Here is a 115,343-nt window from a genome sequence, read left to right on the forward strand (position 1 = left end):
AACGCTGCTTCCTCTGCCTTACTACTGCGTGGGTAGCTCGATGTAAAGCTTTCAAACTGGTAGCCTGCTGTATAATACTGCTCTGATTTGTACAAAGCCATAGAATACATATAGAACATTTTTTCGGCCTGTGGCTTACCACGGTAAGAGGGCGCTATTTGTTCGAAAAGACGAATGGCCTTGGCATATTTCTCTTTTTCATACATTTTTTCTGCCACATCGTATTTTAACTTTGTGTCGTCAGACTTCAGCGCCTGCTGAAACGGGCTGCATGAAGCTAAAAGAAGTGCTACTATTAATGTATAAAAAATACGTACCATAAATAAATGTTGTACCCGCAATTGCAGATTTTAAAGCAACCGCAAAGTTAGTTAATAATTACACAATACAAAATAAATTTTCGTACGTGCCATTCACAAAAAAAGATGCCTTTTTAAGGCACCTTTCTTTAAACTGCAATTTATGCTTTTTATTGCGTAATTACACACCTACAGCCACAGTATTTGCCGAAAATTTCTTTACAAAAGCGCTTAAGCGGTTTGCAAGGTCTTCATTAACATTTACAAGCGGTAAGCGTACGGTGTTTTCGCAAATACCAAGTTCTTTAAAAATTTCTTTGATACCGGCCGGATTACCCTGCTCAAATATCATATCTATACTATCCATAATACGATAGTGTATTTCATAAGCTTCATCAGTGCGCTTAGCAAGCCCTAAACGAACCATGTGGCTAAACTCTTTAGGGAAACCTTCGGCGATAACCGATATTACACCTGCACCACCGGCAAGAACCATAGGCAGGGTAACCATATCATCACCCGAAATTACAAGGAAGCCTTCAGGCTTGTGCTGTATCAGCTTCATGGCCTGCACTATATCTCCGGCGGCTTCTTTAATAGCTACAATATTGCTAAAATCGTTAGCCAGCCTTATTACGGTATCTACAGCCATGTTACTTGCTGTACGCCCCGGCACGTTATATAATATAACCGGCACCGGCGAAGCCTGGGCTACAGCCTTAAAGTGCTGGTAAATACCTTCCTGGGTAGGCTTGTTATAATACGGAGAAACCGAAAGTATGGCTACAAAATCTGAAAAGTCAGTAGTTTTAAGCTCATCAACAACCTCAGCAGTGTTATTTCCCCCTACCCCAAGCACTAATGGCAGCCTGCCAGCATTAGCCTTAACAATAGTATCTATAACCAGCTTCTTCTCCTCCTTATTAAGGGTAGCAGACTCTGCCGTAGTGCCCAGCACCACAAGGTAGTCTATACCGTTTTCCACCTGGAAATTAACAACCCTTTCTAGGGCTTCGGTATCTACCGAAAAATCTTTCCTGAATGGAGTGATCAACGCCACCCCCGTTCCTATTAACGCTTGCATGGTTATAATTTATTTAGAATCTTTAGATATTTAAAAAGCTCGGCAGTAAATTCTTTGTATTTCTCTACCTGACTGGCCACCATAAAGGTATGGAAACGACTATCGGTAGTACTAAAACCTGCTTTAAAAGCAGCCTTACTTTTAAGTGTTATAAGGGCCAACGGCGGCTTCTGTACATCGTAGTAACTAATAAGCAAGTCAAACGATTTGTTTATAAAAGCGGTAACATCCTCTTTTGCAAACTCCCCTCCCGACGTTACATCAGCATACGAAAAATGACAGCACTGCGGCAGCTCTTTCTTTTTTACACGTTCAAAGAAGCTCAGTGTTTCTATATTACGTGCATTTATGCCGTAAGAAGCGATTTCTTTTATAAGATCTTCGCGCCCGGCAAAATACGTTTCATCCAGCAATACACCCACCGTAACTACAGCCTTGCCGGAAACGGGGGCTTTATAGTTTGTTAATGTATTTTTAATATTCTTTTTTAAGCTGAAATCTTTAATAAACTTCAAAAACATAGTACTTTTATTGCCGAAAAACAAAATTACCAAATTTAAGGTCAAGTATCAATGGTAAAACATAAAAACTATAACACAGCAATCAGCAGGTTTGTGTTATTTGTAACATTTTGTTTGATTTTTAGTTGCGCTCCGAAACAGCATATTAGCAGAATTGAAGGAAAACAGCTACCTGTTTCATCTGAATATGTTGCGGTAACAGAAATTGAAGACTACATAAAACCCTTTAGAGAACACATCGACAAAGACTTAGACAGCGTACTGGCTTACTGCCCGGAGACCATGGATAAGTTTAAAACCATAAACGGATGGCAAACCACTATAGGCAACTTTGAGGCCGATGTAGTATTTGACAAAGCCGATAAACTGATGATGCAGCGCTATAGCCAGCACCTTGATGTAGCATTACTAAACCATGGCGGTATTCGCTCTATATTACCTAAGGGTAATATTACAGCCCGTAATGCGTATGAAATAATGCCGTTTGAAAACTCACTGGTAGTAATAGCGCTTAAGGGTACCCAAATCTTTGAGATGGCGCAGTACATATTAAAGGAAAAGAAACCGCACCCGCTTAGCGGCATGGAAATACACATAGGTGCCGATGGCTCTATGAAAAGTGTAACCGTACAGGGCAAAGGCGTTATTGCCACCAAAACCTACCTGGTAGCCACCAACGACTACCTGAGCAATGGCGGCGACAGCATGACGTTTTTTGCAGCAGGCACGCAGAAGTACGACCTTGACTACAAGCTGCGTAACCTGTTTATTGATTATTTTAAGGAAGTAGACACCCTGCCCATCATCAGGACCGAACGTATAATACAGGACAAGTAATGAAAAGAAGGGATTTTATACAGAAATCGGCAGCGGGAAGCGCCCTTGTACTGGGCGGCCTTTCACTGAGCAGTTTTGCTGCAGAGCCGGAAATAAAGAAGCTTACCATACTGCACACTAACGATGTGCACAGCCATATAGACCCGTTTCCGGTAGATGACCCTAAATTCCCTGATAAGGGCGGCGTGGCACGCAGGGCTACCCTTATAGAGCAGGTACGCGCCGAAGAAAAGAACGTACTATTATTAGATGCAGGTGATATTTTTCAGGGAACGCCTTACTTTAACTATTACGGCGGCGAACTGGAAATGAAGCTGATGAGTATGCTGAAGTATGACTTGGGCACTATGGGTAACCACGATTTTGACAATGGTATTGATGGGTTTTATAAGCAGTTGCCACATGCCAAATTCGATTTTGTGTCGGCCAATTACGATTTTAAGAACACCATATTAGACGGTATTGTAAAACCGTATAAGATATTCGAGAAAGACGGGCTGAAAATAGGCATCTTTGGTTTGGGTGTGGAGTTACAGGGATTGGTAGACAAAAAACTATCTAAAGAAACCAAGTACCTCAACCCTATCGAAATTTCGCAGGACATGAGCCGTATACTAAAGGTAGACCACAAGTGCGACCTTGTTATCTGCCTGAGCCACCTTGGGTTTATTTACGATAACGAGCCGAAAAAAATAAGCGACCTGGTTTTGGCACGCACTACTAAGAACATTGACCTTATTATAGGTGGGCATACCCATACCTTCCTGAAAAAACCCTACATACAAAAAAACCTGGACGACAAGGAAGTAATGATAAACCAAGTGGGCTGCTACGGCGTAAACGTGGGGCGTATAGACCTTACCTTTGAAAACGGAAAACTATCGGGTAGCGGACGTACCTTAGTGGTATAACCTTGCCAATATACACAAAACAAGGCCCGCACTTTTGCGGGTCTTTTCTTTTTCGTAAACTTGCTATATATAAAAACCAGCCATGAAAGAATACTTTAAATACAAATACGGTTATATAAACATAGACGACGAAAACCTGTACATGACCAATAGTGGCAAATGGCAGGAGGCACGTGAAACGGAAGAGAAAAGCAGAGCTAATGAAGCTGTAAACGAAAGACGGATTAACTATATGAAGTCGTTTGTATTTATTGTCTTTGGAGGGATTGTGATTTATTTTGCCCAAACCATAGACAATAAAAAGGTAAGCATTGGCATTGTTGTAGCAGCACTGGCCATTGGCTACAAACTATATGATTATTTTTCATCCGAGTTTGGAAGTCGTTACCGTATTCCGTTACATAAATTAGAATCTGTTACCGCTCAGGGCACAGAACGCATCCGTATAGGTTTCCTGAATGCTAACGGCAATCCTGACTTTGAAATGATAGACGGGCTGGAACCAAAAGGCAGGGAATTTTTATTAGCATTAAAAAAATGAAATTCCGCATAGCACGCCATACAGATAACCTTAAGAAAATAGCTGCATTTTACAGCGGATTGCCCGAAATGGCTGTACTTGGCAGTTTTGAAGGGCATGATGGTTATGACGGTATTTTTATAGGAAAGCCTGGTGAAAGCTGGCATTTGGAGTTTACCCAAAGCACCGAACCGGCACAACACTCTCCCGATGATGATGACCTGCTGGTATTTTATTATGAAGAAGAAACGCCATACAGGGAAGCACTGCGCTATTTAGATACCACAACCCCACGTATACCCGCAAAAAACCCCTACTGGAATGTAAACGGGGTATGTTACAAAGACCCCGACGGTTTTGGGCTGGTTGTGGTTTTAATTCAAAATTTATAATTCAGGATTTAAAACAATTAAGAATCACCCTACATTAAGCAGTTGGTATTGCTTAGGGGTAATACCCTCATACTTTTTAAAGATGCGGATAAAGTAATTACAGTCGTCAAAACCTGCCATAAAGCACACCTCGTTAACCTGTATACCCGGATTTTTCAGCAGGCTTTTGGCATGTTTTATCTTTTCATTTAAAATAAACTCTATAGGGCTCATACCCAGTTCGCGCTTAAAGTAACGGTAAAAGCTGGTAGTGCTCATACACGCCTTTTCGCTCATGTCCTTAAGGTTAATCGGGTTGGTTATATTCGCACGAATGTACTCAGCTATCGCTACTATAGGGCTATTGGCATCAATCGCTTTGCCGGTATCTATTCGCTGCACGGTTTGTGTTTGTACTATGCGCACCAAAAGTTCCTGTAAGGCAAGGTCTACCAGTGCATCTTTGGTCACACTGATGCTCATGCACTCACGTATCAGCTTGTTTAGCGTGGCAGCGAGTTCGGTATTGTTATAAAAAAAGTAGTTTTCGTGGTTCAGGTGCCAGCCGTTAGCCTCTTCCTTAGGGTAACGTTCGTTAAGGAAATTAAGCGTTTCATGAATCTTGCCATGGTCTATGGCAAGCGCCAGGCACTGTGTAGGGTTATTAGTAGAAGCCTCCGGGAAATCAATTTTCATTTCCACATTACCAGGTACAATTACCGTTTCGCCGGGCAGGTATTCAAACTCCGGATCGTCAAAAAGGTGCATAACCTTTTTACCGCGCAGCATGCTTGTTACCACCAGGTCGTTAAACTTAAGCGGCACCAGTATACTTTCCTGATATGTTTCAAAAAGGTTGAGTTCGCAGTTATCCAGCGAATACACGGTACGGTTCTCTACAAGGGTTTTCAGCGAGCGTTCGCCGGTAAGTGCGGGCTTATTCAGCAGGGCTTTTCGGTTGTTCATAACACGTAAAACTAAAACGATGTAATTTACAAAAAACTACCGTATATAAAACGTATAAACGTGTTAATTTATACAATCTTAAGCATCTGCCCCACCCCCGTCTTCTTCGGGTGGCCTGTGCCTGAACGGAAGCGATACTATAAAGGTAGTCCCCTTTTCTTTACCGGGGCTCATGGCATAAATATTACCCCTGTGCAGCTCTACAAACGATTTGGTAATACTCAGCCCCAGGCCGTTACTGGTTTCCCTGCCTGTGGGTTTACTGCTCAACTTGGCAAATTTGGTAAACAGCTTCTGCAAATCCTGCAGGTTTAGCCCCTGTCCCTGGTCTTTTACCTCTATATGTACATAGTTACCCGCCTCTCGGGCCGATACTTTTATAACCGTATTGTGGTAACTGTATTTTATAGCATTGCTCAGCAGGTTGTGCAGCACATCCGATATTTTATTGCGGTCGGCCTCAATGGGTGGCAGCGTATCTTCTACAAAAAGCTCGATAACCTGTTTTTTACGGCCCGCAAGCAGCTCAAAACTATTTACAAGGCGCTTAAACATATCGCGCAGGTCTACCTCATCTATGGTAAGCAGTTCGTCGCGCTCTTCCAGTTCGCTGTGTGCCAGGTAGTCGCCCAGCCTTTTTTGTATGTTTTCTACCGCCGACTTAATGTTGGTAGTCATCCTCTCAGTACTGGCAGGATTTTTTGTAATAATCTCATTAGCCAACTTAATACTTGCCAATGGGTTCTTAATCTCATGGAGCGCAATGTTCATCAGGTTAATCTGCGATTCTACCGATTTGCGGTACCTGAGGCGGTTTTCCAGCTTATCTATAACTATACTGGCCAGTGTGCGCAGCATTTCTACATGAGTAGGATCTACAGACAAACGCGGTGTATAATCGCCTACACAAAGCGAACCCACATTATAACCTTCGGGGGTTTTTAAGGATGCCCCTACATAAAAACGCAGTTCTTCGGCTCCACCTTTTATATGAGGGATATGAAAAATTTCCGGATGCAGGTGGGTATCAGTATATACCGTTACGTTATCGTCCAGTATAGATATGGCACACAGGCTGTCCTGCCGCGGAATTTCATTAACCGAATATGGCCCAAGGTTCGATTTAAAAAACACCCTGTTTTCGTCTACAAAGCTTAATAGCGCTATAGGCGCATTAAATAGCTGCGAGGCCATAAGGGCTATTTTATCAAACGTATCTTCAGAGTGCGTGTCCAGTATCTGGTAATCGTGCAGTTTCTCTACGCGCTCACGGTCGTTGTTCGGGATTAAGTTAACCGGTTTTGTATATGACATAATGGTTTTAAGAATACAGGAAATGCCAAATTGTTCACCGAATGTACGATTATTATTCCAAACGTTAATGTAAGCTGTAAAATGTTATAATAATTTTAGGAAATGTCTTAGTAGGATGTGGATGTGTTGATTTGTGGATTTGTGGATTTGTGGATTTGTGGATTTGTTTATTTGGAAGTTTCACTCAACTTTTGCCTTAGTCTCATAATACAATATTATTTTTTCTTTTTCGCATTTCAATAACTCATAACTTGAAAAATCAAAAATTTCCATTGTAGGATTACCAAAATTTAGTATCAATTCTTCTGAAATTAAAGGAGGTAGAATTTTAAAAGTTACTTCTTTACTTTTATTATACAACCAATTATCTTCTTCGCAAAATGGTAAAAAAAATTGATATACAAATTTATTAAAACATAGTACAAAAGTCCAAGACGGTATATTTTGATCTTTATAAGAAAGACGTTTTTTGAACATCATTACTATTGGCCTTTTATATTCATTCCAGTTAAGTTTGAATGTATAGGCTCTAAAAAAATCGTTTCCTTTTAAAATTTTATCGTCAAACGTATTTTGTAAAATTAAAGTTCTCAGTTTTTCAAATTTTTCTAACTCAGATTCAGGAATCAATGAAAAAGCTATTTTGCACAGCACTTTAAAAATGTCCAACGGAATATAAGAATGCTTTGTATTTTCAATTATTATTGACTTGTTATCTTCATCAATGTTATAGCATTTTTCTCCATTTAGTAATTTAGGGGTAATCCTAATTTTAGCTTTTCCATCTTCTTTGATTTCTCTTACTTCAATTTTTGAGTTCTTGAAGGTCTTAGAACCTTTTTTACCTTTCATCTGCGAAAATGTTCTATCTGCTCCAAAAAATTTAGCAAAACTGTCTTCATATCTACTCATTTTCATATTACAGGTATCACATTCAAAATCGCTTAAAAGATTCCTGTTACCCATAAATTCTGGGATTAAATGGGCACTTTTTTTGAAACTAACATCTGGGGAAGATTTTTGACAAAACCTACATACCCTGTCATTTTTAGACTTCAGAGAGCTCTTATTATTAGGATCATAGGTAATATCAATAAAATCATAAAACATTGTAAAATCTTCTAAAGCAATCCTATATTCTTCTGTAAATTGCCCATTAAGATGAATTTTAACACCACTAATTTTTGACGATAAGATTACCATTTTCTTCTAAATTTACCAATTATATTGAAATTACAATCACCCTCCCTCCCGAAAAAATTCCCTACCTTAGCCCTACAATATATAAACCAATGATTTCTCAGCAACAATTTGAAACTGAACTGAACCTTATTATAGCCAATGCCATTCGTGAAGACGTAGGCCCCGGCGATTACTCATCACTTGCCTGCATACCCGCCGAAGCCACAGGCCGCGCCAAACTACTGGTTAAAGACAACGGCATACTGGCAGGTGTGGATTTTGCCCTAAAGGTTTTTGCATACGTAGACCCTAAGCTTACTATAGAAGTTTTTATACAGGATGGTACCCCCGTACAATATGGCGATGTAGCCTTCCATGTGCAGGGTTCGAGCCAGAGCATCCTTAAAGCCGAGCGCCTGGTGCTGAATGCCATGCAGCGTATGAGCGCCATAGCTACAAAAACCAAGAAATACGTAGACCTGCTGGCCGGTACGGGAACAGGGGTGCTTGATACCCGAAAAACCACTCCCGGTATACGCGCACTTGAAAAATGGGCGGTGAAAATAGGTGGCGGCGAAAACCACCGTTTTGCCCTGTATGATATGGTAATGCTGAAAGACAACCACATCGACTTTGCAGGTGGCATAACCCAGGCCATACAAAAAACGCAACAGTACCTGAAGGAAAACAACCTGGACCTGAAGATTATTGTAGAGGCACGCGACCTTGATGAAGTAACCGAAATTATAGCCAACCCCGGCATACACCGCATACTGCTGGACAATTTTGACTACGAAACTACCCGTAAGGCGGTAGCCCTTATAGGCGATTACTGCCAAACCGAGAGCAGTGGCGGTATTAACGAAAATACCATGCGCCACTATGCCGAATGTGGGGTAAACTACATTTCGAGCGGGGCACTTACCCACTCGGTATACAATATGGACCTAAGCCTGAAAGCTTTTTAAAAAAGAATGTCTGTAGAACTGGAACATAAACTGGAACGCATACCTGTGGTAAAACACCTGGTGCGGCTGGGAAAAAGCATTCGCCTGCCCTATTCAGACGGGCTTACGCTGTACCACCTGCTGGAGCTGTACATTACCGGTATTATAAACGGCGATGTGGCTTACCGTGCCGGTGCCATTGCGTTTACGTTCTTTATGTCGCTGTTCCCGTTTGCGCTGTTTATACTAAACCTTATCCCCTACATACCGCTGGAAAACTTCCAGGAAGACTTTATGCAGTTTGTAGCCGATAATGTGCCGCCAAACACCTACGATGCCATAGCCAATATACTAACCGACATACTGCTAAACAGCCACAAAAGCCTGCTTAGTACGGGTATCTTACTGTCTATACTGTTTATGAGTAATGGGGTAAATGCCATACTCAGCGGTTTCCAGAGCAGTATGCACATAACGGTGCGGCGTAGTTATTTCCATAAATACGCTATTTCCATAGCATTGTCGTTGCTGCTTACCGTACTGCTTATTATTACGGTATCGTCCATAATCGTTTTTGAGGTTATCATCAGGCAGCTGAGTACTAAATATTACATTCCCGCCGAAGTGCAGTTGTTACAAATAGGCCGCTATGCCTTCCTGGTGCTTATGATACTGCTTACCACCAGCATACTGTTTAAGTTTGCCACAACCGAAAGCCGCCGTCACGGATCGTTTTTCAGTTACGGTTCGGTATTCAGTACGCTGCTTTTCGGCCTTACTTCGTATGGTTTTGGTATTTACGTAGAGCGATTTAGCAAATACAACGAGCTGTATGGGTCTATTGGCACACTGCTTGTATTAATGCTGTACATATACATTAACTGTTTTATTTTGCTGCTGGGCTTCGAATTAAACGCCCTTATACAGAAGCTGAAACGAAAAAATTTGTATATTTAGCATTAATTAACAGCTATAATTATGAACAAATCATTTTTAACATTCCTAATGATTGCCTTTATGGGCATATTATCAGTTTCTGCGCAGGTAACCGGAAAGTGGAAAACCTTTGATGATGAAACCGGCGAAGCAAAAAGCATCGTGCAGATCTATGAAGAGAACGGAAAGATTTACGGTAAGGTTATTGAGATACTGAACCCTGCCAAAAAAGACAAAAAATGCCAAAACTGTAAAGGGGCAGATAAAGACAAGCCCATACTGGGCCTTGTAATTATAAAGGGGCTTAGCAAAGACGGTGACGAATATACCGACGGCGATATACTGGACCCTAACAAAGGAAAGCTATACAGCTGCACCATAAAACTGGATGGCAAAGACAAACTTGATGTTAGAGGTTATTTAGGGCTTTCATTATTAGGCCGTACCCAAACCTGGGTTAGGGTAAAATAAAACCCGATTTATCTTGACTAGTCCTAAAATAGGTTGACTATTTTAGGACTAGTCATTTTACTACAAGGCTGGTAGCCTTAGGTATTTCAATAATACAATACGGTGATGAAAGCGCCATGGTAGCTATACCACCCGAAGGCGACGTTTTACTGGTAATTACGGTAGCTACATCATTTTTAATATTCACTTCAGTTACAGCAATACTATAACCGCCGGTACGTTTTTGCCCTAAAAATACAGCTACTACACTGTGTTTCTCAAAATCCACTTTCGGAACATCTTCAAGGTTAAGCTCTCTATATAGCACTTTAAGTTCTTCGACTGAATTAACAAGTATTCCCGTTTCAGTTTCGAGGCCGCCGTACGTTTCCTGTTTTACTACAGTAAAATCTACGTGTCCCTTCTCTCCTTTTTGAGCAGAACACCCCATGATGAGTAATACAAAAGATACTATTAAAATTAGTCTTTTCATACAAATTGCTGTTTTAGTGCCCTGCGATAGATGTTCTCATACATAGGCATAATGTTCTGAATGTCAAATTCACGGGCATTCTCCAGTGCATTACGCTTAAAGGTATCCAGCCTGTTATCATCAGACAAAATATATACCGCTTTTTCGGCCATGTACTCCACATCGCCTACATCACCTAAATAACCAGATATGCCTTCGCGGTTTACTTCAGGCAATCCTCCAGCATTTGTAGAAATTACAGGTACACCTAGTGCCATAGCTTCAAGTGCTGCAAGCCCGAAGCTTTCGGTTTGCGACGGAAGTAAAAATAAATCGGTAAAGCACAGTATTTCATTGATTTCATTACTGTTACCAAAGAAAACTACCTTATCGCTAATACCCAGCTCTTCTACTAATTTTTCGGCAGGTTCGCGCTCTGGGCCATCCCCCACCATCATTAATCTGGCCGGTATTTTTTTCTGTATCTCGTTAAATATCTTTACAACATCGGGTATGCGTTTCACTTCCCTAAAGTTACTTATATGGGTAACAATGCGCTGACCATCGCCTGCAATAGCATTTCGTTTGCAGGGAAGCCCATCCTTACGTTCTTCTTTAACCTCAATAAAGTTAGGAATTACATATATCTCCCTATTAATGTCAAATAGTCTATAAGTATCATCCTTAAGGCTTTGGGAAACAGAGGTAACAACATCGCTATGATTTATACTGAAGCTAACGGCAGGCTTATAAAATGGATGGTTACCTACAAGAGTAATATCGGTACCGTGAAGTGTGGTAACCATGGGAATACGTATACCCTGCTCTTTAAGCATTTTTTTTGCCATATATCCGGCATAAGCGTGTGGTATAGCATAATGTACGTGTAACAATTCTATACCATGCAGTTTTACCATATCTACGAGCTTACTGCTCAGGGCCAACTCATACGGCTGGTAATGAAACAACGGATATTCCGGAACGTGAACTTCATGGTAATGAAGGTTAGGATTCATAAGTGCCAGGCGTACCGGCTGACGGTAGGTTATAAAGTGTATCTCATGTCCCCGGCGAGCTAGTTCAAGGCCAAGTTCTGTAGCTACAACGCCACTTCCGCCAAAGGTAGGATAACATACTATTGCGATTTTCATAATATCAAATAAAATACTATACGAAATTAGCGAAAAAAAACGGCATAAAGCCGTTTCTATACATTAATTAATTCCTATACGTCTATTTAGATTTGCTTTTACTCAGCATTTCCTCGTACTTGGCTATCCACCGTTGCGGTGTCATTTTACTAACCAGTTCTGCTACAAGCTCAAACGGTATATTTTCTGGTTTTTTAAAACGTATACAGCTTTTGCCCATATCCAGTTTGGTTTTACTGTGCTTAGGGTATTCACCTACAAACCAATCGTGTAGTGTAGCATCCGAATATATACCCATATGGTACAGCGCAATGAAATTCTTTTGCGAAGCAACACCAAGAAATGGCAACGGCTGCTTTGGGTCGCAATGGTAGCCGTTAGGATATGTACTGTGTGGCACAGACCAACCGAGCATGCCATAGCCCATACCGGCTTGAAAGCCTTTTGGTAAATTAGCTTCTATAATTTCGTAAAGCCTTAGCATGGCAGCCTTACGTTCTTCCGGAAGCGATTCAAGATATTCCTGTGGTGTAGCAGCAGTGGATGTCATGTTTTTTTTATTTACAAATATCTTTCTTTAAATACATTCATGTGGTGTATTTGATGTCCTATAATTAGGAAACCAAATGCTCGTGCTGAGATATTGTAACCACTGGCGGTTCCCATATTCAGCAAATCCTCTTCCTTAAACGATTTAAACATAAAAATGGTAGACTGGCGCACCATAGATAATTCAGTAAGCAATTCCTGCAGATGGCGCCTGTCGGCCTGCGCGGCGTTAGCATAGTCGTTTTCCTCAAAGCCCGGTAAAGCAGTTTTATCACCACGGGCTATGCGTAGCGCTCGATAGGCAAAAATACGTTCGGCATCTATAATGTGCTGTATAATATCTTTTATGGTCCATTTACCCTCTGCATAGCGGTAATCATATTTATCCATAGGAATATCGCGCACAAAATGAATAAAATTATGCAGGCTTACCTCCAGTTCCTCAGCAAGGCTCCACTCGTTGCTTACCAGTTTTATGTAAGCTTCCTGGTACGGGGCATATTCGCCCGATTGTATATCTGTTATTTTCATTTTTTAAGCTGAGTTGCGACTGGCATTAATGTTACCAAACAGCGAACGGGTTACTATTTTTTCGTAGGTTTCCAGCAGTGCTTCATCACCTTTACCGGATTTAATCTGGCGGATTTTTATCAAGGCATACTGCTGTATGGTAAGCAGTGGCAGTACTATGCTTTCTCGCATTTTTATAGATGCCCAACCATCGGGATAGTTTTCCATAAGTTCGCTATAACCTGAAATTTTAAGCAATAGCCTACGTGTTTCTAAATACTCATCATAGATGATTTGCCAGAAATCACCAAACTCAGGGTCGTTCTTCATATACGCCGTAAGCGGGAAGAACGATTTACTTAAAGACATCATACTGTTTTCAAGCAGTGTACGGAAGAACAGTGACTCCCGGTACAGGCTGGCGACCTCTTCCCAGCGGCCTTCTTTTTCATAATGCCCCAGTGCATATCCAACACCAAAGAAACCTGGCACGTTTTGTTTTAACTGTGCCCAACTACCCACGAATGGTATGGCGCGCAAATCACTAAAATTAAGCTCGCCGGTATTACGCTTGCTAGGACGACTGCCTATATTTGCCTTAGAATAATAGTTTAGCGTACTCATACGCTCCAGATAAGGTAAAAACTTAGGGTGTGCCTTAAACGCCATATATTTTTCATATCCTAAATGCGCCATAGCTTCCATAAGCTCTTTCTGTTCAGGCGTAAACTGTTTGTCTTCTTTTTTAAAGACTCCATTTGTAATACCTGCACTCAACAAGTTTTCAAGATTAAATCGACAGCTTTCAAGCGTACCAAAGTTAGAACTAATAGTTTGTCCCTGTACAGTAACCTGAATTTCATTATTATCTATTGTAGAACCTAGTGAAGCGTAAAACTTATGCGTTTTTCCACCTCCACGTGCCGGAGGCCCGCCACGACCATCAAAGAATATAACTTTAATACCATATTCCCTGGCCATTTGGGTAAGGTTTTCTTTAGCTTTAAAAATACCCCAGTTAGCCATTAGGTAGCCGCCATCTTTGGTCCCATCACTAAAGCCAAGCATTATGGTTTGTGTACTACCACGGCGTTTAAGGTGGGCAGCATACATTTCATTTTCATATAACAACTTCATAGCATGCCCCGCCTCTTCAAGGTCGTCTACGGTTTCAAAAAGAGGTACAATATCTACGGTAGGTTTATCCCACCCAAGCAACCCAAACATTTTTAGCAGCTCCATAACATTCAGCGCGCTTTCGTTATTACTGATTATGTATCTGTTACTTCCCAGTTCGCCATTACGCTCCTGTATGGTTTTTATAGCGAGTATAGATTCAAGGGTTTTACGGGTATTTTCGCCTTCAAACTGCTCAGGCGAAATCTTAGCATTAATTCCATTTAATGCTTTTATCTTATCTTCTTCGCTGAGGCTGCTGTAATCTTTTGTAAACTCGTGATTTTCTTCCAAATGTTTTATAACATCCGAAAAAACAGAATTGTGTATATGACTGTTCTGTCTTATATCAAGCGATGCAAAATGGAAACCAAAAAGATTAATTTTATTAATAAGGTCATCAATTTCATCTAAATACAATGATTGATGATGGGTAATTACAATTTCTCTGATTTGACTTATGGTGTCTTTAAGCTCATTTAAAGTTATGAATATCTTTTCACCCTCTGAATAATATACAGAACGGTAAAGTTTATACTCAAGGTCTGTAATTTTATCCTGAATACCGTTAAATGTAAGATGCCTCTTGAGTTTCCTTACATCAAGGTAGTAGCACTTTAATATGGTGTTGCGCAGCCTTTCAGCCACGTTAAGGGTAATCTCGGTCGTTACAAACGGGTTACCGTCGCGGTCACCACCCGGCCAGAAGCCGAATGATATAACAGGCGCAGGCAATAGCCGGCCTTTATATATGGCATCCTGAACATAGCTGCTTATGTCCCCGGCGGCTTTATAAAAAACATTTTGCAAGTACCACAACAAACTTACCGCTTCATCAAACGGAGTAGGTTTTTCTTTTTTAATAAATGGAGTTTTGCCCAACTGAGCCAGTAAAGTTTTCACTTCACCTAAATCATTGTTTTTAATAGCCTCAGTAAGATCAGTAATAATGCCTAATACCGAACCGGGATAAAACTGGGTGGGGTGTGCAGTAAGTACAGGACGCACGGTAAAATCTTCCAAAAAATTACGGAGATCTTCCATCTGTCCTAAGTTCTCAGCTTTTTCGCGCGCTTCTCTCAGCGTACCGCTTCCTTCAAGATTATTAAGAGTTGTAAAGGCTGCATCCTCTATGGCGTCAAACAAAACCACCTGGCGCTCTACATACTGTATAAACCTGAACATAAGACTTATCTTATCTTGTTCAGTTGCCTCGGTAAGATATTTATCGCTAAAATAATTAAATATTTCCTCAGGACTTTTCTGCTTTTTAAATCCGTCTTCACAGATTTCAGAAAAAAGCGGAAGTAATACACCAGTATTATCTATATCAGTAAAAGGCAGGGTAATAAATATACTGTTAAACAGTTGATATTTGAGCCTAACGTTTTCATCAAAACGCTCAATGCGGGTAGCAGGATACATGCTTTATATTTTTTTGATGAAATTAATAAAAAACCCCCATGTAAAAAACATAGGGGTCTTAATCTTTTTATAAAAAATCTTACAGATCTTTAAAGATGGTGTGCATCAGCCTTTTCTTGTCGTTAATGCTTTCTTCAAGTGAAATCATGGTTTCAGTCCTGTATACACCTTCAATATCGTCAATCATAAAGATTACCTCTTTCGCGTGCTTAGTGTCTTTTGCCCTTATTTTACAGAAAATATTAAATTTTCCCGTAGTTACATGAGCCACGGTTACATAAGGTATTTCATTTATCCTTTCAAGCACAAACTTAGTTTGCGACGTGTTGTGAAGAAACACACCCACATAAGCAATAAAAGAATAACCTAGTTTTTCATAATCTAACGTAAGTGATGAACCCATTATGATACCGGCATCTTCCATCTTTTTAACCCTTACATGGACAGTACCTGCCGAAATAAGTAGTTTTTTAGCAATATCAGTAAACGGCACCCTGGTGTTGTCAATCAGCATATCAAGAATCTGATGGTCAACTTCATCTAAACGAAACTTGCTCATAAATGTGTGTTTTTAAGGTTTATTGTATCTGGTATTAGGTCGTACTATTCAATAATCTACAGTAAAACGAAAAAATTAACTTAAAATTTCCTGTCCGTTGACAAATTTTCTGCTTTCTCCTATAAAAAAATCAGCTTTTTTGTCAATTTCAGGGGTGTTGTTGCATTCTTCGCTAAAGAAAATCTCTTCATTACAGTCAAATTCTGCGTGACCAAAGTAACCTTCCAAATTGCCTATTTCTCTTATAAACGCTCGAAAAATTACAGATTTGTCAATTAAAACTTCCTTATACTGTACTGCAAAATTCGTGATTTTTTCTTTATTTTCATAATTTATTTTAACTTTTTTATACATCATATCATAAAATACAATCTTATTTTGAGGAATATCAAAATATTTATCGTTTGTGCTAATAGCTACAACGTTTTCGTTAATTGAGTGAAATCCTGAAAATAATGCAAAAAATATAAATTTACGTGTAATCTCGCGTTCATAATCGCCTGGGTAATGTCCTGCCTCAAATAAAATCGTTGGCACTCCAAGATGCTGAAACATATCGCCAATACAATTAATATTAAAGGAATCGTCAAACCTGCCTACCTGACCTGGAATGTACTGCTGAAGCGTATCATTCATTACAGTAATAATATCTATAGCTTTTTGCCTAACATTATTAATCTCCCTTTCTTCATTATAAGATGGCGCAAGAAAAGACACTGTAGCGGGTTTCGGCAATCCCTCACCTACGCCAAAAATTGTTCGCTGATCATGCATATTATAGCAATAATCTGGCTGAAATTTTTCAAAAGCAGCTCTCAGGTTTTTACTTTCTATCTGGGTAAGATTAAGCGAATCCCTGTTAAGATCTACTTTATTTGCATTTTCGCGTGTATACAGCCGTGCACCATCAGGATTTACTATGGGGAGTATATAGAACGTAAAACGGTCTAGAAATGCTTTAGCAACACTATCATCAGAAATAAGGAAATTCAAGAAATCAAAAACTGCCTTGGTAGTTGTGGACTCATTTCCGTGCATTTGAGACCAGATAAAAACCCTGGTATTACCGTTACCGGCTATAATATTGTACACAGGCAACCCTTCGGTGGAATAACCTTCAATTCCTACTTTAAAATGAGACTTAAATTTCTCAAGTAAGGGTTCAATATTTTCATTAGTTATATATCGCCCATAAAGGGAACTTTCTTTAACACCCTGGTAAATAATTTCTAAATTCATAGGTAAAATTTATACAGTTGCAAATTTATTAGAAAAATTGGCAGTAGTTATCTTTAGAGTTACATTTTATGCAAAACAATTACACAAAATACAAGAAATTTATAATAAATAAAACAAAAAACCCCGACTTGTTTTATAAAAAACAGAGCCGGGGCCATTAACCAATAAAACAAACACAAATTATCTTTAACTTTCTAAAAGTCTGGTAATTATAGCTAAAACAGTAATGTAAGTAAACTAATGTTTTTTCTATACTATAAAATTACAACGCCATATTGTTAAAAACTAACAACTAATAGTTAAAGTGTTCTTAAAAAGACAATTATATTTGTTTTACACTACCTTCTTCTTCAAAAAGCAGTTTAATATTTTCGTAAGAATTTTTCAATGCATCTTTTATTTGAGCCGGTTTTAACCAGGCAACTTTCTCAATGCCTTCCTCTGCCTGTCCTATCAACGTGCCATCATAATTGGTCTTCATTTCGTACCAATGAGTAATTTTAAGGCGATAGGTGCCATTTCTTTTAAATACATGATACGTTTTTTGAAGCTTACGTGTAATTTTAAGTCCACTTACACCCGTTTCTTCCTCTACTTCACGCATAGCAGTATCTTCTATATCTTCATTTTTTTCTATACCGCCTTTTGGCAAATCCCATTTACCATTTCTAAGTATAAAAAGAACCTCTCCCCACTTATTATATACAAGACCGCCCCCGGCTTTAGCCACTTGTATACGTTCTTTTAAAAGCTTAAGTGCAGCCTTTTCATCAGGATGGTATAAAAAAGCCTTCTCAATGCGATTATTAAATATCTTTGATATAAGCTGTTCAATATCAATACTTTCAAGCAAAAATAACTGAAAATCGGTTTCCTTCTCTACTGTAGAGGTTAAAAAAAGCGGCTTATCGTTTACAAAAACTTTATACATTTGCGGTATGATTATAAACACAGACACAGCTAAAAAAACAGCCGAGTTGCTGTTGCAAATAAACGCAATAAAATTAAATCCTAAAAATCCTTTTACATGGGCTTCAGGATGGAAATCTCCTATTTATTGCGATAACCGTATCACATTATCATTTCCTCCTATAAGGAACTATATTCGTGAAGAGTTTGCTAAGTTTATTGAAAAAGAATACGGCAAGCCCGATGTTATAGCCGGTGTGGCCACAGGTGCCATAGGCATAGGTATGCTTGTGGCAGAATATATGGGGCTTCCGTTTGTTTATGTACGCCCCGAGCCAAAAAAACACGGACGCCAAAACCAGGTAGAAGGCTTTTTGCAAAGCGGACAGAATGTTGTGGTTGTAGAAGACCTTATAAGTACCGGAAAAAGCAGCCTTCAGGCTGTAGAAGCATTGCGTGAAGCAGGTGCACACGTAAAAGGCATGGTAGCCATATTTAGCTATGGTTTTAATGTTGCCGAAGAAAACTTTAAAAATGCTAATGTAAGCCTGCATACACTTGGCAATTATGAGAACCTTCTGGAGCTGGCAGTAAATAAACAATACATTACCGAGGCAGAGCAGGAAACGCTTAAAGAATGGCGTATTTCACCAGATACGTGGAGTAATTGATTTTTTTCTTGTGTGATTGATTTTTTTCTGTATTTTTGTTGAAAATCATAAAAATACTTTAAATTAATCAACCATGAAAAAAATCTTTACACTATTCGTGTTCTTGTGTACTATTTCGATTTATTCTCAAACCTTGGATAAAGAAGGCTTTGAGATAGGACGTGCACAGCAGTTTGGCGCGCCTGTTGAAGCTCAATTAACAAAAAAAGACAATGTCTACAAAATTAGTTTCAGAGACATCAGTTTTAAGACCGTTGACTATTATGTAGATTTTGAGTTTAAAGATGAAAACGGCAATCTCGATACGCTTTACGCAATGATTGAAAAGGGTTTTGAGGAAATGCCAAAAGATGACATACCTGTTACGTTTGCTAACAGGACAGTGTATCTTAAATTTACACGTTTTGTGGGAGCAAAAGTATTAGTATTTTCCTGCATCCGATCAGAAGCTAATTCAGAAGTAGTAATAAGTAACTTCATTGCTAAAAAACAAGTAGATAAGTTATTTGGAAAGAAAAAATAATAAAATTAAATGAACTTAGAAAGCCCGAAAGTAACAGTACAGAAACCGGCTCAATATATTTTTGATGCACTTACCGATGTAAAGAACTTCGAAAAGCTAATGCCAGAAAACATTGCTAAATTTGAAGTAATTGGTGATGAAGCATTCATTTTTGCATTAAAAGGTATGCCGGAAATAAAACTGAAACTAAAAGATAAAGTTAGTCCAAACAAAGTAGTACTTGGTGCTGCCAGCGATAAACTTCCGTTTACATTAACTGGTTTTATTGATATTATTGACGAAAACAGTAGTGCTGTTCAGCTTAAGTTTGAAGGCGAGTTCAATGCCATGATGGCTATGATGATAAAAGGGCCGATTACAAAATTTATTGAAACCCTTGCGGTTAATATGGATAAACTGTAATTGCCTCGTAATAAATAATTATAGATCCTCTTGCTTAACAGTAAGAGGATTTTTTATTGGTTAAAGTAACTTAAACATCAGTCTCTTTACCCAAAAAAAAGCGTACTTTAGACAAAACAAACAAAAATTCCACAATTATGGGAAATGTAAACGAATTTGAACTGCCATTCGATCTGGCTGCCGAAATGGAAGATCAGGAACTTATAAAAGTACATGCCGGTGATGTTAACCTGCCTACCGGACGCATTGTACTTGCCGATCCTTTTCTCTCTGTAGAACAGGCTGCCTTTGCAAAAACGGTAGAGCCGGATAAATATCCTGTGTATTTATACCTTTCTGAAATAGATAAACTACACCACCGTATAGGTTACGCAAAAATAAAGTTCAGGCCTGAAACTGCTTCACGGTGGATATTGGCACTTACCGAAGATGTTACCGATGAAGAACTTGAAGATTTAGGCGAGGATGAATTTTATGGCTTTAATGTAGAGAGTGGCCTTGCCAGCTTTATGGACGAAGAGACACGGGACTCTTTTGCTGATAAATTAGAAAATCTTCATGAAAATGATCCTGAATACGACTACTACGATGCGGTGCTGGCAGAAGAATTTAGTGCCTATTCCGGTAAAAATAATTTCTCACGGGATTTAGGCGACTGGAATGATCACCATATTGAGGCAGATAGCGATAATAATATCATTATGTTTTCGGCAGGTTGGGGCGATGGTTACTATCCCGCGTACTGGGGCCTTAACGAAAATGGTGAAACAGTGGAACTGGTTATTGATTTTCTCCTTGATGATTTTGAGGAAGATGAAGACACCGATGATGAAGAATAAAAAAAGGGGTTCATTTCTGAACCCCTTGATTGCTTAAATAATGGTCGACTTCCCTATGGTTTTATTATCCAAAACCGGGGCTGGTAATTCTTTTTTAAGGATATAACTTTCTACAAAGTTTCCTACATCTTGTGTGGTATAAATGCTATTTACCACAATATCAGGAGTACTTACACCTTTTTCTATACTGTATGCTACGGCTTCTTTAATAAGCCCTGCTTCGTGGTACATATTAAAATGCTCCAGCAACATTGCTGCCGATAGTATTGACGCGATAGGATTAGCTATGCCCTTACCGGCTGCCTGAGGGTAAGACCCGTGTATGGGCTCAAACATAGAATGCACTGCACCTACCGATGCCGATGCCGCAAGGCCAATACTACCACCCAGCACACTCGCTTCGTCTGAAAGTATATCGCCAAACATATTTTCGGTAAGCATTACATCAAACTGTGCAGGGTTTAATATCAACTGCATCGCTGCATTATCTACAAACAGAAAATCAAGCGCCACATCCGGATATGTAGTTTTTCCTATCTCGGTTACAACCCTCCTCCACAAGCGTGATGTTTCAAGTACGTTTGCCTTATCTACAAGCGTAAGTTTTTTTCGGCGTTTTTGTGCTGCCCTAAATGCCATGTGGGCTATACGCTCCACCTCTTCCTGGCTGTAGCTGCACAGGTCACTTGCCTGGGTTTTATCGTCACTCAGTTGTTTTTCGCCAAAATAAATACCTCCCGTCAGTTCTCGGTATATGGTAAGGTCTACCCCTGCAATGCGCTCAGGCCTCAATGGCGACTGATCTATCAGTTTAGGGTAAATGGTTGTAGGGCGAATATTTGCAAACAGCCCAAGCTCTTTACGCAGCTTCAGCAGACCCTGTTCCGGCCTTACCGGAGCCGTAGGATCATTATCATACTTAGGATGCCCTATCGCCCCAAAAAGCAGTGCATCGGTAGTTTTACAGAGCGTAAGGGTTTGAGGCGGCAATGGGTCATTAAACTCGTCTATAGCCACTGCACCCACAGGCGCTTCCTCATACTCAAAGGTATGCTCATACTTTTTAGCCACGGCATTTAACGCCTTTATAGCTTCCTTGGTCACTTCTGGGCCTATGCCATCTCCGGGCAATACGGCAATTTTAAGTATCATAATTAGGCGTTTTTCTTTTCAAATTCACTTATAGCATCAAGCCTGCTTACCAAAAAATCTATATCATCATAGCCATTTAGCAGGCATAATTTTTTATACGGGTCTATATCAAAATGCTCGCTGTAACCACCAAAGCTAATGGTTTGCTGCTCAAGGTTCACTGTTACGGGTGTAGCCGCATCTTCAGCTACGGCAGCAAAAACCGCCTTTAAAAATTCCGGACTTACCTGTACCGGCAGCAAGCCGTTGTTAAGACTGTTGCCTTTAAATATATCAGCAAAATAGCTCGATACTATTACCTTAAAGCCGTAGCCCGAAAGCGCCCATGCGGCGTGCTCGCGGCTACTGCCACACCCAAAGTTATTTCCGGCAACCAGTATGGTTCCTTTATAAAGTGGGTTGTTCAGGTTAAAACCAGGGTTCGGGTTATTGTCTTTATCATAACGCCAGTCACGAAACAGGTTATCGCCAAAACCGGCCTTATCGGTCGATTTCAGGAAACGTGCCGGAATAATCTGGTCGGTATCTATATCGGCAATGTCCAGCGGTACTATTGTATCGGTGTAACTAACAAACTTTTCCATTAATTAAGGTTTTGGGTATAATCAATAATTTTACCTTCTATAGCTATGGCAGCAGCCGTAAGCGGACTGGCCAAGATGGTGCGCGCACCCGGTCCCTGACGACCTTCAAAGTTACGGTTGCTGGTGCTTACGCAATACTCTCCGGCAGGTATCTTATCCTCATTCATGGCAAGGCATGCCGAACAGCCCGGTTCGCGTATTTCAAAGCCTGCATCCGTAAAAATCTGCGTAAGGCCTTCGTCTTCTATTTGCTTTACCACCTGCTGAGACCCCGGTACTATAAGCGCCGTAATGTTATCTGCTTTGGTCTTACCTTTAATGTAGCCTGCCACAGCACGGAAATCTTCAATACGCGAATTAGTACAACTGCCTATAAACACGTAGTTTATCGGTTGCCCTATAAGGGTTTCCTTGCCTGTAAAGCCCATATACGCCAGAGCCTTATCAGACGAAGCATCTATACTCTGCGGAATAGCATCGGTAATACGTATGCCCATACCCGGATTGGTACCGTAGGTAATCATTGGGCCTATTTCTTCGGCTGCTATAAAATATTCCTGGTCAAACTCAGCGCCCTCATCGGTCCGCAGGCTGTTCCAGTAGGCTTTTTTCTTTTCAAACTCCTCGCCTTTCGGGGCAAATTCACGACCTTCTACATAAGCATAAGTGGTATCGTCCGGGGCAATCAATCCGCCGCGGGCACCCATTTCTATACTCATGTTGCATACGGTCATACGGCCTTCCATAGACATTTCCTCAAAAACGTTACCGGCATACTCACAAAAATAGCCTGTACCACTGTTAGTACCCAGCTTGGCAATGATGTACAAAATAACATCCTTAGGCGTAACGCCTTTTTTAAGCGTACCGTTTACGTTAACACGTAGTGACTTCGGTTTTTCCAAAAGCAAACACTGGCTTGCAAAAACCTGTGCCACCTGGCTGGTGCCTATACCAAAAGCAATGGCTCCAAATGCACCATGTGTAGAAGTATGGCTGTCGCCGCATACTATGGTCATTCCCGGCTGGGTAATACCCAACTCTGGCGAGATTACGTGTACTATACCATTATACTTATGCCCCAGCCCGTAAAACGTAATGTTGTGCTTGTTACAGTTTAAGGTAAGTTCCTCTATCTGCTTACGCGACATTTCGTCCTTAATAGGCAGATGCTGGTCTTTTGTAGGCGTATTATGGTCGGCCGTAGCTACAATCTGCTGCGGACGAAAAAGGCTTATTCCACGACTTTCCAGTTCAGAAAAAGCCTGTGGGCTGGTAACCTCGTGTATTAAATGCTTGTCAATATATAATATTTGTGGGCCATTAGGTATTGTTTCTACCACGTGTGCATCCCAAACCTTATCAAAAAGGGTCTTCTTCATCGCTTAATAGTTTATTTGCAGCCTGCTTTTAGACAGCGCTATAATCTGGTGCAGGTCGTTATCCTGTACCTGCTTGCAGTTATCGGCAAATTTCAGGAATTCAAGGTAAATAATATCAAGGTCGTTCTTGGTAAGTTCGTAACCAATTTTCTTGGCGGTATATGCCAATGCCGAACGACCACTGCGTGCCGTAAGCACTATAGACGATTCGGTAACGCCTACATCGGCAGGGTCTATAATCTCGTAGGTTTCACGGTTTTTAATCACACCATCCTGGTGGATACCCGAACTGTGCGCGAAGGCATTCTCCCCTACTATGGCTTTATTCGCCTGTACAGACATTCCCATTTCCTGAGCTACCATGCGGCTCATAGCAGTAAGTTGCTGTGTTTTTATGTTTGTGGAAAGGTGCAGTGCCGGGTGTTGTCTAAGTATCATCACTACTTCTTCAAGGGCTGTATTTCCGGCACGCTCGCCTATTCCGTTAATAGTACATTCTATTTGCCTTGCACCGTTAATAACACCTGCAATGGCATTGGCTGTAGCCAAACCAAGGTCGTTATGGCAGTGGCACGAAAGCTTTACTTTTTCTATACCCACAACATGCTCTGTAAGGTATTTTATTTTGGCTCCGTATTCATCCGGAAGGCAGTAACCGGTAGTATCAGGAATATTCAGTACGGTAGCCCCTGCCTTAACTACGGCAGTACAAACTTCAGCCAAAAAAGCATTGTCTGTACGCCCAGCATCTTCTGCATAAAACTCCACATCTGATGTAAAGTTACGCGCAAATTTAACCGCTTCAACTGCCTGTTCTATAATCCTTTCACGTGTTGAATTAAACTTATGCTTTATGTGCGAATCAGACGTGCCTATTCCGGTATGTATACGCGGACGTTTGGCATGTTTTAATGCCTGGGCAGCAACCTCAATATCATTTTTTACCGCCCGGCTAAGTCCGCAAACCGCAGCATTTTTTACGAGCTTGGCAATTTCTTCAACCGACTGAAAGTCGCCCGGACTTGAAACCGGGAAACCTGCTTCAATAATATCTACCCCGAGGTTATCCAATGCATCGGCTATTTTTAGTTTTTGTGCCGTATTCAATTTACATCCAGGGACCTGCTCGCCGTCGCGCAGCGTGGTGTCGAAAATGTCAATATGCTCAGTATTCATAGTCTTTCGTGGTTTAACTATTGCTAAAGTAACCAACCTAAGTACAAGCGCTTTTATATTAAAAACCTATTTACGACATCCAATGCAGTATTTAAAACTTTATATTTTTGATTTTCAATGTTTTAAATACTATATTTTTATGTTATCCAAAATTAATATGCATTCATAATAATTAACAGACATTATCGTTTTTTGGTTATATTTGATGGAGATTGATGTGATGACAAATGAAAAATCGTAACCAGCTTACAGATAACCTTTTTATATTGATTAAGTCGCTTTCCGCCTCAGAAAAGCGGCAGTTTTCGTTATTTGTAAACCGCTTACAAGCCAATAATGACAGTAAGTTCCTAAATCTTTTTAAAGTACTGTCAGCCCAAAAAGAATACGATGAGGCTGCGCTGCTGAAAGCTACAAAAATCAGTAAGGAGCAACTAAGCAACGTTAAGGCGCACCTTTACCACCAGATACTGACCAGCCTGCGCCTTAACCCCAGTAAACGTAACATACCCTTACAACTCCGCGAGCAGTTCGACTTTGCCATGATACTATACCGTAAGGGCTTGTACCAGCAATGTTTGAAGCTGTTGGATAAACTAAAAAGCCAGGCGCTAATGTACGAGGAAAAAAACCTTGGCTACGAAATCCTAGATCTGGAAAAAATTATAGAATCGCAATACATTACACGAAGCCGCAGCAATCGTGCCGATATACTTATCGACCAGACGAATGAGCTTACTTACCTGAACAACATAGCGAGCCAGCTGAGCAGCCTGGCACTGGATATGTACAACATTTTCCTGAAAAATGGCTATGCCCGTACCGATGAGGAAGCACAGGCTGTATCGCGCCACTTTTTTAAGCACCTGCCCGAATATGATGCCGAAAAACTGGGCTTTCGCGAAAAGCTATGGCTGTACCAGTCGTACCTTTGGTTCAGTTTCATTACGCAGGATTTCATTGCCTGTTACCGCTACGCCACACGCTGGGTAGGTTTATTTGAAAAGAACCCGCACCTGATTACTGTACACCCGGTTTTTTACATTAAAGGCAATCACTACGTGCTGGAATCATTATACTACCTGAACCGTGTGGAGCAGTTTGAAAAGGCACTGGATCGTTTTGAAGAAATACTGGGCAGTGAACCCATACCCGAAGACGACAACATAATTGTATTGTCATTCTTGTATGTATATGCCAACAAGCTGAACCTGCGTTTTATGCGGGCGCAGTTTAGCGGCGGTGAGGAACTGCTGGAAACCATCCACAAAAAACTCGACCGTTACAAGGACAAAATAGACGACCACCATGTTATGGTGCTATACTATAAAATAGCGTGCTATCATTTTGGTACGCAGGAATATACCAAGTGTATTTTTTACCTGAAGAAAATCATCAACAGTAAAACGACCCAGATACGCGAAGACCTGATGTGCTTTGCCCATATGCTGAACCTTGCCGCACACTACCAGGCCGGTCTTGATTACAGGCTGGAAGCACTAATACGCACCACGTACAACTTCCTGATTAAAATGAACGACCTGCACGGTGTACAACGGGCAGTTATCGATTTCCTGAAAGGATTGTCCAATGTTTCGCCGCTGCTTATAAAACGCCGTTTTATAGAGCTGCTTGAAACCCTGAAGAAGTTTGAAAAAGACCCGTTTGAGCGCCGTGCATTCCTCTACCTGGATCTTATTTCGTGGTTGGAAAGTAATATATACAACAAACCCATAGCGCAGGTTATTGGTGAAAAAGTAGCGAAACGACAGGCGGAATCTTAGGTACCTCTCTTCCATGTCGAACGCAGCGCAGCGGAGTTGTGACATCTGTTAACGAATCAACTTGATACATGAGATTTCTCGGCCCCACTAGGTTTCGCTCGAAATGGAACACAGTCATCCTGGTATTAAAAATCCCGTTCCACTTTCGCGAAACGGGATTAACAATCTATAAGGTAATTTAAACGAGACTCTTATTTAACAGGCTCAATACCCTGGTGTGTAGGTACAGTAGGTTTGATGCTACCATCGGCATTAAACTCCAGCTTGTCGATACATACCTCACGGTGGAAGCCGGCTGCATCGCCCATGGTAATGCCCTTAGGGTATGGGAACCTGTGGTACACAATATACCATTCATCCTTACCCGGCAATTGCAGAACCGAATGGTGGCCTGTACCATAAATACCAGCATAGGCATCTTTACTCAGCACCAGGTTTTCAGTTGGCAATGTCCATGGACCCAGCGGTGATTTAGAAGTTGCATAATGCACTTGGTAATCAGGGCTGCGGGTGTCGTTTTCAGACCAAGTAAGGTAATACGTACCCTTACGGTAAAATACATACGTACCCTCGTTGTAACTTTTTGTAGGCGTAATAACCTTAACTGTTTCGGGCTTAATGGTAACCATGTCATTGTTAAGTTCGGCTACAGCACAGTAACCGTTACCCCAATACAGGTAAAACTTACCGCTTACCGGGTCGTGAAACACGTCAGGGTCTATCTCCTGGCCGCCTTTTTGCCCTTCCGGACGTGTAGCTACAATAGGTTTACCACTGTCTTTAAACGGCCCCGTAGGATTGTCAGACACAGCAACACCTATTTTCTGTGCCGCAGTAAAGTAGTAGTAATATTTGTACTGGCCTTTTTTTACTTCCTTCTCAATAATACATGGCGCCCACGCATTGCGGTCGGCCCAGGTTACATCTTTACCCAGTGTAATGATTTTACCTTCGTCTTTCCAGTCTACAAGATTTGTAGATGAAAACGTCTTGAAATACTTGCCCGACCACCCGTCGAAACCATCGCTGGTTGGGTACAGGTAGTATTTTTTTGTCTTATTAGAATACAAAATCTCAGGGTCGGCATAGTACCCCTCCAGCACCGGGTTGTTGTTTAGGTGTGGTAGTTTAGCAGGAGTACCCCATTTAGCCAGCAATCTTTTTAGCTCTGTTCGGGTAATCGGCATTACCGTACCGTGACGCGGATTAAAGTCCATACTGATTTCGTTGTCAATCAAAGAAAAATGCTCCAGGTCGGTACTTTTGGTAAACTGGTATTTACCTTTCATGTACACATCATACATCAGTATATAGGTGTCAGAATTATTCAGTTTAAACACCCCTGCTCCTTCTACACTTTCTGTAGTTTGTTGCAGGTACTCGTCTTTCTCTGCCCAAATACCTGATGTAAGGTTTGTTGTTGTAGCTACCTTAATACCGTTAGTACCACCTTCGGTTTTATAAAACAAATGGTACATACCGTCTTTTTCTATAATATCACCATCAATGCAAGCCCTGCCCGATTTTGGTTTAAAAAGTACTTTTGGTGCACTCTCTAAGGCTGTAAAATCAGCATTGGCATAGGCGTAGTAAATAATATCCGGGCCATTGCCGTGCTGCATGGAAAAATATACCATGTATTTATTGGCTGCCTTATCAAAGATGGTCTGTGGTGCCCACACGCGTTTCAGGTCGTCGTTACCGGGATAGGTTTTCTGGATGTTTACAACAGAAGACGTCCAGTTAATAAGGTCGGCAGACTTTAGCAAAACCATAGCACGGTTGCTGTCCCAGCCTTTATTAGAGGTCATATCGGTAACCACCATACGGAAAACACCATCTGGGCCACGCATAATGTGTGGGTCGCGCACACCACCGGTAGAGCTGATTTTTTTGGAATCAATGACCGGGTTGTTATTGTTCAATGCATAAAAATGGTAACCATCAAGGCTTACCCCGAAGCGTATGGCTTCTTCTTCTACAGTATTTCCTGTAAAATAAGTAAACAAATAGGCCACCTCGTCCTTAGGCCTGCTATCTGTTTGTGCAGCAGCAGGCATAGATAAGGTTACTAGTGAAAGTAGGCTAAAAATTATTTTCTTCATAAATTACTTTACGGTAATAGTAGTTTCTACTGGTTTCAGCCAAGGACTTGTAAATTTGACGTTTATCGTACCTGCCTCACCCGTTGACTGAATGTATGCCAATATATGACCGTGCAGTACACGCTGTACATTGTCAGTATAATCAGTCATATCAGTATTGTTACCGGCTTCAAGCCCCAGTAATTTACCGGATCCACTAACGGTACAGGTTACTTCATTATCAGACAGCATTACAGGAATACCATCTTCGTCAACCACCTGCAGCAATACCTGCGCCACGCCTTTATCTTTACTAACGATAATACCTTTTTGCTTAACTAGCAAAGCAGCAGGTTGCTTAGACGAGTTGATAGCATAACGGCTTACCTCTTTTCCGTTGTTATCAAGGCCGATAACCTCAAGTTTACCGGCTTTAAAAGGTACATCCCAAACGATAATTCCTGTTTTTTCGTCGTACGCTTTTACATCACCTACCTGCTTACCGTTAAGCTCCAGGCGGGCTTTGGCAGCGTTAGTATAGGCTACTACACGTATATTTTGCCCATCTTCATAGTTCCATACATCCCATGCATCTTTAGATGGCTGTCTTTCATGGTTTGGCGTTGGGTAAGTACCAATATAGGACATTGGCTTATCCGACCAAAGCGATTGGCGGAAATACCCACGGGGCTTTATTTGTCCGGCAAAATCTACCAGGCCGGAGTAGAACCCGCGCGATGGCCATGCCCCAGATTCACCAAGATAGTCTATACCCGTCCAGATGAACTGGCCAAAGATGTGCTCGTTGTTTTTAACAGCCAGCCAAGGCTCCAGGTCGTGTACGGTTTCACTACCGTAAATAACGCGCTTAGGGAATTTTTTATGGTCTGATATATACTTACTTTCAGTATAGTTGTAGCCTGTTACATCAATAACAAAAGGATATTCGGTTTCGTTACTCATGGCTACACCGGCAAGGCCTGCTGTGGTAACACGTGATTTATCAAATTTCTTAACTACCGCAACGAGTTTTTTAGCAATTCCACCAAGTCGCATGGCATCGGGGGCGTCTTTTTTGTAGCCACCGTAAGCAGGTTGGCCAAAGCCGTCTTTGCCACCATCAAGTACAGGGTGCGAATAAGGATCATTAGGATAATCTACCTCGTTACCGATACTCCATCCCCAAACCGAAAGGTGGTTACGGTCGCGGCGCACCATATCTTCAAGGTCTTTCTCTGCCCAGTCGGCAAAAATATCATAAGACCCCTGGAAGCCCGGCGTGCCAACGTTCCAGCCGGTTAACCACTTACGCTTAGGATATTCCCATTCGTCGTAGGCTTCGTTTAGTACTAATATACCTAACTCATCGCACAGTTCATAGAATATAGGAGCCTGTGGATTATGGCTGGTACGTATAGCGTTTACCCCTATATTTTTAAGGGTTTGCAGCCTGGTTTTCCAAACTTCATCCGGCACAGCAGATCCAAGTACACCTGCATCATGGTGAAGGCATACACCTTTCATTTTCATCCACTCGCCGTTTAGCGCAAAACCTTTATCAGGGTCGAATGTAAACGTACGGAAACCCGTTTGGGTAGCCGTGGCGTCTATCTGCTTACCGTCTTTAAGTACAGTAGTTTTTAAGGTATACAGGTTAGGGTTATTCAAATCCCAAAGCAGCGGGTTGCTCACTTTAAGCTGGGTAGCTACCTTATCTTTTGCATTGGCAGCAACGCTCAGCTTTTGCGAGTTTTTTGCTACTACTTTACCGTTTTTATCTACAAGCTCATTTACTACGGTAACACCCGATTTTTTATCAAGGCCGTTCTCTACTTCAACTTCAACATTCAGTAGTCCAGACTTTCCTTTAACCTCAGGATAGGTATATACACCCCATTGGTTAATGTGTACGGGGTTTGCGTATACTACAAATACATCGCGATATATGCCCGAACCTGTATACCAGCGTGAGTCGGCACTTTGGCTATGGTCTACACGCACAGCAATGGTGTTATCTCCACCAAAGTTTATATACGGGGTAGCATCATAGCTAAATGAAACATAACCGTTAGGGCGTTTTCCCAGTGAATGCCCGTTAATAAACACTTCGCTACGGTTGTATACACCTTCAAAATACAGGTATACCTTTTCGCCTTTTTTAGCAGCCGGTACATTAAGGCTTTTACGGTACCACCCTATTCCTCCAGGCAGGTAACCGGTACAGCTTGCCAGCGTGGGGCTTAGCTGTCCTTTTATGCTCCAGTCATGCGGAAGATTAAGCGTTTGCCAGTCGGTATCAGCATAAGAAACTTCCTTAGCTTCCTGCTTGTCTTCCAGTGCAAATTTCCAGTTATCGTTTATTTTTTGTGGTTGGCCAAATGAAACCTGCCCTACTGCAGCCATCCAGGTTGCGTTTAATGCGGCAAGTAAAAATTTTGTTGTAGTATTCACTCTTATTGGCATTTTTGATTGTGCTGTTGTTAATTCCTTTTTCCTCATTATTGTGTTTTACAACCCTCCGGTTGTAATGGTAATAATACTGCGTGCAGGCAATGTTATTGCTTCGCCATCAGTAAGGTTTTGCATTTGCAATTCCTTGTCAGATGATGTTATATATCCTTTTAAGCCTGTAAGGCTTCTAGTTCCTTTTTTTAATGTAAAGCTTACCGGTTGTGCCGATGAATTTATTACGACTGTAACCAACTTACCTGTAGCCGGGTCTTTATACGCTGAATACAGGAAGTTTTCATTTGAACTATCGCCTTTAGAGCTGCTTATTTTCACCCTTTGGTAACCCGGCCTTATAAATCGGCTGTAGTTACCCAGTGCCCATAGCATTTTACTTTTATAGTAATTACCATCCGTCTTTTCTTTATCAATATAAATAAGACCGTCTTTATAATCATATGGTGAAATTGCAAGCCACCAGTGCCAGGCTGTAGCATTTGCTACTGATAAGTCGGCATGTATTACCTTGGCAAGGTATAATGCGGGATTTATTCCTAAATCACGACCATTTCCATTGATTTCCCCAGCGTTATCACCAAGTATACAATATTCTGACATCCAGTATTTAAGTCCGCTTACCTGACTCACAGCCGATGCAAGCTGCTGCCTCTGGCTCACCATAGTAGCAAAAGGCGAAGTGGTAAAATAACTGTGCCCTGCAATTTTTGGTTCTACTTTAGAAAGGTTACCTACATAATTAGCCGAACCCGCAGTAAAGAAATCTTTTATCTGGTCGGCACGGCCGGGCCTGTTACCTACTTCGTATAAATAATTTATTTGTCCGGCTTCACCAAGACTAATGGTAGCATTAAGGTTACTGTCTTCTATTTTCTGGTTAAGCAGTGTAGTAATACTGGCTATTTCGTTGTTATAAAACGGTGTCCCTTCCTGTCCGCCATCGTTCCAGTCCCATTGCGGTTCGTTCATAGGGCTTATATAATTTGGCATCAGCCCTTTCGTTTGCAGTCCTTGTGCTACAGCTACAAGATAATCGGCATAAGCGCTATATTTATCTGAAGCAAGATTTGAAATAATGGTTCCTGAACTGGCAAACGCCTTACCGTTTCTTGTTATTGAAACCGGTGGGCTATTAGGAAAAATAAGCAACTTGTCTACCCCACGTGATTTTGCCGCCTGGGCAAACCATACTTGTCCCTGTTGTTTGTCCCAATTATAAGTGCCATCGGAATTAAGAAAGGATTCTGCCCTGCGCCATTCATCACCTATTCCACTTGCTGCACCCTGTTCGGCACTACCTGCGCCTACATTAAACCTCCATATAGAAAGCCCTATACCCAGTGGATTTCCTGAAGCATCGTTTTGTGTACTGAACAGCAGGTCGGCAATTGCGTTTTTCTTTGAATCTGGCCAATTGCCCACAAACTGACAAGACCACGCGTCGGATGCACCGAAGTGTTCCATTGTTTGGTACGTCGTGGCATCATCTATGGTTAAGGTTATACCTTGTTCGGGTTGTGATGTGCCGGTATCTTTTCCGCCATCATTGCTGCAGGCTGCATAACACACGGAGAGCAAGCTGGCAAATAAGCGGCTGTATATTTTATTATTTGTCATAGTATTTTTAGTAGTAGCCTATAATGGTATAAAAGCCGGAGGTATAGTAGCTATACCTCCGGCTAAAAACCCTATAAAAAATTAATAGCCTGGATTTTGTTCCAGCTGGTTGTTAGATGCCTGGATTTCAGTCCTAGGTATCGGTAGCCAGTAATGCTTGGTTTGGAAACTCTTACCAGTAAGCGCAGTTTTACGGGTATAGGTAAGTGAACCATCTGAATTTTTAGTAACATCCATACCGTAAGCAGGAGTGTTTTCTATTTCATCGGCAATCATCCAACGCCTAACATCGTAAAAACGGTGCTCTTCAAAAGCAAGTTCTATACGACGCTCATGACGAATTTTATCACGCATATCGCTCTGAGATAATCCTGTAGGAAGATCCGGCATACCTGCACGCTCCCTGATTGCATTAATAGCCGCATAAACTGACGCGTCAGGACCTACTGCTTCGTTTTGTGCTTCTGCATAGTTTAGCAGTACTTCACCGTAACGGATGTAAATCCAGTTTTGAACACCTGCTATACCCCACGGGTTAATAATAGGAAGATCATCACGAAGGAATTTCCTTAGGTAATAGCCACTCTTTGTAGTGTTCCAGTTACTTGGTCCGTCCTGACTATCAAGACCTCCCGGGCGGAACGTTTCTACATTGCGTTCCCTGTAAGCAGCTCCGTTAAACAAAATTGTCTGGTAAAAACGTGGATCACGGTTATCGTATGGAGCAGCCGCTTGTGTTGGGTTATCCCAACTAAAGGTAGAACCATCAGCCATTTCATAATCGTCAACAAGGTTTTGCAATGGTACATTTCCACCCCAACCGCCATAGCCATTAGGACCGTTAGCAATTTCAAGCGCAAGGTGAAGTGCAGTAAGGTTATAAAATCTTGCAAAAATATACTCTGAGTTACTCCCTTCTGTAGTAAACAGTTTGTCATAGCCACCTTGATATAAGCTATAGGTACCTAAATCCATAACCGCCTTGTTAGCAGCTGCAGCTTCGGCCCATTTCTGAGTATTGCTGGCGCCATCGTTATACAGTGGGCTTGCTGCATATAACAGTAGCCTTGCTTTGAGAGCCATAGCAGCACCTTTTGTAGCACGCCCTTCACCATACTCGTTACTGTTAGATGACGGTAAACCGGCTATAGCTTCATCAAGTTGGGCTACAGTATAGTCTACACCTTCTTGTATAGGGCGGCGATCAAAGAAAAACGGATCCTGAAGGTTATCATTCAGCTGCGACACACGGTCTCCAATCAATACTACCTTACCATAGTTCCTTATCAAATCAAGATAACGGAATGCCCTGATAAATTTAAGCTCGGCAATTAGCCTGTTTGTACGGGTATCACTCATACCCACTTCATTTATCCTTTCAAGAGCATAATTTATTTCACGGATGCTTCGGTAACTCCTTGCCCAAAGTGTACCTGCTATACCAAGGTTTTCGGGCGAAAGACCACCTTGTTGAATAATCCAGGTGTTATCGTCGTTGTTATAAATAGACTCGTCTGTAATAGAACTCCACATACCGTACTCAAAACCACGGCCAAAGCCAGGCTGGTTAGAGTCGCCTTCTTTATTACCAAGACGCACACCCACATAACGGTTTATAACGTAGTTTTCAAAAAGAGTAGAGTCAGAAAACACAGCCGCATCAGATAATACGCTTGTAGGCTCTACATCAAGAAAGTCTTTTTCACAGCCGGTAAGTATGGCTCCTAAAACCATAAAACCCACTACTGACTTCATTATATTTACTTTTTTCATAGTTTTTTTATTAGAATTGAACGTTGAAACCAAGGTTTATGATTTTCTGTTGCGGATAGAACTGACCGCTTTCGCTGTTTCCTTCCGGATCGTAATCTTTAACCTTGCTAATGGTAAACAAGTTAAACCCACTTGCGTATACCCTAAAGCTTGAAATACCATATTTACCAAGGATGTCTGATGGTAATGTATAACCAAGCTGTACGTTTTTAAGCCTTACAAATGAAGCATCATTTAGCCAGAAGTTGTTACGGTACTGACCACCGCTTACTGCAGATGAAGCACGGTCACTTACACGAGGATATGTTCCGTTTGTATTAGTAGGGCTCCAGCGGTTATCTGCCCAGCTGCTGTAGAAGTTACCTACAGTACCACTTTCAGGAAGCACATACTGGCTCACCTGAGTCTGTCCATAGAAAACTACTGATAAGTCGAAGTTTTTGTAGCTTGCATCGGCAACAAGGCCAAAAGTCATTTGAGGTATGTTACCATATTTAGAGCGAGTCATGTCGTCAGCTGTGATTTGACCGTCACCATTTACATCCCTGTAAATAAGGTCTCCTGGTTGAGCTCCAGTAACGTGAGGCGTGTTAGCCACCTGGTCATCTGTTTGGAAGATGCCTATGGCATCATATAACAGGTAAGTTCCATAAGGATTTCCTGTCTGCTTTTGGTAATCAAGTACACCCGATGCTTCGTCAATATAAACTACTTTATTTTTTGCATACGTAAAGTTACCCGATACACCCCAACTGAAATCACCTTGCTTGCTGTAGCCTAAAGTGGCTTCAATACCTGAACTTTTCATTTCACCGATGTTTTCAGAAGGTACAAGAGGATCTGACCCATATGGGTTAACTATACCTGTAGAACCCGGAATTGAAGCGCTCCTTGCCCAAAGTATCTTAGTCCTGTCCTGTGTAAAATAGGTAACCTCAGTTGACCAGTTTTTAAGAAAACGGGCATTAATACCTAAGTCAACTTTTGTTGCCCTCTCCCATGTAATACCTGGGTTAGCAAGTTTAGTAAGGTCTACACCCGAAGTTAGTACACCTCCTACTACATAACGGTTGTTAAAACTGTAGTTATCATAGAATTGGAATGCCCCCGTATTATCATTACCCAGTTGTCCCCATGAACCACGGATTTTAAGGTCGTCAAAGAATTTTACGTTGTCTGCAAACCAGTTTTCTTTAGAAATACGGTAACCCGCAGATACCGATGGGAAGAAACCGTAACGGCTACCACTTGGGAAGTTTGATGAACCATCAACCCTCATTTGCAAATCTAACAGGTACTTTTCAGAAAAGTTATAGGCTAAACGGCTTATAATACTTTGCCTTGTAAAGTTGTAACTGCTACCCCAGTTACCATAGTCTGTAGCAGCTGCGCCACCCTGGCTTAGCTCAGGTGTTTCTACTGTAGGGAAATGCCTTCTTGATGCTCCAAAAGTATGAGTGTTAGTTTCACTTTGCTCATAACCAACAAAAGAATCAACATTGTGATTACCAAACTGGCGCTTAAAGTTTAGTTTAATGTTATAAACCTCCATGTTTTGGTTATACTGTTGCTCTGATAGTGTTGCTTGTTCATCACTACCTCCTACAATAGTAGCAGTATAAACACCTGTATCCTGATTATAATCGTAAACGTTATAAGGTTTAGAGAACGTTTTAGAATAGCTTTGGCTCACGTCTGACGACATAAATCCATCTACTGATAAGCCTTTAAGGAAGCCAAAATCGTAGCTTGCCCTAAGTATACCATTAAATACATAAGTTGGGTTCTCGGTGAGACCACCTATACCTGTAGCCATAAGTACAGGGTTATTGTACTCTATACCCGAAGTAGGCGAACCATCAGGGTTATATGCTGCCACGGTAGGATATGCCCTGTAAATACTACGGAAAATATTACCGGCACTTGCTACAGGATATACCCTGTCCTCTTTACGTCCCGAAAGTGAAACACCAACTTTAAATCGGTCACTTACGTTAGTATCAATATTGGTCCTTACGTTATACTGGTCATAGTGAGTAGCACCATTACGGTATATACCTTCCTGAGAAAGTTTACCTAATGAGAAAAAATAACTGGTATTTTCGCTACCTCCCTGTACGTTAAGATTATGTTGGCTCTGAAGTGAGTGTTTCTTCAAGGTTTCTTTAGCCCAGTCAGTATTTGGGTGGCCTACAGGATCTGATCCGTCACGGAATTGCTGTATATCTTCTTCTGTATATGCGTGGTTTAATCCGTAAGAGTGGTTATTATAATAATCAATTTCGTTAAGTATCTGTGCATAGGTAGCAGCATCGGCCATTTTAGGCAGCCTTGTAGGCGAAGAAATACCTTGGTCAAAGTTATAACTAACCTGCATTCTGCTTCCTTTCTTACCTTTCTTAGTAGTAACAAGGATTACACCGTTTGCCGCACGGCTACCGTAAATAGCCGCCGAAGCATCTTTAAGCACGGTAATACTTTCTATCTCTTGTGGGTTAAGCCTGTTAAGTCCACCTACCTGGCCTGGTACACCATCTACAACAACCAGTACATCACTACCATTCATTGAGTTAATACCACGAATGGTGATACTTGAATCATCATAACCCGGCTCACCGGCACGGTTACTGGCTATAACCCCCGATACACGCCCCGCAAAACCGTTTGATACGTTTACCGCAGGGCTTTTTGTAAGTTGCTTACCATCAATTTCAGAAATAGATCCGGTAACGGTAGCTTTTTTCTTAACGCCATAACCTACAACTACTACTTCGTCAAGCTCCTGGTTATCTTCTGCAAGAGTAACATTTATGTTACTTTGACCGTTTACGGCTATTTCCTGGGTTTTAAATCCCACACTGCTTATTACAAGCACTGCATCCGAAGACGCTGCCGGTATTTCAAAATTACCGTCAAGGTCTGTGCTTACAACTACAGTTGTTCCTTTTACCATAACGGTAGCACCCGGTACAGGAAGACCGTCTGCCGATGTTACTTTACCTTTTACGGTAGCCTGTAACCAAGATTTGCTGTACGCACCAGATAGCGGTGTAGCAGCTTTAAGGGTTCCGGCTGTTAAACTCATGCACATGAGCAGCAGCATCTGCCCCCGTACACTGTTTTTAGATTTTAAAAGCGTAGTGTTTTTCATAAATACTATTTGTTTAAGGAGATCCCCCGCTTTTTGTTTAAGGGAATTTGAGGTTTAGTTTTAAAGGTTAATTTAATTTATCAAATAATAATCGTGTTTTACTTTAGTCATGAGCTTTATATTTTGGTTTAAATGTTAGTGCAAATACAAAATCGAGGTTTTTCATCTTAAATAAAACCTGCCTGCAGCAAACTCACTAACACTGCAGGCAGGTGTAAAAAACCAAATATTAACTCCAAACTTTATCTTTCAAACAGGATATTCCTGTCTTATTCTATATGTAGATGTTTCAATGAACTTAATCAGGATTACAATAGCTTTTAATAAACTTAAACGTTATAGTAACCTGATTCATTAGCAAAGTAAGGGGGGTAAAAAGACATTTTAAGTAGGTAAAATTGAAAATAACGGGGGGTAAATTCGCAATTAAATATTTTTTAAACACTAAAAATCAACATATTACACTTTAAACATTATTTAACAGGTAAATTAGTGTTCAAAAAACACATAAAAACAGAAAACGTTTTCGTTGCTTAATACATTTTTCTTTCTCGAAAAAGTAATCACAACGAAAACGTGGCTGATATAACAAAACAATTATTTTACAATATTATGATCGCGATTAAATGAATCTTTATAACGCTTAATATATTCAGAAGGTGTCATGCCGAACAGTTTTACAAACTGCTGTCGGAAATATTGCTGATCCTCAAAGCCTACCTGAATTGCCGCCTGGGCTATATTCATGTTTTCAGTAAGCATTAATAGCGCTGCACGACGAAGCCTTACCGAACGTATGAAAGCATTTAATGTTTGCCCTGTAATTAGCTTTATTTTATCATAAAGGCTGCGGTGGCTCATACCCATTTGCTGCGCAAAGGTTTTAATATTAAAATCTGCATTATCCAGGTTTACCTCTATTATGTCTATGCATTTTTTTATAAAATCACGGTATTCTGCCGGAACCTTATTATCATCTCTGGAGGTAATACCATCCAGGAAGTACGACTTAAGGTTGTTCCTGCTTTTAAGAAGAGTTTCTACCCTTGCAAGAAGAATATCGCTGTCAAATGGTTTGGTAATATAATCGTCGGCTCCTTCAGAGATACCTTTAAGATGTATCTCCGGGCTCGATGTAGCAGTAAGCAATATAACAGGAAGGTGATTTAACTCAGGTGTTTCCTTTATTTTACGACACAGCTCCAGTCCATCCATTTCATCCATAGATATATCACTTATAATAATATCCGGGCGTTTGTTTTTGGCTGTTTCATAACCACTTACACCGTTTTCAGCAGTAAAAACAATATAGGATGCAGAAAATAAATTGCTTAAATAGCTACGTATTTCTACATTATCATCTACTATCAGCACCGATTTCTTATCAGTAACAATTTCCTTTTCGGGTAATGGAACTGTATCTTTTACAGGGATTTCGTCTGATGCTGCTATTGCATCACCCAACAATTCTTCAACAAGTTCAGACATTTTAGGGCTTATGGCACTAATTGGCATATCTGCAAAATGTTCATACCCTTTAAGGAAACTCAGGGTGAATATACTCCCCTGCCCCTGTACACTATGACAACTTACATTTCCGTGATGTTTTTCGGTAAAATGTTTTACCACAAAAAGCCCGATACCAAAACCACTGCCCGCCACCGGCTTGCTGTTTACCCTACGGAATTTTTCAAAGATATGCGGCAGGTCGGCTTCATTAATACCACAACCTGTATCACTAATGCTTACTTCGGCATGGCTGTTATGGGCTACAAGCTTAAAAGTAATGGTACCTCCGTTAGTGGTATGTTTAAATGCATTTGACGTCAGGTTAAACAATGCAATTTCTATTTTTTCGTAATCACCAAAAATCTCGGTCTTCTTTTTGGGTATATCCAGTACAAAATCAATCCCTTGTTCGCGAGCCTGGTTTACAAAACACTGATATACTTCGTTACATAAATGATTGAGGTTTATGGCCGAAATTTTCAGCATATCGGCATCACTTTCCGCCTTGCGGAATAATAGCAGCTGATCTACAAGGCTTAGCAACCTTCGTGAATTTCTATGAGCAACCGCAAGGTCATTACTTAAGTCAGGATTCTCATCGAGAGGTTTCTTTACTGCCCTGCGCAGCGGATTTATAATAAGAGATAATGGCGTACGGAATTCATGTGAAATATAAGTGAACATTTCCATTTGTTTCTCAGCCATTTCTTTTTCTTTACGGCTTTCCAGTTGAGCAAGCTTCACCTTATATCGCATTTGCTCTTTGTTTTTATTGTAACGGATATAAGCATATATAATTCCCATAGCCATAGCAGCATACAATATATATGCCCACCAACTACGGTACCACGGTGGCAATACTGTTATATATAATAATGAGGCGGGTGTATTCCATGTGCCGTTTATATTTTTAGTTTTTACCTTAAATACATAATCACCTTCAATCAGGCGTGTATAATTGGCACGACGACTGTTTCCAACGTAATTCCAATGTTCGTCCCAACCTTCAAGAAAATAGGCGTAACTTACTTTATCGCTGTTGTTAAAGTCCGGCTCAACAAAATCAATAGAAAGAGTCGTTTGGTCAAACGGTATTTTTATTTCACGTATTTGTCCTTGCTTTGTACCTTCTACAAAATCAAGGCTTTTTTCTATTGCCTTATTATTTATAGATAATCCGGCAAGCAGTATATTATTTTCAGGTTTACTTTCTTTAATTCGTTCAGGCCTAAAACTGTTAAATCCCCTAATACCACCAAATAAAAATTCTCCTGAAGATAATTTAAGTGCAGCATTAAAACTAAACTGGTTACTTTGCAGCCCGTCGTTAACAGAAAAATTCATGAATAAACCGGCATCAGCGTCATAACGACTAAGGCCATTATAAGTGCTCATCCATAGATCGCCGTCTTTGTCCTCAAGTAAACGGAGTATGGTATTACCCGGTAGTCCTTCATTAGTAGAAAATCTCTTATATTTTCCTGTATTTCTATCAAATAAAAGCAAGCCCCCCTCTTGTGTACCTACCCAAAGGCGGTGTTTACTGTCTTCCAATACACTTCGTACAGGATAACCTATTTCGTATGCTTTATGCTTTCGGGTAGTAACATCTATACAATATAATGAGGTATAATTACCTCCCCATAGCTTACCATCTGCGGTTTCTGCAAGGCATTGAAGATTCTTGATTTTTGGATCGAAAATTTCGAAAGCATTACTGCCGGTATTAAAACGATACAGGCAGCCTTCATTAGTAGCGCTGGCCCAAACATGTTTACGCGAATCTTCAAAAACAAGCCAAATATTTCTTTCGTTTTGCTTTGTAACCGGATTATAGCAGTTAAAATATTCTATTGTACCTGTTGAAGGATTAATACGATTTACCCCTCCTTTCCAGGTCGATATCCAAATACGATTGGCCTCATCATGCATTAACCCCGTAATAAAATTACTGGTAAGCTTGTATTTAGAGCCTAATGTTTTGTTATAATTGGTATATGTATTAGTATTTCGATTCCAATAGCGTAAACCGGCTCCATCTGTTCCTATCCAAAGATTTTTCTTTTCATCTTCACAAAATGAAAGTATAAAATTCTCTGCCAGCGTATTAGTATCATTCCCTTTATAGGTAATGGTAGAAAAACTGGTAGGATTAGCCCCTATAACGCTGATTCCTCCACGCAGAGAACCTATCCATTTATTGCCTGATCTGTCTTTATAAAGGCCATATACTACGTTACTTTTTATAACCGTTTGCGAATTTATTGTATTGTAAGATACAGCTTCTGTAGCCCCCTGCTCTAACGCAAAAAGACCACCTCCATCTGTAGCAATCATTAATAAACGATTATCCTGTAAAAGATTTGTAACACTGGTTTTGGGTAAATAATTACCAGAAAGCTTTTTATTTACTGCATTATAACTAAACAGCCCCTCATCGGTACCTATCCACAACAGGCCATTTTTATCAGAGAGCATACAATTTGCTCTTACATTAGTAAATAATTCCGGGGTAAGTTGTTTCTTTTTTATATCAAACCGACACAAGCCTGTATTACGTACAAAAACCCAACTAAAACCTTTATCAGATACCGGCTGAAGTGCCACCACATCGTAGTTATAAACAGACTTACCGTTTTTTTGTAATGCAACAGGAGTTCCTAAGGGCGAGTTTTCATTAAAATAGATTAGTCCATATTGCTGAGTTCCGGCAAGCATTCCATATTTTCCAAAGTTCTTTATCTGGTGAACATCTCCGTCCAATTGCTTCTTTTTACCTCCTGAAACAAACTGCAGTGGGGTAAAAATTTCGGTAGCCTGATTCAGCACACATCCGCCTTTAGAAGTCCCTATCCATATATTGTTCTGGTTATCTCCAGAAAGGCTGTAAACATTATTACTTATCAATGAAGATTCATCACCTAAACGGTTACGATAAACCTTAAACTCATAACCATCATAACGGTTAAGGCCATCATAGGTGCCTATCCACATAAAACCATTGGTATCCTGATGCAGTGTAAGTACCGAATTATTAGAGAGGCCCTGGGCAATATCATAGAAGGTTACAGGATATACCTGTGCACGCAACATTGGTACCCAATGAAGCATTAAAAAAATAAAAAATAAGCGCAATACCTTCATTTTATTTCAGGGTTAGCCTAATCGGCCGGGAAAAGATTGTACGTAGAGAGTTTAGTCCATGGCAAATTAACACTAATTTAAAGAAAACACAAAAAAACACCAATAAAAATATGTATCATTAATTTTTAAAGCTTATTTTTTGATATAAAAATTACTAAAACGTTTACTAAAACATATAACTCAACTAAAAACAACTAAAAAACTGATTAACAGTTTTTTAAATTAAAAAAAATCAAAAACACCCCGTTTAGTATACAATTTAACCTACCCTATTTTTCCATTTTACCATTGCTCGCTATATCGATGTAACGCATACATTTGCATACAATGCTATGTGCATAATCTTCTTTTAGAACCAAATCATTTTACATGAAAAAAATACTTCCGTTTACACTGCTGGCAGTAACTCAATTTTTGTTTGCCCAGCAAAACGAATGGGAAAATCCACAGCTTATAGACCGCAACAAGCTTGAGGCCCATCCGCAGTTTATCATTTATAAAAACGAAAAAGACGCTCAGGCAAATAAGCCTGAACTATCGCCGTGGTATAAGAGCCTTAACGGCACCTGGAAGTTTAACATAGTAAAAACTCCTGACCAGCGCCCGAAAGATTTTTATACTACAAACTTCAATGACAGTGCATGGAATGATATTAAAGTTCCTTCAAACTGGGAACTCCAGGGATTTGATATTCCTATTTATACTAATATAGTATATCCTTTTCCTAAAAACCCACCCTATATAGACAGTAAATATAACCCAGTGGGTACTTATCGAACTCATTTCAACGTACCAGACAACTGGGATAACAGAAATGTAGTACTACACTTTGGCTCTATTACAGGATATGCACGTATATTTCTTAATGGAAAAGAAGTAGGTATGACCAAAGCCAGTAAAACCGCCGCAGAATTCAGCCTGATGCATTTACTAAAAAAAGGAGACAATATACTTGCTGTCCAGGTATTCCGCTGGCACGACGGCAGCTATCTTGAAGACCAGGATTTTTGGCGTTTAAGTGGTATAGAGCGCGATGTATATCTTACAGCATTACCTACAAACACGGTTTGGGATTACCAGGTAAACGCAGGCCTTGATACAGCTTATAAAGATGGTTTACTTACTGCTAAAGTAGAACTGGAAAAGTTCAAAAAAATACCATCTGCCTTCAAGGTTACCTTTACTCTTACTGATACTGCAGGAAAACAGGTGTACACCGAAACTAAAAAAGTGGCGCCGGACGAACGTTCGGTAAACTTTAATACAACCATTAAAGATGTACAAAAGTGGAGTGATGAAACACCTACCCTATACCGCTATACAATAACCTGGGATGGAGAAAAAGGTGAAACCGATGTTATAAGTGGCCGTACCGGTTTCCGTAAGGTGGAAATTAAAGATGCCCAGCTTATGGTAAACGGCAAACCTGTTCTGGTAAATGGTGTAAACATACATGAGCACGACCCTATAAATGGCCATGCCCCCAATCGTGAACTGATGATGAAGGATTTGGCATTAATGAAACAAAACAACATTAATACCATACGCATGTGCCACTACCCGCACGACCCGTACTTTTACGACTTGTGCGATGAATATGGATTTTATGTTGTAGATGAAGCAAACATAGAAACACACGCTATGGGCGCCGAGCTGCAAAACCCTTTTGATAAGAGCAAGCACCCAGCCTACCTGCCCGAATGGGGCAAAGCGCACCACGACCGTATAGAACGTATGGTGGAAACAGACAAAAACCACCCAAGCATTATTGTGTGGAGTATGGGTAATGAATGTGGTAATGGTCAAAACTTTGTTGATGCGTACAAATGGCTAAAGGAGCGCGATAACAGTCGCCCGATTATGTTTGAGCAGGCAGGAGAAAATGCCAATACCGATATTGTAGCACCTATGTATCCTTCTATACAATACATGAAGGAATATGCTGCAAGCAACAAAACCCGTCCGTTTATTATGTGCGAATACAGCCATGCCATGGGTAACAGTAACGGTAACTTCCAGGAATATTATGATATTATGGCTACAAGCCCTAAAATGCAGGGCGGCTGTATATGGGACTGGGTAGACCAGGGTATTACCACGCATGATGATAAAGGAGTGGAATATCTTGCCTACGGTGGAGACCTGGGCAGTAAAGACCTTCATAATGATGAAAACTTCTGTGCAAACGGATTAGTGAACGCTAACCGTATTCCGCATCCGGGGCTTATAGAAGTAAAAAAAGTATACCAGGACATTGCTTTTAGCCTTAGCGGTAAAGCACTTACCGTTAAAAACATGTACAAGTTTATAGATCTTTCGGGCTTTAACTTTAAGTGGGAACTACTTAAGGACGGTAAAAAAGTAACAGAAGGTGTCTTTGGGCTAAATACAGCTGCGGGTATGGCTGCTACTGTGCCACTAAATTACACTACTGATAGCTCAGGCGAATATTACCTAAGCGTATATGCATATACAAATAAGGCTACAGACCTTGTACCTCAGGGGCACGAACAGGCACGTGAGCAGTTTAAACTAAGTGGTGATTATTTTATTACCATAAAAGCAGAACCAAAAGGAAAGCTTACTGTAAAACAGAAAAAAGATATACTTACGTTTGAAGCCAATGGTATTACCGGAAGTTTTGATGTAAAGAAAGGTAACTTTACCAGCTACAAACACAAGGAAGATACTGCAGAAGTAATTAGTGCCTTCCCTACCCCTTATTTTTGGCGCGCCCCTACCGATAATGACTTTGGTAGCCAGGAACAAAAGAAACTGTCTGTATGGCGCTTTGCACACAAAAACCCTACTGTACAAAGTGTTACTATAGGCAAAAAGACGGATGCAGGCCAACCCATAGAAGTTAAGTACGTGCTTAACGATGCAAAAGCTCCGTACACAGTAAACTACCTGATTAAAACAGATGGTAGTATTAAGGTTACTGCAAGCCTGGATAAAACAGGACTTCAATTACCTGAACTGCCGCGCTTTGGTATGCGTGCAGAACTTCCGGGTAGCTTTGAAAATCTTGACTATTATGGCCGTGGACCTATAGAAAACTATAGCGACCGTAATACCGCAGCTTTCATAGGCGAGTATAACGATAAAGTTGCAAACCAATTTACCTGGACGTACATACGTCCGCAGGAAAGCGGTTATAAAACCGATGCGCGCTGGATATCACTTACGGATAATAGCGGTAAAGGTATTATAGTAACCGGTAATCAACCATTAAGTTTCAGTGCATTAAATGTAAGCACAGAGAGCATAGACCCGGGTGAGAAAAAGAATCAAAAACACACCAATGATGTTCACCCTGAAGACAAGGTATACTTCCAGATAGACCTTGCACAGCGTGGTGTTGGAGGTGACAACAGTTGGGGTGCACTCCCGCATGACCAATACAGGCTTATGGCAGACAAGTATAGCTACACTTATACTATCAGCCTAAAATAACCCTCTCCATAATTTCCCAATACGCAAAAGGGTTGCCTCATAAAAAGGCAACCCTTTGCATTTTATGTTAACAAGTAAGAATTAAACGTATTGCTTTTGATATTTTAAGGGCGTAGTATCCATAACATCCTTAAAGCATTTATGGAAGCTGGCCGTATTCTGGAAACCGCATAAAAAACATATCTCTTTTACGTTCATCCTGTTTTCTATTAACAATCGGCAGGCATGTCCTACACGTATTTCGTTTACAAATTCAGTGTAGGTTTTTCCTGTACGTGATTTAAAGAATTTACAAAATGCACTTTCGGTAAGCTGTATTAATGCTGCAGCTTCCTTGAGCTCTATTTTACGACGGTAATGCTTTATGGTAAAGTTGTATATACTTTGCAGGCGGTCTTTTTCAGTAACAGCAAAATCAGCTTTAAAACCAATAGAAACAAGCTGTTGTTTATTCTTACACTGGGCAATTTCCAGCAAAGCCTCAAGCAAAAACAATATACGTTTTGTACCACTGGCTTTTACAACTTCCACTACACTATCGGCAATCTTCTTATTGGGACTTTCCAATGAAACCCCTCTTTCAGATAACTCTATAAGTCTTGATAGCTCAGAATTTTCCGGAAGCCCGAAAAAATCCCTGCCCAAAAAGTCTTTTTTGAAATGCACCACATATACCTCTACCCCGGCGGCATCGCCATCAAAAAAACTGTCGTCAAACTGCCAGTAATGCGGCAGGTTACTGCCTATCAGCGCCATATCGCCATCGGTAAAAGTGCTTATGCTGTCGCCAATAAACCGGGTACCGCTTCCCTTTTTAATGTAAATAAGCTCCAACTCGTCATGGTAATGCCAGTGGTTGTTTACATCGGGTTTGATATCCAGGCGTGCGCTGAACGATTCGGTACCGCCACGGGTTATGCTAAGGTAATGGGGTTTCATAAAAGTGAACTATTTATGCTCATAATAAGCCATAGCCACAATAATACGATAATTTAGTTTACTATTTAGACAATAAGGCTTAATTTTAACCTTGGTGTTTTCTTTTAATTTGTATTTCCCTGCAAACGATTTAGTGCGTTACAGCGGGCACCTAAACTATAAAACTACAGCAGCTGATGCAGCAAACATCTAAAGTAACCCTGACGGAAACGCAGGGCAACAGCAAAAAATATTTGTTCCCCCTCATACTGGTTACCAGCCTGTTCTTTTTCTGGGGGTTTATCCACAACCTGGATCCCATCCTTATCCCCCACCTGAAAAAAGTTTTTACGCTGAACGACCTTGAAACCGCCTTTGTCGATTTTTCGGTATTTATAGCCTACTTCGTTATGGCATTACCTGCGGGTTATTTCATGCGGAAATACGGCTATAAGAACGGTATCATCCTTGGCTTGGGGCTGTTTGCAGCAGGCTCGTTCCTGTTTATCCCGGCGGCAAATACACAACAATACATATTTTTCCTTGGGGCACTGTTTGTCATAGCCTGTGGGTTGGCTTTTCTGGAAACCGCTGCCAATCCATACGTTACAGTATTGGGCGCAGCCGAAACCGCTACACAAAGGCTTAACTTTTCGCAGTCGTTTAACGGGCTTGCGGCGTTCCTTGCACCGGTTATCGGCGGGAAGTTCATCTTATCTGAAGCCACCTATACCGAAGCACAATTGGCTGCAATGCCCGTTGCCGAAAAACATGCTCTATTGGTACAGGAAGCCTCTACAGTAAAAGGCCCGTATATGGTACTGGGCATCCTAATCTGCATTATAGCCATACTGTTTATGGCTACAAAACTACCCGATATTAAACACGAAGAAACCGAAGAGCAGCCATCAACCATAAAAAAAGCCCTTACACACAGCCACCTGCGCTGGGCCATAGTAGCACAGTTTTTCTACGTAGGTGCACAGGTATGCGTACTGAGCTTCTTTATCCGCTTTGCCACCATGTCGGCAGGCATTAGCGAGTCTGAGGCTACGTGGTATGCAGGCTTTGCAGGGCTGGCCTTTATGCTGGGGCGTTTCGCAGGCACGTTTTTCATGCAGTTTGTAGCACCAAACCGCCTGCTTATGCTGTATGGGCTTATCAGTATGGGGCTGTCGCTTGTAGCCATATTCGGCAGCGGTATGGTTACCGTATACGCGCTTATTGGCATCGCATTTTTTATGTCGGTTATGTTCCCTACCATATTTTCACTGGGCATCAGCGGCCTTGGCCACGATACCAAGCTCGGCTCATCGCTTATAGTAATGAGTATCGTAGGCGGTGCATTTTTACCGCTTGGCCTGGGGTATATATCAGACCTTACCGGAAATATACAATACGGCTATCTGGTGCCGCTGCTGTGCTTTACTGTGGTATTTATATATAGCTGGAAATTCTGGATGCCAAATACTGATAAACTTAAACCTGAGACTAAAAATTAGACTATTACCCCACTATGAAGAATGTTGTTTTAAAAATCAATGCCGCCGATAACGTGCTCGTAGCCCTTCAGGATATTCCTGCCGGGACTACCGTGCAGTATGAAGGGCAGGCATACACCACCATCGAAGAAATCCCTGCAAAGCACAAGTTTTTTATGCACGACATGAAAACCGGTGATGAAATAACCATGTATGGCGTACTTGTGGGCAAAGTGCAGTATGATGTGCCTGCCGGTGCACGTATGAGTACCGACAATACCAAGCACGCCGCCGAACCCTATGCGTATCGTGAAACCAATTACGAGTGGCACGCGCCTGATGTAAGCAAATTTGCTAACCGCACCTTTAACGGTTACCACCGCAGCAACGGTGATGTGGGTACGGCCAACTACTGGCTGTTTATCCCGACCGTTTTCTGTGAAAACCGTAACCTCGATATTATTAAAGAATCGCTGTACACCGAACTGGGGTATGCGGTAGATGATAAATACAAATCGTACACGCATAAACTGGTAGAGGCTTTTAATAAAGGTGAGGATATTGACAAGGCAGGGTTTGACGTTTCACCTGCACCAAAGGCCAATCGTCTGTTTAAAAACGTAGACGGTATTAAATTCCTGAACCACCAGGGAGGCTGTGGCGGCACAAGACAGGACTCTGAAATACTTAGTAAGCTATTAGCTGCTTATGCAAACCACCCGAATGTGGCCGGTGTTACGGTACTGAGCTTGGGTTGCCAACACTTGCAGTTAGCTGATTTTAAACGCGACCTACATAAACTAAATCCGGACTTCGATAAACCATTGTTGTTTTTTGAACAACAAAAATCGGTTAGTGAGGAACAACTGGTACAAAATGCTATTAGAGATACCTTTAAAGGACTGATAAAAATTAATAAATTTGAACGTGCTGAAGCACCTTTAAGCAAACTAACCGTTGGCGTGAAATGTGGCGGCAGCGATGGTTTTAGCGGTATTTCGGCAAACCCTGCGGTGGGGCATTGCGCCGACCTGCTTGTAGGTTTGGGTGCAAAGGTACTATTGGCAGAATTCCCTGAACTATGCGGCGTAGAGCAAGAAATGATAGACCGCTCAGTAGACCGCCCTACCGCAGAAAAATTCATCCACCTGATGAGTACTTACGATGCATTGGCACACAAAGTGGGTTCGGGTTTCTTTATGAACCCTTCGCCGGGTAATATTAAGGACGGCCTTATTACCGATGCCATTAAATCGGCCGGGGCTGCTAAAAAAGCCGGTTCGGCACCTGTGGTAGACGTGCTTGATTATACCGAGCCTGTAACCAAACCAGGGCTTAGCCTGGTATGTACTCCCGGTAACGACGTAGAAGCTACAACCGGTAAAGCCGCTGCGGGTGCTACGCTGATATTGTTTACCACCGGGCTGGGTACGCCTACGGGCAACCCGGTATGCCCTACTATTAAGGTGGCAACAAACAGTGCTTTGGCACAACGTATGGCTGATATTATAGATATTGATACTGGCCCTGTAATCAGCGGGGAAAAAACCATACCCGAAATGGGCGAAGACATACTGGAATATTGCATTAAGGTAGCCAGCGGCATTGAAATACCTAAGGCGGTGCAGCTGAACCAGGATGATTTTATCCCATGGAAGCGCGGAGTGAGCCTTTAATTGATTATTTTAAATTTTGAATTTTAAATTATTTGGTTGCCTTCATACCGAATTAACGAATAAACAAATTAACATAAAATGTTTAAATTGAATAATAAAAAGGCGGTGGTAACCGGCGGTGGCAGCGGTATAGGCCGTGCTATTGCGGTACTGCTTGCCAAACAGGGTGCCGAAGTGTTTATCTTTGAAATAAGCGAAGAGAATGCGGCGGATACTTTGGCAGAAATAACCGAAAACGGTGGCAAAGCTGCTGTAAAAGTTTGTGATGTAGCAAGCCAGGAAGCGGTAATAAATGCTTTTGAAGCTGTGGGTGCACTGGACATACTGGTAAACAATGCCGGTATAGCGCACATTGGTAAGGCAGATACTACGCCTGAAGAAGATTTCGACCGTATTATGCGTGTCAACGTAAAAGGTGTGTACAACTGCCTGTATGCCGCTATACCGCAACTGCTTAAGGCAAATGGCGGTGTTATAATCAACATGGCATCTATTGCGGCGCACGTGGGGTTGCCTGACCGTTTTGCCTACAGCACTGCCAAAGGCGCCGTAAAAGCCATGACCCTGAGCGTAGCAAAGGATTATATAGGTGAAAACATCCGTTGTAATTCTATTTCTCCCGCAAGGGTACACACGCCGTTTGTAGATGGCTTCCTGCAAAAGAACTACCCTGATAATATACCGGAGATGTTTGATAAGCTATCAAAAACGCAACCTATAGGCCGTATGGCAAAACCTGATGAAATTGCCGCTCTTGCGCTGTATCTTTGCAGCGACGAGGCTTCGTTTATTACGGGTGTAGATTACCCTATAGATGGCGGATTTATTACATTAAACAACTAAACACACCATTATGAAATTAATACGATTTGGCGAACCGGGTGCCGAACGCCCTGGAGTAATTGTAAACGATAAACGCTACGATGTATCGCACCTTGTAGCAGATTATAACGAAGCTTTTTTTGCAGGCGATGCCATTGAAACCCTGAAACAGGAAGTGGAAAAAGGCGGCCTGACGGAAGTACCTGCCGATGTAAGGCTTGGGGCAGCACTGGCACGTCCATCAAAAATTATTTGCGTAGGGCTTAACTATAAAGACCACGCCGCCGAAACAAACGCGCCTATCCCTGCCGAGCCGATACTTTTCTTTAAGGCTACATCTGCTATTGTGGGGCCGAACGATGATTTGGTTATCCCGAAAAACAGTACCAAAACCGACTGGGAAGTGGAGCTTGCCATTGTTATAGGTAAAAAGGCCAGTTATGTAGAGCAGGCCGATGCCCTAAACCACGTGGCGGGCTACGTGCTGCACAACGACTACAGCGAAAGGGCTTTCCAGATAGAACGCAACGGGCAGTGGGTTAAGGGAAAAAGCTGCGATACATTTGCCCCGATAGGTCCGTGGATTGCAACACCTGACGAAATTGAAGATGTGCACAACCTGCGCCTGTGGCTTACCGTAAACGGACAAATAATGCAGGATGGCAATACATCTAACCTTATTTTTGATGTGCCTTTTATAGTAAGTTACATCAGCCAGTTTATGACGTTGCTTCCGGGCGATGTTATTACTACCGGTACTCCTGCCGGCGTGGGACTTGGCCAGAAACCTGAGCCTTGGTACCTGAAGCCGGGTGATGTGGTAGAACTGGGTATAGATGGCCTGGGAAGCAGTAAGCAAAACGTAAAAGCCTACGAATAAATGGATTTATATCTAAAGGATAAAATAATTATAGTAAGTGGTGGCGCCAGGGGTATTGGTGCCGCCATTACCAAAACCCTGGCGGCTGAAGGTGCCATACCTGTTATCATAGGCCGTGACGAAAACCACAATAAACTTTGTGTAGAAGAAATTACTACCGTTGGTGGTAGAGCATTTTATGTAACCGCAGAGCTTACCGAACCCGAAAACTGTAAAAAAGCTGTTGAACAGGTTTTGGAACAATTCGGGAGGATAGACGGACTGGTGAACAATGCCGGGGTTAATGACAGCGTGGGCTTGGAAAACGGGAGCTATGAAGGCTTTATAGCATCATATCACAAAAACGCCGTACACTATTATTTACTTGCGCATTACGCACTACCGGCTCTAAAATTAAGCAAGGGTGCCATTGTAAACATAGGTAGTAAAACCGGTGAAACCGGGCAGGGAGGCACATCCGGGTATGCTGCTGCTAATGGCGCACGTAATGCCCTTACCCGTGAATGGGCTGTGGAATTGCTCACCTATAGCATACGTGTAAATGCTGTGATTGTTGCCGAAGCATGGACCCCGCTGTATGAAAGCTGGATTAGTACGTTTGACAACCCTCAGGAAAAACTGGATGCCATTACGGCCAATATACCTCTTGAAAAACGAATGACCCGTACTGAAGAAATTGCCAATATGGTTGTCTTCTTGTTATCGGAAAGGTCGTCGCATACAACAGGACAACTGATACACGTAGATGGTGGTTACGTACACCTGGACAGGGCACTATAGCCTTACTCCTCACCTTCTGTTTTCTTAGCCTCTTTTTTATGGCCTCGCTCAAATTCTGAAGGCGTCATTCCAAAATGCTTCTGGAAGTTTCGGCCGAAACTGGTCTGCGATTTATAACCCACGGTTTCGGCTACCTCATATATTTTTAGGTTGGCGGTTTTTATGAGTTGGGCTGCTTTTTTAAGCCTGCTTTGATTAATAAGCTCGTTTGGTGACAACCTTGAAATTTCCCTGATATTTCGGTACAGCGTAGAACGGCTCATATTCATATAGTCTGCCAGTTTATCTACATTCAGTTCCTGGTCTTTCATGTTCTCCTCAATTACTTTATCGAGTTTTTCCAGGAAGCCCTTATCAGGTACCGATTCGGCAAGCGACTTTAAGTGCGCCAATGGCGAACTTGATACATGCCCGAAAATATTCCTGCGGTTTGCAATAAGGTTAGATATCTGCACCAGCACATGATCCATAGAAAACGGCTTGGTTATGTAAGCATCTGCCCCAGATTCCAGTCCTTCAATACGGGCATTCAGCGCGCTTTTAGCAGTAAGTAGTATTACCGGAATGTGGCTTGTTTTCTCGGTTTTCTTAATTTCTCGGCACAGCTCAATGCCATTCTTAATCGGCATCATTACATCGCTAATTACCAGATGTACATCGTGCTTGGCAATCATTTTCAGTGCTTCCTCACCGTTACCCGTAAGGATTACATTATAAGTTTCAGCCAATTCCGAAAACAGGAAATCGGCAAGTTCTTTATTGTCTTCTGCTACGAGTATTACAGGCGCTTTCTTACCGAATTTTTCGGTAACAGTATCGTCCTTACCGGTACGAGTTACTTTTATGGTGGTAAATTCCTCGCTTTGATGCAGTGGCAGGGTCAGTACAAAAGCATTCATATCGGTTACGGTTTCATCTATGGCAAGAGTACCATTATGCAACTCTACCAACGAATGTGCCAATGAAAGCCCTATACCGGTACCGTTACTTTTAGAATCGCCGGGTAACCTGAAAAACGGCTCAAATATTTTCTTGTGCAGTTCGGCCGGAATCACCGGACCGTCGTTCTTTATTTCAACAACAAAGGCATTGTCGCCGTCGCGCAGGGTTATTTTTATTTCTTTTTGTGAATATTTTACCGCATTGCTGAACAGGTTACTCAGCACTTTACGGAATGCTTCTTCATCTACAAATGCAAATACGTCTTCCGAGTCCTTTATCATTTCAAAGCGTAAACCTTTGTCCTGTATCAGCTGACTGAATCGTAAATACATTTCATCGAGTAACTCGGCAACATTTACTTGCACGAAACTCAGTTTAATGTGCTTCATTTCTGCCTTACGGAAATCGAGCAACTCGTTAATCAGGTTCAGTAATCTAGAGGTATTCTTCTCCATAATACCAAGGTTTCTTGGTATCTCCGGGGATTTGTACTTTTCCTTTAACAGCTTTTCAAGCGGGCTTTTTATCAGCGTAAGCGGTGTGCGTATTTCGTGGGCTATGTTAGTAAAGAATTCTATCTTGGCTTGGTAAATTTCTTTTTCTTTTTCATTTTCAAGCTGCTGTATGCGCTGGTTGTTTTTATCGTGGGTGTAACGGTGGTAGTACCTCAGGGCAAAATACCCCATTGCCACCAGCATTACAAAATATAAAAAATACGCTATTTTACTGGCATAGAACGGTGGCATCACGGTAATATTAAGTGTGCGGTACTCCTCGCTCCATACCCCGAAACTGTTCAGCGCTTTTACCTTAAATACATAGTCTCCTGCGGGCAGCTCAGTAAAGTTGACTTCGTGGTTTTTGCCCAGGGCTATCCAGTTATCGTTTAGCCCCTCCATTTTGTACCAGTACTGCGTCATGCCTGTAGAGGTAAAGCCCAGCGAGGCAAACTCCAGCCTGAACGACGATTGGTTGTTGGTCAGCGTTATGGCATCCGAAAAAATAACCGACTTGCTCAGCGGCGAATCTTCCCCGCCTACCGAGACCTCTTTATTATTGATAAAAATATCGGTGATGTACAACGGCGGGCTGTACATATTCTTGGTAAACGTGCCTGGGTTAAAACTGATAAGCCCCTTAACACTGCCAAAATACATTTGCCCGTCACTATCCTGGAATGCCGAACAGTAATTGAACTGGTCGCTTAGCAGCCCGTTTGATTTGGTAAATACCTTAAGGTCTTCTTTCTCGGGATCAAATTTCAGCAAGCCGTTAGAACTACTTATCCACAACATATGATGACGGTCTTCTAATATGGAGTAAATAACATTGGCAGGCAGGCTATTTTGCCGTGTAAAATGCCTAAATGTATTCTTTTTGCTATCCAGAAGATTAAGTCCGTTTTCTGTTGTAACCCACAATCGGTTTTTACTGTCTTCAAAGATTCCGTTTATCTCATTACAACTCAGGCTTTTTTTATTGTTTCGCTCATAGCGGTAAAAGCCTTTTTTACGCGTTTTGGGATTGTAATAATACAAGCCATCCCAGTAGGTACCCGCCCAAAGTGTGCCGTTGTGGTCTTCAAGGAAATAAGTATAGTGATAGTTTTCCGGAAAACCCTGCACTACTGTAAATGAATCAGTTTGCGGTATATACTTATGAATGCCCCGTGAAGTAAGCACATATATATCTTTAGCCTTTGTTTGATAGATATAAAAAATAAAATCGCTACGCAGACCACCCTTGCCCTCGCCCATACCATAATGACGAATTACCCTACCTGTAGGTATGTCCATAACATCGAGTCCGTGCTCAAAGGTACCTATCCAAAGTTCATTACCACGTGCCAAAAGCCCATGTATGTTATAATGCGAAAGATTGCCTTTAGCCACGCCGGGAGTATAATTGGTAAACATCCCCGTTTTCAGGTTCAGTTTATTAAGTCCGGCATCTTCCGTACCTATCCAAAGGTTGCCATAATTATCTTTTTCTATTTCACGTACTGCATTTCCGCTAATAGAGTTTTCACCTACCATAGGGAAATATCTCTCAATTGGTGTAAACGGTTTGGGATAATAATTGACCCCACCAAAATAAGTGCCTGCCCATACACCTCCCTCTTTATCTAAAACCAAACAGTATACAGCGTTGTCTGAAAGGGAATATGGATCGGCATAATTCTTTTTGAAATGTGTGTATGTGTTTTTCTTAGTATTATATACAAAAACACCTGATTCGGTACCAATCCATAACCTGTTATTTCCTACAGGAAGAAAATCACGCACAAAAAGTGGATTTTCCGACGAAGATAATAATGATGTAACACTACGCTTTTTGAGATTGTAACGAAATGCTCCGTTGTCCTTAGTACCTATTAATATTCCATCATTTCCATCTGTAGCCAGTGCAGTAATGGTAAATTTATTATCATTGAGAGCTACTTCTTGAAATGAATTGTTGTCGGGTACATATTTATATATTGTTTCTGCAGAAGATACAAATACATCTCCCTTGGCATTGTGTGCTATAAAGGTGGAAAAAAACTGGTCGTACTTTTCGGGACGGATTTTGGCATTTCCTCCGGGCAATTTGAAAAGGCTGCCGGCCGCAATAAACCACAAATTACCGTCTGTATTGCTTTCTACATCCAGTATAGGCATATTACGGGTAGCTTCTATTAGATTAAAGGACTCCGTTTTTTCATCGTAGCGGAAAAGCCCTGTATCAGTACCCACCCACAAATAGTCCTTAAACTCGTACAGGCACCTGATAAAATTACTACCTATACCTGAAGTGTCTCCCGGTACATGCTGAAATGTCTTAAATGTATAGCCATCGTAGCGGTTAAGGCCATCCTTGGTTCCAAACCACATAAAGCCCTTACTATCCTGGAGCATACAAATTACAGAATTGTGAGAAAGACCATCTTCAACCTGTAAATGTTTAAATGAAATGTTTTGTGCATATGTAATTGCAAAAACAAGCCAAACCGCTATGTACTTAAATCCGTTCTTCATACACCACAAAAATAATTCATTATAACGTTTTCGAAGCTATACAATACGTGTCATTTCTCCACAATTCTGTTCACAATGCATTTTTGACTTTAGATTATTTTAACATTGACACGTTTTGAACAAAAAATGAAATAGATTAGCCAACATTCTTCCGTCTAAAATATTCTACTTTGGAAAACGAAACAGTTGGCAATTTTTTAGTTACTTAATTTTGATATTCATAAAAAGGTTTACCCAAATTTGCTCAATCGGCAAAATGCAAAAAAAGGTGACTTATTATATATTGATAAAAACAACTGAATAAGACACCAAACTGTTTCACCAAATTGTACCAAACCTTAATTAAACATGATTTCTTAAATCAAACCCTATGAGAAACATTACAAAGCAAATTTTAAACACCAGGTACTTGCTGTTTTTTGCCTTACTCCTCGTGCAGCATGTTTTTGCACAAGGCGGGCAGGTATCGGGTACAGTAACACTTAAAGACGGAAGTCCTGCCGCTTTCGCAAACGTTGTCGTAAAAGGTACTGCCACGGGCGTATCTACAGACATGGATGGTAAGTATACCATAGAAGCAGCACAAAATGCTGTTTTAGTAGTAAGTTATGTGGGCTACAAAGCACAGGAAGTACCCGTAAACATGCAAACTACAATTAATGTACAACTGGAAGAAGATGTGACCACACTCTCTGAAGTAGTAGTGGTAGGTTACGGTACACAAAAGAAGAAGGATCTTACCAGTGCCATATCTGTTGTAGAAGCAAGCCAAATACAAAAAAGGCAATCTACGACAGTAGCAGAAAGCCTGCAAGGACTTGCTACAGGTGTAAGCGTACGCGGTGGTGGCCAGCCGGGCCAGGAAGCCAAAATTGAAATCCGTGGTCTTAAGAACCTGCAAAATGCTAACCCGCTTTATGTAATAGATGGTAACATTACTACAGCTAACCGTGATTTTAACCCTAACGACATTGAGTCGATACAAATACTTAAAGATGCAGCTGCGGCGGCAATCTACGGTTCGCGTGCGGCAAATGGGGTTATTATCATCACTACAAAAAGGGGTAAAAGCGGCCCACTTAAAATAGAGGCTTCCTCTAAGTTAAGCATTACAACAGTGCCAACGTTTGACCTTGCAGGAAGGGACGAGTTTATAACCTTAAACAACATGGCTTATGACAATGCCGGCAACACAAGGCCAAATTACTTACCGGATGTAAATACCGACTGGCAGAAAGAAACGTTCCGTACGGGTATGATACAAGACCAGAACGTAAACTTCTCGGGCGGTGGTGAAAACTCTAATTTCTTTATGTCTGCCAACTATTTTGGTAACAAAGGAACTGTTATAGATACCGACTTTAACAGGGTATCGTTCCGAGTAAACAGTAGCGGCAAAAAAGGCATTTTCAGTATAGGTGAAAACCTTGCCCTGAGCAACTCAAAGGCTAATGAAACTGCCGGTGGATGGCCAAGTGGTAACCCGTTTTTTGATGTAATCAGGATGATGCCTACCATACCTGTGTATGATGATGCTAATCCTGGCGGCTATGGATATGGTCAACAAGGCGGTTCTGAAACCTTTGGTACAAACCCTGTAGCATTTGCAGACCTTATTACACAAAATGTTGAAAACTTCCGTGTAAGAGGTAACGTTTGGGCTGAACTAAAACCTTGGGAATGGCTTAAATACCGTTTTAACGCAGCATATGAAGGCAGCTTTGATTACTATAAATTCTTGCGCAAAGAAGGTAACTGGACACTTAACCAGGCGTATGACCCTGCGCTTATGAACCAAAACAGGGCTCGCTATGACAATACCCTACTGGAACACACACTTAGCTTCAGTAAAGAATTTGGTAAGCACTCTGTAACTGCGGTAGCCGGTACCACGTATCAAAAAGCACTATACCAGCAAATAAATGGTGGTAAACGCAATCTTGTGCTAAACCCGGTAACAGGCGAATACTATGATGTACTAGACTTGGGGAATACCCCTACTGTAGGTGGCTACAGAACAGAATCTTTACTACTTTCTTATCTTGCAAGGTTTGAGTATAACTACGATAACCGCTACCTGCTAAACGCAGTAATACGCCGTGATGGTTCTTCTAAATTCAGTGAAGCTAACAGGTGGAATAACTTCCCTTCGGTTTCTGCAGGATGGAGAATTAATAACGAATCGTTCTTTAAAGTAAAAAATATTAATGAACTTAAGCTACGTGTAAGCTACGGTGAACTGGGTAGTGGTAACATAGCCGATTATGCTTACATACCTACCATAAACACACAGGGTGCAGTAGTATTTGGTACCGGACAAGCGCTGCAACAATCGTCTATACAGGTACAGCTTGCTAACCCTAACCTAAAGTGGGAGACACTTAAACAAACAAACTTTGGTTTTGACCTGGGTATGTACAACAACAGGCTTAATGTAACAGCCGATTACTTTATAGCACGTACAGAAGATGTACTTTTCGGCTTCCCGATACTAAACAGTACAGGTAACGATGGTGGTAACCCAATATCTAATGCCGCTACAGTACAAAACAAAGGTTTTGAATTTAACATTGGCTACAATGATAAAATAGGCAAAGATTTTAACTGGAACGCCAACATTAACTTTACAAAACTTCAAAACAAACTTGTATCACTGGGTAACGGACAAAACCAAAGCTTTAGCGGTAATACCGTAACCCGCGACGGTGAACCTGTAGGTATGTGGTATGTACTGCAAACAGATGGAATTTTCCAGAGCCAGGAAGAAATAAACAACCACGTAAACTCTGATGGACAAGTAATACAGCCAGATGCAGTACCGGGCGATATACGCTATAAAGATATAAATGATGACGGCCAGATAACAAATGCCGATAAAATTGTAGACGGCAGCCCGTGGCCAAAATTTGAAATGGGCTTTAATGCCGGTTTTGATTACAAAGGCTTCGATTTTTCTATGAACTGGATAGGCTCATTTGGGGCAACGGTTTACAGTGCACAAAGAAGTATACTTGAAGTGGTGGACGGCCAGCACAACTACTTGGCCGGCACACAGCCATGGACACCTGAAAACCCAAGCACAACCACGCCAAGGGCAAACAGGGGTACAACGCTAACTAATCGTGGCGATTCTGATCGTTTCCTTGAAGACGGAAGCTTTGCAAGGCTTAAGTACATAGGGTTTGGTTATACATTCCCTAAAGAATGGGTATCTAAAATAGGTTTTGACCGTGCACGTTTCAGCGTTTCAGCACAAAACATCATTACCATAACTAAATATTCAGGCCTTGACCCGGAATTTACAAACGGTAACATATTTGAAAGAGGCGTAGACTTTGGATCATTTCCTAACGTGCGTACCTATTCAGTAGGGCTTGAATTTGGTTTCTAATCAGAAAAAACAATTGCAACAATGAAAAAAATATTATTATACAGCACACTATTGGGGGCCATGCTGTTTTTGGGCTCATGCGAGAACGAACTTGAGCAGGAAAACCCTAACGCACTTACCACATCACAATTTTGGCTTTCGCCAAGTGATGCCGAAGCAGGTGTAAACTCTATTTATGCCATGGCTTATAAAGATGGGCTTTGGGCCAGGTGGATATATTTCAGGCTTGACCTTACATCGGATGAAGGTTTTAGTAAAAGTCCTTGGATAGAGCTTGCTGACTGGACACGCTTTAAATATGTAAACTTTAATTTTTGGGAGGGCAACGTAGTTACCTACAGGGATACCTACAAAGCTATTTTCCGCTGTAACCAGGTACTGGCCAATGTACCGAACATAGAATTTACTGATGCAACTCGCAAAGAGTCGATATTAGCAGAAGCCAAATTCTTAAGAGCACTGCACTATTTCTATGCTGCTGAGCTTTGGGAAAACATCCCTATGGTGCTAACACCTTCATTACCTACAGACCTGCCAATGCAGGCTACAAAGGAAGAAGTTTTCACTCAGGTAGAAACCGACCTTAACGAAGCATTTAATGCACTCCCTACTTCATGGGATGCTAATAACGTGGGTAGACCCACAAAAGGTGCCGTAAAAGGCTTGCTTGCAAAACTGTACATGCAGCAACACCGCTGGAGCGATGCAAAAACAGCCATGGACTACCTTATAAGCGGGCAGGGCGTTTCTTACAGCCTTGTTAGTAATTATAAAGACAACTTTACTGATGCTAATGAAAACAACTCTGAGTCGGTATACGAAATACAGTTTGGTAACCAACGCTTGGGTGGTACCGGTGAAGATGCTACGGCAGCTGTATCCAGCAACAGGGCACAGTTTTTTGCTCCACGTGGCATTGGATGGTCAGACGGACAGGCACGCCACTGGGTAGTAGACCTTTTTAAAGAGGAACCTAACCTAAACGGTGGTATAGACGAGCGACTGCGTCATACCCTGTTTTATGCAGAACTTGAGGCAGACTTTGGCGACCTTATTTACAACAGACATTGGCAATGGGATGCTGATGAAGCTTTCTTCCGTAAAGGACAAAGGGATTATTACCGCACTAATGAGGACTACTACAGCCAGGTAAACTACAGGCTGATACGTTATGCCGACATACTGCTTATGTATGCCGAAGCACTTAACGAACTGGGACAAACTTCAGAAGCTTACCAGTATGTAGATATGGTTCGTGCCAGGGCAAATATGGCTCCTCTTGCTACCGCACACCCTGAAATAGGCAACAGTCACGACCTGTTCCTGGCCCGCCTTAAAAAAGAGCGTGTACTGGAACTGTGTGGCGAAAGCGTACGCTGGCTGGACCTAAAACGTTGGGGTGACCTTGAAACTCAGGCTAAGGTAGATGAGATTGCTACCCGCGATGCCGACTTTAACAACTTTGTGGTAGGTAAAAGCATACGCATGCCGTTACCGCTAAGTGAGGTACAAAACAACCCTAACCTTACACAAAATACAGGCTACTAATTAATTTGATATTTCCTGAAGCGGTTTTGAGTTAGTACCGCTTCAGGATATTTTTAGTAAAAAGACAAAACCTATGTTACACAATTTGCTGAAAGTTACTACGCTGTTTTTCTGTGGTATTGCTTTAGCGCAGCAACCTAATCCTGCCGGACAGGTAAAAAAGGGCGAAAAACCAGTAAACCAGGCCTATCTTTTCGCGCACATGACGCATGAAGACTACGGCAGCCTGTACTACTCGGTAAGTACCGACGGGTTACATTGGCACAAACTGAATGCCGGAAAGCGTGTTTTTGAGGAATATCACGGACATCCGGACATTGCCAAAGGGCCGGACGGCAAATACTACATAGCCGGTAATGCCAGCGATGCATCGCCGGACATAAACATATGGGTATCGGCAGATTTAATAACCTGGAAAAAACACAGCACCTATACCCCGAACCTTAAGGCTACGCCGGGTTACAGCGAAGCCATGCAACGCATAGGAGCGCCAAAACTGTATTATGATGCGCCTTCGGGCAAATTTATAATGACATGGCACACGCCGCACCTGGACGGCACTAAGGAAGACGGCGAACGCTACTGGGCAAGTCAGCGTACGCTTTACGTACTGAGCAGCGACCTGAAAACTTTTGATGGGCCGCCACAAAAACTGTTCGACTGGAACTTTGGTACTATAGATGTAAGTATTCGAAAAATTGGCGACAGTTATTACGCCATACTGAAAGACGAAAGCTACCCTACCCTATACTGGACTACCGGTAAAACAATCCGTATAGCCAAGGCACCTGCGCTTACAGGGCCTTATTCGTTACCGGGTAATTCCATAAGTCCTAACTTCAGGGAAGCTCCTACCCTTGTGCCTTCGCCAAACGGCAAAGCGTGGTATATGTACTACGAGCAGTACCCGGGAGTATCGTACGGACTGTCTATTGCAGATAACCTTAACGGTCCATGGTACCAGGCATCGGGCTATACTTTTTACAGCGACTGGGACAAATACAGTCTTCCTGCGCACGTAAGGCACGGATGTATGATAACCATATCGTCTGAAGAGTATGATGCATTAGTGAAGAAATTTGGAATTGAAAAATAATATAATGAAAAGAAGACTATTGCTGTCGGCACTGTTTATATGTGCAGGCATGTTTGCACAAAAAAAGACATTTAACAATCCACTGCTTCCGTCGGGTGCAGACCCTTACAGCACCTACCATAATGGGTATTATTACTACACCCACACACTGGGAAACAAACTGATGCTGTGGAAAACCAAAAACCTGGCCGACCTTAAAAATGCCGAGAGCAAGCTGATATGGACTCCCCCTACCGGTACTGCTTACTCTAAGGAAATATGGGCGCCTGAGTTCCATTTTATCAACAATAAATGGTATGCCTATTTTGCAGCCGATGATGGTGATAATAATCATCACCGTATGTATGTACTGGAAAATAGCTCACAGGATCCGTTTAAAGGTACGTGGGAGTTTAAAGGTAAAATAGCTGCCTCTATAGACCGCTGGGCCATAGACGGTGATGTATTTACATACAATAACCAACTGTATATGATATGGAGCGGCTGGGAAGGCGATACTAATGTGCAACAAAACATTTATATCGCTAAAATGTCTAACCCATGGACAATAGAAGGTAACCGCGTTTTATTATCTCAGCCTACATATGCATGGGAAAAGCAAGGTGACCTGAATGATGCCGTAAACCCACCACATGTTAATGTAAACGAAGGCCCTCAATTCCTGCAACATGGTACGGACCTGTTTATCATTTACTCTGCCAGTGGATGCTGGACTGATTTTTATGCACTGGGTATGCTGCGACTTACCGGAACCGACCCAATGGTACCGCAAAACTGGCACAAAAGTGAACAGCCTGTATTTGCAAAAAGCGAAACAAACAGCGTATATGCTCCAGGACACAATTCATTCTTCAAATCTGCAGACGGCAAGGAAGACTGGATACTGTTTCATGCCAATGACAATCCCGGCGAAGGTTGTGGCACAAAACGCTCGCCCCGCATGCAAAAAATAACCTGGAATGCCGACGGGACACCAAACCTGGGCATCCCTGTATCAAACAAAGAAACTTTACAAATTCCATCTGAATAAATTCTAAAAAACCATTATGAAGAAAATTATTGTACTACTGGCCTGTATAACAAGTGTAACGGTATTTGCACAAAAATGGACAAAGGAAAAAGCCGATAAATGGTACGCCGAACATAAATGGATATCGGGTGCTAACTTTATCCCAAGCTCTGCGATCAACCAGCTGGAAATGTGGCAGGAAAGCACCTTTGACCCTACAACCATAGACCGAGAGCTGGGCTATGCACAAAGTGCGGGTTTTAACGCCATGCGTGTATTTCTGCACAGTGTTGCCTACAAGGCCGACCCAAAAGGTTTTAAAAAGCGTATGGATCAATACCTGGCTATAGCCGATAAACACGGCATACAAACCATGTTTGTGTTTTTTGACGATTGCTGGAATCCTAACCCTGTTGCGGGTAAGCAGCCTGAACCGAAAACAGGCATACACAACTCGGGATGGATGCAGGATCCTGGCTACCCTGATACCGACCACGCCGGAGATAAAAATCTTGAAACATACGTAAAAGACATACTAAAAACCTTTGGTAATGATAAAAGGATATTGCTTTGGGATCTTTACAATGAACCGGGAAACAGCAATAAAGGAACTAAAAGCCTAGGTCTGCTTAAAGATGTATTTAAATGGGCTCGTGAGGCCAACCCAAGCCAACCGATATCGGCAGGATTATGGAACTGGAGCTTTCAGGAGCTGAATACTTTTCAGGCACAAAACTCAGACATTATCACCTACCACTTCTACGAAGATCTTGAGGGTCACCAACGCGTTATTAACCTGCTTAAAACACATAACCTGCCTATTATATGCACCGAATATATGGCACGTACTAAAAATAACAGTTTTTACAACCACATGTCTCTTATGAAAAAAGAGAATATAGGAGCTATAAACTGGGGACTTGTAAGCGGCAAAACCAACACCATTTATGCCTGGGATACTCCAATTTCTTCGGGTGCTGAGCCAGACATCTGGTTCCATGATATTTTCCGTAAAGACGGTACACCTTACCGCCAGGATGAAGTAAACATGATTAAGAAGCTTAACGGAGTAAAATAAGTAGCATAGTATGGAACTGAATAAAAAAATAGCGGCTTCATTGCTCTGCCTTACCCTGCTTTCAGCCTGTAAGGAAACGAAAAAAGAAGACACTGCTGAGAGTAATCCACCTGCTACTGCCGGTTATGAAACCTACCTAAAAAAAGAGGATTTCGCAGCTAAAGTAAACGGTAAGGAAACCGGGCTTTATTTTATAGAAGCCAAAGGAATAAAAGCTGCCTTTACTAACTACGGTGCACGCGTTGTGGGACTTTGGGTTCCCTGTAAAGATGGAAAAATGACCGATGTGGTGGTGGGGCTAAACAGCACTACGGCGTACCAGAACGCTACCGAACATTATTTTGGTGGCACTATAGGCCGTGTAGGAAACCGCATAGCCAAGGGTACATTTAAAGTTGAAGGTAAAGAATACCATGTACCACTAAACAATGGCGAAAACAGCCTGCACGGTGGTATAAAAGGCTTTCAGGATGTGGTGTGGAATGTAACCCAACCAAATAAGGAGACTCTTGTTTTTACTTATAGTTCACCCGATGGTGAAGAAGGATATCCGGGTAAACTTGACGTAAAAGTTACTTATAGTGTGACTGATAACGGTACCCTGAAAATGGAATATGAAGCAACTACCGATAAAAAGACACCGGTAAACCTTACCAATCACGCCTTCTTTAACCTTAACGGTGAAGGCAGCGGTACTATACTGAATCATGAGGTTGTTATTAATGCAGATGGTTACACTCCTGTAGATGCAGGGCTAATACCTTTTGGCAAAGTTGAAAAAGTGGCGGGAACACCATTTGACTTTACCGCGCCGCATACAATAGGCGAACGCATAGCTGCCGACAACGAACAGTTGAAAAATGGAAAAGGTTACGACCATAACTATGCTCTTAACGCTGCCGGTACTGATACTATGCGCCACGCTGCTACCGTAACCGGAGATAAATCAGGTGTTGTTATGGACATTTATACTGAAGAACCGGGACTACAGTTTTACAGTGGTAACTTTATGCAGGGAAAAAACACCTTTAAATCAGGAGGAAAAGATGATTTCCGGACAGCATTTTGTATGGAAACCCAACATTTTCCTGATGCAGTGAACCAGTCTGCATTTGCGCCTATATTACTGGAACCGGGAGCAAAATACCATACGGTTTCGGAATACCGCTTCAGCATAAAAAAATAATACAATTATGAGGTTTTATATATTAGCATACATTTTGTTTTTAAGCCTTACAGGGATTGCCCAAACGGGCAATCCCCTGCTGGCTGATCCTACTGTTTTTTATCACAAAGGAACCTACTATTTATACGGTACCAAAGGCAGTAATGCCATACCCGGCGAAGGCTTTTTAGTGTACACCTCAACCGACCTTAAAACCTGGAGCGGCCCAGCCGGAAAGCACGATGGTTATGCTTTTAAAAAAGGAGATGGTTATGGCGACACTGGTTTCTGGGCACCGCAGGTATTTGAATACAACGGCAAATTTTATATGGCCTATACGGCTAACGAACAGATAGCCATAGCCACAAGCGACAGCCCGCTGGGGCCGTTTAAAAATGATGGTAAATGCCTGAAATCTGATGTGCGGCAGATAGACCCGTTTGTGTTTTTTGATAACGGAAAAATTTACCTGTACCACGTAAGGCTGGATAAGGGTAACCGCATTTTCGTGGCAGAAATGGAAAGCGACTTAAGCGCCATTAAACCCGCTACATTAAAAGAATGTATACACGCCACCAAGCCTTGGGAAGACACAGAAAAAGTGGAATGGACAGTAACAGAAGGGCCTACCGTTTTAAAGAAAAACGGGCTTTATTACCTGATTTATTCGGCTAATGATTTCAGGAATAAGGATTATGCTGTAGGTTATGCAACATCTAAAAACCCTTATGGCCCTTGGGATAAGGAAAACAATAGTCCATTTATAGCTACAAAAGGGCTTGGTTATCCCGGTACCGGCCACGGTGATGTTTTCTATGATAAGAAAGGAAACATGTTTTATGTATTCCATACTCACTTTTCGGACACCGAAGTTTCCCCCAGAAAAACGGCCATTGTCCCTATTATATTACAAAACGGAGTTTTGAAAATTAAGACTGATTCTTCAGTTACATTTCCTTCATTACATTAGAAGTTTGGTTAGGTAAGACGGCTGCCCCACAAGGCAGCCGTTTTTTTTTACATCATTACCTTATAATAACCTACTCCAATAAGTATCATCTTCATCATAATTTATTCATCAACCTACATTTTAAATAAACTATGTTTGAAAGGGCTCTTATAGTTAACCTGAATCAAAAATAAAAATATCACTTTATCAAACGTTAACATTTAATTTTTAACTATACCTGCGTTAGTTTTAAAACGACGCTCGTATTATATGTATTTACGTTAGGGTTTATTCCAACTTTCATTAAAAAATCACCACTATATATAGCAGTTTCTACAGCGGGTTTCTTACCGGGATATACATTTATTTCTTCTACTTTATACTGAGCATCAGCTTTAAGCCCTTTTAATTTTATAGGAGTATGGGTTCCGGCCTCGTACCTGTTCTTTACAAGGTAGGTAAACACAACCGCCTCATTACTGTCCTTACTTACATAAGCTACCGAAGCAGCATCGGCCTCATACGGGCTTTGCAGGCGGTACTGGTCGCCGTGCCATATAGTATTCCGCAGGGCATTATAGTTTTGTATTGCCTCTTGGCAATATTGCAGGTCAGTGTCGTTAAGGTGCTTTACAACAATATCAAAACCCAGCCTGCCCATCATGGCTACATCAGTACGAAATTTTATCGGCTGCTTGCCCCAGTCGGTAACGTGTGCTGCCGTGGCAAGTGCCGGGTAAAAGTACGAGTATTCCCACTGCATGTATATACGCTCCATAGGGTCGGTATTATCGCTTGGCCAAAACTCCGTAAAATATTCCAGTGTGCCATAATCTACACGGCCACCACCGCCCGAGCACAGCATCATGGGTACCTTAGGGTATTTCGTCCTGATACGTTGCAGTACCGAATACAGGCCTTTTACATAATCCGTATAAAAGTTGCCCTGGTTCTCTTTTAGGTATTTTGAATTTGCGTTATAAATAACAGCGTTACAATCCCACTTAATATAGGCCAGTTCCGGGTTCTTGGTAAAAAGGTTATCTACTACCCCATAAACAAAGTCCTGCACTTTAGGATTGGTTAAATCAAGTACCAGCTGGTTCCTGAAATAATGCTCGGGCCTTCCCTCCTGCTTCACCACCCAGTCCGGGTGCTGCTTGTAAAGGTCGCTTTTCGGGTTTACCATTTCAGGCTCTATCCATATACCAAATTTTACCTTATTGTCCTTAGCCGATTGTACCAATGTACCAATACCATTCGGCAGTTTCTTTTTATTTTCCTGCCAGTCTCCTAATCCAGCCGTATCTCCATTTCTCGGATGCGTATTGCCAAACCAACCGTCATCGAGTAAAAACAAATCTACCCCCAGTTTTTTACTGTCGGCAATAAGTTCTTTCAGCTTGGTTTCGTCGAAATCAAAATAAGTCGCCTCCCAGTTGTTCAGCAGCGTCATTCGGTCACCCTTACCGTCCAGAATTTTATAATCGCGTGCCCAGTTGTGAATGTTACGACTGGCTTGGCCTTTGCCATGCGTAGAAAGCGTGTACCAAAATTTAGGCGTAGTAAAGTTCTCCCCTTTTTTAAGCACATAGTTGGCCGAAGCATTATTAATCCCCGAAATGATGCGTAGGTTGTTTAACGGGTCTACTTCAAACTCGTTACGGAAGTTACCGGCCCATTCCAGGCCGCCCATAAGCACCTTGCCTTCGTCCTCGCCTGCCGGTTTCTCCAGCGACACCATAAATACCGGTGGCTGAAAAAGGTCGGCACGCGTACCCAATTTAGAGTCCAATACTTTAATACCATGAGTAAGATGTGATTGTTCAGGATTCATTTCCCTAGCCCAGTCGCCATGGTACTGATTAAGGTAAAAATCGTTATTCCCTTTAAGGTACAGATTGGCCGAAGCATATTTGGTAAGCGTTACATTTCCCTTTTCGGTATGCTTTATCGTAGCCCATTGTTCCATAATGTCATTGGCATAAAAGGTTTTTATAAAAAGGTGTACTTCAAAAGCATATACCGGGTCTTTTAAAACAATCTCCGTTTGCGAAACGTCTTTTGAAACCGCCTTGGTTGTATGCGACACATAATGCAGGCTCAGCGAAATATTGCCATCGGCGTGGGTTACTGCTATGGCAGGTTCAAACAGGTTCTTGGAGCCCGCAGGCGTATAGGCCGAATTGTAAATACCGGTATACTCATTACCCTGGTGGTATTGGGCAGACACCCGGCTATAGTCGGCTTCTTTTTCAAGCTTTTCACCAAAATATATTGTTCCCAGTTCTTTATCCTTATTCACTTCAAGCACCAGGGCATTGCTTTTTGTATTAACGGTAATAAGCTGTTGAGCCAGTAAGGGTGTACCCGTACCGGAAAGAGCAAACAGCAACCACGCTGCCGACTGCTTTATGTTTTTCATACTGATGTTTGTTTGGTTATTTTTCAATGACCGCTAAGATACTAAATGCCCCGCTATTATACTACGTATAAGTGCATAGGGATACCTTGCCATTATTACTTTGGCGCTATGGTCCACTTTTGCAGGTCAATGGTAAAATTACCTGCAGGGTCACCTTTTTGAAGCACATCAAAAATATTATAAAACAAAGTATAAGAAGCTATTACTTTATCTGTTAGTTTAAGCTTATTTTGTTGCTTAATGATAAGGTTATACTGCTTCAGGCGCTGTTTCCCGATGTCTTCCAGGGCAAGGCAATCGGCGCTTTGCAAGCGGTACAGGTCGTAAACCCAGTCGGCGCCCGTCCAGCTTTCCAATTCCTTTCTGCTTAGTTTTTCCTTTTTCAGCAGTGCTTTAATATTACCGTTGCCTACGGCCGTTACAAGCAACTCATACCCCGTTTTAACAATAAAACTTTCTACAAACTCCTTAGGCCATTCCTGCGGGATGAACCTCAGGCGCACCAGCTCTCTCAGGTGGAATTGAGTAAACTCCTTATAGCTTTTGGTTTCAAGTATCGCCTTATTCCAAATATCTTTTGAGCCAGTACTTTGCAAATGGGTATACTCCATCTTATACAGTTCGAACAGCTCATTAAACCTTGGCACATCTTTTATAACCACCGTTTCCACTTCCATGCGGTTTTTATCGTGCAGGGTAAGCAGCTTATATGCCGGTATATAAGCCGCCAACGAAGGCGACTGAATATTAAACAAGGTATTACCCTCTGCTGTTTTGCGGATGCCTGTATCGTTAATGTGCATGTGGCCCGCAAAGTGTATTTTTATGCCAGCATCGGCAAAGGCCTGCGCAACATCTTCGTGTGGTACGCGCTCCATCTGCCATTTGCCCTCGCCTAAAAGCTGTTCTATCTGCCCAGATGCCCCATCGTTATATTCCACCATAGGGTAATGGCTGAAGGCTATTAGAGTCTTTCCGCGTTTTTCGGCTTCGGCAGCAATAGTTTTTACCCATTCTATCAAATGCTTTTTGTGGCGCATCACATTATTATAGCCAATGGACGCCCCTGAATAATTAGCCGGATTTGCGGCATTGCCGTCGGCATTCTTTTTCGGGATGTATACATTGCCATCAAGGGCTAAGAGCCAAAGCCCATCTACAGGCTCCACCAAATAGCTCGCATCGGGCACTTCATATCCAGGACTTACTTCGTATTTACGAATACTATATGCAGCATTACTTAAAGCATTGCTAAAAGTATAATCATCATAACTATACATGCTGAATGGCGTTGCCCAAAACCGGTAACCTGGCTGCGGGTAAAACCCGAAATCCTTCAACGTACTGCTAATACCACTGTACCCCATAGTGGCAATATCTTTGGTAATCACCGCCGGATGGGCATTCGCATCCGTTTTTTTATAGAGTCGCTCCTTACTGAAAATGGGTTGGTTTTTACCGCCTTCTCCTAAAAAGTCATCTTTCCCAGCGGGGGCATCCCAGGGGGCTACCGGGTCGTGATTACCTGTGGTTATAAAAAACTGAATGCCGTATTTGCTGCTATACTCGTTAAGTATGCGTTGCAACCCACGCAGGTGTATGGGTTGGCCGTCATCAGTATAATCGCCGGGCAGGGCCACGAGTTTCACACCTCTTTTGGCAATATCATCCAGCGCTGCCAAAAAGGCAAAGTAATTCTCGTTGAATATACGGGTGCTGTGTAGCTGGGCATCCATAGTACGCATCAATACGGGTTTACCATTGGCAGGGTTGGTTATGCCTTTATAATCCGCATCGGTAAACTGCCCATACAGGTCCTGTAAATGTACATCGGCCAGGAAGGCAATCTGTGTATCTTTTTTTTGGGAATATAATGTAGTGGCAAACAGCAGCGCCGCTATTGTGGTGGTAATCTTCTTCATGTTTAAAAAACCGCTATAATAGTGAAACTGCTGATTAATCCGTTTAAGCCATTGTTATTTTTTACAGTTTTCTCGCAAAGACGCAGAGCCGCTAAGTTCCCATCCCTGGCGCAAGCCTCTGGCCATAAGTGTTCGAAACATTTCAATAGCCCCGTTAGGGGCGGCATATTTATAGAAAACAATAATTTAAGATGCGGAGGAGTTCCGGAGGAACGGCATATAGTCGTATAAATATGCCGCTCCGCTGGAGCTCTGCTCACTCCTGTGTATATTATGCTATAAATATGTCACCCCTCTGGGGTTCAATATCAGATAAATTTCATATTTCGAACACTTATGGTCAGAGGCTCGTGCCCAAAATATAATTAAAAGATACGAGCAGGAGGCTCGAATCAGCAATGATTAATACAGGCCGCCGCGCTTCGTACCTCCGCTCGCGGTGACGGAACGGGTAAACACACCGCATGAAGCTCCCAGCAACTGACAACTGGCAACTAAAAACCATGAAAAGCCGCTCCCGGAAAATCCCGAAGCGGCTTTTGGACTAAACTAAATAACTTAAACTATTATAACGAAACAACAAGTTCTTTCCATTCCTGCAGCTCAGGGATACCCGGTTTACGTTTCCCGAAGAACTGTACAATAATTTCACCCATTTCATTAAATACCTCTATAGCAGTAACCTCTCCATCTTCGGTAGGCTTGCGTACTATCCAGGTCTGGGCTATTTTATCCATGTCCAGGTGCAGGTTAAAATCAGGATCCATCACGTTAAACCATTGGCCATGCCACATGGTTTTACGCACTATACCTGTGTGTATTTGTATGTTACCTCTATTACCTACAAAGCACATAATAGGCAGCTTTGTTTCGGCAGCGCCTTCAAGCATTTTTACTACTGCATCTTTATCTACCTTCTTAGCAAAGTGCTCATTAGGTGCAAGGCGAAGCGCCTGGGTACGGGTTACACCAAATTTGCGCAGCATACCGAAGAATTCATGTGTATCCTTAAGATCGATCCATGCCTGTTTGAATGCTTCAACATCAATTTCAGTATCGGGTTTTTCATTGATAACAAGAGGCACTTCTGTAACATCTTCGCTAGCACTCTGGTCTTCGGCCATATATTTAGCAACAAGGGCATCAAAAGCATCAGCGTTGCTGTCTGCTGTAAGGTATATTTTGTGGATGGCAAGGCCGTCTTTCCCAAAGAACTGAAGGCTTTTGCGCTCTCCGTGCTCACTTTGTTCGGTTACGGCATAGGCTTTAGCCCAGTGACCCAAGAATATCCTAAGGTCGATATCCTCACCTACAAAAAGGCCTGCATGCGGGTTACTGAAGTCAGGGTTAAGGTAAGTACCTTTACGCTCGTGCACGCATTCGTCGTTGCGGGTTAGTGCCATTACTTTGCCCAGTGCCTCAACTTCGCCAAGGATAGCGGCAAATTCAGGGCGAAGGCGTACAACATTTTCTCCAATCTGTGTAGCCAGCAGTTCGGCTTCGCTTACGCCAAGCTTTTCAGCAGCATTGCGTATGCGCAGGTGTGGGTTTTCGGCTTTAAGAGCCTGCCATTGTTCTTTTAGTGTGTGGGTCGCAGCATTCATAATATGGTTTAATTTTTTATGTTCCAAAAATTATTAACGGATTGTTGTTTACAGGGTTAGCACATACCGTGCACGGAAAGTTATACACCCTGCTGATGATTTCGCGGGTAAATACTTTGGCCGGTGCATCGTGTGCCACTACCTTACCCCTTTGCAGCAGCATAACTCGGTCGGCAAAGCAGGCGGCAAGGTTCAGGTCGTGCAGCACCATTACGGCGGCATTCCCTTTCTCTGTAAAATCCTTTACGCGGTGGAGTATGCGGTGCTGGTGCAGCACATCGAGGTTATTAAGGGGTTCGTCTAAAAACAGTAGCCTGTCCTGGATGTCATTGTCCAGTTGTGCCAAAACACGCGCCAAGTGTACCCGCTGTTTTTCTCCCCCCGAAAGCGAGTTATAATCACGCTCCTTTAACGGAAGCACATCAGTCTCATCCATTGCCTTCAGTACGGCATCTTCATCTGCCTGCGAAGGCTTGGTGTTAAAATAAGGGTAACGCCCCATAAGTACCACATCGTGTACCCTAAGCGGTATATCGCTACTATAGCTCTGCGAAAACTTGGCCTTATGGCGCGGCAGTTCCTCGTTATCCCAGTTTTTAAACGCTTTCTGTTTAAAAACTATGGCTTCGCTGTGCTTACCGCTTTCGTGGGCCAACAGGCTTAGAAGAGTGCTTTTTCCGGCTCCGTTAGGGCCTGCAATTACCAGCAGTTCGCCACTATGCAGGGCTACGTCCACGTCCTGTAACAGGGTGTGCGTTTTGTAGCGGTATGTAAGTTCGTTTGCCTGTAACATAATTACATTTGGTTACGAGTCCTTATTAAAATAATCATGAATATGGGTGCACCCATAAACGCCGTAAGCACGCCTATAGGCAGTTCTGTAGGCGGGGCTATGGTACGGCTTATTGTATCGGCACCCAGTAACAGTATTCCTCCCCATACTGCCGAAAGCGGAAGTATGTAGTTGTAGTCTGATTTAAAAACCAGCCTTAGTATATACGGTACTATAAGCCCTATAAAGCTTATGGTACCCGCAAAAGCTACCGAAGTACCTACCAGCATGGCCGTAAAAACCACTATCTGCCTCTTTACTTTTTCTATGGGAATACCAAGGTGCATGGCGTCTTTTTCGCCCAGCATAATGGCATTAAGCGCTTTGCCTTTGTTTACTAGCATCAGGTAGCTTACACAAACAACAACTGCCAGTATAGCATTCTTTATCCACGATGCGCCTGCAAGGCTACCCAGGTTCCAGAACGTGAGGTCGCGCAGTTCTTCTTCACTACTGAAATAAATAAGCAAACCCATAAAGGCAAACCCGGTCGCGGTTATGGCTACCCCGGTAAGAAGCATTACAACAATATTTGTACGCCCGTTTTGTGTGGCTATACGGTGTACTAAAATCATATTGAGGAGTGCACCTGTAAATGCCATAAGGCTCAGGAACGAAAAGTGCATGGCCTCAGGGACATACGGTTTTATATATTTGCCCAATACTATGGCTATAGCTGCAAAGAGCGATGCCCCCGCAGTAATACCAAGCAAATCGGGCGTGGCAAGTGCATTACGAAACATACCCTGCAAACAGGTACCCGATACCGACAGTGCACTGCCTATAAGAATGCCCATAACAATGCGGGGCAACCTCAGTTCAAGCAGTACAAAGCGTTCGGATGCATCTATGGTATTGTCGTTACTAATCAGTGCCGCTATAACTTCGGTAAGCGAATGTTTTTCGAAAACAAACACCCCGCTGTACAGCGATACGATGGCCAGTGCCAACAATACCACAACGCCGCCTGCAAGCAATATGAAGCGTTTATTTTGCACTTGTAGCCGTTTGCGGATTTATTAATAACGCATTTAGCGCTGTAACAGCCTGACCTACGCGAGGCCCGAAGCTGTGTACCAAACCGCCATCAAGGGTAACGATGTTTCCTTTTTTACCGGCAGTGGTTTTATCTACACCCGGAATTTTTAGTACACCTGCTTTACCTCCAAGGCTTTCAAGGCCGGTATCATACAGCAATATTACATCGGGGTTGTTTTTTATAAGGGCTTCAGGCGTAAGCGGCTTAAAGTCGGCAAAGTCCTTAGCGGCATTTGTACCGCCTGCAAGGGTTATTACTTGGTCTTCGGCAGTACCTGTACCCGATACCATCATCATGTTAGCGCCACGGGCATAGATGAACAGTACCTTAGGCGAAGGGCTTACCGGTTTTACCTGTTTCAGGTCGGTATCTATAGCGGCCTGAAGTGCAGTAACATCGGTTACACCTATTGCAGTACCTACCTCAGCAATCAGCTTTTTGGCACCTCCTATGGTAAACTCCTGGTTAAAGGCTTCTACTTTAATACCGGCAGCCTTAAGTTTTTCCTGTAGCTCAGGGCTTATGTCTTTGGCAGTACCCAGTACATGCGTAGGCTTCAGCGCTATAATGCTCTCCGGCGTAATGCGGCTGGTGTGGCCAAGGTCTTTTGCCGTAGTTTTAATATCTTCAGGGAAGGTGCTGGTAACATCTACCGCGACGATTTCTTTCTGGTGCCCCAATGCACTGATAACCTCAGTAACGGCGCCGTTTAGCGAAATTATTTTAAGGGTGGTAGTCTCAGTTTTAGCAGGTTCGGCAGTAACGCCTTCAGCAGGCTTTTCGGCCGCTTTATTACATGAGCTGATTAGTGCACCTGTAAGCAGGGTTAACAGCAATACTTTTATTGATTTCATACGTAATGATGATTAAATTTTGGTTTAACGATTATTGAAGTAGAGCATATTGGAATGTTGGGTGTCCCCTTTCGCCTGACTCGCTGGCACCACCGGTCATTTTCAGTTTGTAAATGTTGCCGTTAGGGTCTTTTACAATAAAGAAACGGTCTGTTTTCAGTACAAATGCCGATACAGGCACTCCATCAGGGCCGTTAACGCTTGTGCTCCTCCAGTTAGAACCTATGTTACGTTGATCATCGGTAAACTGGGTTTCGTCAACGTTTGCAAGGGTAAAGCTTTCGTAGCTTATTTCACTTGTAAGGACCTGATAAGAACGTGCACCACCTTTTGTATTGGTAACAATAAAATCGGCATAGTAGTATGGCGTAGTACCGCCCACCACGTTAGTGAAGGTAGTAAAGTTAATGTCCCACTGGTTTTTCTGAGGCTCTACACTAACTGCTCCACCTACAGTAAAGCTGAAGAACGTAAAGTTATACGCGCTGTTTTTAGCTATAGTAATTTCCTGGTGCGTGGTAGCATCTATGTCGGCATATTGCAGTTTGTAGTCGCTGCCGCTTTTTAGTATGCGTATTTTTTTCCAGCCGCGGTGTGCACCACCGGCAGAACCTTCAGATCCTGTAGCAGGCTGTGTAGCCGAAGGACCATTACCCAGGTTTACAAGATACACTTTGTTATCGTCGTCGTTATCGCTTACCGCAGCAATGGTAGCACCACTTATGTTACCTACCGGATCATCTATGTACGCAAGTGTACCCTGGCCCTGTCCTATAAGCATGTTGTTATCTGTTACTGCAATTTCGTCTATGTTTGTGGTTCCAAGTTGTTTTGCCGACATTTTAAGAGAACTGTTCAGTACAATCCTGAAATCATCGCCTCCGTAGAATCCAAGATCCCACGATACGCGAGGTACAGTAGTAAGTCCACCGCTGCTAAGATCTACATACACCTGGTTTGGCTGGGTAGCACCGCCTGTTTCCGGCTCCAGTGCAGTACCTAATGATGCAGTTTCGTTAAAGTTAAGCTGGGTTGTAGTGTTTCCGCTTATGGTAGCGTTAACTGATACTTCTGTAATAGTAAACACTACATTTTTAGTTTCACCTTCTACTGCATCTATTAGCTTGTTGAAAGTAAACGTAGCCGAAGTAGCTCCTGCTTCAAACGGAACACTAAGCACATTGTTAGTTGCAGCCGGTGTGGTAGTAAAGTCTGTACCGTAAGCTACATTTGCAACAGTAAATGATACGGTAACAGTACCTGCGGTATTTGCCTCTTCAGAGAAAAGTATCTGTACCTGTGTGGCATCGTCGCTAAGATTTTGGGATGGATTTGCAAACGATACGCCTATAGGAGCGCTTGTGGTATTATTATCCTCATTACAGGCAGTTAGTGCCAGTAATAGAGTGGTAAACAGAAAAATAAAACATTTTTTCATGGTTTTGATTTAATTGAAATTAAAGTTGTAGGTAAGTTTTACAAAATATGAGGTTCCGTAAGCCAATAACAGGCTGCCACCCGAAGCGGCATGCACGCCTGTACCACTGCTGCCGGTAGATTGTACGTTCTTTACATCTAAAAGGTTCCTTGCCCCCAGTGTAAGCTCCAGCTTTTTAGACATGAATGACTTTATGATTGAAGCATCGAGCAGGCTGTATGGAGATACAATACCTTTGCTGAATGTTACGTTGTTATCTGCATCGGTACTTTCCATAAACTGCTGATACTTGCCTGTATATTTGTAGTATACTGCAAACTGGGTATTCCATTTTGGGACACGGTATGCTACACTCGAATTTACATTTATCGAATACAGGTAGTCGTCCGGTGACGATGTACCCAGAGCAGCCGTGTTTATTTGCTGCGAAATACCTATAAGAGATGCGCCTACAGAGAGGTCGAAATTCTTATACGAAAGCTGGTTAGTAGATGAAATGTTTACAATTTTATATTTGTCAATATTTAAGTAACGATACTGCCACAATGGGTCGGTTGATGCCAGTACCAGGCTGATACGGTCGTCTACGTTTATAAAAGCCGCAGTAAGGTTATTTTGAAGCCTAAAGCTTTCTTTTCGGGTATCTTTTTTAATACTGGCTTCATAAGAAATACTTTGCTCAGGTGTAAGAGCTGCATTTCCCTGAACATTATGGTTAGAGTCTACAAAGTAGGTATAAAGCTCATCAAAATTAGGAGTACGATATGATTTACCCACCGACGCCCTTATTTCTAAACCGTGGTTCAGCAAATAACGGCTACCCAGTGACAGTGCGTACTGATTATCAAAGATAGACTGGAATGAGTAGCGTACACCCGGCCTAAGTGAGAAACGCTCTGTACATTTTATTTCAGCGGAAGCATATACATCATAATTTGCTAATACCTTATTTACATCTTCGGTTTGCTGGTTATCATCGCGGAACATGCCCGAAGCTGCCGAAGCAAAACCTTTTTCGTGTACCACCTCATAACCTAACTGCATATCAAAACGTTTGTTGGTAAAGAAGTTGGTTATGTTACCGGTAGAATACAGTACGTCTCTTGACTGATAGGTGTAGCGGGTATTTGCCTGCTCCTGTTGCGAAAGGATGTAGTAATTAAAATCTTCCTGGTCGCGTTTCTGGTTTTGGTACGATGCCGAAAGGTTATACGTATAACGGTTAAGCAGCTTACCAAAGGCGTTAAGGTGGTGCAACTGACGGTTGGTTATATAACGCTTGTCCTTGCTGTAATATGTTTCCGGGAAAGGGTAATTATCAATTGGTATTACAACAGGGTTATAATAGTCAACATTTTCATGGAAATATTCAAACTTATAAAACAACCTGAAATTCCCTTTGCTGTAATTAACAAGGGCATTTGTAGTAAGCTGCTCCTTCGGCAGCCAGCTGTAGCCACGCAGGTTATCGTTACTGGTATCTACATAATCCTTGCCCTTATATTCATCAAAGAATCCGGCAAAGTCGTTACGGTTAGCACCCACGGCTACGTACCAGTGGTCGTTAATTGCATTTGCTACCCGCAACGCCTGTATATGGCGGCCTTTGTTAAACAGGGCATATTCATTACCCACGGTTTCTTCCTGTACTGATGCTGAGGTTTCCCACCTTTTGGCACTTCCCTTTTTTGTAATAATGTTTAGTATACCGCTTACGGCATTGGCACCATGTGTAACACCCATAGAGCCTTCTATGATTTCGATGCGCTCTACGTTGTCAAGGTTTATCTGTGTAAGGTCTACATTGTTCCCCAGTCCGCTTTCGCTTACCACAGGAATATTATCAATAAGGATTTTGAAATACTGACCATCAAGCCCAAACATGGATACAGACGAGCGCCCATCGGCACCCGAAGGCCTTACGGTAATATTAAGGTATTGGGTAAGTACGTCGGCAAGGTTGTTAGCTGCACGGTTTTCTATATCGGCTCGGGTAATAACCCTTACATTATATACTGATTTTTTTAGGGATTGCGGCTCAAACTGTCCGGTGATTACTAATTCATCGAGTTTAGCCGAAGTAATAGTATCTTTAGGATGCTGGGCATATACTCCCCAGGATACCACAAGAGAAAAATATAGTGATTTGTGTATTGGTTTAAACATCTCGGTTTAGTTAGACTAATTCTAAATAATACCGCAAATCTAAAAACGATATTGGTTTAAACCAAATTATTTTTAATTATTCTAAATAAAAGTAAGTGTTAAAATATAGTAAGAGAATGAATACAAAAGAAAAACGCTTCGAAATGAAGCGTTTTTCTTTGTAATATTACTTATCATCCCTAAAAATGAGCAAAGGGATTTTTGTATGATAGGCCATTTTTTTTGTGAGGCTGGTATGGAAAAGGCTCTCAAAAAAACCTCGTTTATGTGTACGCATTACAAGCATATCAATATTTTGATTCTCAACAAAATCAAGAATGGTCTGCTCTACATCTTTACCATGAATAACATAAAAATCTATCTTCTCATCGCGGTAATATATCTTCCACTCATTAATAAGCTCTTCAATATCTGAGGGATCTTCTTCATTGCTAATATACAAACATTCTACCTTCGCCCCTATTAGCTTACTTATTCCTATTATCTTTAAAAGAGCGTCATTGTCACGGTCTTTATATTGTGTAGTAAAGGCTATTGTAGATATACCATGAAAATCAGCATGTTCAGGTATGCCTAACACCGGGACTTTTGTATTAGCTATAACACTACCTGTAGTACTGCCTAAAAATACTTCTTTGATACCTGAAGAACCTTTTGTCCCCATTACAATCATTTCAATTTCCTCACTACCCGATACCTTATTAATGTTGTACACCAAATCGCCGTACTCTAAAACATTTTTGAGCTTAATATGACCAAAGTTGCGCTTTTCAGCTATACTATGAAGTTCATGCAACTCCTCTTTAAAGCTTTCAAAATGGTTCATCTCTATCACCTCAAAAACTTCCTGAGTTGTTTCAGGCATCGGCGGTATATCAACTATAGGCAAATCATATACGTGCAGTATGGTTATCTCGGCATTCAGCGCATCTGCAAACTTCAATGCATATATAAATGCTGTTTTCGCGGCTTCAGAAAAATCGGTTGGAAAAAGTATTTTTTTCATGGCTTTCTTACTTAAGATTGTAACATAAAGGTACAATTTTTTTACTCATTTTCTTACTGTTTTCACTTTATAATTAACACTAAAATAATGTCGCTGCCCCATTTTCATCTTTTATCATCCCACTGATAAAAGCCGTATCTTTGCTTCAAATTTCAGTTTATAAAATGATTTTTCAGGATACCATAGCGGCGCTTGCTACTGCCCCGGGATCGGGTGCAATTGCGGTTATTCGTATAAGCGGCCCCAATGCAATAACCATCGCTTCTTCTGTTTTTCGTAGTGTTTCAGGAAAAGACATAACAAAACAGAAGTCGCACACATTACATTTAGGCTTCATAGAGGATGGAGCCAAAGTATATGACCAGGTATTGCTCTCTATTTTTAAGGGTGCTAATTCTTATACCGGTGAAAACACCGTAGAAATATCATGCCACGGATCATCTTACATACAACAACAAATACTACAGCTACTGCTTCGCAAAGGCTGTCGTATGGCGCAGGCGGGTGAATTTACCCTAAGGGCATTTATAAACGGAAAGCTCGACCTTAGCCAAGCCGAAGCCGTTGCCGACCTTATAGCAAGTGACAACGAAGCCAGCCACCAAATAGCCATGCAGCAAATGCGAGGTGGTTTTAGTAATGAAATAGCCCGACTTAGAGAAGAATTATTAAACTTTGCTTCTCTTATAGAACTTGAACTCGATTTTTCGGAAGAAGATGTAGAGTTTGCAGACCGCAGCCAGTTTAATGAATTGCTTAACCGTATAGAGTTTGTTTTAAAACGACTTATTGATTCGTTTGCGGTGGGTAATGTGATTAAAAATGGTATTCCGGTAGCTATTGTGGGTGAGCCAAACGTGGGCAAAAGCACCCTGCTGAATGCCTTGCTAAATGAAGAACGCGCCATAGTATCGGACATTGCAGGTACCACACGAGACACTATTGAAGATGAAATGGTTATAGGAGGCATCGGTTTCCGTTTTATTGATACTGCCGGCATACGTGAAACGGTAGATGTTGTAGAGAGCATAGGTATTAAAAAAACCTTTGAAAAAATTACCCAAGCTCAGGTGGTGGTATACCTTGCTCCCTTTATGGCAGACAGTAAAGCCTTAAACAATGTAGTAACCGAAATAGAAAAGATTAAAAACCAATATCCTCAAAAGGCATTGGTAGTAATAGCCAATAAAAAAGATCTTTATACAAATGACCAAATTGTTGAAATTGAAAATGCCATACCGGGTATATTACTTATTTCAGCTAAAAACAATGAAGGCGTAGATGAACTGAAAACGAAGCTGCTATCATTTGTAAATACAGGTGCCTTACACAATAACGAAACTATAGTAACCAATAGCCGCCATTATGATGCCCTGATAAAAGCTCTTGAAGAAATACAAAAAGTACAATACGGCATGCGGGCTAATCTTCCGGCCGATCTTATGGCTATAGACATTCGTCAGGCATTATATTATTTTGGCGAAATCACAGGTCAGGTAACTAATGACGAATTGCTTGGTAACATTTTTGCTAATTTCTGCATCGGAAAGTAAAGTGGTAAAAGAAGTGAAAATAAAAAACAATAAAACGAAAGTAAATCAATGCTTTAAGATTTATTTTTGAATTTATATTTTCTTTTAGTTAGTACTTATTTTTACATTTTTACCGCTTATTTACATTAATTACTTATTTTTGTGTAAAAGATGTAAAAAGTATGAAAATATCATTAAGGCAAAGGGTTTCAAAAAAGACCGGTAAAGTAACTTTATATCTTGAATTTTATAAAGGGCATGAAAAGTTGCCTAATGGAAAAATCAAGCATTTGAGGGATTACGAGTATTTAGATTACTTCTTATATGAAAAACCAAAAAATCCAGTAGAGAAACAGCATAATAAAGAAAATCTGAAATCAGCAGAAGCTGTAAAAGCACAAAAGATTTTAGAGGTTCAAAATGGTACTTATGGCTTTAATAATGTACATAAACTTAATGCCAATTTTATTCAATATTTTAGAAAGCTAACTAATGACCGCTTAGAAAGCTCGGGCAACTACGGTAACTGGGATAGTGCATTGAAACATCTTATAAATTATGCCGGAGAAAGTGTAACCTTTAAACAAGTTACTTCAGAGTTTTGTGATGGCTTCAAAGATTATCTATTGAAAGCACAGAAGAAGACCGGAAAAGCATTGTCAAAAAATTCATCCCTTTCCTACTTTAACAAGTTTAAAGCGGCTTTAACCCAAGCCTTTGATGATAAAATTATCAATGAAAATCCAGCAAAGAGAATTAAAGGAATTAAGCCAGATGAAGCAGAAAGAGAATATTTGACTCAAGAGGAACTCCAAGCTCTTATAAAAACCGAATGTAGATATGATGTATTAAAAAGAGCTTTTTTGTTTAGTTGCTTTACTGGTTTACGATGGTCAGATATTAATACCCTTACATGGAACAAAATACAAGAGTTTGAGGGCGGCCATAGAATCCAGTTTAAACAACAAAAAACTAAAGGAATGGAATATTTAGATATTCCTGCTAATGCCCTGCAATACATAGGTGAAAGAAGAAATCCAGAAGACAGGGTTTTTATAGGATTAAGATATAGTGCTTATATGAATACTGCTTTAGCTCAATGGGTTCTTAAAGCTAAAATTACAAAGCAAATTACTTTTCATTGTGCAAGGCACACTTATGCAACGTTTCTTTTAACCAAGGGAGTAGATATATACACTGTTTCAAAAATGCTTGGTCATAGAGAATTAAAAACTACCCAAATTTATACCAAGATAATTGACCAGAAAAAAAGAGATGCTGTAAATGTATTTGATGAGATTTTTAAATAAATACTATGAAAAAGAAACACTCAAAACTTGGCACTTATTCTAATGATGGTTTATCAATAGGTTTTAACGGATTTTCAGATGATACTTTAGACGAAATGAGAAAAATTGTATTAGAAGATTACGAAAATATTGAGATTGATTTACAACGCCAATTATTAAGATTAGATGATTATCTAAAAAAAACTTTTGGAGCATTATTTAGAACTGAAGATTTCGTTAAGTGGTTTTTTGATAAAAAGAAAATAACCCAATGGGGCAGCAACTTACCAAAAATTAATGATGCAGAATTAATTACTTATTCGAGAATTTACATCAATGAATTAAATGAATTAACAAAAGACATCTCGATTCAGCGAATAAAAAAAACATCAATTATCTGGATTAAAGATGAGGCCGATTTAATGAAGCTCTCAAATTATTTATATACAAATTCATTCATTGAAACAGAAAAAGATTTTCATACTATTATTTCAGACCCAACCTTTAAGCAAAGAGTAAATTGGTTGAAAACTAAAACTCTTTTAATCTATCTATTTGAAAGAATTAAAGAATTAGAATATATTCCAAAGGAATTTTCTGAAAACTCTTTTATTGAAAATAATTTTTTAATTAGTGGTAAAATTATTGAGAATGTAAAGCAGTCTAAAGATGGTAAGAAAAAAAACAAAAATTCTAAACCAAAAAATCATATTTTAATTGATGCTTTTTTTGACACAAATTAACACTTTACCTTTATTTACTACTTCGGTAAAGTAAAGTCTATTCTTTCTCCTTCCTATGTTTCACAAATTTGCACTTATAAACTTAATAGTTGCAAATATGGAAACTAATAGAATTGAACAAAAATTAGAAAGAATTGAGAAACTACTCATCTCTCAAAAAACTGTCCTAAATTTTGAAGAACTGGTTGAATATACCGGATTATCTCAAAGCTATCTTTATAAACTTACCAGTAAAGGAGACATCCCTTTTTACAGGCCTAACGGTAAGCAACTTTATTTTAATAAAGAAGAAATAGACCGCTGGTTACTACGCAATCGTTCCCAAACAAATGAAGAAAGAGACAGTGAAGTTACAACCAATCTTATTCTAAAAAAGTAACTTTTAAAAGCTGCTTTTCGATGATAGATTTTATTAGGATAGTCGCTCCAATTGAACCTCAATATTCTTTTAACTCAATACATCCATTTGAATGGCAGGAATTAATTTTCGTTCCAAAATTTAAAAAGGGAATTTTGAAAGGTTTTGAAAGTGAGTATAAGGATTTAAGAGTGGTTTTGTACTACGATAAAATTGAACTATCAAACTCATTACATAAATTTTACAAGGGCAATAATTACACTGATTTCGCTTATTCAGAATTAGTCAATGCCATAGCAGAAATATGTATTAAGTTCGAGATTGAGGCAGAGTACTGGGAGATAAAAAAAATGGAATTTGGATTTAATATAAAAACACCTCAACCAGCAAACGAATATATAGACCTGTTTTTAGAGTATAAAGAAAGGAAGTTTGATAAAATGAAAAATAAGCAAATTGATTATGGTAGAAAGTGCTTTTTAAGTGAATATTCGCTAAAAGTATATGATAAATCTTATCAATCTAAAGTAGTGGATAGTATCGCTATTTCAAAAAAAATGCTTCGTGTAGAGTTTTGTTATAATCAAAAACGCAAACTGCCGGAACAAATAAAAAACTTAGCAGATTTAATGGACAGAGAAAAAATTAAAGAGCTGTATAACGACCTCAGTGAAGCATTTGCAAAAGTCATTTTTAGTGAAGAAGTAGATTTTACAGGTTCTACTGACGAAGAAAGAATGCTCTTCTTTGCGTCAACCCACGCTAATTATATAAAGGTTGAAGAAGGGATTAACAAATCTAATACAAAAGCAATGAAGAAAAGAATAAAGCAATTAAAGGAAAGATTTTTTCGGAAAACATTTAAGAAATGGTTTCTGAAGGCTTTGCAAGACAAGTACATAGAGCTATACTGTAACTAAATATCTAACTTGTAATATAGTCGGAAACCAAAAAAAATATCAATGCAAAAAGCAGATAAAGGCATAGTAGAACAACGCATAAAAGATATAGCCCGCTTACTAATAAATGGTAATTGCAGGGAGGATATTGTTCTACATAGTTCTACTCAGTGGAATATTGGAGAGAGGCAGACAGATAAATATATTGCACGGGCAAAAATACTTGTTGAGCAGTCGGTAAAGAAAAGAATCGAATATGATTATGCCAAAGCTGTAAGGAGATACGAGGAGCTATATAGGCTTAATATGGACAAAAAAGATTATAAAACCGCCTTGGCTGTAAATAAAGAACTAACTACCCTACAGGGCTTATTTAAACAACAAATAGAGCATTCGGGTGAAGTACAATTCATTTGTAATATTCCAGATTAAAAAAAATAGTTATGAAAAATCAATTATCACAGGAGAAAATTGACTCTTATTTTGAAATTTTAGAAGATAAAAATAAGTATGAAAAAGTTAGAACCTACGCTTTAATGTTGTTAAATGGCATAAATCAACCATATAACAATATTGAAGGTGATTGTAAAATAATATTTAATCCATACAGAATAATGTTTATTGAGCGATTTGAAGATAGAGGATTAGAACATTATTTTGATGTAGAAGTTATCTGGGGAGATGTATGCCCAAGTCAACAAAGAAACTTCAAGAAAGCTTTTGTAGTTGCCTTGAAAGAAATGGAAGAAATAGATTATTTCAATTATGAAAATTAATTTTTCGCTTTATTACACTCCTAAGCCCAAACAGATTGAGGCTCATAAATGCCGGGCAAAATATGTTTTGTTTGGCGGGGCTATGGGAGGCGGTAAAAGTTGGTTTTTATGTGCTGAAGCCATAAAACAGGCTATGAAATATCCAGGAAACAGATTAGTTATTGTCCGAAAGGAACTTTCTGTTTTAAGACGAACTACATTAGTAACTTTCTTGTCCATTTGCCCCAAAGAAATATTAAGAAATTTTAATCAAACAACATTAGAAGTAACTTTTATAAACGGCTCTATTCTCACTTTTTTAGATGCGAATATTTCTAAAGACCCCTTATTGCAAAAAATTAAAGGATTAGAAATTGGCTGGTTTGGAATAGATGAGGCAAATGAGGTAAGCTTAGATGTGTATAGTCTACTTAAAACCCGTCTAAGATGGATTTTGCCAAATAAGCAGAAACCACAATACGAAGGCCGGTTAACAAGTAATCCAGAAGCTTGCTGGTTGATACCTACTTTTATCCAGTCAACAAATAAAGATGAGGTTTACATTCAAAGCCTTACAACCGACAATTACGATGAAAATAGTGAATACGTCATCAACCTTAAAGAAGCTTTTAAAGACAATCCTAATCTATTGCGAAAATACCTTTATGCAGATTGGAGTTTGGTGGACACTATAAATCAACTTATTCCAAGTGAGGCTATTCAGAGAAGCGCAAACAAAATATCCAGCAGCATTACCAGTATATCTATGGGAGTTGATGTGGCCAGATATGGAGATGACAGAACCGTTTTTATAATTCTAAAAGATGGTAATATTGAATTGATTGAAAGTTATCCCCAAACCGCAATTACAGAGGTTATAACACGTACAATCCAATTAATCAAAGACTATAATATTGACCCCAGTTATGTAGGAATTGATAGTGTTGGCGTTGGTGCTGGTGTAGTAGATAGTTTGAAAATGCAAGGTTATGATGTGATTGAGATACAGGGAGGCGCAAAACCGGAAGAAACAGATTATGATGAAGCTTTTAAGCCTTATAATTTACGCTCGCAGATGTATTACGAGCTACGTAAAGAACTAATCACTGGTAATGTGGGTAATATAACCGATGAGACATTAAAATTGGAATTACAAGCTATTAAATATGAAATTTATGCCGATAGAACAGTAAAAGTTGTGAGCAAGGAGGCTATTAAAAAAATTTTGGGGAGAAGCCCCGATTTTGCTGATAGCTTAGTATATGCAAATTGGGTTAAAACATATAGAGGTGTTTGGAAATGGGCTTTGCCTATATCTGCCGGAAAATGAAAGTAACTTTTAATTTATGTAGTAAAAATGCTATATTCGTAGTCAATTAAAATTATAAAAGTATAAGGCAAAAAGGTTTTAAATAACATATAGATATTGCGTTTTGCATTTCGTTTTTCTACTCAAATACTGGTAATATTAAATAGACAAAAGCGAATGATTTGCGGAAGGTTCCCGATTGGGTGCTTCTGCTTCATTGCTTTTGTGGGTTATACCAGTGACCTGAGTAGAGAATGTTGTTAGTTAGCACCCTCTTTCATTACTGTAACCTAAAATTATCTATATGAAAACACAATCAACCTCAGCAGGTACGGAACACAAAGTTTTAAATGTTCTTAAATGGATTTTTGCAATATTTTTTCTATTTGGGGGCTTAGGAATGCTAACCAAAGGTTTGTATATAACTGGGCTATTATTAATATTGTTAGGCTTACTCCTCCTCCCGGTCGTATCAAATAAAATCAATTTGCAAATATGGAAGAATAGAGCATTTAGATATATAAGTTATTCGGTAATCTTTATATTGGCAGCACTAATGAATCCGAATGGCAAAAAGGAGAGAAACGAAATAGATTTTGAAGACAAAGAGGATATTGTAGTTGCTTACATCAAAAAAGATACATTAGACAAATCGATACAAACACTAAAACATTTAGGAGAAATAGGTGAGCTTTTCAAAAATGGCAATTATTCGACAAAGTATCCCCATGATGGTTATATCTCAGAGCAGATTGATAGTCTTAGCAAAAAGAAAATCTTAGTATTTAACCCCAGATACGATTTTGAAAATGCAAAGACCTACTTAAAAGAGGATTTAAAGAATGGTTTAATTAGAAATTACGTAATAAATTTTGAAGTAGATGATAATGGCAAACTAATATCCAAGAAAACTATAATAACATACTCGAAAATTGGCCAAGTAGAATACCAAAATAATAACGTACCGGAATATACAACTTTCATTGATGGGAAGATTGTAGAAAATCAAAAACTTAATGTAGAGGCAGAAAAGTTAATAGCAAAACAAAAAGAGGAATATGAAAAAAATAGGGCAGATTTTGAGGAGAGTTGTTTAAGTAGTTGGGACGGTTCAAACAGAGAATTAGTGAAAATTGTAAAGAAGAATATGAATGACCCTGATAGCTTTGAACACGTAGAAACTTCATATAAGCTGTATAATGATTATGCTGTGGTGATAATGCAGTTTAGGGGTAAAAATGCTTTTAATGGTACTGTTTTAAATAGCGTAACTGCAAAAGTAAGTTTAGAAGATTGTTCTGTGATTTCAGTTGAATAATAAAAATAATTAAAATAATAAAAAATGCGAACATTCGAGTTCGCATTTTTTATATCAACAGAATTAGACATATTACTTATAATGATAATATTTTTTTATAATTTTAACATATTAGAAATCTAATAGATAGGGAATATCTTATTTAATTCAAATACATATGTCGCCAATCAAACCAACTGTAGATAATCAGGTAGAAGAATCAATATTTATTAATCCATTTGAAAGTAAGCTTGATAATTTTAAAAATATAATTCAAGATTGTAATTTAAGTTTTTTAATAGGTTCCGGATTATCTGTTCCCTTCATGAAAACATTGGGAGGGATAGAGTCATGGCTTACAGGTCTTGAAGATAACAAACAAATTACCGAAGAATTACGAAAGTATATTAAAGCGTGCCTGTATAAAAGTTATTTTGAGGTCGCAATGAAAAAAAATGTGGATATTGAAAATTTTGAGTGTAATGATAATTCTTCAAATCCTCCAGATTTATCATTAACATATAATTCTTATAAAAGCTTCTTTAAAACTATTAATCAGATTCTATTTGAAAGAAGAAGCAATACAGTAAATAAACAAGTAAATATTTTTACTACAAATATAGATGTATTTTGCGAGAAGGTTATTGAAGACTTAGGATTACAGTTTAATGATGGTTTTAATGGAATTTTTAAGAAACAATTTCAATTAAGTAATTTCAAGAAATCATTCTATCAAAAGAGTCTACATTATGACAATGTTGCAGAAATACCAGTTTTTAACCTGCTTAAAATTCATGGTTCCGTAACTTGGAAGTTACGAAACACAGTTATAGAATTTGCTGGTCTCGACCTCTTAAAAAAGGTAATTTCTAAAATTGAAGATATAGAATTGTTAGATATTCTCGAAATGAGCAATAGGAAGTGGAGTGATTTTGGGACTGATTTAACCATTGAAGAAATAATTAAGGAATCCAAGAAACAAAACCCTATACCTTTAACGGATGATTTTATTGAAGTTTATGAGCAATTGCAAGTAGTTAATCCAACAAAGGATAAATTTAGAGATACTACATTTAATAAAACATACTATGAAATGTTGCGCCTATATGCAAATGAATTAGAAAAGGAAAATTCTGTATTATTCATAATGGGATTTTCTATGGCAGACGAACATATCAGAGATATTACTTTTAGAGCTATTAAATCAAATCCTACCTTAAAAGTTTTTATCTGCTCTTATACCCCTGAAGCAAAAGATATAATTTCTAATTTAAATCAAGACAGAATAGATTTAAGTAGCTATTATAATGTTGAATTACTTAATCCTATTGAAAAATTTGATTTAGCTAAAGCTAATGAATTATTATTTTTTCCTTTATTAGAGAGTATTCAGCTAAAAAAAGCATTTAAAAAATAGGTATGGAAATAGCTCTACAAAAAGATTCTATATTCAAAGTTGGCAAAGTAATTTCTGTTGAAGGCAGAATCGTAAAAATTGAAGTCGACAAAACGAAAAACAGTTCACATCTTTTATACAATGGGGAACTTCTTAGAAATATTTCAGTTAATAGCTATATTAAAATTACTAAAGGTTTTACCAAAATCATTGGTAAAGTAGATGGAGAATTTATTGTTGAGGATAAGCAAGTTACCGAAAAAAACTATAAAAGTGAAAAATTCAAGATTAAGAGAATTTTAATCGTCAGTTTGTTAGGATTCTTTAGTAAAAAAGGATTCGAACGTGGTATTAAGGAGCTTCCGTTAATTAATAATGAATGTTATCTATTAGAAAAGGAAGAATTTAATGATGTTCATGATTTTGTAAAGATTGGCGACTCTCCACTCACACTGGGTACTCTTACACATGAAAATGAACAAAAAATAAATATAGGAATTAATGATTTATTTGCTAGTCATATTGGGATTTTTGGAAATACTGGAAGTGGAAAATCTTACACTTTGGCAAAATTATATAGAGAATTGTTTTTAAAATATATTAAACAACAAAACTTTATAAAAAATACTCAGTTTATATTTATTGACTTTAATGGGGAGTATATCGAAGATGATACAATCATTGAAAAAGATTATAAAAATATTTACTGCCTTAATACGAGAATATCTAAAGACAGATTTCCTGTTCCTGAAGATTATATTAAAGACCACAACTTCTGGGCTTTGGTATTGGATGCTACGGAAAAAACTCAGAAACCCTTCTTACATAGAGCAATTGAAAATGATTGGTTAGAAGAAAAAGTAAATAACAAAGAAGAATTGAAAGAATTTTTGAAGCAATCTATTTCAAAAATTATTGACAAAGAAGATGATAACTTAAAGACTAACGTTATTATTGACTTATTAAGTCAAATCGATGCTTGTGTAATAAACAGTAATATAATTGAAGTTTTAAATGTATTAAGGGATAAACTACAATTTCATAATAAAAATAAGACCTTTTATTTCATAGCCAATGATGGAAACACATATTATGACAATAATGCTATTCCTTATGTAAATAATGTTTTAGATGAAATTGAATTTGACGAAATTGAATCAGAGTATTTGACAAAGGTAAGGCTTAGGATAGTTTTGCAATATTATCATGAGATTATAAATGGCTTTTCTAATATTGAACATTTATCTCCTCTTTTAAAAAGAACTCCCAAAAAAATTGTAGACTTAAAAAAAGTTATAAGTATTGAAGACAAAAAGTGGGATAGAAATATTACTATTATTTCTCTTAGAGATGTTAATATTGAAATGAGAAAAATGTTACCACTTTTGATATGCAAGCAGTTATATGAAGTAAAGAAAGATGAAAAAGAACAAGAAAAGAAAAATGGAGTAGAAACTTACTTAAATATTGTCGTTGATGAAGCTCATAATATACTCTCTTCAATATCTGAAAGAGAAAGTGAAACTTGGAAAGATTATAGGCTTGAAACTTTTGAAGAAATCATAAAAGAAGGTAGAAAATTTGGAGTGTTTTTAACTATAGCGAGCCAACGACCTTCAGACATTTCTTCAACAATTATATCCCAATTACATAATTTTTTTCTTCATAGGTTAATTAACAACAATGATATAAAGGCTGTTGAAAAAACAGTCTCATATTTGGATAAGCTATCTTTTGAATCTTTACCTATTCTCCCCACAGGCACTTGTATTTTAGCTGGATTGTCAGCACAAGTTCCTGTTATGATCGACATAGGAAAGATTGATAAAAAATTTGAACCAAATAACAAAACAATGATATTAATTGATAACTGGTTAGATAAAAATAAAAATGACTAAATCTGAAGAATGGGCATATAAATTATGTAAAGATTCTTTTTTCTCTCTATTCAGTTTTGTAAATCCTGTTGGTAAGAAGGGAAAAGAACTTTGTGATGTTATTGTTATTTGTAGTGCCGATATAATTCTAATCTCTGTAAAGGAAATTAATATAAGTCTAACAAATAATTATGGAGTAGATTATAACAGGTGGAATAAGCGAGCTATTGAAGATTCCTTAAAGCAACTAAATGGTGCCGAACGCTTTTTAAAAACAGTTTCTTCATTTAAATTGAAAGGTTCAGAAGAGGAAATAGAATTACCCTCAGAAAAAAAATTTTATAAAATAGCTTTATCGATTGGAGGAAGAGGTAAATTTCCTATTCCAGAATCAATTGAAAATAATGGATATGTGAATATTATGGATGAGGTTTCTTTTCATTCGATTATTTCAGAGCTTGATACAGTAACTGATTTTATTGATTATTTAAACGAAAAGCAAACTAAATTGTCGGGAGTTCATTTTACTGGTAACGGAGAAGAAGATTTATTAGCTTTTTATTTATGTAACGAATTTAATTTTCCAGATAGTACATATCTATATTTTGATGAAGGGCTTTATGAAAGTTTAAAAAAGAACAAATACTATATTAAAGAAAAAAAAGAAAGAAGAGAAAGTTATAAATGGGATTTTATAATTAATCATTTTACTCAAAATTATTTTAATGAGAATGGCTATAACAGTACAACTTTGAACAATATGATGAAAGCATGTGAAATTATGGCTAGGGAAACAAGGTTTGAAAGAGTAAAACTGATAAATAATTTGAATGAAGTAATTAATACCAATATTAGGGCAAGAATTTATTTTTCTCCATCATTTAATCATATTATTTATGTCTTTGTCTCTGGAAAATTTGAAAATGAAAAAGCACGTTTGAATGAACTCGAAAGTAGATGCCTAGTAGCAGCATTTCTACATAACAAATCAGCAATAGTTATTGGGATTGCTTGGGAAAAGAATATACATAACGACATATATGATGTTGCTTATTATAATTATAAATATGTATGGAAGGATACTTTGGATGGAGCTGCTTTAATAGCAATAAATGAATTGGGCTACTTTAAAAAATATTATGACCAAATTTCTAAAACTAATGACATATGATTGTTAGCATATTTTTAAAAGAACATGAATATTTGACATGTAAACCACAATCATTAAATTTTGGTGGAAAGTATCTATATTCATTTTTATCAATTGGTAAAAATTTAATTGTGACACGAAAGTTTAATGAAAAATATATTCCTAATTTTTTCAACATTTCTAATAGCGAATGTCCAATAGAATTAATGAGTGCTATTGTAGGTCAAAACGGTGTAGGAAAATCTTCTGTTTTAGATGTTATTAGAAAAACATTTGTAGAGTATGTGTATTCAATGCCTTATAACGACTCAACTATCCTAGTTGAGGTTGATGGAGAAACAAAAGTTTTGTTTTCAAATTACAAAGCAATTGTAATTACTGATGAAGGTAAAAATGATACCTCTACCATATTAGATTTTATTCTCAAAGAAGAAGACAAACAGTTTCCAGAAGGTTATGAAGAATTAGAAAAAATAGAAATAGAAGATTATCAAAGTATCTATTATTCTCCGCATTTTGATTTGAAGTATAACAACAATTTTGTTGAGGTTGATAAATATGATATTTCCCTCGACCAATTTATTAAGCAAGATTTGGAAGATAAAGATAGGAAAGGAACTAATGAAAATGGCTGGAGATTTCCTTTACACGAAGAATTAGTTTTCAAAAACTCAATGAGGCAGATAGAATTTTTAAGTTCTTTTGTTTTTAAGGAAAATTATGTTTTTAGAGAAGTTTTTGAATTACCACAATATGAAACAGGAATACTACATTTCAGAGATGTGGAAATTCCAGATTTTCATAATACTCCAATGCCATTAAGACCAATAATAGAACTTATTTTAGAAAAAGCAGAAAATGAAAGCAAAGAATGGCATTCAATCAAAAAATTTGATAACAATCATAACATTATAAATCAAGCAGAAGTAAACAGATATTTGTTAGAACGATTCGTTATAAAAGCATTTATGTCTATTGTGATTGAGCAGATGGAGAAAGGGAATACTTGGTTACGAGAAGGCACAATTGAGAATCCTTATGATATGAGTAGGTTTAAAGATTCTTCCGCAAAGGCTTTATTTTTCTATTTCATCAAGGAGAGTTATATTGAAAAAGGAAAATTTAAGAAAACCATTCTTGATTATAATGAAATTCTGCCATTTTTTGAAAAATTAGATTCATTATTTGAGGGGGAAACTAATCCCGATAACATCAATAAACAAAGTATCAGACTAAATTTAGATGAGATAAAAGAAATTTTACAATTGCATAAAAAAATTGTAATTAATCTTCTTCATTATTACCCAACCAGTGAAGGACTCATAGATAAGGGAGATTATACAGATGGTTTTATAGCTTTTAGACCAACTGACAGAAATATGAGTTCAGGAGAAAATGCTTTGCTTAATTTTTTTTCAAAGTTATATAGTTTTATTCATAATAACTTGATAGAAGAAAGCAAATCTTTGCCTGATAAGAAAAACTATATTCTCTTGTTAGACGAAGCCGATTTGGGATTTCATCCTGTATGGAAAAAAAGATATGTTGATGCAATTTTAAAAACAATTCCTTATTTCTTTGAATCACTTGAAGTAAAGCCGAAGTTACAAATAATAATTACAACGCATGACCCACTTACTTTATCTGATTTACCAATTAATAATGTGGTTTTCTTGCAAAAAGATGGTATGTACTGTTCCGTAATTTCAGATATAGATAAAAATAAAATCCAAAAAACATTCGGGGCAAATATTACGGATTTATTAGCTCATTCTTTTTTCGTTGAAAATGGTTTAATAGGCGATTTTTCAAAATCAAAAATAAAAGAAGTAATAAAGTGGATAAATGAGAGCAAAGGACTTTCATTAGAAAAGAAAACTACCCCGCAATTCAAAGACAAATTAGAATACTACAAAAAAACAGTGAATCTCATTGATGAAAAAGTAGTGAAAATAAAACTTACTGAAATGATAACAGATTTAGTTCCTGATAATGAATACTATAATCAAGTTATTGATGAAGAAATTGAATTATTAAGAAATAAAAGAAAATAATTATGCAGTATATTGACACTAACCTTTACAATATAACTGAGGCCAGAGATAATCATTATCTTTTTATGAGATATATAATTAAGAGAAAGTTAAATGGAAAATCTTTTTCAGAGCCTAATCCTCCTTCTATAACTAATGATATATATAAAGTTACCGGTATAAAAAGTTCTATCGTAAAATACTTAAATGATGAAAGCAATTTGAAAAAGGTATTAATTGGTACTCCGGATGAACTTGATAGTATAAAGGATAAATTTACTTCATTAGCTCTAAAAAAATCTTTGCATAAATTGATTAATTATGATAGCTGGATAAAAACAGACGATAAAGCAACATATAGGTATTATAATGCTTACCATTTAGCTGAAAAGTTAGATATTCCTACTTGTACCTATTGTAATCGAATTTACACAAAAACAGTAATTAGTGATTCCGGAAAGAAAATTACCAGACCTACATTTGACCACTGGTTTCCTAAAAGTGAATATCCATTACTGGCATTATCCTTCTATAATCTGATTCCAAGCTGTTCTGTTTGTAATAGTGGAGTGAAAGGTTCAACACCTTTTGACCTTTCAACTCATTTCCACCCTTATTATAAAAATCCTAGTAAAAAGTTTAATTATACTTTTAGCTATGACCACAAAGACTATCACAAATTTTCTTTTAAAATTATTACAGACGATAAAGACGATTTCTCAGAAAAATCAGTAAAAGCATTTGGATTAGAAGAAATATTTAAGGCGCACGAAGATGAAATCGAGGATTTAAGAAAAATTAAAGATGCTTATTCCGAAGATTATATCGATATGTTAGAAAGTAAAATTTTGGGTGGAGTTACTCTTGATAGGGATGAAGTTTATAGACTGGCCTTTGGAGTCCATTTTCAAGAAGCAAAATTTGACAGGAGGCCTCTAAGTAAGATGAAAAAAGATATTTTAATAGAATTAGGAATTATTAAATTAAAATGAGTTTTAAAATTATAGCATTAGAAGTATTGGATTCCTGTGAATCTCGACACTCAAAAATACTTGAGAGAAATATTCCTTATGTTTTTAATAAAAACTATAAATTCGTAAGGAAAAATGATGAAGAAATTATAGAATTAATTACTGAAGATTTTGATTTATATTCTAATAATCATGAAACTAAAATTAATATTTCAGCAATTGTAGGTAAAAATGGTAGCGGTAAAAGTACTCTTGTAGATTTATTGATAAAAGGGATTAATAATTTTTTTTATGTATACAAAGAACAGAATCCGATTAATGAATATCATATAACTGATAGTGTTCCTGGAATTGCTATCAATATATTTTATAAAATAGAAAATGATATTTTCAAACTTAAAATATTTGAAAATCATTTGAATAAAATTGAATATGAAGTATATAAAGGGAAACCGGATATTAATTCTAAAAAGTGGTCAATTTCGAAAATAAAAGCCACATACTTTAGTGATATGAATTCATTTTTTTATACAGAAGTGATTAATTACTCTTTGTATGCATTCAATTCTAGTATTGAAGGGAATTGGATTTCTAAACTATTCCATAAAAATGATGCTTATCAAACCCCTGTTGTACTAAATCCATGGAGAGATAATGGGATAATAAACATTAATAAAGAAAATGAATTAGTATATCAGAGATTATTAGCTAATTTATTTCGATATGACTCGTATAAAAAGCTTAATTTAAATTTAGGCGATAATTTAGAAGCTACAGTTCTCATTCTCAAATTAACTGATTTGGAATATTATGAGAAAAAATCCACAGAAGATTTTGGAGTAGATTTATCTCAGTTTGATGATACTTTTAGAAATAATATTCTAGACAATCTTATTAATACTTTTTATAGAAAATATCCCAAAATAGAGTTAGAAAAAACGCTTTTTGAACATTCTAAGCTTTATATACTATATAAACTAATAAGTATTTGTCATAAATACGATGAATATAGTTATAGCAAATATTTCGATTTTGAAAATCAATGCTTTAAAGATTTGAAAGGGCTAATTTCGAAATTAAATAACGACAATAGCCATATAACTTTTAAACTTAGGCAAATATTAAATTTCGTAACAAACAAACATATACTCTTTGATACTTCACAAAAAGAATGTAAAATTGAAATTAAAAGCTTAGCGGAGGAAATAAGAAATGTTAGTAATAATGAAAATATAATAAACTATTTACCCCCTCCGATTTTCAAAACCGATATAGAGCTTGATTCTGTGAAATCAAGCGAAAAAGGAATCAAATTTAGCACGTTAAGTTCGGGCGAAAAACAACAAATTTATACTACAAGTGCAATATATTACCATTTGATTAATTTAGAATCAGTTAAAAACAGTGCAGATACAAAAAAGATTTCTTATAGGTACATAAATGTTATTCTAGAAGAAATTGAATTATACTTTCACCCTGAATACCAAAGAGTCTTTATAAAGAGGTTAATAGAAGGTATAAAAAATTTGAATTTAACAAACATCAAATGTATTAATCTAATATTTATTACGCACTCCCCATTTATTTTATCCGATATCCCTAACTCGAATATAATGTATCTAAAAATAAATAGTGGAGGATATTCTAGGGATGTAAAGGAAAAGAAAAAATCATTTGCCTCAAATATTCACCATCTTTTAGGAGATAATTTCTTTTTTGAAAACAATATATATATAGGAGAATTTGCTCGAACTAAAATTGATGATATTATTGAATTTACTAAGCAAAGAAATGGTAAAGAAGTAGAATATTGGTATAGTTTGGTAGAATTAATTGATGAACCTATATTAAGAAATAAACTCACTGAAATGTTATTTGAAAGGTTTCCTGATTTTCAAAAAAAGAAAAATATAGAGAAAAAAGAAATGATGGTAAAGGCTTTTGCAGAACAAATGGGAATAGAAATAGATATTAAAGATATAAACAATAACTAATTGAATAAAAAAGGACATATATCAGCTGATTTTCAGACCTCTTTTGACTTTGATGCTCACAAGTGGCCTGAACAAAGTTTGTTTCCCCTTAACTTAAAATCTCATAGGAGAACAGTAGCATCTATTGTTTATAAAGACATTGATAAAAGTTCTGATTATATTATTATTACCGGTTTTACTTCACTATCTAATCTTGTGGATTTATTCGGAAGCAAAGATTTTCAAAATTTGGAAAAAGTGAGGATTTTAATTGGATTTGAACCCAATATCAGAGGTAGAAAGAAATATGTTAAACTCAAATTAGACAAGGAAATAAAAGATTATTGGTTAAAAAAAGGGTTATCCATAATGTTGGGCGGTGCTATTATGAATCTAATTGATAAGATTGATAGAAGAAAAATAGAATTTAGATATAAGGATAAACTTCATGCAAAAATCTATGTGGGTAATGACAGTGCGGTATTAGGCTCTTCAAATTTCAGTAAAAATGGATTAAACTATCAAGAAGAAGCAAATATAAGGGTAAATAAGGATTCTGGGCATACGGAGAAAAGACAATATGAATCAATAAGACTAATTGCTGAAAGTTATTATGAAGAAGCAACTCCCTACAATGATAAAATAAAGGAGTTACTTATGGAACTTATCAAAGAAGTAACTTGGGAGGAGGCACTTGCAAGAGCTATTGCAGAAATACTCGAGGGAAACTGGCTGAATGACTACAAAGCTATTTTAACCAAACTTGAACAGACAAAATTATGGCCGACGCAATGGAAAGGCATCACTCAAGCGGTTTCGATACTTCAAACACAATCTAATGTTTTGATAGCAGACCCAACGGGAGCAGGAAAAACAAAATTATGTACATCACTGGTATTATCCCTAAAACATTGGCTTTATGAAATTGGAAAAAATTATAAAACAAATTCTCTGATAATCTGCCCTCCTTTAGTTGTTACAAAATGGGAAGATGAATTCAGGGCTTTAAGGAAAATAGACAATTCTCAAATTTCAATGGGCTTGTTAAGTCATTCAAGTACTCAAAATAAAAAGAGAATTATAGAAGATTTAAGCCTTGCAAATATTTTGACTATTGATGAAGCTCATAATTATTTATCTCCTACATCTAATCGTACAGGATTAATCAAATCCAATAGAGCAGATTATAAAATATTAGTAACTGCGACACCAATTAGTAAAAAGGTAGAGGATTTACTGAAACTGATAGAATTATTAGATATTGACAATTTGAGTGATGAAGATTTTGAAAGATATAAAACACTCATAAATAAACCTTACTTGAAAAGTAACGATAATGATATTCAAAATTTGAGAAACTTCATTAGCAAGTTTACTGTTCGAAGAACCAAAAAGAGTCTCAATAAAGAAATTGACAAAGAGCCAGAAAAATATATAAACAAACTAAACAAGACTTGTAAATTTCCAAAGCAAAAAGAAAAAACCTATACAACAAAAGAAACAGAATCAGATAAGGAAATCGTTAGGCAAATAAATGAATTGACCTCACATTTAAAAGGTGTAACTTATTTAACAAGTTTTCATAAACCTAATTTTGAGATTTCTAAACAAGAGAGCCTTGAAGGATACATAAAGAAGAGAATTGGGGCAGGAAAAGCTTTATCCACCTATATGATTCGGGCAGCTTTACGTTCATCACATATTGCATTAGTTGAACATATTGAAGGTTCTCAAAAAGCAATGGATTATTTTAAATTCAAGGGGAAAAGTAACCATACCGGAGACAAGATTAAAAAAATATCAGACTTAATCGAATTAAACAAACTTCCTCGAAAAAATAAAATCTTTAATAAAGAATTGTTTCCAATTTGGCTAATAAATAAAGAAGAATATATAACTATCTGTAAGCAAGAATTAGAAATATACAAGAAGATAAGTTCTTTGGCTAAAAAGCTTTCAGGACAAAGAGAATTGGGAAAAGTTGAAGAGTTAGTCAAGAATTCCAAGAAACATCAGAATATTTTAGCATTCGATAGTACCGTAATTACTTTGTATTACTTAAAGCAACTTTTTGAGGAAAAATATCCTAATCAAAAGCTCTTAGTAGCATCAGGAAGTGAAAAAGATAATGACAGTAAAAAAGTAATGGAACTTTTCAATCTACAATCACAATCTAATGAAAACTGTATTGCTTTATGTTCTGATAAAATGTCTGAGAGTATTGATTTACAAAAAGCATCTTCAATTGTTTTATTAGATTTACCAAGCGTATTAAGAATAGTGGAACAAAGAATTGGTAGAGTTGACAGAATGGATAGTTTGCATAAAGAGATAGAAATTTATTGGCCAGATGATTCAGAAGAGTATTCTTTAAAAACTGATAGTAGATTGATTTATACAAACGATATGGTTGAAGACATATTTGGCTCAAATTTTGAAATTCCTACAGCATTAAAAGAAAAACACTTTTCTCAAACTGATTCTACTAATTCTCTTATTAAAGAGTATAAAGATTTTATTGATAAAGACGAGTCTTGGTCAGGAATTCACGATAGCTTTCAATCGGTAATAGAACTTAAAGAGGGAAAAAATGCTCTAATATCTGAAGGAATCTATGAAGAGTTTAAAGATGTTTCATCAGAAATTAAAACAAGAGTAAGTTTTATCGGAAGTGAGAAAGATTGGTGTTTTATAGCTTTAAAAGGAGATAAAAATAAAAGCCCAAGATGGTATTTTATTGATGAAAACAATGTAATACACACCGATTTTCCCGATGTTTGTAATTCTTTAAGAGAGAGTATCGGTAAAGAATCTAAAAAATTAAAATGGGATGACAATTCGTTACATAGATTCATTAATCTATTTAAGCAGAAAGAAAGAGATTTACTTCCTCCAAAAAAGAAAAGGGCATTAGACGTTGCGGAATATATTCTTTCAAAAAAAGTAGAGGGAAAGAATAAAAATCTAAATCAAAGTTTGAGACAGTCTATTAGAGTTATGCTAAACTTGTTAAAACCTAATTCTATTGAAGCAGTAGACTATGAGAGATTAGCAGAAGAATGGATTGAGATTTTACAACCTCATTTGGATGCTAAAAGAGAACAGAATAAGAGAAAGAAAACAGTCTTGAATCTGTCATCTCTAAAATCCGATTATAAGAAGATCGATTTAGATATGGAACGTATAAACGAAATGATAGAAAGCAGTACTATTGTCGATGAAATAGATAATAAGATTGCTTCTTGTATTATAGGAATTTCGGATAATAAAGATTAAGAATAATTACAAAATAGGGACACATTTTCCTTTCATTATTCTATGTTTTCTCAATATTTGCTGCATTTTTACATTTTTAAAACATTCCATCTATTATAAATATCTTTATATCAATCAATTAAACATAATACTTCACTTTCTGCATCGGCAAATAGTTAGCACAAAGTATCACAAGATAACACAAACAAAACCAGTTAAATTGTTATAAAACAACATTTTAACTGGTTTTTTATTTGCCTTAATTTTAGCTTTGTTTATCGATGCTTTGCTAAAATTTGTACCCCGGTTGTACCTCGTTTGCAATTTTTTTTTGAGGTACAAACCATGGCGAAATTATGGCACGTACAGGCACACAGAGGCACATGTAGGCACGTTGGGACATAAATAGTCACACTATGAGTTCAAATTTAAAGATTCCGAAGATCTGTGAGTTCTGCAAAAACACTTTTATAGCCAGAACGACACGTACCCGCTACTGTTCGCATACATGTAACAGCAGGGCTTACAAAGCTGTTGAAAAACAAGCATTTGTAGAAAAAATAAAGACGCAAACAGAGGCAACTCTAACCGGTGATTTGATTAAAATCAAAGCCATGGAGTACCTCAACGCAGACCAGGCAGCCCTGCTTTTTGGTATCAGTAAGCGGACAATTTACCGGTTAGTTAACAAAGGATATTGGAGTTGCTACATTTGACTGGAGTACCTTAATCTTCAGTATGAGCATTTGTTGCATAACATTTCACTCCCCTTCTCGGAAAAGATAACAAACAAATAGCAAAGCTTCTGCTGCTATTTGTTTCTCTAAATATACTATCCTATCCCTTAAAAGCAAGTTGTCGCAGTGATGATAATAGTTTCATTTCACTTTTATTCTGCGCTATAAAAAGGATAATCCGTATACCCTTTTCTTCCACCACCATAATAAGTACTGCTATCTAATTCGTTGGGTGCTATACCGTTTATAAGCCTGTAAGCAAGATCAGGAGTAGACACATAATACCTTCCGAAAGCCACGGCATCAACATAACTTTTTTCAAGCACTATTTCCGCCCTTTCCTTGTCAAAACCACCTGCCACGATAATTGGTTCTTTATAAAACTCACGGATATGTTTCACATATAGTTTCTCCGTGTCCAACGGTACATTTGCCAGCGCTAATCCTTGCCCCGGGTTAATTTCTTTCGCTTCGATAATATGAAGGTAGGCCAGTTTATATTGCGCCAATCTTTTTATCACATAATCATACTGCGGATAAGGATCCGGCTCTGCGGGAATACCACTGATATTGAAAGGAGAAAGGCGGATACCGGTTTTATCATTACCCCAAACCGAAAGTACGGCATCGAGTACGTCAAATAAAAAACGAGCTCTATTTTCTATACTTCCTCCATATTCATCGGTTCGGTGGTTACTAACTGACTTTAAGAACTGCTCTATAAGATAGGCATTAGAAGCATGCACTTCAACACCATCAAATCCTGCCTTTTTTGCATTAACAGCAGCATTACGGTAGTCATTAACAATAATTTTTATTTCATCCTTAGTAAGGGCACGGGGTACCTGATAATCTGCTCTGGTGAAATCCGGCAGATAAGCATGCCCTGGTGCTGCTATAGCTGATGGAGCAACGGGCAAAGCATTATCTGGCTGATACGCACTGAAAGACAAACGTCCCACGTGCCATAACTGAAGGAATATCTTGCCTCCCTTCTTATGTACCGTATCTGTAATCTTTTTCCAGCCCTCAATCTGCGTATCAGTATATATACCAGGGGTATTAGGATATCCCTGTCCCTGTTGAGAAATTTGAGTGGCTTCCGCGATGATAAGACCGGCCGTAGCCCTTTGTCCATAATATTCTGCAGCAAGATCTCCAGGTGCGTAATTACTATCTGCCCTCATTCTTGTAAGTGGAGCCATTACAACCCTGTTAGGCAGGTCATAAGCTCCCAGCTTTGTCTGAGTTGCCAATATACTTATCATAATCTTACTTTATATTTTTGTATTAAACTTTGTTCATTAAATTTCGCTAAACATCATTATTAATAGGGGCTTATCAGGTGTACTGACATACAAATATTTTGTGTTGACTAATTATTATAATCCGGATATAGAGTTTGCTTTTCAATAGCCGAATTTTTCGTGCCTCCAAAAGGCAGTTCGGATTAGTTGCAGGTAACTTGACTGATGTAAAAAACAGCTATATAAATGCCTATAACCCTTTTGCCTGTTCAATATTCACCTCTTAAAATGCTCCTTTAAAATAATTAGTACCCAATAGTAAAGCGGGTTCGTTCATACTTTGGATTTTCTAGTTCGTCTACCAAAGCAACGGCATAATCCTCAAATGAAATCCAACTCTTCCCGTTTTCGTCAAAGATGGCATCATCGCCTCCCAGCCTGAATTTTCCTGTTCGCACGCCAGGATCTATCAACATCGGAGGACTGAAATAAGTCCAGTTTATTCCCGAATCCCTTAAAGCTGCAAATGCCTTCATGTGAGAAGTTGCAATAGGTATCAAAATTTCAGGCCAGTGACCGGAATCAAGTACCTTAACTCCAGGAGAGAACCATAAAGAACCCGCCCCACCGACAACTATAAGGCGAGGTACATTTACTCTTTTTACAGCCTCTATTTCACGTTTAGTAACCTCCGCTAATGAATCTGTATAATTGACATCGGTAAAAAATCGATCAATTTTGGGAGGTCCATAGGCACTAACAACGGCATCTGCGCAACGAATGATTTCCGAAATCCTGTCTGTATCACTCAGATCATCCTGAACCTTACGGATGCTGTCAGGAAGTTTATCAGGACTACGCAACACTGCTGTAACCTTATGCCCCCGGCTAATAAGTTCGCTAAGAATAGTACGTCCGGCCTGGCCGCTTGCAGCTAACACCACAATATTCAATTTTGGTGTATTTTTTGTTTCTGTTGTTTTCATGAATATGAAGGTTTAAAAATAAACCATTTGGTTTATTTTAGTTTAAAAAAATTAAGAGCTTAAATTTTTGATTGTTTTTTCTAAAAAGTCCATAGCGATTCTGAGGTTACTCATACTTCCTGAAACCTTTGCCTGCATAACAGCACTTTCAATCAAATAGACAATCAAGATGGCTATTTCCTTTGGATTTACATCCATTTTTATCTCTTTTGATTCAATACCTCTCTTGATTTGATTTTCAATTTTATCCTGCCACAAAGACAATGCTTCAGCAGCCTTTTGTTTTAATGAAATATGTGTATCATCAGCCTCTGTAGATGTATTTAATATAGGGCATCCACCTTGCCACGCCGGTATTGAAGGAAATCTGCGGATAATCTGCGGATAAACCAATAGTTGATTTATAATAGTATCTTTCTGTATCATTTGACTGTCAAAATAATTGGAAATCCTATTACGATTATAATCAAAAGCTGCTAATGCAATTTCATCCTTACTTTCAAAATGACCATAAATACATCCTTTTGAAAGCCCGGTACTAGTAATTAAATCATTGAAAGAGGTTCCCGCAAATCCCTTTTCATTAAAAACTGTCGCGGTTTTCGCCACTATAAATTCCCTCGTTTTTTCTGCCTTTGTCATCACCTTACCAGATTAATTTGATGCAAATGTAAAAAAAATAAACCGATTGGTTTATTTTTTTTACAAATAATTTTCATCCGGATTCAATTATATATTTTTTCAAACATGATTTAAGGTTGATTTGATTGTAATAATTGCCCAAAATAAGAACAAATATATGTTAGCTTAATTCCACAAACTGTGACTGCGGAATTAAGCTAATATACTCTATAGTTTACTATTTATTTGCCTTTACAGCTTCTACCAATCCTTCCAGCCAGTCCTGATGGCCGTTAATCATAGGATTAGGCTTCGCCTTAGCTAACTCCTGAGCCGGTTTACCTATCTGGCTTTCCTGAGTAAGTATACGTACACGTTGCCCGGGTAAATCTTCAATCAACCAAGCGTGGATAACATCTAATCTTGTATTTTCGTCTCCCTCTGCCCAGCCATGCCATGCCAGCCTTGCAGGCTCATTTTCTTTTGGAGGTACAAATTCTGTAATTTCTGCCTCAATAGGGAAACCAAATGTTTTAAACCTGAAACGGGAATCTGCCGTAAACTCGGGTCCGCCATCATTGTCAAATTCTATATCAGATGAATTTGCATAATACTTAGGCCATTCAAAAGGATTGTTGAGATAAGGCCATACCTGAGCTGCGGTAAGCCCTGCTACGATTACTTCATTAGAGCAATAGTTATCTGTAGTGCCCGGTAGATATTCTTCGGGCCAAAAAATTTCGCTTGCCATATTAATTTCTGAGTTTTAAATATTTATTACTGAACAATGACCGATGTTATGCCATCGGGCCTGCCCATTTCAAGATGTGTAATTTCTTTACGGGTTTTCAGGTCTATAACAACCACATAATTATCGGGTGTGCAGGATACAAACATTCTGTCACTTTCCTTATCCATGTAAATTCCGGCACCACGGCCTATTTTAACCTGTTTTTCTAATTTGTGTGTTTTACTATCATAGTATAGCAGGTCGCCTGTTTTTACACTAACAATACACACGGTTTTTCCGTCAGGGGTAATTTTAAGACGGTGTAACCCTAATACTTTCGTTTCAAAATCGGCTGTTATCTTTTTTGTAGTAAGGTCTACAATTACAACATGTCCGTCAGGTCTTGCGGTCCACAATTCTTTACCATCGGGCGATACATCAAAACCTTCAGCACCTACACCTACGTTTACAAGAGTTTGGCGCCATTCATGCCTTGGTTTTGCATTAGGAGGCAATACACCGGTGGGCGGCATATAAGGCGGAATTTCAAGATATTCATAAATACTCACCGTACCTGATTCTACATTGGTGGTATAAAACCGTTTACCATTGGGTGTAACATACAGCAGGTGTGTAAAATCCTGACCGGTTCCAAAAACCTCTGTCACCGTATTGGCCTTTATATCATAAATACCTACGGCTTTAGAGCCCTGTGCGGTAAACCACAGTTGGTCATTAAGGTACACAAGCCCGTGCGGAACAAAGAAAGGCTTGGTGTCTATAATGCTTTCAGCTTGAAGCGTTTTCAGGTTCAGTACGGCAATTTCATGTCCCTTATCGTTCATCAATGGTTTAGAGATGTAGGCACGCGAACCATCGGGGCTGGTAACCACTTCGTGAGGGTCGGCGCCTACAGGTATTTTGGCTACGCTATCCAGCGTTTTGTAATCGTAAACGATTACCTTTTTTTCTCCCTTAGAGAGTGCTAAAATGTATTGTTTCCCCTGCCCGAAACTTAAACCTGATACCAGGCTCAATGCTGCTAAAGCAATGTTTTTATATCTAGTCATTCGATGAATTGCTATTAAAGCCTGCTTGAAAGCAGTACTTTGTTACCAAATAAGAAAGTGGAATTAAAATTGCCTTTGCTTTGAATATAATCTACAAAATCCTGCGCTTCCGGTTTGTCTGTATTATCGGCGTACACAATGGCATTGGGGCTTAATTTAGCTTCAAGCATTTTAAAAACAGGCAGGTAAAGCTCTTTGGCACCGTCTAAAAATAGAAAATCGATGTCTCCTTCAACTGTAGTTAATGTTTGGGTAGCATCACCGGATAAAAAGATTACATAACCTTCCAGGCCGGCTTTAGTTATGTTTTTTTCAGCCTGCGCTATTTTAGAGGCTTCAAGTTCTGTGGTTATAACCCTGCCATTATTATTCTTAGCCGCTGCCGCAAGATAGATGGTAGAAATACCAAACGAGCAACCAAACTCGACTATATGTTTTGCTTTAGCGTAGTTAGCCAGAAAATACAGCAGTGAACCTTCTTCAGGCGATACCGACATGAATGCCGTTTTCCTGAGTTCATCATGTTTCTTTTCGCGCTCAGTAGTATCTGTAATACTATTTAGTATGGCATAACGCTCTCTGTAATTAGTCTCCGATTCTTTATGCAGTGCGGTAAGTAGTGAACTAACCTGTGTGTCTTTTATAGTATTCATACTGTACTGTATTAGAACAATTAATCAAGCTTTACCCTGACAATTTTATAGGGGCCTTTTCGGCTGTTTTCACCGTTATGAAAGCGTGGCTCTTCATCTATCCTTGATAGGCTGATGTAAAGCCAACCATTATCGGTTACAGAATAACTATCGGGCCAGGCCAAATCTTCATTGGCAGGTAAAACAGTTTCTACTTTTAGCTGCGGGGTAATACGGATGAGTTCTCTTTTTTCGAGGTCACCCAGGTATAAATTTCCTTTTTTGTCAAATGCCATACCATCTGTCGTAGTAAATGTTCCTACCAATTTAACACTTTGGAGTAGTTGGGCTTCAGATAAATTTTTATCGTTTAAATCAGAGGTCGCAATACGGTAAAGTTTGTTATCTGTTAACGACTTAAAATACAATTGCGCAGCATCGGGAGTCAAGGCAATACCATCAGAATGTACAAAGAACGGTTTACCATTGCTTATTAACTGCTTGCCATTACGTTTCATTACATAGGTGGTATCTGCCTTTGTAACCGATGTAGCTAACAATACCTGCCTCACCTTACCCGACTTCAGGTCTACAATTATAATTCCCCCTTCACCAGAATTGGTTAGGTAAGCAATGTTCTTATTTGTGTCTATCCGAATATCGTTAGCATAACTCTTAGCGCTCAAAACCGGATATAACGGATATACTTTTTCAACCGTATTGGTCTTCAGGTTTATCTTAACCAGTTTTTGCCCTTTGTGATCGCCTTCGGCATTTTTAGCATATCCGGCATCTACTACCCACATGGCGTCTTTGTCATCAATAACCACTGCCTGTACACACAGGAAGTGATTGGCTTTATCGCCGCCCTTTTCTACATCCCAGGTATTCCATTGTACATCGGGGAAAGGTGTTTTCTTATTGTTTTTACCTACTTCTACCAAAGCATATTGGTACGGGCCTGCCCAACGCGGATAATTAGTAAATACCCGCCCTGATTTAGAAACAGCCACCCCTGTGAGTTGGTAGGTATTATCCTCAAACACCGTTTCTACCGTTTGTGCTTTTAAGGTAAATCCAATTGTTAGTAGAACAACAACCAGAATATTTTTAATCTGTTTCATTATATTTTTTTAAGTTCTTCCTTTATCTCCAGGCCAACTTCAGTTGCAGATTGCGGATTTTGCCCCGTTATCAGGCGTTTGTCATTGGTTACTTGTGTTTGCCACGGAGCAGATTTTTCGTAAGTGCCTCCAACAGCTTTTAATTTATCTTCTAACAAAAAAGGAACAACATGAGTAAGACCCACCTGTTCTTCTTCTTCGTTACTAAAACCACTCACTTTTTTTCCGTCAACCAAGTACTTTCCATTACTCAGTTTAATGTTTACCAGTCCGGCAGGGCCATGACAAACAGCAGCCACAATGCCGTTATTTTCATATATCTTGGCAGCAATCAATGCTATTTCAGTATTATCAGGTAAGTCCCACATGGCACCATGCCCACCTGCAAAATAAATTGCCACGTAGTCCTTTGCTTGTACCTGTGACGGTTTTAAACTATTTGAAATTTTGTTATGATACTGTTTATTCTCCCAAAACTCCTTATTGATGGGGTCTTTTAAATCAAAGCCGTCTACAGGTGGTGTACCTCCCTTCGGACTTACGAAATCAACCTCATAACCAGCTTCGGTAAGTACTTTCCACGGATGTGCCACTTCACTTAAATAATAACCGGTTTTTTCTCCTGTAGTACCTTTTTCAGCATGACTTGTTACTACAAATAATATCTTCTGTTTCATACTTTTCTTCTTTTGAGATTGCGAAAATGCTGCAATACTTACTAAAAGCATCAACAGCCCTAATTTGATTTTTTGCATAGTTAGTTATATAAAAACTTCGTTTAAATGATTAAAATATTGGACTTTTAAATTTTCAAAACGAGCCTGATTCATATTCTTCTCCACATCATGAAAATGAAAACTCTTTAGAGCGCTCATACCACAAAAAGCATTCATTCTATGAAAGGGAAAAAGCACTCCATCGTCTACGCTTTTGCCCTGAAAAAACTCTTCGGGTATTGTAAATGCTTCTTCCGGAGCATTCCAGGTGGTAGTTACCATATACTTTTTTTCCGTCATAAGCCCACCTGTACCGTAATTACGGGTTGGATTTTCCGCTTTTCTACCATCACTATAATACATTCCTTTTCTATGGCCCGCCGTAAGAATCTTATCAAGATATTCTTTAAGCGTAAACGGAATGTACATCCACCATATAGGAAAATGATACACAATTACATCTGCCCACAAAAATTTATCTATTTCCGTTTCCACATCATATGGCTCTTCTACATTAGTTACTTTGTAGTCAAAACTTTTTTTCGCGTTAAAGAATTCTGTATCCCAGCCTGTAATCTCATGGTTTAACTTTCCTCCAGAATGTGCAAAATGTTGTCCGGCATTAATTATAAATATTTTTTTCAAACTTAGTACTATAAAAATTATAGTTGCAAAAGTACTTATAGTATAATACCTTTGCAATACCTATCAAAACCGATAGGTATACTTTTTATGGGAAAAAATGTAATGGTTAACGGAAAAGTTTATGCCTGCACAATAAGTTTGGCTATGGACATTGTTGGCGGAAAATGGAAAACGGTAATACTACACCATTTAAAAAACGGCGAGAAAAGATACAATGTGTTGCGTAAAGAAATACCTGCTATCACTGAGATGACGCTGAGTCTTCAACTGAAACAACTTGAAGAAAGCGGCCTTGTGAGTCGCGTTGTACATGGTGATAAACCTCCGGTAAAAGTAGTTTACAACCTTACGGATTTTGGGCGTACATTTTTACCAGCCCTCGAAGCCATAGACCAGTGGGGAAATTTTGTGGCAGAAAGGATTGGTGAGCCTGTAACAGCCGATACAGAACCGGCAGTAATATAAAAAATGAGGGATTGGAGCTGCTCAATCTCGGAGATACCGAAGACCTGCCAAGCTGCTCCCTTGCCGAAGCACTCGAAAAACAGGATTTGTTCATCAACTCTGTTTTATCGCAGATGGGATGCAGCCTGTTATGGCAGCTACTTAGACAGGGGCTAACTACTGAAAGTAGTTTCTTTCTTAATTTGGGAAATTTTCGCAGCCAACCGTAATCGATTTGGCTGATCAAAAAGTAATTGGCTGGTCGTTAAGTGAGACAATGGATGCTAAAAGCACTACGGTAAAGGCTTTTTCAATGGCTAAGAACAACAGGCCTGTTAACAGTCAATTGATTTTTCACTCGGACAGAGGAGTACAATACGTAATTGCAATAGTTTACTAGAGGATTTTTAGGATTCTTTTTTAACTCTTACGCTGACTTTGTCTTATCTATATCTTAATATCTAGTAAAATGTAGCAACTCCAAAATCCTGCCACCCCTACCTAGATTAAAAAAAATTCGAACATTTCTGTTCGGAGTTTTTGTTTTTATTCCAACCCTGTGAAATAAAAATGAGTCTTATTTCACTTTTTAAAAAACTAAAAATTCCTTTACATTATTATCATTATCATTGTATTGCCTAATGTTTTAAGACGTTCTATTTAGATACCTGTTATAAAAATTACGATATATCGTAAACAAAAACATTTCAAAACAAACATAAAAAACTAAAAAACAATACATTAACAAAAATGGCTTCATAATAGCTTATTGTAATACCAAACAATAAAACCTTATATTATGAAACCATCTAAAAACCTGTTATCGCCAGATAACCACACACTTGTTTTAATCGATTTTGAAGGCCAGATGGCTTTTGCTACCGAAAGTATTTCCATTACTAACCTAAGGGTAAATGCGGCAATACTTTGTGGTGCTTCAAAAATTTTTAATGTACCTACCGTTATCACTACTGTTGCCGAAAATTCATTCTCGGGTCCGGTATTTTCGGAAATTGAAGAATTTTATCCGCAGGCTACATCGGGTTATATAGACCGCACTACCATGAACAGCTGGGAAGACGAAGCTGCCTACAAAGCCATAACAGGCAAAGGCAAACAAAAAATTGTACTTGCAGGACTATGGACAAGCGTATGTATTGTGGGCCCTGCCCTATCTGCAATACACGAAGATTATGAAGTATATGTAATTACCGATGCTTGCGGTGATGTAAGCACCGAAGCTCACGAACGTGCCATTCAACGTATGATTCAGGAAGGTGTAAAACCTATCACATCAATTCAGTATTTATTAGAACTACAGCGCGACTGGGCTCGCCAGGAAACCTACGGTCCGGTAACCGACCTTATGAAAAAATATGGTGGTGGATATGGTATAGGCATACAATATGCGCACAACATGCTGAACCACTAATAATACACATCACCCGCCTTTGTCTTTTCCCCGAAACCAAATGATTATGAAAAAGTATTACATCATATCCCTGCTCCTCTTATGTTGCTGTACCCTGACCGCGCAACCCTTTAAACTGCTGCGCTACGATGAGGATTACAGTTACCTTAAAGATTCGGCAAGGAGCCTGTATCAAAACTTTAAGTACCTACCGCTGAATAAAAGCGGTAATGTGTACGCATCATTTGGCGGGGAAGCACGGGCAGAGTATGTGGATTTTAATAATGAAGACTGGGGCAGACTAAACATAGGGCATAATGACTTTCTATTGCAGCGCTACGACCTGCATGCCAATTTACACATGGGTAAAAGCGTACGCATATTTGCACAACTGCGAAGCGCCTTACAGGACGGTCGTAAAAACGGCCCACGCGGTATAGACGAAGACCGTCTTAACATACAAAACCTGTTTGTAGACCTAACTGCCTGGCAAAAAGAACAGAAAAAAGTACTCTTCAGGCTGGGCAGGGAGGAATTGGATTACGGTTCAGGGCGTCTCATCTCGGTACGCGAAGGCCCTAACGCAAGGCTGTACTTTACGGGTGCAAAAGCCATGTATGCTTCAGCACGCATAACTGCCGATGCCTTTGTAATGATGGCCGACACCACTTATCCCGGCGCTTTTGACAACAAACCGACCAAACAAATCAACCTTTGGGGAAGTTATGGTAAAATCATTTTCCCGGCAGCGGGCAACCTGGATGTATACTATATAGGCATCCGCCGTGATTATTCACCTTATGAAGAAGGTACAGCTAAAGAATTGCGTCATACTATAGGTGGAAGATTTTGGCGCTATGGTGGTGGGTTTATTTATAACCTGGAGGGCGCCTATCAGTTTGGCAGCTTTGGTAAGGGCAATATCAGTGCATGGACTGCTTCGGCAGACCTGGGCTATATGTTTGAAAATACCAAATTCAGGCCTACCATCAACCTGCGAAACGACTACATTTCGGGTGACAGGCGTGCCGGCGACGGCAACCTGCAAACCTTTAACCCCATTTACCCAAAGGGCGGTTACTTTGGTTTCAGTCCGCAAATAGGGCCAGTAAACCTCATCGACATTCACCCCTATGCTACATTTGATTTGCTAAAAGCCCTTCGCCTGCAGCTCGATGTGGTGTACAACTGGCGCTATTCCTTACAAGACGGTGTGTACAGGCCAAGCGGTGTATTTAACCGCCCCGGGGCATCGTCAACCCAAAGGTACATAGGTACCGCCTACCTTGTCGGACTTACTTACACACTCAACCCTTTTATGAGCTTTACCGGTGGTGTACAATACTTTAAAACCGGTGCTTTTATAGAGGACATTATATCCAATGCTAAAGACGGGCTGTTTATGAACGCTCGCGTAACCATCAAATTTTAATTGTATCCAAATTATGAAATCACTACAACTTTTTAAACAAGCATTTCTTGCTGTAGCACTACTACTGGCTATTGGCACAGTATCCGCTCAGGAAAAAACCACCGCCATAGGTACCTCAAAAATATGGGGAACGGTAGAAGGAGTAGCCGTAGAAGGCCTGGTGCAAGGGCCATCGGCAGCAAAATCAGAGTTACAGGTAGCCTGCGTATTTGAATATACCGAAGGCGATATTTTTAACTCACCTCCTGCCCTGCCCGCCATGCTAAACGGACTGGTACACTTAGACGATGCCCTGAACCACCAGCTTACCGAGCTGCGCAAATCAGGAAAATTCAGCGGTCATGCACTGGAAACGGTTTTGCTTACACCTGCTAAAGGCGGACTAGGGGCTCCAAAGCTATTATTAATAGGTCTTGGTGATCGTAATAAATTCACCTCCGAACTTATGATACAAGTGGGCAGCGTTGCCACCCGCGAAGCACTACGCCTTGGGGTAAGCCATTTTTCATTTGCCAGCGACCTTAAAGATGCCGGAATAGATTCGCCCACTGCTAAGGTAGCCGGATATGTTACCCAAGGAATTTTTGAGGCATACCGCAGCGAGCTTTGGTTTAAAAACCAAAAGCTTACCACCTTTAAACCACTAAAAAAAGTTACCCTGCTGGCAGGTCCCGCCTTCTTTGAAGTTGCCGGACAGGGAATTAACGAAGCCATACTTAACCTGAAATAATATCCCTTATGAAAGCAGATTTAATACTTTATAACGGAAAAATACACAGCCACGTACCCGAGAACAAAGGCGCAACGGCTGTAGCAATAAAAGACGGTAAGTTTATAGCCGTGGGCAGCGATAGCGATATTATGACGTTTAGCGCCGATGCCACGCAAATTATCGACCTGAAACAAAAACGTGTAGTACCGGGTATTAACGATTCGCACATACACCTTATTCGTGGTGGGCTTAACTATAACCTGGAACTGCGCTGGGATGGAGTACCCTCTCTGGCCGATGCCATGCGCATGCTTAAGGAGCAGGTAGACATTACCCCATCGCCACAATGGGTACGCGTAGTGGGCGGCTGGAGTGAGTTTCAGTTTGCCGAACGCCGTATGCCTACCCTAGCCGAGATAAACGAAATAGCACCCGATACCCCGGTTTTTATATTGCACCTGTATGACAGGGCTTTGCTTAATGCTGCCGCACTCAGGGCTGTAGGCTATACAAAAGATACGCCTGCCCCTCAGGGAAGCCACATAGATCGCGACAGTAAAGGCAATCCTACAGGGATGCTTATAGCTACACCAAACGCCCTTATATTATATTCTACCCTGGCTAAAGGCCCCAAACTATCGTATGAGCACCAGGTAAACTCTACCCGCCATTATATGAAGGAGCTTAACCGTTTCGGCATTACCAGCGTAATTGATGCCGGCGGCGGTTTCCAGAATTTTCCGGATGATTACAAAGTAGTAAACGAACTGAACGAAAAGAAACAGCTTACCGTTCGTATAGCGTATAACCTGTTTACCCAACGCCCAAAGCAAGAATTTGAAGACTTTAGCGAATGGATAGACCACGTAAAACTATATCAGGGCGATGATATGTACCGCCATAACGGTGCGGGCGAAATGCTGGTGTTCTCTGCCGCCGATTTTGAGGACTTCCTACAGCCAAGACCCGATTTGCCCGAAAACATGGAAGCCGACCTTGAAAAAGTAGTACGCCTGCTGGTAGAAAACCGTTGGCCTTTCCGTTTACACGCTACCTATAACGAAAGCATCACCCGTTTCCTTAATGTATTCGAAAAGATAAACCAGGAAATTCCGTTTAACGGATTGCCGTGGATTTTTGACCATGCCGAAACCATAGACGAACACAACATAGAACGTGTAAAAAAACTGGGAGGTGGTATTGCGGTACAAAGCCGTATGGCATACCAGGGAGAGTACTTTACCGACCGTTATGGGGCAGCTGCCGCTGAAAACACTCCACCCATTAAAAAAATGCTGGAAATGGAAGTACCAGTTGGTGCCGGATCTGACGCTACAAGGGTAAGCAGCTACAACCCTTGGGTAAGTATGTATTGGCTAACTACCGGCAAAACCGTAGGCGGACTGCAATTGTACACCGATACAAGGCTTGACCGAGAAACAGCGCTTGACTTATACACCCGTGGCAGTGCGTGGTTTAGCCAGGAGCAGGCAAAAAAAGGCGATATTAAAACCGGTATGCTTGCCGACCTAGCCGTACTGGATCGCGATTATTTTACCGTATCTGAAGAAGATGTGAAAAAAGTGGAAGCCGAACTTACCGTAGTAGATGGCAAGATAGTGTATGCCAAAGGTGATTTTTCATCGTACTCCCCTCCTGTTATCCCTATACTGCCCGACTGGTCGCCAACTAACAGCTACAACGGATATTATAGTGCCGATGTACACGGTAAAAAATTGGCAGGTAGTTCGGCAGCATTTGCATCTCACAACCACAACCACGTAGCCAATGCCGTACATAACTGCGCAGGTGCCTGTAACGTACACGCACACGATCATAACAAGGCAAGGATGAGCAATATCCCTGTAAATAACTTCACTGCATTTTGGGGTGCCATGGGCTGCTCTTGCTTTGCCTTTT

The 115,343-nt window shown here is 39.6% G+C and carries 91 protein-coding genes (2 of these 91 running past the window's edge); 47 read left to right on the forward strand and 44 right to left on the reverse strand.

The window, feature by feature from the left end; translation table 11 throughout:
* The 3 genes from ACLI1A_RS10535 to ACLI1A_RS10545 all read right to left on the reverse strand — a co-directional run.
* Positions 1–320, reverse strand: the beginning of a protein-coding gene (locus tag ACLI1A_RS10535; protein ID WP_411408612.1) for an outer membrane protein assembly factor BamD. The gene continues 487 nt to the left of window position 1, outside the view; only the first 320 of its 807 coding nucleotides appear in the window; its start codon is at positions 318–320; its stop codon lies beyond the left edge, outside the window.
* Positions 321–480: 160 nt separating this feature from the next.
* Positions 481–1,383: a 4-hydroxy-tetrahydrodipicolinate synthase gene (dapA, locus tag ACLI1A_RS10540; protein WP_411408613.1), complete on the reverse strand. Its 903-nt coding sequence runs from the start codon at positions 1,381–1,383 to the stop codon at positions 481–483.
* Between the two features lie 2 nt (positions 1,384–1,385).
* Entirely contained in the window at positions 1,386–1,898 is a 513-nt protein-coding gene (locus ACLI1A_RS10545) for a DUF6913 domain-containing protein (protein ID WP_411408614.1), read from the reverse strand.
* 120 nt (positions 1,899–2,018) lie between these two features.
* On the opposite strand from ACLI1A_RS10545, the gene ACLI1A_RS10550 reads away from it, so the two are divergent.
* The 4 genes from ACLI1A_RS10550 (at position 2,019) to ACLI1A_RS10565 (ending at position 4,564) form a co-directional block, all read left to right on the forward strand.
* Positions 2,019–2,741 (forward strand): 5'-nucleotidase C-terminal domain-containing protein, encoded by a 723-nt coding sequence (locus ACLI1A_RS10550; RefSeq protein WP_411408615.1) that lies wholly within the window; start codon positions 2,019–2,021, stop codon positions 2,739–2,741.
* Complete coding sequence (locus tag ACLI1A_RS10555) at positions 2,741–3,652, forward strand: bifunctional metallophosphatase/5'-nucleotidase (protein WP_411408616.1); 912 nt, start codon at positions 2,741–2,743, stop codon at positions 3,650–3,652. The genes ACLI1A_RS10550 and ACLI1A_RS10555 overlap by 1 nt, the downstream gene beginning before the upstream one ends.
* 82 nt (positions 3,653–3,734) lie before the next feature.
* Positions 3,735–4,193: a hypothetical protein gene (locus ACLI1A_RS10560; RefSeq protein ID WP_411408617.1), complete on the forward strand. Its 459-nt coding sequence runs from the start codon at positions 3,735–3,737 to the stop codon at positions 4,191–4,193.
* The gene (locus ACLI1A_RS10565) at positions 4,190–4,564 is read left to right on the forward strand and encodes a VOC family protein (RefSeq protein ID WP_411408618.1); all 375 of its coding nucleotides are present in this window, start codon (positions 4,190–4,192) and stop codon (positions 4,562–4,564) included. Before ACLI1A_RS10560 ends, ACLI1A_RS10565 begins: the two co-directional genes overlap by 4 nt.
* Before the next feature lie 24 nt (positions 4,565–4,588).
* Here ACLI1A_RS10565 and ACLI1A_RS10570 read toward each other — a convergent pair whose 3' ends face one another.
* The 3 genes from ACLI1A_RS10570 to ACLI1A_RS10580 form a co-directional block, all read right to left on the reverse strand.
* Positions 4,589–5,509 carry a helix-turn-helix domain-containing protein gene (locus tag ACLI1A_RS10570; protein WP_411408619.1) on the reverse strand — a complete coding sequence of 307 codons (921 nt, stop codon included), beginning with the start codon at positions 5,507–5,509 and terminating at the stop codon, positions 4,589–4,591.
* Positions 5,510–5,587: 78 nt separating this feature from the next.
* On the reverse strand, positions 5,588–6,823 hold the full coding sequence (locus tag ACLI1A_RS10575; RefSeq protein WP_411408620.1) for a sensor histidine kinase: 1,236 nt from the start codon (positions 6,821–6,823) through the stop codon (positions 5,588–5,590).
* Positions 6,824–7,003: 180 nt separating this feature from the next.
* Positions 7,004–8,026 carry an HNH endonuclease gene (locus ACLI1A_RS10580; protein ID WP_411408621.1) on the reverse strand — a complete coding sequence of 341 codons (1,023 nt, stop codon included), beginning with the start codon at positions 8,024–8,026 and terminating at the stop codon, positions 7,004–7,006.
* An 89-nt stretch (positions 8,027–8,115) separates the two neighbouring features.
* Between ACLI1A_RS10580 and nadC the strand changes: the two genes are divergently transcribed.
* The 3 genes from nadC to ACLI1A_RS10595 are packed head-to-tail and all read left to right on the forward strand — an operon-like array spanning position 8,116 to position 10,359.
* On the forward strand, positions 8,116–8,973 hold the full coding sequence (gene nadC, locus ACLI1A_RS10585; protein ID WP_411408622.1) for a carboxylating nicotinate-nucleotide diphosphorylase: 858 nt from the start codon (positions 8,116–8,118) through the stop codon (positions 8,971–8,973).
* A 6-nt stretch (positions 8,974–8,979) separates the two neighbouring features.
* Positions 8,980–9,909, forward strand: coding sequence for a YihY/virulence factor BrkB family protein (locus ACLI1A_RS10590; protein ID WP_411408623.1), 930 nt, complete (start codon positions 8,980–8,982; stop codon positions 9,907–9,909).
* Positions 9,910–9,930: 21 nt separating this feature from the next.
* Complete coding sequence (locus ACLI1A_RS10595) at positions 9,931–10,359, forward strand: DUF2147 domain-containing protein (protein WP_411408624.1); 429 nt, start codon at positions 9,931–9,933, stop codon at positions 10,357–10,359.
* A 52-nt stretch (positions 10,360–10,411) separates the two neighbouring features.
* Here ACLI1A_RS10595 and ACLI1A_RS10600 read toward each other — a convergent pair whose 3' ends face one another.
* The 8 genes from ACLI1A_RS10600 to ACLI1A_RS10635 form a co-directional block, all read right to left on the reverse strand.
* On the reverse strand, positions 10,412–10,831 hold the full coding sequence (locus ACLI1A_RS10600) for a protease complex subunit PrcB family protein (protein ID WP_411408625.1): 420 nt from the start codon (positions 10,829–10,831) through the stop codon (positions 10,412–10,414).
* Positions 10,828–11,961 carry an N-acetyl-alpha-D-glucosaminyl L-malate synthase BshA gene (gene bshA / locus ACLI1A_RS10605; protein ID WP_411408626.1) on the reverse strand — a complete coding sequence of 378 codons (1,134 nt, stop codon included), beginning with the start codon at positions 11,959–11,961 and terminating at the stop codon, positions 10,828–10,830. Before bshA ends, ACLI1A_RS10600 begins: the two co-directional genes overlap by 4 nt.
* 82 nt (positions 11,962–12,043) lie before the next feature.
* A complete protein-coding gene (locus ACLI1A_RS10610; protein ID WP_411408627.1) occupies positions 12,044–12,511 on the reverse strand; it encodes a DUF1801 domain-containing protein in 468 nt (155 codons plus the stop codon).
* An 11-nt stretch (positions 12,512–12,522) separates the two neighbouring features.
* Positions 12,523–13,041, reverse strand: a complete 519-nt coding sequence (locus ACLI1A_RS10615) for a DinB family protein (RefSeq protein WP_411408628.1) — start codon at positions 13,039–13,041, stop codon at positions 12,523–12,525.
* Between the two features lie 3 nt (positions 13,042–13,044).
* Complete coding sequence (locus tag ACLI1A_RS10620) at positions 13,045–15,621, reverse strand: phosphoenolpyruvate carboxylase (RefSeq protein ID WP_411408629.1); 2,577 nt, start codon at positions 15,619–15,621, stop codon at positions 13,045–13,047.
* Positions 15,622–15,700: 79 nt separating this feature from the next.
* Positions 15,701–16,180: an Lrp/AsnC family transcriptional regulator gene (locus ACLI1A_RS10625; protein ID WP_322626403.1), complete on the reverse strand. Its 480-nt coding sequence runs from the start codon at positions 16,178–16,180 to the stop codon at positions 15,701–15,703.
* A gap of 75 nt (positions 16,181–16,255) precedes the next feature.
* Positions 16,256–17,419: a M14 metallopeptidase family protein gene (locus ACLI1A_RS10630; protein ID WP_411408630.1), complete on the reverse strand. Its 1,164-nt coding sequence runs from the start codon at positions 17,417–17,419 to the stop codon at positions 16,256–16,258.
* Between the two features lie 322 nt (positions 17,420–17,741).
* A complete protein-coding gene (locus ACLI1A_RS10635) occupies positions 17,742–18,350 on the reverse strand; it encodes an NUDIX hydrolase (protein WP_411408631.1) in 609 nt (202 codons plus the stop codon).
* 7 nt (positions 18,351–18,357) lie between these two features.
* On the opposite strand from ACLI1A_RS10635, the gene pyrE reads away from it, so the two are divergent.
* The 4 genes from pyrE to ACLI1A_RS10655 all read left to right on the forward strand — a co-directional run bounded on the left by pyrE (position 18,358) and on the right by ACLI1A_RS10655 (position 20,763).
* A complete protein-coding gene (gene pyrE / locus ACLI1A_RS10640; RefSeq protein ID WP_411408632.1) occupies positions 18,358–18,999 on the forward strand; it encodes an orotate phosphoribosyltransferase in 642 nt (213 codons plus the stop codon).
* 73 nt (positions 19,000–19,072) lie between these two features.
* Complete coding sequence (locus ACLI1A_RS10645; RefSeq protein ID WP_411408633.1) at positions 19,073–19,522, forward strand: hypothetical protein; 450 nt, start codon at positions 19,073–19,075, stop codon at positions 19,520–19,522.
* 9 nt (positions 19,523–19,531) lie between these two features.
* Positions 19,532–19,924, forward strand: coding sequence for an SRPBCC family protein (locus ACLI1A_RS10650; protein WP_411408634.1), 393 nt, complete (start codon positions 19,532–19,534; stop codon positions 19,922–19,924).
* 137 nt (positions 19,925–20,061) lie between these two features.
* Complete coding sequence (locus ACLI1A_RS10655) at positions 20,062–20,763, forward strand: DUF4241 domain-containing protein (RefSeq protein WP_411408635.1); 702 nt, start codon at positions 20,062–20,064, stop codon at positions 20,761–20,763.
* A 33-nt stretch (positions 20,764–20,796) separates the two neighbouring features.
* On the opposite strand, the gene leuB is transcribed toward ACLI1A_RS10655, so the two are convergent.
* From leuB to ACLI1A_RS10675, 4 genes are read right to left on the reverse strand one after another with little or no spacing between them, the layout of a single operon-like run.
* Entirely contained in the window at positions 20,797–21,915 is a 1,119-nt protein-coding gene (leuB, locus tag ACLI1A_RS10660; protein WP_411408636.1) for a 3-isopropylmalate dehydrogenase, read from the reverse strand.
* 2 nt (positions 21,916–21,917) lie between these two features.
* The gene (gene leuD, locus ACLI1A_RS10665) at positions 21,918–22,499 is read right to left on the reverse strand and encodes a 3-isopropylmalate dehydratase small subunit (RefSeq protein WP_411408637.1); all 582 of its coding nucleotides are present in this window, start codon (positions 22,497–22,499) and stop codon (positions 21,918–21,920) included.
* Positions 22,499–23,881, reverse strand: a complete 1,383-nt coding sequence (gene leuC / locus ACLI1A_RS10670; protein WP_411408638.1) for a 3-isopropylmalate dehydratase large subunit — start codon at positions 23,879–23,881, stop codon at positions 22,499–22,501. The genes leuD and leuC overlap by 1 nt, the downstream gene beginning before the upstream one ends.
* Before the next feature lie 3 nt (positions 23,882–23,884).
* The gene (locus ACLI1A_RS10675) at positions 23,885–25,057 is read right to left on the reverse strand and encodes a 2-isopropylmalate synthase (RefSeq protein ID WP_411408639.1); all 1,173 of its coding nucleotides are present in this window, start codon (positions 25,055–25,057) and stop codon (positions 23,885–23,887) included.
* Between the two features lie 227 nt (positions 25,058–25,284).
* Between ACLI1A_RS10675 and ACLI1A_RS10680 the strand changes: the two genes are divergently transcribed.
* A complete protein-coding gene (locus ACLI1A_RS10680) occupies positions 25,285–26,841 on the forward strand; it encodes a hypothetical protein (RefSeq protein WP_411408640.1) in 1,557 nt (518 codons plus the stop codon).
* 191 nt (positions 26,842–27,032) lie between these two features.
* On the opposite strand, the gene ACLI1A_RS10685 is transcribed toward ACLI1A_RS10680, so the two are convergent.
* The 6 genes from ACLI1A_RS10685 to ACLI1A_RS10710 form a co-directional block, all read right to left on the reverse strand.
* Positions 27,033–28,946 (reverse strand): family 43 glycosylhydrolase, encoded by a 1,914-nt coding sequence (locus ACLI1A_RS10685; RefSeq protein ID WP_411408641.1) that lies wholly within the window; start codon positions 28,944–28,946, stop codon positions 27,033–27,035.
* Positions 28,947–28,949: 3 nt separating this feature from the next.
* A complete protein-coding gene (locus ACLI1A_RS10690) occupies positions 28,950–31,376 on the reverse strand; it encodes a sugar-binding domain-containing protein (protein WP_411408642.1) in 2,427 nt (808 codons plus the stop codon).
* 57 nt (positions 31,377–31,433) lie between these two features.
* Positions 31,434–33,008: a glycoside hydrolase family 30 protein gene (locus ACLI1A_RS10695; protein ID WP_411408643.1), complete on the reverse strand. Its 1,575-nt coding sequence runs from the start codon at positions 33,006–33,008 to the stop codon at positions 31,434–31,436.
* A gap of 81 nt (positions 33,009–33,089) precedes the next feature.
* Complete coding sequence (locus tag ACLI1A_RS10700; RefSeq protein WP_411408644.1) at positions 33,090–34,781, reverse strand: RagB/SusD family nutrient uptake outer membrane protein; 1,692 nt, start codon at positions 34,779–34,781, stop codon at positions 33,090–33,092.
* Between the two features lie 10 nt (positions 34,782–34,791).
* A complete protein-coding gene (locus tag ACLI1A_RS10705; RefSeq protein WP_411408645.1) occupies positions 34,792–37,932 on the reverse strand; it encodes a SusC/RagA family TonB-linked outer membrane protein in 3,141 nt (1,046 codons plus the stop codon).
* 597 nt (positions 37,933–38,529) lie between these two features.
* Complete coding sequence (locus ACLI1A_RS10710) at positions 38,530–42,534, reverse strand: two-component regulator propeller domain-containing protein (RefSeq protein WP_411408646.1); 4,005 nt, start codon at positions 42,532–42,534, stop codon at positions 38,530–38,532.
* 420 nt (positions 42,535–42,954) lie between these two features.
* Here ACLI1A_RS10710 and ACLI1A_RS10715 point away from each other — a divergent pair, with 420 nt between their 5' ends.
* Positions 42,955–46,041, forward strand: a complete 3,087-nt coding sequence (locus ACLI1A_RS10715) for a glycoside hydrolase family 2 TIM barrel-domain containing protein (RefSeq protein ID WP_411408647.1) — start codon at positions 42,955–42,957, stop codon at positions 46,039–46,041.
* An 81-nt stretch (positions 46,042–46,122) separates the two neighbouring features.
* On the opposite strand, the gene ACLI1A_RS10720 is transcribed toward ACLI1A_RS10715, so the two are convergent.
* On the reverse strand, positions 46,123–46,980 hold the full coding sequence (locus tag ACLI1A_RS10720; RefSeq protein WP_411408648.1) for an AraC family transcriptional regulator: 858 nt from the start codon (positions 46,978–46,980) through the stop codon (positions 46,123–46,125).
* A gap of 176 nt (positions 46,981–47,156) precedes the next feature.
* On the opposite strand from ACLI1A_RS10720, the gene fucP reads away from it, so the two are divergent.
* From fucP to ACLI1A_RS10745, 5 genes are all read left to right on the forward strand, one after another.
* Positions 47,157–48,461 (forward strand): L-fucose:H+ symporter permease, encoded by a 1,305-nt coding sequence (fucP, locus tag ACLI1A_RS10725; RefSeq protein WP_411408649.1) that lies wholly within the window; start codon positions 47,157–47,159, stop codon positions 48,459–48,461.
* Positions 48,462–48,475: 14 nt separating this feature from the next.
* Positions 48,476–50,116, forward strand: coding sequence for a UxaA family hydrolase (locus tag ACLI1A_RS10730; protein WP_411408650.1), 1,641 nt, complete (start codon positions 48,476–48,478; stop codon positions 50,114–50,116).
* A 78-nt stretch (positions 50,117–50,194) separates the two neighbouring features.
* Positions 50,195–50,959 carry an SDR family NAD(P)-dependent oxidoreductase gene (locus tag ACLI1A_RS10735; protein ID WP_411408651.1) on the forward strand — a complete coding sequence of 255 codons (765 nt, stop codon included), beginning with the start codon at positions 50,195–50,197 and terminating at the stop codon, positions 50,957–50,959.
* Positions 50,960–50,969: 10 nt separating this feature from the next.
* A complete protein-coding gene (locus ACLI1A_RS10740; protein WP_411408652.1) occupies positions 50,970–51,818 on the forward strand; it encodes a fumarylacetoacetate hydrolase family protein in 849 nt (282 codons plus the stop codon).
* A complete protein-coding gene (locus ACLI1A_RS10745; RefSeq protein WP_411408653.1) occupies positions 51,819–52,598 on the forward strand; it encodes an SDR family oxidoreductase in 780 nt (259 codons plus the stop codon).
* A gap of 2 nt (positions 52,599–52,600) precedes the next feature.
* On the opposite strand, the gene ACLI1A_RS10750 is transcribed toward ACLI1A_RS10745, so the two are convergent.
* Positions 52,601–56,557, reverse strand: a complete 3,957-nt coding sequence (locus tag ACLI1A_RS10750) for a two-component regulator propeller domain-containing protein (RefSeq protein WP_411408654.1) — start codon at positions 56,555–56,557, stop codon at positions 52,601–52,603.
* A 370-nt stretch (positions 56,558–56,927) separates the two neighbouring features.
* Here ACLI1A_RS10750 and ACLI1A_RS10755 point away from each other — a divergent pair, with 370 nt between their 5' ends.
* The 7 genes from ACLI1A_RS10755 (at position 56,928) to ACLI1A_RS10785 (ending at position 66,814) form a co-directional block, all read left to right on the forward strand.
* Positions 56,928–59,948, forward strand: a complete 3,021-nt coding sequence (locus tag ACLI1A_RS10755; protein WP_411408655.1) for a SusC/RagA family TonB-linked outer membrane protein — start codon at positions 56,928–56,930, stop codon at positions 59,946–59,948.
* Positions 59,949–59,969: 21 nt separating this feature from the next.
* Positions 59,970–61,496, forward strand: a complete 1,527-nt coding sequence (locus tag ACLI1A_RS10760; RefSeq protein WP_411408656.1) for a RagB/SusD family nutrient uptake outer membrane protein — start codon at positions 59,970–59,972, stop codon at positions 61,494–61,496.
* Positions 61,497–61,569: 73 nt separating this feature from the next.
* On the forward strand, positions 61,570–62,592 hold the full coding sequence (locus tag ACLI1A_RS10765) for a glycoside hydrolase family 43 protein (RefSeq protein ID WP_411408657.1): 1,023 nt from the start codon (positions 61,570–61,572) through the stop codon (positions 62,590–62,592).
* 4 nt (positions 62,593–62,596) lie between these two features.
* Positions 62,597–63,622 (forward strand): family 43 glycosylhydrolase, encoded by a 1,026-nt coding sequence (locus tag ACLI1A_RS10770; RefSeq protein ID WP_411408658.1) that lies wholly within the window; start codon positions 62,597–62,599, stop codon positions 63,620–63,622.
* 16 nt (positions 63,623–63,638) lie between these two features.
* A complete protein-coding gene (locus ACLI1A_RS10775; RefSeq protein ID WP_411408659.1) occupies positions 63,639–64,679 on the forward strand; it encodes a glycoside hydrolase family 2 TIM barrel-domain containing protein in 1,041 nt (346 codons plus the stop codon).
* A 10-nt stretch (positions 64,680–64,689) separates the two neighbouring features.
* On the forward strand, positions 64,690–65,865 hold the full coding sequence (locus ACLI1A_RS10780) for an aldose epimerase family protein (protein WP_411408660.1): 1,176 nt from the start codon (positions 64,690–64,692) through the stop codon (positions 65,863–65,865).
* A 7-nt stretch (positions 65,866–65,872) separates the two neighbouring features.
* A complete protein-coding gene (locus tag ACLI1A_RS10785) occupies positions 65,873–66,814 on the forward strand; it encodes a glycoside hydrolase family 43 protein (RefSeq protein WP_411408661.1) in 942 nt (313 codons plus the stop codon).
* A gap of 211 nt (positions 66,815–67,025) precedes the next feature.
* On the opposite strand, the gene ACLI1A_RS10790 is transcribed toward ACLI1A_RS10785, so the two are convergent.
* The 9 genes from ACLI1A_RS10790 to ACLI1A_RS10830 all read right to left on the reverse strand — a co-directional run bounded on the left by ACLI1A_RS10790 (position 67,026) and on the right by ACLI1A_RS10830 (position 80,079).
* Positions 67,026–69,218: an alpha-galactosidase gene (locus tag ACLI1A_RS10790; RefSeq protein WP_411408662.1), complete on the reverse strand. Its 2,193-nt coding sequence runs from the start codon at positions 69,216–69,218 to the stop codon at positions 67,026–67,028.
* Between the two features lie 95 nt (positions 69,219–69,313).
* On the reverse strand, positions 69,314–71,140 hold the full coding sequence (locus tag ACLI1A_RS10795) for a metallophosphoesterase family protein (protein ID WP_411408663.1): 1,827 nt from the start codon (positions 71,138–71,140) through the stop codon (positions 69,314–69,316).
* A gap of 566 nt (positions 71,141–71,706) precedes the next feature.
* Entirely contained in the window at positions 71,707–72,744 is a 1,038-nt protein-coding gene (locus tag ACLI1A_RS10800) for a hemin-degrading factor (protein ID WP_411408664.1), read from the reverse strand.
* A gap of 16 nt (positions 72,745–72,760) precedes the next feature.
* Complete coding sequence (locus ACLI1A_RS10805; protein ID WP_411408665.1) at positions 72,761–73,537, reverse strand: heme ABC transporter ATP-binding protein; 777 nt, start codon at positions 73,535–73,537, stop codon at positions 72,761–72,763.
* 2 nt (positions 73,538–73,539) lie between these two features.
* Positions 73,540–74,574 carry a FecCD family ABC transporter permease gene (locus ACLI1A_RS10810; RefSeq protein WP_411408666.1) on the reverse strand — a complete coding sequence of 345 codons (1,035 nt, stop codon included), beginning with the start codon at positions 74,572–74,574 and terminating at the stop codon, positions 73,540–73,542.
* A complete protein-coding gene (locus ACLI1A_RS10815) occupies positions 74,564–75,469 on the reverse strand; it encodes a hemin ABC transporter substrate-binding protein (RefSeq protein ID WP_411408667.1) in 906 nt (301 codons plus the stop codon). The genes ACLI1A_RS10810 and ACLI1A_RS10815 overlap by 11 nt, the downstream gene beginning before the upstream one ends.
* A 31-nt stretch (positions 75,470–75,500) precedes the next feature.
* A complete protein-coding gene (locus ACLI1A_RS10820) occupies positions 75,501–76,907 on the reverse strand; it encodes an HmuY family protein (RefSeq protein WP_411408668.1) in 1,407 nt (468 codons plus the stop codon).
* Between the two features lie 9 nt (positions 76,908–76,916).
* A complete protein-coding gene (locus ACLI1A_RS10825) occupies positions 76,917–79,073 on the reverse strand; it encodes a TonB-dependent receptor plug domain-containing protein (RefSeq protein WP_411408669.1) in 2,157 nt (718 codons plus the stop codon).
* A 166-nt stretch (positions 79,074–79,239) separates the two neighbouring features.
* Positions 79,240–80,079 (reverse strand): universal stress protein, encoded by an 840-nt coding sequence (locus ACLI1A_RS10830; RefSeq protein ID WP_411408670.1) that lies wholly within the window; start codon positions 80,077–80,079, stop codon positions 79,240–79,242.
* 164 nt (positions 80,080–80,243) lie between these two features.
* Between ACLI1A_RS10830 and mnmE the strand changes: the two genes are divergently transcribed.
* From mnmE to ACLI1A_RS10915, 17 genes are all read left to right on the forward strand, one after another.
* Positions 80,244–81,632 (forward strand): tRNA uridine-5-carboxymethylaminomethyl(34) synthesis GTPase MnmE, encoded by a 1,389-nt coding sequence (gene mnmE, locus ACLI1A_RS10835; protein ID WP_411408671.1) that lies wholly within the window; start codon positions 80,244–80,246, stop codon positions 81,630–81,632.
* A 161-nt stretch (positions 81,633–81,793) separates the two neighbouring features.
* Positions 81,794–82,921: a site-specific integrase gene (locus ACLI1A_RS10840; RefSeq protein WP_411408672.1), complete on the forward strand. Its 1,128-nt coding sequence runs from the start codon at positions 81,794–81,796 to the stop codon at positions 82,919–82,921.
* Between the two features lie 5 nt (positions 82,922–82,926).
* Entirely contained in the window at positions 82,927–83,643 is a 717-nt protein-coding gene (locus ACLI1A_RS10845; RefSeq protein ID WP_411408673.1) for a hypothetical protein, read from the forward strand.
* 97 nt (positions 83,644–83,740) lie between these two features.
* A complete protein-coding gene (locus ACLI1A_RS10850) occupies positions 83,741–84,022 on the forward strand; it encodes a helix-turn-helix domain-containing protein (RefSeq protein WP_411408674.1) in 282 nt (93 codons plus the stop codon).
* Between the two features lie 20 nt (positions 84,023–84,042).
* Positions 84,043–84,921: a hypothetical protein gene (locus ACLI1A_RS10855; RefSeq protein ID WP_411408675.1), complete on the forward strand. Its 879-nt coding sequence runs from the start codon at positions 84,043–84,045 to the stop codon at positions 84,919–84,921.
* A gap of 42 nt (positions 84,922–84,963) precedes the next feature.
* Positions 84,964–85,332 carry a hypothetical protein gene (locus tag ACLI1A_RS10860; protein WP_411408676.1) on the forward strand — a complete coding sequence of 123 codons (369 nt, stop codon included), beginning with the start codon at positions 84,964–84,966 and terminating at the stop codon, positions 85,330–85,332.
* An 11-nt stretch (positions 85,333–85,343) separates the two neighbouring features.
* Positions 85,344–85,676: a hypothetical protein gene (locus tag ACLI1A_RS10865; RefSeq protein WP_411408677.1), complete on the forward strand. Its 333-nt coding sequence runs from the start codon at positions 85,344–85,346 to the stop codon at positions 85,674–85,676.
* Complete coding sequence (locus ACLI1A_RS10870) at positions 85,666–86,985, forward strand: phage terminase large subunit (RefSeq protein ID WP_411408678.1); 1,320 nt, start codon at positions 85,666–85,668, stop codon at positions 86,983–86,985. The genes ACLI1A_RS10865 and ACLI1A_RS10870 overlap by 11 nt, the downstream gene beginning before the upstream one ends.
* 283 nt (positions 86,986–87,268) lie before the next feature.
* Positions 87,269–88,282 carry a hypothetical protein gene (locus ACLI1A_RS10875; RefSeq protein ID WP_411408679.1) on the forward strand — a complete coding sequence of 338 codons (1,014 nt, stop codon included), beginning with the start codon at positions 87,269–87,271 and terminating at the stop codon, positions 88,280–88,282.
* 157 nt (positions 88,283–88,439) lie between these two features.
* Entirely contained in the window at positions 88,440–89,678 is a 1,239-nt protein-coding gene (locus tag ACLI1A_RS10880; RefSeq protein WP_411408680.1) for an SIR2 family protein, read from the forward strand.
* A gap of 2 nt (positions 89,679–89,680) precedes the next feature.
* The gene (locus tag ACLI1A_RS10885) at positions 89,681–91,555 is read left to right on the forward strand and encodes an ATP-binding protein (protein ID WP_411408681.1); all 1,875 of its coding nucleotides are present in this window, start codon (positions 89,681–89,683) and stop codon (positions 91,553–91,555) included.
* Entirely contained in the window at positions 91,548–92,705 is a 1,158-nt protein-coding gene (locus tag ACLI1A_RS10890) for a hypothetical protein (protein ID WP_411408682.1), read from the forward strand. The genes ACLI1A_RS10885 and ACLI1A_RS10890 overlap by 8 nt, the downstream gene beginning before the upstream one ends.
* Positions 92,702–94,738 (forward strand): AAA family ATPase, encoded by a 2,037-nt coding sequence (locus ACLI1A_RS10895; RefSeq protein WP_411408683.1) that lies wholly within the window; start codon positions 92,702–92,704, stop codon positions 94,736–94,738. The genes ACLI1A_RS10890 and ACLI1A_RS10895 overlap by 4 nt, the downstream gene beginning before the upstream one ends.
* Positions 94,739–94,740: 2 nt before the next feature.
* Positions 94,741–95,709: a hypothetical protein gene (locus ACLI1A_RS10900; protein WP_411408684.1), complete on the forward strand. Its 969-nt coding sequence runs from the start codon at positions 94,741–94,743 to the stop codon at positions 95,707–95,709.
* Positions 95,706–97,682, forward strand: a complete 1,977-nt coding sequence (locus ACLI1A_RS10905) for an AAA family ATPase (protein ID WP_411408685.1) — start codon at positions 95,706–95,708, stop codon at positions 97,680–97,682. The genes ACLI1A_RS10900 and ACLI1A_RS10905 overlap by 4 nt, the downstream gene beginning before the upstream one ends.
* The gene (locus ACLI1A_RS10910; RefSeq protein ID WP_411408686.1) at positions 97,683–100,937 is read left to right on the forward strand and encodes an SNF2-related protein; all 3,255 of its coding nucleotides are present in this window, start codon (positions 97,683–97,685) and stop codon (positions 100,935–100,937) included.
* A 593-nt stretch (positions 100,938–101,530) separates the two neighbouring features.
* Complete coding sequence (locus ACLI1A_RS10915; RefSeq protein WP_411408722.1) at positions 101,531–101,632, forward strand: helix-turn-helix domain-containing protein; 102 nt, start codon at positions 101,531–101,533, stop codon at positions 101,630–101,632.
* 173 nt (positions 101,633–101,805) lie between these two features.
* Here ACLI1A_RS10915 and ACLI1A_RS10920 read toward each other — a convergent pair whose 3' ends face one another.
* From ACLI1A_RS10920 to ACLI1A_RS10960, 9 genes are all read right to left on the reverse strand, one after another.
* Entirely contained in the window at positions 101,806–102,921 is a 1,116-nt protein-coding gene (locus ACLI1A_RS10920) for an alkene reductase (RefSeq protein ID WP_411408687.1), read from the reverse strand.
* A 284-nt stretch (positions 102,922–103,205) separates the two neighbouring features.
* Complete coding sequence (locus tag ACLI1A_RS10925) at positions 103,206–103,886, reverse strand: NAD(P)-dependent oxidoreductase (protein WP_411408688.1); 681 nt, start codon at positions 103,884–103,886, stop codon at positions 103,206–103,208.
* 51 nt (positions 103,887–103,937) lie between these two features.
* A complete protein-coding gene (locus ACLI1A_RS10930) occupies positions 103,938–104,528 on the reverse strand; it encodes a TetR/AcrR family transcriptional regulator (RefSeq protein WP_411408689.1) in 591 nt (196 codons plus the stop codon).
* 217 nt (positions 104,529–104,745) lie between these two features.
* A complete protein-coding gene (locus ACLI1A_RS10935) occupies positions 104,746–105,258 on the reverse strand; it encodes an SRPBCC domain-containing protein (RefSeq protein WP_411408690.1) in 513 nt (170 codons plus the stop codon).
* A gap of 26 nt (positions 105,259–105,284) precedes the next feature.
* Complete coding sequence (locus ACLI1A_RS10940) at positions 105,285–106,307, reverse strand: YncE family protein (protein ID WP_411408691.1); 1,023 nt, start codon at positions 106,305–106,307, stop codon at positions 105,285–105,287.
* 14 nt (positions 106,308–106,321) lie between these two features.
* Entirely contained in the window at positions 106,322–106,960 is a 639-nt protein-coding gene (locus ACLI1A_RS10945) for an O-methyltransferase (protein ID WP_411408692.1), read from the reverse strand.
* A 20-nt stretch (positions 106,961–106,980) separates the two neighbouring features.
* Entirely contained in the window at positions 106,981–108,063 is a 1,083-nt protein-coding gene (locus ACLI1A_RS10950) for an SMP-30/gluconolactonase/LRE family protein (protein ID WP_411408693.1), read from the reverse strand.
* Entirely contained in the window at positions 108,063–108,818 is a 756-nt protein-coding gene (locus tag ACLI1A_RS10955; protein ID WP_411408694.1) for a type 1 glutamine amidotransferase domain-containing protein, read from the reverse strand. The genes ACLI1A_RS10950 and ACLI1A_RS10955 overlap by 1 nt, the downstream gene beginning before the upstream one ends.
* Positions 108,819–108,824: 6 nt before the next feature.
* Positions 108,825–109,424 carry an NAD(P)H-dependent oxidoreductase gene (locus ACLI1A_RS10960; RefSeq protein WP_411408695.1) on the reverse strand — a complete coding sequence of 200 codons (600 nt, stop codon included), beginning with the start codon at positions 109,422–109,424 and terminating at the stop codon, positions 108,825–108,827.
* 87 nt (positions 109,425–109,511) lie between these two features.
* Here ACLI1A_RS10960 and ACLI1A_RS10965 point away from each other — a divergent pair, with 87 nt between their 5' ends.
* From ACLI1A_RS10965 to ACLI1A_RS10985, 5 genes are all read left to right on the forward strand, one after another.
* Entirely contained in the window at positions 109,512–109,889 is a 378-nt protein-coding gene (locus ACLI1A_RS10965) for a winged helix-turn-helix transcriptional regulator (protein WP_411408696.1), read from the forward strand.
* Between the two features lie 778 nt (positions 109,890–110,667).
* Positions 110,668–111,300 (forward strand): hydrolase, encoded by a 633-nt coding sequence (locus ACLI1A_RS10970; protein ID WP_411408697.1) that lies wholly within the window; start codon positions 110,668–110,670, stop codon positions 111,298–111,300.
* A 46-nt stretch (positions 111,301–111,346) separates the two neighbouring features.
* Positions 111,347–112,711, forward strand: a complete 1,365-nt coding sequence (locus ACLI1A_RS10975) for an alginate export family protein (protein WP_411408698.1) — start codon at positions 111,347–111,349, stop codon at positions 112,709–112,711.
* Between the two features lie 13 nt (positions 112,712–112,724).
* A complete protein-coding gene (locus ACLI1A_RS10980) occupies positions 112,725–113,441 on the forward strand; it encodes a M17 family peptidase N-terminal domain-containing protein (RefSeq protein ID WP_411408699.1) in 717 nt (238 codons plus the stop codon).
* Positions 113,442–113,449: 8 nt separating this feature from the next.
* Positions 113,450–115,343 carry the 5' portion of an amidohydrolase gene (locus ACLI1A_RS10985; protein ID WP_411408700.1) on the forward strand. The gene runs 2 nt beyond the window's last position, so 1,894 of the gene's 1,896 nt are visible here — the first part of the coding sequence; the start codon lies at positions 113,450–113,452; the stop codon is cut by the window's right edge — 1 of its three bases falls inside, at position 115,343.

Origin of the sequence: Flavobacterium sp. RHBU_3 (assembly GCF_046613565.1) — a bacterium.
Lineage (GTDB): Bacteria > Bacteroidota > Bacteroidia > Flavobacteriales > Flavobacteriaceae > Flavobacterium.

Excerpts from the sequence above, each read along its gene's own strand:
- dapA (WP_411408613.1), bottom strand. The coding sequence starts at position 1,383 with ATGCAAGCGTTAATAGGAACGGGGGTGGCGTTGATCACTCCATTCAGG.
- ACLI1A_RS10555 (WP_411408616.1), top strand. The coding sequence starts at position 2,741 with ATGAAAAGAAGGGATTTTATACAGAAATCGGCAGCGGGAAGCGCCCTT.
- ACLI1A_RS10560 (WP_411408617.1), top strand. The coding sequence starts at position 3,735 with ATGAAAGAATACTTTAAATACAAATACGGTTATATAAACATAGACGAC.
- ACLI1A_RS10565 (WP_411408618.1), top strand. The coding sequence starts at position 4,190 with ATGAAATTCCGCATAGCACGCCATACAGATAACCTTAAGAAAATAGCT.
- ACLI1A_RS10570 (WP_411408619.1), bottom strand. The coding sequence starts at position 5,509 with ATGAACAACCGAAAAGCCCTGCTGAATAAGCCCGCACTTACCGGCGAA.
- ACLI1A_RS10575 (WP_411408620.1), bottom strand. The coding sequence starts at position 6,823 with ATGTCATATACAAAACCGGTTAACTTAATCCCGAACAACGACCGTGAG.
- ACLI1A_RS10580 (WP_411408621.1), bottom strand. The coding sequence starts at position 8,026 with ATGGTAATCTTATCGTCAAAAATTAGTGGTGTTAAAATTCATCTTAAT.
- nadC (WP_411408622.1), top strand. The coding sequence starts at position 8,116 with ATGATTTCTCAGCAACAATTTGAAACTGAACTGAACCTTATTATAGCC.
- ACLI1A_RS10590 (WP_411408623.1), top strand. The coding sequence starts at position 8,980 with ATGTCTGTAGAACTGGAACATAAACTGGAACGCATACCTGTGGTAAAA.
- ACLI1A_RS10595 (WP_411408624.1), top strand. The coding sequence starts at position 9,931 with ATGAACAAATCATTTTTAACATTCCTAATGATTGCCTTTATGGGCATA.
- ACLI1A_RS10600 (WP_411408625.1), bottom strand. The coding sequence starts at position 10,831 with ATGAAAAGACTAATTTTAATAGTATCTTTTGTATTACTCATCATGGGG.
- bshA (WP_411408626.1), bottom strand. The coding sequence starts at position 11,961 with ATGAAAATCGCAATAGTATGTTATCCTACCTTTGGCGGAAGTGGCGTT.
- ACLI1A_RS10610 (WP_411408627.1), bottom strand. The coding sequence starts at position 12,511 with ATGACATCCACTGCTGCTACACCACAGGAATATCTTGAATCGCTTCCG.
- ACLI1A_RS10615 (WP_411408628.1), bottom strand. The coding sequence starts at position 13,041 with ATGAAAATAACAGATATACAATCGGGCGAATATGCCCCGTACCAGGAA.
- ACLI1A_RS10620 (WP_411408629.1), bottom strand. The coding sequence starts at position 15,621 with ATGTATCCTGCTACCCGCATTGAGCGTTTTGATGAAAACGTTAGGCTC.
- ACLI1A_RS10625 (WP_322626403.1), bottom strand. The coding sequence starts at position 16,180 with ATGAGCAAGTTTCGTTTAGATGAAGTTGACCATCAGATTCTTGATATG.
- ACLI1A_RS10630 (WP_411408630.1), bottom strand. The coding sequence starts at position 17,419 with ATGAATTTAGAAATTATTTACCAGGGTGTTAAAGAAAGTTCCCTTTAT.
- ACLI1A_RS10635 (WP_411408631.1), bottom strand. The coding sequence starts at position 18,350 with ATGTATAAAGTTTTTGTAAACGATAAGCCGCTTTTTTTAACCTCTACA.
- pyrE (WP_411408632.1), top strand. The coding sequence starts at position 18,358 with ATGATTATAAACACAGACACAGCTAAAAAAACAGCCGAGTTGCTGTTG.
- ACLI1A_RS10645 (WP_411408633.1), top strand. The coding sequence starts at position 19,073 with ATGAAAAAAATCTTTACACTATTCGTGTTCTTGTGTACTATTTCGATT.
- ACLI1A_RS10650 (WP_411408634.1), top strand. The coding sequence starts at position 19,532 with ATGAACTTAGAAAGCCCGAAAGTAACAGTACAGAAACCGGCTCAATAT.
- ACLI1A_RS10655 (WP_411408635.1), top strand. The coding sequence starts at position 20,062 with ATGGGAAATGTAAACGAATTTGAACTGCCATTCGATCTGGCTGCCGAA.
- leuB (WP_411408636.1), bottom strand. The coding sequence starts at position 21,915 with ATGATACTTAAAATTGCCGTATTGCCCGGAGATGGCATAGGCCCAGAA.
- leuD (WP_411408637.1), bottom strand. The coding sequence starts at position 22,499 with ATGGAAAAGTTTGTTAGTTACACCGATACAATAGTACCGCTGGACATT.
- leuC (WP_411408638.1), bottom strand. The coding sequence starts at position 23,881 with ATGAAGAAGACCCTTTTTGATAAGGTTTGGGATGCACACGTGGTAGAA.
- ACLI1A_RS10675 (WP_411408639.1), bottom strand. The coding sequence starts at position 25,057 with ATGAATACTGAGCATATTGACATTTTCGACACCACGCTGCGCGACGGC.
- ACLI1A_RS10680 (WP_411408640.1), top strand. The coding sequence starts at position 25,285 with ATGAAAAATCGTAACCAGCTTACAGATAACCTTTTTATATTGATTAAG.
- ACLI1A_RS10685 (WP_411408641.1), bottom strand. The coding sequence starts at position 28,946 with ATGAAGAAAATAATTTTTAGCCTACTTTCACTAGTAACCTTATCTATG.
- ACLI1A_RS10695 (WP_411408643.1), bottom strand. The coding sequence starts at position 33,008 with ATGACAAATAATAAAATATACAGCCGCTTATTTGCCAGCTTGCTCTCC.
- ACLI1A_RS10700 (WP_411408644.1), bottom strand. The coding sequence starts at position 34,781 with ATGAAAAAAGTAAATATAATGAAGTCAGTAGTGGGTTTTATGGTTTTA.
- ACLI1A_RS10705 (WP_411408645.1), bottom strand. The coding sequence starts at position 37,932 with ATGAAAAACACTACGCTTTTAAAATCTAAAAACAGTGTACGGGGGCAG.
- ACLI1A_RS10710 (WP_411408646.1), bottom strand. The coding sequence starts at position 42,534 with ATGTTGCGTGCACAGGTATATCCTGTAACCTTCTATGATATTGCCCAG.
- ACLI1A_RS10715 (WP_411408647.1), top strand. The coding sequence starts at position 42,955 with ATGAAAAAAATACTTCCGTTTACACTGCTGGCAGTAACTCAATTTTTG.
- ACLI1A_RS10720 (WP_411408648.1), bottom strand. The coding sequence starts at position 46,980 with ATGAAACCCCATTACCTTAGCATAACCCGTGGCGGTACCGAATCGTTC.
- fucP (WP_411408649.1), top strand. The coding sequence starts at position 47,157 with ATGCAGCAAACATCTAAAGTAACCCTGACGGAAACGCAGGGCAACAGC.
- ACLI1A_RS10730 (WP_411408650.1), top strand. The coding sequence starts at position 48,476 with ATGAAGAATGTTGTTTTAAAAATCAATGCCGCCGATAACGTGCTCGTA.
- ACLI1A_RS10735 (WP_411408651.1), top strand. The coding sequence starts at position 50,195 with ATGTTTAAATTGAATAATAAAAAGGCGGTGGTAACCGGCGGTGGCAGC.
- ACLI1A_RS10740 (WP_411408652.1), top strand. The coding sequence starts at position 50,970 with ATGAAATTAATACGATTTGGCGAACCGGGTGCCGAACGCCCTGGAGTA.
- ACLI1A_RS10745 (WP_411408653.1), top strand. The coding sequence starts at position 51,819 with ATGGATTTATATCTAAAGGATAAAATAATTATAGTAAGTGGTGGCGCC.
- ACLI1A_RS10750 (WP_411408654.1), bottom strand. The coding sequence starts at position 56,557 with ATGAAGAACGGATTTAAGTACATAGCGGTTTGGCTTGTTTTTGCAATT.
- ACLI1A_RS10755 (WP_411408655.1), top strand. The coding sequence starts at position 56,928 with ATGAGAAACATTACAAAGCAAATTTTAAACACCAGGTACTTGCTGTTT.
- ACLI1A_RS10760 (WP_411408656.1), top strand. The coding sequence starts at position 59,970 with ATGAAAAAAATATTATTATACAGCACACTATTGGGGGCCATGCTGTTT.
- ACLI1A_RS10765 (WP_411408657.1), top strand. The coding sequence starts at position 61,570 with ATGTTACACAATTTGCTGAAAGTTACTACGCTGTTTTTCTGTGGTATT.
- ACLI1A_RS10770 (WP_411408658.1), top strand. The coding sequence starts at position 62,597 with ATGAAAAGAAGACTATTGCTGTCGGCACTGTTTATATGTGCAGGCATG.
- ACLI1A_RS10775 (WP_411408659.1), top strand. The coding sequence starts at position 63,639 with ATGAAGAAAATTATTGTACTACTGGCCTGTATAACAAGTGTAACGGTA.
- ACLI1A_RS10780 (WP_411408660.1), top strand. The coding sequence starts at position 64,690 with ATGGAACTGAATAAAAAAATAGCGGCTTCATTGCTCTGCCTTACCCTG.
- ACLI1A_RS10785 (WP_411408661.1), top strand. The coding sequence starts at position 65,873 with ATGAGGTTTTATATATTAGCATACATTTTGTTTTTAAGCCTTACAGGG.
- ACLI1A_RS10790 (WP_411408662.1), bottom strand. The coding sequence starts at position 69,218 with ATGAAAAACATAAAGCAGTCGGCAGCGTGGTTGCTGTTTGCTCTTTCC.
- ACLI1A_RS10795 (WP_411408663.1), bottom strand. The coding sequence starts at position 71,140 with ATGAAGAAGATTACCACCACAATAGCGGCGCTGCTGTTTGCCACTACA.
- ACLI1A_RS10800 (WP_411408664.1), bottom strand. The coding sequence starts at position 72,744 with ATGAATGCTGCGACCCACACACTAAAAGAACAATGGCAGGCTCTTAAA.
- ACLI1A_RS10805 (WP_411408665.1), bottom strand. The coding sequence starts at position 73,537 with ATGTTACAGGCAAACGAACTTACATACCGCTACAAAACGCACACCCTG.
- ACLI1A_RS10815 (WP_411408667.1), bottom strand. The coding sequence starts at position 75,469 with ATGAAATCAATAAAAGTATTGCTGTTAACCCTGCTTACAGGTGCACTA.
- ACLI1A_RS10820 (WP_411408668.1), bottom strand. The coding sequence starts at position 76,907 with ATGAAAAAATGTTTTATTTTTCTGTTTACCACTCTATTACTGGCACTA.
- ACLI1A_RS10825 (WP_411408669.1), bottom strand. The coding sequence starts at position 79,073 with ATGTTTAAACCAATACACAAATCACTATATTTTTCTCTTGTGGTATCC.
- ACLI1A_RS10830 (WP_411408670.1), bottom strand. The coding sequence starts at position 80,079 with ATGAAAAAAATACTTTTTCCAACCGATTTTTCTGAAGCCGCGAAAACA.
- mnmE (WP_411408671.1), top strand. The coding sequence starts at position 80,244 with ATGATTTTTCAGGATACCATAGCGGCGCTTGCTACTGCCCCGGGATCG.
- ACLI1A_RS10840 (WP_411408672.1), top strand. The coding sequence starts at position 81,794 with ATGAAAATATCATTAAGGCAAAGGGTTTCAAAAAAGACCGGTAAAGTA.
- ACLI1A_RS10845 (WP_411408673.1), top strand. The coding sequence starts at position 82,927 with ATGAAAAAGAAACACTCAAAACTTGGCACTTATTCTAATGATGGTTTA.
- ACLI1A_RS10850 (WP_411408674.1), top strand. The coding sequence starts at position 83,741 with ATGGAAACTAATAGAATTGAACAAAAATTAGAAAGAATTGAGAAACTA.
- ACLI1A_RS10855 (WP_411408675.1), top strand. The coding sequence starts at position 84,043 with ATGATAGATTTTATTAGGATAGTCGCTCCAATTGAACCTCAATATTCT.
- ACLI1A_RS10860 (WP_411408676.1), top strand. The coding sequence starts at position 84,964 with ATGCAAAAAGCAGATAAAGGCATAGTAGAACAACGCATAAAAGATATA.
- ACLI1A_RS10865 (WP_411408677.1), top strand. The coding sequence starts at position 85,344 with ATGAAAAATCAATTATCACAGGAGAAAATTGACTCTTATTTTGAAATT.
- ACLI1A_RS10870 (WP_411408678.1), top strand. The coding sequence starts at position 85,666 with ATGAAAATTAATTTTTCGCTTTATTACACTCCTAAGCCCAAACAGATT.
- ACLI1A_RS10875 (WP_411408679.1), top strand. The coding sequence starts at position 87,269 with ATGAAAACACAATCAACCTCAGCAGGTACGGAACACAAAGTTTTAAAT.
- ACLI1A_RS10880 (WP_411408680.1), top strand. The coding sequence starts at position 88,440 with ATGTCGCCAATCAAACCAACTGTAGATAATCAGGTAGAAGAATCAATA.
- ACLI1A_RS10885 (WP_411408681.1), top strand. The coding sequence starts at position 89,681 with ATGGAAATAGCTCTACAAAAAGATTCTATATTCAAAGTTGGCAAAGTA.
- ACLI1A_RS10890 (WP_411408682.1), top strand. The coding sequence starts at position 91,548 with ATGACTAAATCTGAAGAATGGGCATATAAATTATGTAAAGATTCTTTT.
- ACLI1A_RS10895 (WP_411408683.1), top strand. The coding sequence starts at position 92,702 with ATGATTGTTAGCATATTTTTAAAAGAACATGAATATTTGACATGTAAA.
- ACLI1A_RS10900 (WP_411408684.1), top strand. The coding sequence starts at position 94,741 with ATGCAGTATATTGACACTAACCTTTACAATATAACTGAGGCCAGAGAT.
- ACLI1A_RS10905 (WP_411408685.1), top strand. The coding sequence starts at position 95,706 with ATGAGTTTTAAAATTATAGCATTAGAAGTATTGGATTCCTGTGAATCT.
- ACLI1A_RS10915 (WP_411408722.1), top strand. The coding sequence starts at position 101,531 with ATGGAGTACCTCAACGCAGACCAGGCAGCCCTGCTTTTTGGTATCAGT.
- ACLI1A_RS10920 (WP_411408687.1), bottom strand. The coding sequence starts at position 102,921 with ATGATAAGTATATTGGCAACTCAGACAAAGCTGGGAGCTTATGACCTG.
- ACLI1A_RS10925 (WP_411408688.1), bottom strand. The coding sequence starts at position 103,886 with ATGAAAACAACAGAAACAAAAAATACACCAAAATTGAATATTGTGGTG.
- ACLI1A_RS10930 (WP_411408689.1), bottom strand. The coding sequence starts at position 104,528 with ATGACAAAGGCAGAAAAAACGAGGGAATTTATAGTGGCGAAAACCGCG.
- ACLI1A_RS10935 (WP_411408690.1), bottom strand. The coding sequence starts at position 105,258 with ATGGCAAGCGAAATTTTTTGGCCCGAAGAATATCTACCGGGCACTACA.
- ACLI1A_RS10940 (WP_411408691.1), bottom strand. The coding sequence starts at position 106,307 with ATGACTAGATATAAAAACATTGCTTTAGCAGCATTGAGCCTGGTATCA.
- ACLI1A_RS10945 (WP_411408692.1), bottom strand. The coding sequence starts at position 106,960 with ATGAATACTATAAAAGACACACAGGTTAGTTCACTACTTACCGCACTG.
- ACLI1A_RS10950 (WP_411408693.1), bottom strand. The coding sequence starts at position 108,063 with ATGAAACAGATTAAAAATATTCTGGTTGTTGTTCTACTAACAATTGGA.
- ACLI1A_RS10955 (WP_411408694.1), bottom strand. The coding sequence starts at position 108,818 with ATGCAAAAAATCAAATTAGGGCTGTTGATGCTTTTAGTAAGTATTGCA.
- ACLI1A_RS10965 (WP_411408696.1), top strand. The coding sequence starts at position 109,512 with ATGGGAAAAAATGTAATGGTTAACGGAAAAGTTTATGCCTGCACAATA.
- ACLI1A_RS10970 (WP_411408697.1), top strand. The coding sequence starts at position 110,668 with ATGAAACCATCTAAAAACCTGTTATCGCCAGATAACCACACACTTGTT.
- ACLI1A_RS10975 (WP_411408698.1), top strand. The coding sequence starts at position 111,347 with ATGAAAAAGTATTACATCATATCCCTGCTCCTCTTATGTTGCTGTACC.
- ACLI1A_RS10980 (WP_411408699.1), top strand. The coding sequence starts at position 112,725 with ATGAAATCACTACAACTTTTTAAACAAGCATTTCTTGCTGTAGCACTA.